Origin of the sequence: Streptomyces sp. NPDC056169 (assembly GCF_042268445.1) — a bacterium.
Taxonomy (GTDB): Bacteria; Actinomycetota; Actinomycetes; order Streptomycetales; family Streptomycetaceae; genus Streptomyces.
Window position 1 is genome coordinate 1 of the sequence record NZ_JBHJUO010000013.1, and the last position, 102,759, is coordinate 102,759.

77 protein-coding genes, 2 tRNA genes and 1 pseudogene are annotated in these 102,759 nt (G+C 71.9%); 41 read left to right on the plus strand and 39 right to left on the minus strand.

Features of this window, described 5'->3' with window-relative positions; translation table 11 throughout:
• Positions 1–98: 98 nt before the first annotated feature.
• The 14 genes from ACFC0G_RS22110 to ACFC0G_RS22175 all read right to left on the minus strand — a co-directional run bounded on the left by ACFC0G_RS22110 (position 99) and on the right by ACFC0G_RS22175 (position 19,000).
• Positions 99–1,325 (minus strand): FHA domain-containing protein, encoded by a 1,227-nt coding sequence (locus ACFC0G_RS22110; RefSeq protein ID WP_376405781.1) that lies wholly within the window; start codon positions 1,323–1,325, stop codon positions 99–101.
• 48 nt (positions 1,326–1,373) lie between these two features.
• Entirely contained in the window at positions 1,374–2,702 is a 1,329-nt protein-coding gene (locus tag ACFC0G_RS22115; RefSeq protein WP_376405783.1) for a VWA domain-containing protein, read from the minus strand.
• A 65-nt stretch (positions 2,703–2,767) separates the two neighbouring features.
• A complete protein-coding gene (locus tag ACFC0G_RS22120) occupies positions 2,768–4,174 on the minus strand; it encodes a PP2C family serine/threonine-protein phosphatase (RefSeq protein WP_376405785.1) in 1,407 nt (468 codons plus the stop codon).
• A 2-nt stretch (positions 4,175–4,176) separates the two neighbouring features.
• Positions 4,177–6,729 carry a tetratricopeptide repeat protein gene (locus tag ACFC0G_RS22125; protein WP_376406244.1) on the minus strand — a complete coding sequence of 851 codons (2,553 nt, stop codon included), beginning with the start codon at positions 6,727–6,729 and terminating at the stop codon, positions 4,177–4,179.
• A 59-nt stretch (positions 6,730–6,788) separates the two neighbouring features.
• Positions 6,789–8,066: a hypothetical protein gene (locus ACFC0G_RS22130; RefSeq protein ID WP_376405787.1), complete on the minus strand. Its 1,278-nt coding sequence runs from the start codon at positions 8,064–8,066 to the stop codon at positions 6,789–6,791.
• Between the two features lie 55 nt (positions 8,067–8,121).
• Positions 8,122–9,171: a glutamate ABC transporter substrate-binding protein gene (locus ACFC0G_RS22135; protein WP_376405789.1), complete on the minus strand. Its 1,050-nt coding sequence runs from the start codon at positions 9,169–9,171 to the stop codon at positions 8,122–8,124.
• 11 nt (positions 9,172–9,182) lie between these two features.
• Positions 9,183–10,613 (minus strand): hypothetical protein, encoded by a 1,431-nt coding sequence (locus tag ACFC0G_RS22140; protein ID WP_376405791.1) that lies wholly within the window; start codon positions 10,611–10,613, stop codon positions 9,183–9,185.
• A 277-nt stretch (positions 10,614–10,890) separates the two neighbouring features.
• Positions 10,891–11,874: an N-acetylglucosamine kinase gene (locus ACFC0G_RS22145; protein WP_376405793.1), complete on the minus strand. Its 984-nt coding sequence runs from the start codon at positions 11,872–11,874 to the stop codon at positions 10,891–10,893.
• Positions 11,865–13,130 (minus strand): 6-phospho-beta-glucosidase, encoded by a 1,266-nt coding sequence (locus tag ACFC0G_RS22150; RefSeq protein ID WP_376405795.1) that lies wholly within the window; start codon positions 13,128–13,130, stop codon positions 11,865–11,867. Before ACFC0G_RS22150 ends, ACFC0G_RS22145 begins: the two co-directional genes overlap by 10 nt.
• An 8-nt stretch (positions 13,131–13,138) precedes the next feature.
• Positions 13,139–14,071: a carbohydrate ABC transporter permease gene (locus ACFC0G_RS22155; RefSeq protein WP_376405797.1), complete on the minus strand. Its 933-nt coding sequence runs from the start codon at positions 14,069–14,071 to the stop codon at positions 13,139–13,141.
• A 3-nt stretch (positions 14,072–14,074) separates the two neighbouring features.
• A complete protein-coding gene (locus tag ACFC0G_RS22160; protein WP_376405800.1) occupies positions 14,075–15,073 on the minus strand; it encodes a carbohydrate ABC transporter permease in 999 nt (332 codons plus the stop codon).
• 19 nt (positions 15,074–15,092) lie between these two features.
• A complete protein-coding gene (locus tag ACFC0G_RS22165) occupies positions 15,093–16,430 on the minus strand; it encodes an ABC transporter substrate-binding protein (RefSeq protein WP_376405802.1) in 1,338 nt (445 codons plus the stop codon).
• Positions 16,431–16,504: 74 nt separating this feature from the next.
• A complete protein-coding gene (locus ACFC0G_RS22170) occupies positions 16,505–17,719 on the minus strand; it encodes an ROK family transcriptional regulator (RefSeq protein ID WP_376405804.1) in 1,215 nt (404 codons plus the stop codon).
• Positions 17,720–17,938: 219 nt separating this feature from the next.
• Entirely contained in the window at positions 17,939–19,000 is a 1,062-nt protein-coding gene (locus ACFC0G_RS22175) for a mechanosensitive ion channel family protein (RefSeq protein WP_376405806.1), read from the minus strand.
• A 254-nt stretch (positions 19,001–19,254) separates the two neighbouring features.
• Between ACFC0G_RS22175 and ACFC0G_RS22180 the strand changes: the two genes are divergently transcribed.
• Positions 19,255–19,818: an HNH endonuclease gene (locus ACFC0G_RS22180; protein ID WP_376405808.1), complete on the plus strand. Its 564-nt coding sequence runs from the start codon at positions 19,255–19,257 to the stop codon at positions 19,816–19,818.
• A gap of 52 nt (positions 19,819–19,870) precedes the next feature.
• On the opposite strand, the gene ACFC0G_RS22185 is transcribed toward ACFC0G_RS22180, so the two are convergent.
• Positions 19,871–23,062 (minus strand): beta-N-acetylglucosaminidase domain-containing protein, encoded by a 3,192-nt coding sequence (locus ACFC0G_RS22185; RefSeq protein ID WP_376405810.1) that lies wholly within the window; start codon positions 23,060–23,062, stop codon positions 19,871–19,873.
• A 236-nt stretch (positions 23,063–23,298) separates the two neighbouring features.
• Here ACFC0G_RS22185 and ACFC0G_RS22190 point away from each other — a divergent pair, with 236 nt between their 5' ends.
• The 3 genes from ACFC0G_RS22190 to ACFC0G_RS22200 all read left to right on the plus strand — a co-directional run bounded on the left by ACFC0G_RS22190 (position 23,299) and on the right by ACFC0G_RS22200 (position 26,008).
• Positions 23,299–23,559 carry a hypothetical protein gene (locus tag ACFC0G_RS22190; RefSeq protein WP_376405812.1) on the plus strand — a complete coding sequence of 87 codons (261 nt, stop codon included), beginning with the start codon at positions 23,299–23,301 and terminating at the stop codon, positions 23,557–23,559.
• Between the two features lies 1 nt (position 23,560).
• Positions 23,561–25,666: a 4-alpha-glucanotransferase gene (gene malQ / locus ACFC0G_RS22195; RefSeq protein WP_376405814.1), complete on the plus strand. Its 2,106-nt coding sequence runs from the start codon at positions 23,561–23,563 to the stop codon at positions 25,664–25,666.
• A gap of 114 nt (positions 25,667–25,780) precedes the next feature.
• The gene (locus tag ACFC0G_RS22200) at positions 25,781–26,008 is read left to right on the plus strand and encodes a hypothetical protein (RefSeq protein WP_376405816.1); all 228 of its coding nucleotides are present in this window, start codon (positions 25,781–25,783) and stop codon (positions 26,006–26,008) included.
• 85 nt (positions 26,009–26,093) lie between these two features.
• Here the strand turns inward: ACFC0G_RS22200 and ACFC0G_RS22205 are convergent, their stop codons facing one another.
• Entirely contained in the window at positions 26,094–26,600 is a 507-nt protein-coding gene (locus tag ACFC0G_RS22205) for a MarR family winged helix-turn-helix transcriptional regulator (RefSeq protein ID WP_376405818.1), read from the minus strand.
• 131 nt (positions 26,601–26,731) lie between these two features.
• Between ACFC0G_RS22205 and ACFC0G_RS22210 the strand changes: the two genes are divergently transcribed.
• The 5 genes from ACFC0G_RS22210 to ACFC0G_RS22230 all read left to right on the plus strand — a co-directional run bounded on the left by ACFC0G_RS22210 (position 26,732) and on the right by ACFC0G_RS22230 (position 32,788).
• Entirely contained in the window at positions 26,732–27,682 is a 951-nt protein-coding gene (locus ACFC0G_RS22210; protein WP_376405820.1) for an EamA family transporter, read from the plus strand.
• A gap of 5 nt (positions 27,683–27,687) precedes the next feature.
• Complete coding sequence (locus tag ACFC0G_RS22215; RefSeq protein ID WP_376405822.1) at positions 27,688–28,725, plus strand: DMT family transporter; 1,038 nt, start codon at positions 27,688–27,690, stop codon at positions 28,723–28,725.
• A gap of 10 nt (positions 28,726–28,735) precedes the next feature.
• Complete coding sequence (locus ACFC0G_RS22220; protein WP_376405824.1) at positions 28,736–29,662, plus strand: LysR family transcriptional regulator; 927 nt, start codon at positions 28,736–28,738, stop codon at positions 29,660–29,662.
• Between the two features lie 58 nt (positions 29,663–29,720).
• On the plus strand, positions 29,721–30,863 hold the full coding sequence (gene alc, locus ACFC0G_RS22225) for an allantoicase (RefSeq protein WP_376405826.1): 1,143 nt from the start codon (positions 29,721–29,723) through the stop codon (positions 30,861–30,863).
• Positions 30,864–31,045: 182 nt separating this feature from the next.
• Positions 31,046–32,788, plus strand: coding sequence for an FG-GAP-like repeat-containing protein (locus tag ACFC0G_RS22230; protein WP_376405828.1), 1,743 nt, complete (start codon positions 31,046–31,048; stop codon positions 32,786–32,788).
• A gap of 73 nt (positions 32,789–32,861) precedes the next feature.
• On the opposite strand, the gene pepN (ACFC0G_RS22235) is transcribed toward ACFC0G_RS22230, so the two are convergent.
• From pepN (ACFC0G_RS22235) to ACFC0G_RS22255, 5 genes are all read right to left on the minus strand, one after another.
• On the minus strand, positions 32,862–35,441 hold the full coding sequence (pepN, locus tag ACFC0G_RS22235; RefSeq protein ID WP_376405830.1) for an aminopeptidase N: 2,580 nt from the start codon (positions 35,439–35,441) through the stop codon (positions 32,862–32,864).
• A 52-nt stretch (positions 35,442–35,493) separates the two neighbouring features.
• Positions 35,494–36,717: a TerD family protein gene (locus tag ACFC0G_RS22240; RefSeq protein ID WP_376405832.1), complete on the minus strand. Its 1,224-nt coding sequence runs from the start codon at positions 36,715–36,717 to the stop codon at positions 35,494–35,496.
• A gap of 80 nt (positions 36,718–36,797) precedes the next feature.
• Positions 36,798–37,814, minus strand: coding sequence for an aspartate-semialdehyde dehydrogenase (locus ACFC0G_RS22245; RefSeq protein ID WP_376405834.1), 1,017 nt, complete (start codon positions 37,812–37,814; stop codon positions 36,798–36,800).
• 145 nt (positions 37,815–37,959) lie between these two features.
• On the minus strand, positions 37,960–41,280 hold the full coding sequence (locus tag ACFC0G_RS22250) for a S8 family serine peptidase (RefSeq protein WP_376405836.1): 3,321 nt from the start codon (positions 41,278–41,280) through the stop codon (positions 37,960–37,962).
• Between the two features lie 253 nt (positions 41,281–41,533).
• Positions 41,534–42,076: a CGNR zinc finger domain-containing protein gene (locus ACFC0G_RS22255; protein WP_376405838.1), complete on the minus strand. Its 543-nt coding sequence runs from the start codon at positions 42,074–42,076 to the stop codon at positions 41,534–41,536.
• A gap of 131 nt (positions 42,077–42,207) precedes the next feature.
• Here ACFC0G_RS22255 and ACFC0G_RS22260 point away from each other — a divergent pair, with 131 nt between their 5' ends.
• From ACFC0G_RS22260 to ACFC0G_RS22280, 5 genes are all read left to right on the plus strand, one after another.
• Entirely contained in the window at positions 42,208–42,663 is a 456-nt protein-coding gene (locus tag ACFC0G_RS22260) for a VOC family protein (RefSeq protein ID WP_376405840.1), read from the plus strand.
• A gap of 117 nt (positions 42,664–42,780) precedes the next feature.
• Positions 42,781–43,668, plus strand: a complete 888-nt coding sequence (locus ACFC0G_RS22265) for a pyridoxamine 5'-phosphate oxidase family protein (RefSeq protein ID WP_376405842.1) — start codon at positions 42,781–42,783, stop codon at positions 43,666–43,668.
• A gap of 77 nt (positions 43,669–43,745) precedes the next feature.
• Positions 43,746–44,357 (plus strand): HPP family protein, encoded by a 612-nt coding sequence (locus ACFC0G_RS22270; RefSeq protein ID WP_376405844.1) that lies wholly within the window; start codon positions 43,746–43,748, stop codon positions 44,355–44,357.
• A 9-nt stretch (positions 44,358–44,366) separates the two neighbouring features.
• A complete protein-coding gene (locus tag ACFC0G_RS22275) occupies positions 44,367–44,834 on the plus strand; it encodes an NUDIX hydrolase (RefSeq protein ID WP_376405846.1) in 468 nt (155 codons plus the stop codon).
• A gap of 159 nt (positions 44,835–44,993) precedes the next feature.
• Positions 44,994–46,136, plus strand: coding sequence for a serine hydrolase domain-containing protein (locus ACFC0G_RS22280; RefSeq protein WP_376405848.1), 1,143 nt, complete (start codon positions 44,994–44,996; stop codon positions 46,134–46,136).
• Between the two features lie 13 nt (positions 46,137–46,149).
• On the opposite strand, the gene ACFC0G_RS22285 is transcribed toward ACFC0G_RS22280, so the two are convergent.
• Both ACFC0G_RS22285 and pepN (ACFC0G_RS22290) read right to left on the minus strand, forming a co-directional pair.
• Entirely contained in the window at positions 46,150–47,157 is a 1,008-nt protein-coding gene (locus tag ACFC0G_RS22285) for a hypothetical protein (protein ID WP_376405850.1), read from the minus strand.
• A 137-nt stretch (positions 47,158–47,294) separates the two neighbouring features.
• A complete protein-coding gene (pepN, locus tag ACFC0G_RS22290) occupies positions 47,295–49,844 on the minus strand; it encodes an aminopeptidase N (RefSeq protein WP_376405852.1) in 2,550 nt (849 codons plus the stop codon).
• 143 nt (positions 49,845–49,987) lie between these two features.
• On the opposite strand from pepN (ACFC0G_RS22290), the gene ACFC0G_RS22295 reads away from it, so the two are divergent.
• Entirely contained in the window at positions 49,988–50,620 is a 633-nt protein-coding gene (locus tag ACFC0G_RS22295; RefSeq protein WP_376405854.1) for a DsbA family protein, read from the plus strand.
• A gap of 125 nt (positions 50,621–50,745) precedes the next feature.
• Here ACFC0G_RS22295 and ACFC0G_RS22300 read toward each other — a convergent pair whose 3' ends face one another.
• The 3 genes from ACFC0G_RS22300 to ACFC0G_RS22310 form a co-directional block, all read right to left on the minus strand.
• The gene (locus tag ACFC0G_RS22300) at positions 50,746–51,390 is read right to left on the minus strand and encodes a superoxide dismutase (protein ID WP_376405856.1); all 645 of its coding nucleotides are present in this window, start codon (positions 51,388–51,390) and stop codon (positions 50,746–50,748) included.
• 172 nt (positions 51,391–51,562) lie between these two features.
• Positions 51,563–52,981: an amino acid permease gene (locus ACFC0G_RS22305; RefSeq protein ID WP_376405858.1), complete on the minus strand. Its 1,419-nt coding sequence runs from the start codon at positions 52,979–52,981 to the stop codon at positions 51,563–51,565.
• 116 nt (positions 52,982–53,097) lie between these two features.
• On the minus strand, positions 53,098–54,471 hold the full coding sequence (locus ACFC0G_RS22310; protein WP_376405861.1) for an amino acid permease: 1,374 nt from the start codon (positions 54,469–54,471) through the stop codon (positions 53,098–53,100).
• A 254-nt stretch (positions 54,472–54,725) separates the two neighbouring features.
• Here ACFC0G_RS22310 and ACFC0G_RS22315 point away from each other — a divergent pair, with 254 nt between their 5' ends.
• Complete coding sequence (locus ACFC0G_RS22315; RefSeq protein WP_376405863.1) at positions 54,726–55,319, plus strand: biotin transporter BioY; 594 nt, start codon at positions 54,726–54,728, stop codon at positions 55,317–55,319.
• Between the two features lie 68 nt (positions 55,320–55,387).
• Here the strand turns inward: ACFC0G_RS22315 and ACFC0G_RS22320 are convergent, their stop codons facing one another.
• Positions 55,388–56,827: an amino acid permease gene (locus ACFC0G_RS22320; protein ID WP_376405865.1), complete on the minus strand. Its 1,440-nt coding sequence runs from the start codon at positions 56,825–56,827 to the stop codon at positions 55,388–55,390.
• A 196-nt stretch (positions 56,828–57,023) separates the two neighbouring features.
• On the opposite strand from ACFC0G_RS22320, the gene ACFC0G_RS22325 reads away from it, so the two are divergent.
• Both ACFC0G_RS22325 and ACFC0G_RS22330 read left to right on the plus strand, forming a co-directional pair.
• The gene (locus ACFC0G_RS22325; RefSeq protein ID WP_376405867.1) at positions 57,024–57,506 is read left to right on the plus strand and encodes a ribose-5-phosphate isomerase; all 483 of its coding nucleotides are present in this window, start codon (positions 57,024–57,026) and stop codon (positions 57,504–57,506) included.
• A gap of 11 nt (positions 57,507–57,517) precedes the next feature.
• The gene (locus ACFC0G_RS22330; RefSeq protein ID WP_376405869.1) at positions 57,518–58,336 is read left to right on the plus strand and encodes an Fpg/Nei family DNA glycosylase; all 819 of its coding nucleotides are present in this window, start codon (positions 57,518–57,520) and stop codon (positions 58,334–58,336) included.
• Here ACFC0G_RS22330 and ACFC0G_RS22335 read toward each other — a convergent pair.
• Positions 58,333–59,562 (minus strand): GNAT family N-acetyltransferase, encoded by a 1,230-nt coding sequence (locus ACFC0G_RS22335; protein ID WP_376405871.1) that lies wholly within the window; start codon positions 59,560–59,562, stop codon positions 58,333–58,335. The genes ACFC0G_RS22330 and ACFC0G_RS22335 overlap by 4 nt on opposite strands.
• 106 nt (positions 59,563–59,668) lie before the next feature.
• Here ACFC0G_RS22335 and ACFC0G_RS22340 point away from each other — a divergent pair, with 106 nt between their 5' ends.
• Together ACFC0G_RS22340 and ACFC0G_RS22345 are read left to right on the plus strand one after the other, a co-directional pair.
• Positions 59,669–60,814, plus strand: a complete 1,146-nt coding sequence (locus ACFC0G_RS22340) for a PP2C family protein-serine/threonine phosphatase (protein ID WP_376405873.1) — start codon at positions 59,669–59,671, stop codon at positions 60,812–60,814.
• A gap of 158 nt (positions 60,815–60,972) precedes the next feature.
• A complete protein-coding gene (locus ACFC0G_RS22345; protein WP_024755527.1) occupies positions 60,973–61,167 on the plus strand; it encodes a hypothetical protein in 195 nt (64 codons plus the stop codon).
• Positions 61,168–61,178: 11 nt separating this feature from the next.
• Here the strand turns inward: ACFC0G_RS22345 and ACFC0G_RS22350 are convergent, their stop codons facing one another.
• Both ACFC0G_RS22350 and ACFC0G_RS22355 read right to left on the minus strand, forming a co-directional pair.
• Positions 61,179–61,622, minus strand: coding sequence for an amphi-Trp domain-containing protein (locus tag ACFC0G_RS22350; RefSeq protein WP_376405875.1), 444 nt, complete (start codon positions 61,620–61,622; stop codon positions 61,179–61,181).
• A 145-nt stretch (positions 61,623–61,767) separates the two neighbouring features.
• A tRNA-Gly gene (locus tag ACFC0G_RS22355) sits at positions 61,768–61,841 on the minus strand.
• Positions 61,842–61,974: 133 nt separating this feature from the next.
• On the opposite strand from ACFC0G_RS22355, the gene ACFC0G_RS22360 reads away from it, so the two are divergent.
• The 5 genes from ACFC0G_RS22360 to clpX all read left to right on the plus strand — a co-directional run bounded on the left by ACFC0G_RS22360 (position 61,975) and on the right by clpX (position 66,634).
• Positions 61,975–62,051 (plus strand) — tRNA-Pro (locus tag ACFC0G_RS22360).
• Positions 62,052–62,223: 172 nt separating this feature from the next.
• A complete protein-coding gene (gene tig / locus ACFC0G_RS22365) occupies positions 62,224–63,609 on the plus strand; it encodes a trigger factor (protein WP_376405877.1) in 1,386 nt (461 codons plus the stop codon).
• Positions 63,610–63,851: 242 nt separating this feature from the next.
• Positions 63,852–64,469, plus strand: a complete 618-nt coding sequence (locus tag ACFC0G_RS22370; protein ID WP_365217508.1) for an ATP-dependent Clp protease proteolytic subunit — start codon at positions 63,852–63,854, stop codon at positions 64,467–64,469.
• Positions 64,470–64,531: 62 nt separating this feature from the next.
• Positions 64,532–65,194 carry an ATP-dependent Clp protease proteolytic subunit gene (locus ACFC0G_RS22375; RefSeq protein ID WP_376405880.1) on the plus strand — a complete coding sequence of 221 codons (663 nt, stop codon included), beginning with the start codon at positions 64,532–64,534 and terminating at the stop codon, positions 65,192–65,194.
• A 156-nt stretch (positions 65,195–65,350) separates the two neighbouring features.
• Positions 65,351–66,634: an ATP-dependent Clp protease ATP-binding subunit ClpX gene (gene clpX / locus ACFC0G_RS22380; protein ID WP_024755522.1), complete on the plus strand. Its 1,284-nt coding sequence runs from the start codon at positions 65,351–65,353 to the stop codon at positions 66,632–66,634.
• A 108-nt stretch (positions 66,635–66,742) separates the two neighbouring features.
• Here clpX and ACFC0G_RS22385 read toward each other — a convergent pair whose 3' ends face one another.
• The gene (locus tag ACFC0G_RS22385) at positions 66,743–66,925 is read right to left on the minus strand and encodes a hypothetical protein (RefSeq protein ID WP_376405882.1); all 183 of its coding nucleotides are present in this window, start codon (positions 66,923–66,925) and stop codon (positions 66,743–66,745) included.
• A gap of 289 nt (positions 66,926–67,214) precedes the next feature.
• Positions 67,215–68,186, minus strand: coding sequence for a hypothetical protein (locus tag ACFC0G_RS22390; RefSeq protein WP_376405885.1), 972 nt, complete (start codon positions 68,184–68,186; stop codon positions 67,215–67,217).
• A gap of 138 nt (positions 68,187–68,324) precedes the next feature.
• On the opposite strand from ACFC0G_RS22390, the gene ACFC0G_RS22395 reads away from it, so the two are divergent.
• A complete protein-coding gene (locus ACFC0G_RS22395) occupies positions 68,325–70,946 on the plus strand; it encodes a valine--tRNA ligase (protein ID WP_376405887.1) in 2,622 nt (873 codons plus the stop codon).
• A 60-nt stretch (positions 70,947–71,006) separates the two neighbouring features.
• Here the strand turns inward: ACFC0G_RS22395 and ACFC0G_RS22400 are convergent, their stop codons facing one another.
• The 4 genes from ACFC0G_RS22400 to ACFC0G_RS22415 form a co-directional block, all read right to left on the minus strand.
• Positions 71,007–72,353, minus strand: a complete 1,347-nt coding sequence (locus ACFC0G_RS22400; RefSeq protein WP_376405889.1) for a glycosyltransferase family 2 protein — start codon at positions 72,351–72,353, stop codon at positions 71,007–71,009.
• Between the two features lie 211 nt (positions 72,354–72,564).
• Entirely contained in the window at positions 72,565–73,731 is a 1,167-nt protein-coding gene (wecB, locus tag ACFC0G_RS22405) for a non-hydrolyzing UDP-N-acetylglucosamine 2-epimerase (RefSeq protein WP_376405891.1), read from the minus strand.
• Between the two features lie 157 nt (positions 73,732–73,888).
• Complete coding sequence (locus ACFC0G_RS22410) at positions 73,889–74,626, minus strand: response regulator transcription factor (protein ID WP_376405893.1); 738 nt, start codon at positions 74,624–74,626, stop codon at positions 73,889–73,891.
• Between the two features lie 43 nt (positions 74,627–74,669).
• The gene (locus ACFC0G_RS22415; protein ID WP_376405895.1) at positions 74,670–75,818 is read right to left on the minus strand and encodes an ATP-binding protein; all 1,149 of its coding nucleotides are present in this window, start codon (positions 75,816–75,818) and stop codon (positions 74,670–74,672) included.
• A gap of 102 nt (positions 75,819–75,920) precedes the next feature.
• Between ACFC0G_RS22415 and ACFC0G_RS22420 the strand changes: the two genes are divergently transcribed.
• Complete coding sequence (locus ACFC0G_RS22420) at positions 75,921–77,060, plus strand: sensor histidine kinase (RefSeq protein WP_376405897.1); 1,140 nt, start codon at positions 75,921–75,923, stop codon at positions 77,058–77,060.
• Positions 77,061–77,152: 92 nt separating this feature from the next.
• Here ACFC0G_RS22420 and ACFC0G_RS22425 read toward each other — a convergent pair whose 3' ends face one another.
• Positions 77,153–78,175, minus strand: a complete 1,023-nt coding sequence (locus tag ACFC0G_RS22425) for a rod shape-determining protein (protein WP_376405899.1) — start codon at positions 78,173–78,175, stop codon at positions 77,153–77,155.
• Between the two features lie 100 nt (positions 78,176–78,275).
• On the opposite strand from ACFC0G_RS22425, the gene ACFC0G_RS22430 reads away from it, so the two are divergent.
• The 10 genes from ACFC0G_RS22430 (at position 78,276) to ACFC0G_RS22475 (ending at position 90,843) form a co-directional block, all read left to right on the plus strand.
• Positions 78,276–79,775: a bifunctional folylpolyglutamate synthase/dihydrofolate synthase gene (locus tag ACFC0G_RS22430; RefSeq protein WP_376405901.1), complete on the plus strand. Its 1,500-nt coding sequence runs from the start codon at positions 78,276–78,278 to the stop codon at positions 79,773–79,775.
• 5 nt (positions 79,776–79,780) lie between these two features.
• Positions 79,781–80,146 (plus strand): DUF4233 domain-containing protein, encoded by a 366-nt coding sequence (locus ACFC0G_RS22435; RefSeq protein ID WP_376405903.1) that lies wholly within the window; start codon positions 79,781–79,783, stop codon positions 80,144–80,146.
• Between the two features lie 65 nt (positions 80,147–80,211).
• A complete protein-coding gene (ndk, locus tag ACFC0G_RS22440) occupies positions 80,212–80,625 on the plus strand; it encodes a nucleoside-diphosphate kinase (protein ID WP_376405905.1) in 414 nt (137 codons plus the stop codon).
• A gap of 283 nt (positions 80,626–80,908) precedes the next feature.
• Positions 80,909–81,928 carry a rod shape-determining protein gene (locus ACFC0G_RS22445; RefSeq protein WP_376405907.1) on the plus strand — a complete coding sequence of 340 codons (1,020 nt, stop codon included), beginning with the start codon at positions 80,909–80,911 and terminating at the stop codon, positions 81,926–81,928.
• A 171-nt stretch (positions 81,929–82,099) separates the two neighbouring features.
• Positions 82,100–83,095 carry a rod shape-determining protein MreC gene (gene mreC, locus ACFC0G_RS22450; RefSeq protein WP_376405909.1) on the plus strand — a complete coding sequence of 332 codons (996 nt, stop codon included), beginning with the start codon at positions 82,100–82,102 and terminating at the stop codon, positions 83,093–83,095.
• Positions 83,092–83,760: a rod shape-determining protein MreD gene (mreD, locus tag ACFC0G_RS22455; RefSeq protein WP_376405911.1), complete on the plus strand. Its 669-nt coding sequence runs from the start codon at positions 83,092–83,094 to the stop codon at positions 83,758–83,760. Before mreC ends, mreD begins: the two co-directional genes overlap by 4 nt.
• A 19-nt stretch (positions 83,761–83,779) precedes the next feature.
• Entirely contained in the window at positions 83,780–86,026 is a 2,247-nt protein-coding gene (mrdA, locus tag ACFC0G_RS22460) for a penicillin-binding protein 2 (RefSeq protein ID WP_376405913.1), read from the plus strand.
• A 4-nt stretch (positions 86,027–86,030) separates the two neighbouring features.
• Positions 86,031–87,230 carry a rod shape-determining protein RodA gene (gene rodA / locus ACFC0G_RS22465; RefSeq protein WP_376405915.1) on the plus strand — a complete coding sequence of 400 codons (1,200 nt, stop codon included), beginning with the start codon at positions 86,031–86,033 and terminating at the stop codon, positions 87,228–87,230.
• Between the two features lie 15 nt (positions 87,231–87,245).
• Positions 87,246–88,862, plus strand: coding sequence for a CHAD domain-containing protein (locus ACFC0G_RS22470; RefSeq protein WP_376405917.1), 1,617 nt, complete (start codon positions 87,246–87,248; stop codon positions 88,860–88,862).
• Between the two features lie 52 nt (positions 88,863–88,914).
• Complete coding sequence (locus ACFC0G_RS22475; RefSeq protein WP_376405919.1) at positions 88,915–90,843, plus strand: TIGR03960 family B12-binding radical SAM protein; 1,929 nt, start codon at positions 88,915–88,917, stop codon at positions 90,841–90,843.
• A gap of 113 nt (positions 90,844–90,956) precedes the next feature.
• Here the strand turns inward: ACFC0G_RS22475 and ACFC0G_RS22480 are convergent, their stop codons facing one another.
• Positions 90,957–93,272 (minus strand): CDP-glycerol glycerophosphotransferase family protein, encoded by a 2,316-nt coding sequence (locus ACFC0G_RS22480; protein ID WP_376405921.1) that lies wholly within the window; start codon positions 93,270–93,272, stop codon positions 90,957–90,959.
• Between the two features lie 580 nt (positions 93,273–93,852).
• Here ACFC0G_RS22480 and ACFC0G_RS22485 point away from each other — a divergent pair.
• A complete protein-coding gene (locus tag ACFC0G_RS22485) occupies positions 93,853–97,461 on the plus strand; it encodes a CDP-glycerol glycerophosphotransferase family protein (protein WP_376405923.1) in 3,609 nt (1,202 codons plus the stop codon).
• A 134-nt stretch (positions 97,462–97,595) separates the two neighbouring features.
• Here the strand turns inward: ACFC0G_RS22485 and ACFC0G_RS22490 are convergent, their stop codons facing one another.
• Positions 97,596–99,575, minus strand: coding sequence for a glycosyltransferase (locus ACFC0G_RS22490; RefSeq protein WP_376405925.1), 1,980 nt, complete (start codon positions 99,573–99,575; stop codon positions 97,596–97,598).
• Between the two features lie 211 nt (positions 99,576–99,786).
• On the opposite strand from ACFC0G_RS22490, the gene ACFC0G_RS22495 reads away from it, so the two are divergent.
• From ACFC0G_RS22495 to ACFC0G_RS22505, 3 genes and pseudogenes are all read left to right on the plus strand, one after another.
• Positions 99,787–100,935: a hypothetical protein gene (locus ACFC0G_RS22495; protein ID WP_376405927.1), complete on the plus strand. Its 1,149-nt coding sequence runs from the start codon at positions 99,787–99,789 to the stop codon at positions 100,933–100,935.
• Positions 100,936–101,059: 124 nt separating this feature from the next.
• Positions 101,060–101,851: a TIGR03936 family radical SAM-associated protein gene (locus ACFC0G_RS22500; RefSeq protein WP_376405929.1), complete on the plus strand. Its 792-nt coding sequence runs from the start codon at positions 101,060–101,062 to the stop codon at positions 101,849–101,851.
• A gap of 232 nt (positions 101,852–102,083) precedes the next feature.
• Positions 102,084–102,759: pseudogene (locus ACFC0G_RS22505) on the plus strand (ribonuclease E/G); the annotation flags it as partial.

Here is a 102,759-nt window from a genome sequence, read left to right on the forward strand (position 1 = left end):
CCGCTACGACAAACGAGCCCGCCACTACAAAGCCCTGGTCACCCTCGCCTGCCTGCGGCTATGGCTCCCCAACTGACATTGCGGACACCCCCTAGGCCCTAGCCGCGCCGGATCGTGATCGTCGTCCAGGCGCCGACGTGGACGCGGTCGCCCTCCTGGAGCTGGACGGGGACGTACGGCTGGATCGGCTCCTCGCCGCCGTTGATCGTGGTGCCGTTGGTGGAGTTCTGGTCCACCACCGCCCACGAGCCGTCCGGCTGCTGCACGAGCACGGCGTGCTGGTGCGAGACGCCCGGGTCCTCCGGGGGCACCGACAGGTCGATGTCGGGGGACTCGCCGGTGGAGTGCCGGCGGCGGCCGATGGAGATCTGGTTGCCCTGGAGCGGCAGGTGCTTGTCCGGCGAGTACGCGGGCAGGTTGAGGCCCGAGGCCTCCGGCCCGCTGCGGTGCATCATCGCCATGAAGTACTCGCGGTCCGGGCCGATGACCGCGGTCCAGCCCAGGGGCGGCTGCGGCGGCTGGAACTGCTGCTGCGGAGGCTGCTGGTACTGCGGGGGCTGGGGCTGGTGCTGTTGGTGCTGCTGCTGAGGGGGCGGCGGAGCCTGGTGGAACTGCTGCTGCGCCTGCTGCGGCGGCGCCTGGTGCGGTGGCGGCTGCGGGGGCTGCGGCTGCGACGGCGGCGACAGGACCCAGTCGTCGTCCGCGCGCGGCTGCGGCGGCGCGGGCGGGACCGGCGCCTGGACCGGGGCCTGGTGCGGGGCCTGGTGCGGCGGCGGACCCTGGAGGTACCCGGGCGGCGCCGGCGGCTGCTGCTGCATCGGCGGGCGCTGCGGCGGGGCCTGGTGGTGCGTGGGCTCGGCGCCCAGCGGCTCGGCCGGACGGTTCACCTGGGAGGGCCGCGAGCCCTGGTACCCGAAGGGGTCCGGCTGCTGCGGCTGCGGAGGCTGCTGCTGCGGCGGGGGCGGCGGCGGGGACTGGAAGCCGGGCGGCAGGTTCAGACCGGGCGGCGGCCCGGACTGCTGCGGCGCCAGCGGCGTGTACGAGGTCGCCGTGTTCGTGAGGAAGTTCCAGCGGCATTCCTCGCAGAACGGCGCCATGTGCTCACGCGGGGTACGGCACTGCGGGCAGAGCTCCGCCTGCGCGGTCGCGTTCGAGTCGCCGCCGGGGCCGAAGCCTCCGGGGCCGGGGTATCCGTACGCGGGCGGCGGCGGCGGGGGAGGCGGCGGTACGGCACCCGCAGGCGCGCCCGCCCCGGCCATGCGATGGCCGCAGACCTCGCACCAGTCGTCGGAGACCGACTGGTGTCCGTTCGGGCAGGTCGGCATGTCGGCGCTTCCCCCTCTCGTCGTCCGGCCCGGCGGGCCGGGCTACCTCTACCTCTTGACGCGAACGGTCTTGGTGGAGCGGGTCTCGAGTGTCATCTCGTCCGCTTCCGCGACCTTCGCCTTCAAACGCACAGTACCCGTCGCCGCATCGACGACGTCGACCACCTTCGAAAGGAGTTTCGCCGTATCCGCGTTGCCGGAGGCCGCCGCGAGCTGGACGGCGCGGCCCAGTTTGGCCGTCGCGCCGTCGTGATCGCCCGATTTGCGGGCATCGAGCCCCTGCTGGATGACGTCCGCGAGCTCCGCCTGCCCCGTGTAGTGCGCGACCTGCGGGTTGATCGACGTGGACATCGCCAGGTCGTCCGTCCACACGGCCCGTACCAGTCCTTGAGACAGCGGCCGGGGGTCGCCGCCCGCCGGGTCCGGGGCGATCAGGGAGACCCGGGCGGCGAGCATCTCCTGGCCGATCGCGGCCTGCGGGACGCGCACGCTCACGTGGTAGTCGCGGGACTCGTCGCCCCACGAGCCCGTCGGGTAGTCGCCGGCGCGCGGCCCGGCCTCGGTGCGCCGGCCGGTCAGGTCCTCGACCGCCGGCGCCACCTGCTTCACGTACCCGATCTCCACGCCGACCGGCGTCCACAGGCGCAGTACGACGTCCGCCACGCCCTTGCCCATGGCCTGCTCCATCATCACCGTGAAGTCGGCGGCGAGACCGGCCGGGTCGGCGACGATGTCGGCCGTGCCGAGGAGCGCCGAGGCGATCCCGGTGACCTCCTTGACCTCCCAGTCGGTGCCGACCCCGCGCGCGTCACAGGTGAACCGGCCCGCGGAGGCGTCCAGCGCGGCCCGCAGCTCCTCGGGCGACTCGTGCTCGTTGCGGCCGTCGGTGAGGAGGATGCCGTGCCGGATGGCGAGGTCGGCGGAGGAGAGCAGCCGGTCCGCGAGGCGCAGCCAGGTGCCGATCGCCGTGCCGCCGCCGGCGGACAGGCTCCGCAGCGCCTCCTTGGCCTCGGCCCGGGTCCGGGAGTCGGCGACGGCGAGCCGGCCGTTCCCCGGGTAGACCTCCTTGGCCACGTGCGTGCCGGCGACGACGGCGAAGGACGTGCCGTCGCGCAGGGTGTCGACGGCGGCGGCGGTCGCCTCACGGGCGCCGCGCATCTTGGTGGCGGGGTAGTCCATAGAGCCGGAGCAGTCGACCATGATCACGACGCCGGCCGAGCAGCCGCCCGCGGGGCCCCCGAACCCGCCGCTGGTGCCGCCGCCGGTGGACGTGACCGTGACGATGGCGCTGACCTCGCGCCCGCCCTCCGGGAGGAACTCGTTCTGGTACACGTCCACGGAGAACTGCGGCACGGTCGGCTTGGAGAAGTTCGCCATCTGTTTCGGCTCCTCGGGCGACAACAGGGAAGGGAGAAAAGGGGGGTGGGGGGATCGGCGGCCGCTCAGGCGGATCCTGCCCCGAGGGGAGAGACGGTGAACGGCAGCAGCGCCACCGTGATGTTGTCGTGGCCTCCGCCGTCGAGGGCGTGGCCGACCAGGACCTGCGCGGCGCCCAGCGGGCGGCCCGCCGCGTCCGGCGGGAGGATCCTCGCCATGTCCTCGGCGCCCTCCGCGTAGTTCCAGAGCCCGTCGGTGCAGACCACGACGATCCCGGAGCGGTCCGGCTTGAACGCGGCCGTGTGCGGGTCCAGTTCGTACGCGTCGGCGCCCAGCCAGCCGGTGATCGCGTGGGCGCGCTCGTCCGCGTACGCCTCGGCCTCGCTCATCAGGCCCGCCGCGACCATCTGGGCGGCCCAGGAGTCGTCCTCGGTGAGCCGCACGGCCGGGGTGGTGCGGTCGTCCGGCACCCAGTAGACGCGGCTGTCGCCGACCCAGCCGACGATCAGCAGGCCGTCGGCGACGACGGAGCCGACGATGGTGCAGGCCGGAGAGTTGCGGTGCGGGTCGTGCTCGGCGCCGTCCTGGCCGGGCTCCTCCGCGAGGGAGTTGACGGCCTCGGCGGCGGCGACGATCGCCTCGTGCATGGCCTGCTGCGGGTGGATGCCGCGGGGCAGCGCGGCGAGCAGCGCGGCGCCGGCCGCCTGCGCGGCGGCGGCGGAGGCCTCGTCGGGGCGGGTCGCCGAGGAGACGCCGTCGCAGACGATCGCGAGGGAGGCGGGGGAGCCGTCGGGGAGGGTGGTCGCCGAGACGGCGAACGCGTCCTCGTTGCGGTGGTGGCGCAGTCCCCGGTCGCTGACGGCGGCGACGGTGCCGAGCTCCTGCTCCATGTGGTCCCGCTCGCGCGGCTGCGCGTGCCCGCAGTTCTCGCAGTAGCCGTCGGTGTCCACCCGCCCGGCCCGGCAGGCCACGCACAGGGCCGCGGCAGCCGGTGCCTGGGCGGGGGCCGGGGCCTGAGGCGATTCCTGGTCCGGTGCCTGGGCAGGCGCCTGGGCAGGCGCCTGGGGCGGATCCACCTGGACCGCCGTACGAGGGTCGGGGGCGGCGAGCTCGAAGTCGCCCCCGGACGCCGGCGCCGGTGTCGATGCAGGTGGGGACACGGGCGGGCCGTCCGTACGGACCGCCATCGTGGGCAGGTCACGGCCGCCGGAGTCGGTGCCCGGCAGGTCGCCCGGGTGCTGGGTCGCCGTCGAGAGCGAACCGGCCTCCCGGGGCGGGGCGGCCGGCCAGACCACGGGCGCGACGATCGCCACGGTCGGGCGGTCCGGCTCCGTCTCGGCCGCCGGGACGGCCGACAGGTCGTGGCCGCACGCCCCGCAGAACCGGTCACCCGAGTCCAGTGGCTCCGCGCAGCCCGGGCAGGCGGCGAGTCCGTGTGACGGCTTCGGCTCAGGCTTCGGCTTCTGGGACATCCTCACACCCACGTCCGGGGGCGGAAGCGGTTGGCCCGCTCCACCAGTTCGATCCTCTCCTCGCCCCGCTGGGCGAGCCGGGCCAGCACCCGGTACGAGCGTTCGAGGCCGAAGCGCAGTCCGCGCTCGTCCAGTTCACTTCCGAGCAGCAGCGTGCCGCCGCCCGGTGCCGCACCGGGACTCCCGGAGAGTACCCAGTCGAGGGCCGTCCCGAGGACCTCCGTCGACAACTGCTCCCGGCGCACCGCGTCGAGACCGAAGCCCTGGAGCGCGGAGACCTGCGCCGCGGCGGCCGTCAGTTCGGCGCCGAGCGGCTCGTGCGCCGGGCGCCGCCGCAGCCGCGCCCGTACGGCCGCGACCCGGGCCGCCGTGTAGTGGATCGAGGCCTCGGGCACGGACTCCAGGGTCTTCACGGCTCCGGCGCGGTCGCCCGCCGCGAGCTGCACCCGGGCGAGGCCGAAGGCCGCGCTGACGAAGCTCGGGTCGGTCGCCCACACCAGGCGGTAGTACTCGGCGGCGTTGTCCAGCTGGCCGAGCACCTCGGCGCAGATCCCGAGGGCCAGCTTCGGCGACGGCTCCCCGGGGAAGGCGTCGTAGACCGCGTCGAAGGCGAGCGCCGCGTGCTCGTGGTCCCCGGTCACCAGGGAGGTCACACCCCGGTACCAGACCACCCGCCAGTCGTCCGGGTCCCGCTCCTCCAGCGAGGCGAGGGTCCGTACGGCGGTGGGCGCGTCGCTCAGCTCCAGGTGGGCCCGGAGGGTGCGCAGCCGCAGCTCGGTGGAGGGCGCGGGAGCGGCCTGGAGCGCGCCGAGCAGCTCGGCGGGGGCGGCGGCCGCCAGTCCGGCGAGGAATCCGGCGTTGGGGTCGCCCGAGTCGACGCGCGGCACGGGCAGCGCGAGCGCGGTGGCGGGTGCGTCGAGCGCGGCGAGCAGCCACCCGAGCCCGGGCGCCCTGGGGCCGGCCGCGACGGGAGCCGCCCCAGGCCCGGACGGAGCCAGGGCCGACTGGCTCCCGCCCTGAGTCCCGCCCTGAGTCCCGGCCCGCTTTCCGCCCCGCTTTCCGCCCCGCTTCCCGGCGCCCTTCCGGGCCCCGAGCAGCGACACGTCCTCCGTCAGCTCGGCGAACAGCGCCGTGTCCGTGACCCGGACCTCCGTGCCGAACAGCGTCGAAAGGGCGGGACGCGGACGCCCCGACTGGAGCGCCACCACCTCCCGCAGGACGCCGGTCAGCTGCTCCGCCATCTCCTGCGCGGAGGAGAACCGCCGCGCCGGGTCCGGGTCCGTGGCGCGGACCAGGAAGCGGTAGAACGACTCGTACGTCCGGAAGACCGTGATGTGCTCCGGATCGGGCAGCGAGTCCACGAACACGTTCGTGTAGCCCTGGAAGTCGAACGTCATCACGGCCAGCGTCCGCGCCACCGTGTACAGGTCGCTGGCGACCGACGGGCCGACCTCGGCCACCTCCGGGGCCTGGTAGCCGACCGTGCCGTAGATCGCCGACTCGTCGTCGTCCATCCGCCGGACCGCGCCCATGTCGATGAGCTTCAGCTGGTCCTCGGTCTGGATGGCGTTGTCGACCTTGAAGTCGCAGTACAGCAGGTTCCGGCTGTGCAGATGACCGAGCGCCTCCAGGGCCTCGATCCCGTACGCGCAGGCCTGCTCCACCGGCAGCGGGTCGCGCCGGCCGTCCGGGGTGCGCCGGTCGTTGGCGATCTCCTTGAGCGACTTGCCGCCGACGTACTCCATGACGATGTAGCCGTCCAGGGAGCCGGTGCGCTGGTCGAGGTGCTCGACGAAGTTGTAGATCCGGACGATGTTGGAGTGCTCGATCTCGGCGAGGAAGCGGCGCTCCGAGATGGCCGCGGCCATCGCGTCCTGGTCGCCGGTGTCCAGCAGGCCCTTCAGCACCACCCAGCGGTCGGAGACCGCCCGGTCGACGGCGAGGTAGACCCAGCCGAGTCCGCCGTGGGCGAGGCAGCCCGCGACCTCGTACTGGCCGTGGACGATGTCCCCGCCGCGCAGCTTCGGCACGAAGGAGTACGGGTGCCCGCACTTGGTGCAGAAGCCCTCCGTACGCCCCGGCCGGTCACCGCGCGAACGGCCCACCGGGGCGCCGCAGTCGGAGCGGGAGCAGAAACGCTTCCGCTCGGGGACCTCCGGGTTCTCCATCACCGCGCCCCGCGGGTCGGGACGCGGCACCTCCGGGATCGTCACCAGGCCCGCGCCCAGCCGGTTCCGGGCGGACTGCCCGGTCGACGTGCCCGAGCTGCGCACCGACACCGAACGGCCCGCGGACGTCCCGGAGACCGAACGCGAGAGACGGCCGGAGACCGAACGGCGGGACGTCGACGAGCGAGACGAGGCACGCGAGGACGCCCGCGAACTCCGCGAGGAGCTCGAATCGGTCCCGCCGATGCCACCCGTTCCCGTACCCGTACCCGTACCCGTGTTCTTGCCGGGTACGGCGATGCCGGTCGGCGTCGAACCGATCAGCCCGCCGGGTGCGACGACCGGGGCGAGCCCGCAGGTGTCGCAGTACAGCTCGCCGCCTCCCATGTCCTCGTACGAGCCCTCGCACGAGGGACGCTGACAGCTCCCCACACCCGTCTCCCCGCTCACCACTGTCGTCCTCCGGCATCTCTCGGGCCGGACAATACGTCCGCCGCGGCCTGCTGGTAGCGCAGCACGGCCTGTTCCGCGACCCGCAGGTCGCAGGGCGCGCTCCACAGCATCCGGCGTGCCGTGTCGTACCGCTCGATGAGCAGCGGGTCCTCCGCCGCTCCCAGCCGTGCCACCTTCGCCTTGTACGCGTCGAGCCGGCCGCGCAGCTCCGCCCGGACCGCGAGCGGCGCCGTGACCGCGGTCAGCGACTCCCGCGCCCGCATCAACTCGTCCTCCGCCTCCCGCTCCAGGGACTCCAGGAGCGGGGACAGCCGGTGCCACTGCTGGTGCCGTCGGTACTCGGAGGCGGCAGCGAGCCGCTCCTGGAGCGCCGTCGGCGGCCCGCTGACGGCCGGCACCTCGGAGGCGGCGATCTTCGCGAGGACCTCGCCGCGCGCGGACCGCGCCTCGGTGAGCGTCCGGTCCGCGCGGGACAGCACGTCCCGCAGGCGCAGCAGCCGGTCCTCGGAGTCCTGCCGGACCGCGAGGACCGCCTCGATCTCGCGCCGGATGTCCTCCAGGGCCAGCGCCGCCCGGTCGTACCGCGCGGTGTCGGGCCGCCCTCCGCCGGGCGCCGAACTGCCCGCGGCGGGACGCCAGAAGGCGAGCGGATCGGTCACGACCTGCGAGCGCAGCGCGGTCAGCTCGGCCGTGATGTCCTCCAGCTCGTCGCCGGCCGGGTGCTCACCGGGCCGCACGCCGACCGAGTGCGCGAGCGAGCGCGTCCGGCCGAGCTCCGCGGCGAGGAGGTCTATCCGGGCCGGCAGCGCCGACCAGACGGCGTCGGCGGTGACGACCAGGTCGAGCGAGGAGGCGTACAGCTCGTTCATCCGGCGGACGAGCCCTTCGAGCGTGAACCGCTCGGAGAGCAGGCCCTGTTCTCCCGCCCCGCCCGCGACGAGGACGCTCTCGCCGCGCAGCCGGTCGGTCAGCTCCACGAGCTCGTCCCGGCCGGGCCAGCGGCGCCGCGTCCGGACCTCACGGGCGTCGCGCAGGGCGCCCGTGTACACGTCGAAGCAGGTCCAGAGCAGGGAGATGGTCCGCTCGGCGGCGGCCCAGCGGTCCCGGGTCGTGCCGGTCAGCTCCGCCCCTTCGAGCAGCCTGCGGCCCGCGTGGTCCTGGAGGGCGAGGAGCGAGTCCTCGATCGCCTTGTGCTCGGCGCCGAGCCGCGCCAGCGCACGGTCCACCTCGTCCCGGTCCATCACCGGCCCAGGAGGTCCCGTGACGCCCATCGATCACCTCTTCCGCCGCGTGTACAGGGGCTGCTTGCCGGGGCTGCCGGCCGGGTCACTTGTACCGGGGGACGGGCGGCCCGGGTATCCCGGGCAGGTCCGCCTCGAGCCAGCGCTCGTACGCCTGCTTCCAGGGGCCCTTCCGGTAGTCCACGAGGACCTTGTTGACCCGGCGGACCAGGTCGTCGTTCCCGAGCTTGGCGGCCACCCCGTAGTACTCCGTGGTGAACGGTCTGCCCTTGAGCTCGACCGCCGGGTCCTGGGCGGCCTGGCCGGCCGCGAGGGCGTTGTCCGTGACGACCGCGTCGACCTCGCCGAGCTGGAGCCGGGCCAGACAGTCCAGCTGGTTGGGGACGGTCAGCAGGTCCTTGTCGTCCTTGGTGCCGTCGGCCTCGTCCTTGAAGACCGCGCCGAAGGACTTCTCCTCCAGCGCCTCGTAGGCCGTCGACCCCTCGGCGGTGCAGACGCGCTTGCCGCGCAGCGAGGAGTCGTAGCCGGTGATGGTCTTCGCGAGCTTGGGCGCGAGGACCTGCTGTCCGGCCTGGAAGTAGGCGGTGGAGAAGGCGACCTGCTGGATCCGCTTGCAGTTGATCGTCATCGTGCGCACGACGAGGTCGACCTTGCCGCTGTCCAGCGCGGCGATCCGCTGGTTCGTCGGGATCGCCCGGAAGATCACGGCGTTCTCGTCGCCGAGGACGTCCCGCGCGATGGCCCGGGCCAGATCGATGTCGAACCCCTCCAGCGTGCGGGTCTCCGGGTTCCGGTAGCCCCAGCGGTAGCTGGACTGGTCGACGCCGACGACGAGCTTGCCCCGCTCCTTGATCGCCTGGATCGAGGGGCCGTCCGCCCCGTCGGGCCGGAGCGAGGCGTCCGGGTTCACACAGGTGTCGGCCTTCGCCTGGACGCCGACCTGCACACCGGTGCCCACCCCCGGGCCGGAACCGGCCGTCCCGGGCGCGCCCTCGGCGCCGGTCCCGTCGTGTGCCAGCGGCAGCAGTGTGAGCGAGGCGGTGAGCCCGCAGGCCACGGCCATGGCGGCGACCCCGCCCCAGCCCCGCAGTCGCCCCGCGGCCCGCCGCACCAGCGGGTCCGTGCCGTTCGGCATCCCGCCCCCTCTCACCGGTACTCCGACAGTCTGCGGTTGATGCCGAGCACGGCGCCCGCCGCTCCCAGGATCCCGAGCGCGGCCGCGCCCAGCGGCAGCGCCGCCAGCGCGTCCCTGGCGTCCCCGGCGGCGCGGGTGAACTCGGCCTGCTCGTGGGCGAGGGCCCGCTCCAGGGCCGCGTCGACCTGGTCGAAGGACTGGCCCGTCGTCTCCTTGGGGCCGACGATCAGCCCGAGCGCGGCGTCGAAGTTGCCGGCCTCGTCCTCGGCGCGGGCGGCCTTGTGGCGCTTCTGCCAGTCGCCCGTACGCTGCGCCGCCTCGTTCACCGGGTCGCGCCCGGCGTCGTCGTCGGCGAGCTCCAGCGCCGAGGCGAGCGCGGTCGTCAGGGCGGTCATGCTCGCCGTGTAGTCCGCCTCGTACTTGTCGTTCTTCCCGTCCTCGGTGAGGACGGCGCCCCGGGCGACCACCGCGAGGTTCTCGTTGGCGCGGGCCGTGAGCGAGCTGATCCGGGCCTGGTTGAGCAGCAGGAGGGACTCCTGCCCGTGGGCCCGGGCGGAGCTCAGCTCGGCCCGCGCGACCGTGTGCGCGGCGAGGAGCCAGACCAGCACGGCCAGCGAGGCGGCGGTGGCGGCGAGGAGACCCTGGTTGAACACCCGGTGGGTGCGGGTGTAGTTGCGGCGCTGCGCCCAGGCCAGCACGGCGAGGGCGAGCAGGCCGAGGGCGAGCGACAGGAAGGGCCAGGTGCGGGCGGAGTCGTCGTCCTCGTGGAGCCGCCGGGTCTCCGCCGCGTACAGCCGCTCGGCGGCGGGCAGCAGCTCGCTGGTCATCTGCTGGTTCGCGTACCGCAGATAGGCCCCGCCGAGCGGCAGGCCCTGCCGGTTGGCGGCCCGGGCGCGCTCGATCAGGCCCGTGTAGCGCGGCAGCTGTTCGTTGAGCGTGGCGATCTCGCGGGCCGACTCGCTCGCACCCTCGGTGTTCGCCGCGGCCTTGACCAACAGCCGGGCCGCGGTGGCGATGTCCTTGTCGTACCGCTTGCGGGACTCCTCGGGCTCCAGGGTGCCCGCGAGGAAGCCGCTGGCGGCGGTCGAGTCCGCGTCGGCGAGGGAGCGGTAGACGGCGGCGGCGTCGGCGCTCAGCGGCTGGCTGCGGCTGACCACGTCGTCGGCGGCGGAGCCCCGGTCGGCGACTTCGAGGGCGGTGACGGCCCCGAACGCGACGACGAGCAGCGCGAGTACGGCCCCGAGGATCCGGAGCCGGCCGGGCTCGGTCGTCGCGGCCTCGCGGAGCCGCTCCCGGCCCACGGCCCAGGCCCCGCGTCCCGCGGGCGGGCCCCCGGCGGGCGCGGCCGACGGCTGCGCCGGCACCGTGCCCGGGCGCGCCGGTGCGGGCGCCGTGCCCTGCGCCGTCGCCGAGGCGGCGGGCGCGTTCGGCGGGTGTGTCACGTGACCTCCCCCTGGGTCGCTGACGTCGGTCCGCGTCGCGGATGTCGGGCCGTCCGGCCAGCAGTATGGCCGCAGGGGCCCGACCGCACACCGGGATTGACTCGATCTTGTTCCTATCGTGCCCCATGCCCCCGGCACATCCGCAGGCGAACCCCCTCACCTTGAATACGTCTCCCGGCGGGGATCGGTTCCGTATCGGGTGTCGCTCGAACAGGTGAACATGCGTGCGGGGCGTCTCTTCCGCACGAAGAAACGCCCCGGGGCCACGCCCGCACCCTCACACCCCGTAGTGCTCCCGCAGCCGGGTCGCCGCCGCCGGAGCCGCCGCCACCGCGTCCAGGGCGAGGAGCCCGGCCCCGAGGACCGGCGGCGCGGTGACGAAGCCGATCGTGGCCTTGGGCGCCCGGGCGCCGAGGAGTTCGGTGATCCGGTCCTCCAACTGCGGGTGCCGCGCGGCGAGGACGCTGCCGCCCAGCATCACCGGAGCCTCCTCGTCGAGCAGTCCGAGCCGCCCGAGCGCCACCGTCGACAGGGTGACGACCTCCTCGGCCAGCCGGTGCACCAGCGCCAGCGCGACAGGGTCGCCCGCCGCGCTCACCCGGAACAGCACGGGCGTCAGCTCGTGCCGCCGCGCGAACGGGATCCGGCCCAGGTGCACGGCCTCGATCAGCTCGTACATCGTCTCCAGGCCGAAGTGCGCGGGCAGCGCGCGCGCCAGCTCGGTCGGCTCGCCGCGCCCGTCCTCGGCGCGCGCCGCGAACCAGAGTGCCTCGTCGGCCATGCCGGCGCCGCCGCCCCAGTCCCCGGAGATCTTCCCGATCGCGGGGAACCGCGCGGTCCGCCCGTCCGGGGCCATCCCGACGCAGTTGATCCCGGCCCCGCACACCACCGCCACGCCCCGCGGCTCGTCCAGACCGGCGCGCAGTATGGCGAAGGTGTCGTTGCGCACCCGTACCGACGGGCTCCAGCCCCGCGCCACCAGCGCGGCGTGCAGCCCGTCCTCCTCGACGGGCAGGTCCGCGTTGGCGAGACAGGCCGCGACGTGCGCGAACCCGGCCGGAGCGCCGGTGCCCCCGGCCGCTTCCCAGGCCCGGCCGACGATCTCCGCGAGCGCGTCGACCGCCGTCTCCACCCCCACCAGCGGGGGCTGGAAGCCGCCGCCGCGCGCCGCGCCGAGGACCGTACCGTCCTCGGCGACGACGGCGACGTCGGTCTTGCTGTTGCCGGCGTCGACGGCCAGCAGTGTTCCGGTCAGGCCCACGCGAGGTGCTCCCGGTTGTGCGCGATCAGGCGGTCCGTCAGGCCCTCGGCGTACGCGTACTGCCCGACCAGCGGATGCGCGAGCAGCGCCTTGAACACCCGGTCGCGGCCACCGCGCAGCGCCGCCTCCAGGGCCAGGTCCTCGTAGGCCGTGACGTTCGCGATCAGCCCGGCGTACAGCGGGTCCACCGGCGCGACCGGCAGTGGCACCGCGCCGTCCTTGCCCACGGCGGCCTGCGTCTCGATCACGGCGTCGTCCGGCAGGAACGGCAGCGTGCCCTTGTTGTACGTGTTCACCACCTGGTACGGCGAGCCGCCGCCGCCCAGCAGGGACGCGGCCAGGTCCACGGCCGCCTCCGAGTAGAAGGCGCCGCCGCGCTTGCCGAGCAGCGCCGGCTTCTCGTCGAGCGCCGGGTCCCCGTACATCTCCAGGAGTTCCTTCTCCATCGCCGCGACCTCGGCGGCCCGCGAGGGCTTCGTGCCGAGCTCCCGCACCACCTCGTCGTGCGCGTAGAAGTACCGCAGGTAGTACGAGGGGACGACGCCGAGCCGGTCCATGACCGGGCGCGGCAGGTGCAGTTCCCCGGCGAGCGCGTCGCCGTGCTCGGCGAGCAGCCGCGGAAGCACGTTCTCGCCGTCCGGACCGCCGAGCCGTACGCCCGTCTCCCAGGTCAGGTGGTTGAGCCCGACGTGGTCGAGGTGGATCGAGGACGGGGCCACGTCGAGGAGCTTCGCGAACTTCCGCTGGAAGCCGATGGCCACGTTGCACAGGCCGACGGCCTTGTGCCCGGCCTGGAGCAGCGCGCGCGTGACGATGCCGACGGGGTTGGTGAAGTCGATGATCCAGGCGTCCGGGTTGGTGCGCCGGACGCGCTCGGCGATGTCCAGGACGATCGGGACGGTGCGCAGCGCCTTGGCGAGGCCGCCGGCGCCGGTGGTCTCCTGGCCGACGCAGCCGCACTCCAGCGGCCAGGTCTCGTCCTGGTTCCGGGCGGCCTGGCCGCCGACGCGGAGCTGGAGCAGGACCGCGTCGGCGCCCTCGACCCCGGCGTCCAGGTCGGAGGTGGTGACGATCTTCCCGGGGTGGCCCTGCTTGGCGAAGATGCGCCGGGCGAGCCCGCCGACGAGTTCGAGCCGCTCGGCGGCCGGGTCGACGAGGACGAGTTCGGTGATGGGCAGGGTGTCGCGCAGCCGCGCGAATCCGTCGATCAGTTCGGGGGTGTAGGTGGAGCCGCCCCCCACGACAGCGAGCTTCATGATGTGATTCAGCCCTTCACTCCGGTCAGTGTGACTCCCTCGACGAACGCCCTCTGGGCGAAGAAGAAGACGAGGATCACAGGGGCCATGACCAGGACGGTCGCGGCCATGGTCAGATTCCAGTCGGTGTGGTGCGCGCCCTTGAAGGACTCCAGGCCGTAACTGAGCGTCCAGGCCCCCGGGTTCTCGGAGGCGTAGATCTGCGGCCCGAAGTAGTCGTTCCAGCAGTAGAAGAATTGGAACAGGGCGACGGCGGCGATGCCGGGCTTGGCCATCGGCAGCACGACGCGTATCAGGGTGCGGAATTCGCCGCAGCCGTCGATCCTCGCGGCCTCGATGTACTCGTTCGGGATCGTCAGCAGGAACTGGCGCAGCAGGAAGATGGCGAAGGCGTCGCCGAAGGCCATCGGGATGATCAGCGGCCACAGCGTGCCGGAGAGGTCCATCTGCTTGGCCCAGAACAGGTACATGGGGATGATCACGACCTGCGGCGGCAGCATCATCATCGAGATGACGAGCAGCAGCGACAGGTGCCGGCCGCGGAAGCGGAACTTGGCGAGCGCGTACGCCACGGGGACCGAGGACACCACGACGAGGACGGTGCCGAGGCCCGCGTAGAGCAGGGAGTTCTTCCACCAGGTGAGGAAGCCCTCCGTCTCGAAGATCTTGACGTAGTTGTCCCAGTGCCAGGAGTTCGGCGTCAGGTCCCGGGTGAGCGCCTGCTGGTCGCTCATCAGGGAGGTCAGGAAGACGAAGACGAACGGCAGGACGAAGAACAGGGCCGCGGCGAGGCCGAGCGAGTGCACGGCGATCCAGTGCAGCAGCGCCTTGCGGCGGGCGGTCTTCTCGGCGGGACTCGCCTTCGCGGGGCGGTCGGGACGGCTGGGGCGGTCGGAGCTGTCCGAGCCATCGGGGCGGTCGGAGAGGGTCGCGGTCGTCATGGTTCAGTCACCCGAGCCGATCAGGCCGCCGCGCCGGCGCATGAGGAGCGCGGTGAAGGCCATGGAGAGGGCGAAGAGTACGAGTGCCACCACGCACGCCGCGCCGTAGTTGAACTGGCTGAAGCCGAGGCTGTAGACGAGCTGCGGGAGCGTGAGCGTGGAGTCGTCCGGGTAGCCGGGCTGGAAGGTCGCGCCGGAGCCGCCCATCACCCCCGAGGCGACCTTGGAGGCCACGATCGGCTGGGTGTAGTACTGCATCGCGCCGATGATCCCGGTGACGACCGCGAAGAGCACGATCGGCGAGATGTTCGGCAGGGTGATGTAGCGGAACCGCTGCCACGGCGACGCGCCGTCCAGCTCGGCCGCCTCGTACTGCTCCTTCGGTACGTCGAGCAGCGCGGCCATGAAGATGACCATGAGGTCGCCGACGCCCCACACGGCGAGGACGGTCAGGGCCGGCTTGGCCCAGTCGGCGTCGTTGAACCAGGAGGGGGCGGGGATGCCGATCGCCTCCAGGAGCGAGTTGACCGGCCCGGTCCCGGGGTTGAGCAGGAAGACGAAGGCCAGGGTGGCGGCCACCGGCGGGGCCAGGTACGGCAGGTAGAAGAGGGTGCGGAAGATCCCCGCACCCGTCTTGATCTTGGTGATGAGCATGCCGATGCCGAGGCCGAAGAGCACCCGGCAGGAGACCATCACGACGGCCAGCCAGAGGGTGTTCTGCATCGCCGGCCAGAACTTCGGCATGTCGGAGAAGACGTACGTCCAGTTCTCCACGCCCCGCCAGGTCGGCGGGTTGAGGCCGTCGTACCGCATGAACGAGAAGTACAGCGTGGAGAGGAGCGGATAGGCGAAGAAGAAGCCGAATCCGATCAGCCAGGGCGACATGAACAGGGCGGTGCGCAGCGCGTTGCGCCGGCGCTTCGACCGCAGGGTGTTCCGTCCCCCCGGGGCGGCGGCGGCCGGGGCCGCCGCCTCCTTCGCGGGCAGGGTGTCCGTGCTCATGGGCGTGTCGTCCCGGCCGTCACTTGGCCGCGGCGATGTCGCGGTCGATCTGGGCCGCGGTGTCGGCGAGGCCCTTCTTCAGGTCGGTGACCTGGCCCTTCTCGTACTTGTGGGCGAGGTCGGAGAGGGTCTCCTGGTAGCTGGGGCCGTTCACCGCGCCGGTCATGGTGGAGGACTCGGGGTGCTGGGCGATGTCCAGGAAGACCTTGAAGCGGTCGTCGAGCTTCAGGTTCGGGGACTTCAGGGCGTCCAGGGTGGAGGGGACGTTGCCGATGCCGTTGGCGAAGCTCACGACCGCGTCGGTGTCCGTGGTCATGTACTTGACCAGCTCCCAGGCCGCGTTCTGCTTCTTGCTCTGCGGCGCGATGCCCATGATCGTGCCGGACAGGTAGCCCTTGCCGTACTCGGCCAGCTCGTCGTCGGCGACGGGCATCGGCGCGACGCCGACCTCGAAGTCCACCTTGGCGTTCTTGACGAAGTTCAGCCGCCACTCGCCGTCCAGCTGCATGGCGACCTGGCCGGTGTGGAAGGGGTGCTTGGCGCCCCACTCGTCACCGAAGGTGGTGCGGTACTTGTCGAGCTTCTGGAAGCCGCCCAGGGCGTCCACCAGCGACTTCTGGTACGTCATCATCTCGGCGAACGCCGGGTCCTTGGCGACGTTCGACTTGCCGTCCTTGTCGAAGTACGTGTGGTCCCACTGCGACATGTAGTGCTCGACGACGGTCTCGTAGCCGAGGTAGTTCGGCATGAAGCCGAGCCGCTCGTACGAGTCGCCCTTGGGCTTGGTGAGCTTCTTGGCGACCTCGGTGAACTCGGTCCAGGTCTTCGGCGCTTCCTTGATGCCGGCCTTCTCGAAGGCGTCCTTGTTGTAGTAGAGGCCGTACGCGTCGGAGAGCAGCGGCAGGGAGCAGCGCTTGCCCTCGAACTGGGTGTAATCCTGGAGGACCTTCGGGAAGAGCTTGTCGAGGTCCAGCTTGTCCTTCTCGATGAAGGGCTTGAGGTCCGCGAGCGCGCCCGAGGAGCAGAACTTGCCGACGTTGGACGTCGTGAAGGAGGAGACGACGTCCGGCCCGTTCGAGCCGCCCGCGCGCAGCGCCTGGCCCAGCTTGTCGTCGTTGATGCCGCCGACGACCTTCACCTTGATGTTCGGGTGGGCCTTCTCGAAGCGGGCGATGTTGTCCTCGATCGCCTTGACCTCGGAGGGCGCCGCCCAGCCGTGCCAGAAGGTGATCGTGGTCTTGGCGTTCGGGTCGTCGGCCGCCTTGTTCTCGGCGGAGCCGGTACAGGCGGAGGCGAGGAGGGCGATCGAGGCGGTGGCGGCGAGCGCGAGGGCTGCGCTGCGCGGGCGTGCGGGCATGACGGTGTCTCCCTGTGGCGAGGGCTGTGGAGGTCTTACGGGCGTAGGGCCGGAGGTGGGGCGGGGTCGGTGGGTCAGCGCGAGGTGTCGAAGACCTCGTCGCGGGTGGTGGCGAGGGCGCTTTCGAGGGCGCCGCGCAGCACCGGGCGCCGGGGTACGGCGGTGAGGACGAGCCGCGGACGGGAGGCCGCGAGCTCGGCGAGCTCGGACTGGACGCGGGCGCGGAGGGGTTCGCCGCCGGCGACGAGGACGTCACCGGAGAGCACGATCAGTTCCGGGTCGAGGACGGCGACGAGCGAGGCCAGACCGATGGCGACGCGCTCGGCGTACCGGTCGAGCAGCTCCGCGTACCGGGGGTCGTCCTCGTGGATCTCGGCGGCCCGGGACAGCAGACCGCTCGCCACCGGTACGTACGGCTGGTCGGGGGTGTCGATCCCCGCGGCGCGGGCGATCCGGGGGACGGACTGGACGCCGGCGAGCTCCTGGTAGCCGCCGGAGTTGGCCTTGGCGACCTGCCGGACCAGCGGGGTGCCGGGGACGGGCAGGAAGCCGAGCTCGCCGGCGCCGCCGGTGAAGCCGCGGTGCAGGCGCCCGCCGAGGACGAGGGCGGCTCCCATGCCCGCCTCGTTCCACAGCAGGGCGAAGTCGGTGTGGCCGCGGGCGGCGCCCACGCGCTGTTCGGCGATGGCGACGAGGTTGACGTCGTTCTCGTACTCGAAGGGCATGGGCAGGGCGGCGGCCAGCTCCTCCAGGAGGGTGGGGGAGTGCCAGCCGGGCAGGTGGGAGGCGTACCGCAGCCGTCCGGTGGCCGGGTCGAAGGCGCCGGGGGTGCCGATGACGAGGCGCCGGACCTCGCCGGGGGCGATCCCGGCGGCCTTGACGGCCCCGTCGAGGGCGTCGGTGACCTGGTGGACGACGCCGGTGGCGGTGCGGCCGGGGGTGCGGAGCTCGTACTCGCCGACGATCTCGCCGGTGATGTCGGCGACGGCGGCGTGGATGCGGTGCTGGTTGACGTCGAGCCCGGCGGCGTACGCGGCCCGCGCGTTCACCGAGTACAGCTGGGCGTTCGGTCCTGGCCGGCCTTCGGTGGTGCCGGTGGCGACGACGAGGCCGGCGGCTTCGAGCCGGCCGAGCAGCTGGGAGGCGGTCGGCTTGGACAGGCCGGTGAGCTTGCCGATCCGGGTCCGCGAGAGCGGGCCGTGCTCCAGGAGCAGGTCCAGTGCGGCGCGGTCGTTCATGGCTCGCAGCACGCGCGGTGTGCCGGGGGTTCCCGGGGTCGTACCGGCCATGAGGGTGCACCTGCCCTTCGGAGCTGATCGGTTCCGGCCATTCTGCTGCCTGCCGGGGGCCGCTTCGTTCGTCACACTGTTAGGAAAGTTTCCTATTCGGTGGGAGGAAAATAAGGCGAGCGTCACCGGGGCGTCAATACCCGGGAACGACAGACGCCCCCGAAGGCAACCGAAGCGTTACCTGCGGGGGCGTCCGCCCCGATCCGTTCCTGCGCGCCGCTACTTGGTGAGGTCCGTCTTCGGCAGCGGGGTCGCCGCCGCCGACTGCGGCGAGGTCGCCGAGGAGAAGGCCGAAGGGGCCGCCATGCCGGCCGTCGGGTCGGCCACGGACTCCTCGGCCTGGGCCGGAACTCCGCCCACGATCCGGATGCCGGCCTCGTCGAGGCCCCGCTTGATGCGCCAGCGCAGCTCGCGCTCCACGCCCAGCGCCTTGCCCGGCATCGTCTTCGCCGAGACCCGCACGGTCATCGAGTCGAGCAGCACCTCGTTCAGGCCGAGCACCTCGACCGGGCCCCACAGGCGCTCGTTCCACGGCTCCTCCTTGGCCATGGACTCCGCCGCCTCGGTGATCACCGACCGCACCCGCTCCAGGTCCTCCGTCGGCCGGACGGTCACGTCCACGCCCGCCGTCGCCCAGCCCTGGCTGAGGTTGCCTATCCGCTTGATCTCGCCGTTGCGCACGTACCAGATCTCGCCGTCCACCCCGCGCAGCTTGGTGACCCGCAGGCCCACCTCGACGACCTCGCCGGAGGCCACGCCCGCGTCGACCGAGTCACCGACGCCGTACTGGTCCTCCAGGATCATGAAGACGCCGGACAGGAAGTCCGTCACCAGGTTCCGCGCGCCGAAGCCGATCGCCACACCGGCCACACCGGCCGAGGCGAGCAGCGGCGCCAGGTCGATCTTGAAGGCGCCGAGGATCATCAGCCCCGCCGTGCCCAGGATCAGGAACGACGCCACCGAGCGCAGCACCGAGCCGATCGCCTCCGAGCGCTGCCGCCGCCGCTCGGTGTTGACGAGGAGGCCGCCGAGGGCCGTCCCCTCCACGGCCTGCGCCGAACGGTTCATCCGGTCGATCAGCTTCGTCAGGGCGCGGCGGACGGCCATCCGCAGCAGGAGCGCGACGACCAGGATCAGCAGGATGCGCAGCCCGGTGTTCAGCCAGGTGGACCAGTTCTCCTCCACCCAGCTCGCCGCGTTCGTGGCCCTCTCCGCCGCCTCGTCCAGGGTCACCGGAATGGGCTCGGGTTCGGTGGCAGCCGCTAGGGCGGACCAGGACACGGGGAACCTCCAGGCATCGCGTACGCAGTCCATCCACACTAACGGGGCATCGGACGTGCTCTTGTTGCCGTGTTCGAGGGAGAGACGGACCTCACCTGGGCAAGTACTCGGAGAGATGCCTATGTGGTCGAGAACACCCCGGGCCCGTCACCCCGATTCCGGTACGTGGTGGCGTTCCGACCAGGCATGAGGAGAGACTGAGAGCAGTTCGTCCCGGCGCGAGCCACGCGCCGCCGGCGCCATTGGAGGCATCCGTGCCGCATGTCCTGGTCCTCAACGCGTCGTACGAGCCGCTCGGCGTCGTACCGCTCCGTCGCGCACTCGTCCTCGTACTGGAGAACAAGGCTCTCTGCCTCGAGGAGTCCGGCGCCTTCCTGCACAGCGAGACCCAAGTCCTCCCCGCTCCCAGCGTGGTGCGACTGAAGCGCTTCGTGCGGGTCCCCTACCGGGGGCCCGTTCCCTTGACCCGCAGGGCCCTCTTCGCCCGCGACGGCGGGCGCTGCGTGTACTGCGGGGGTGTCGCGACCAGCGTCGACCACGTCGTCCCGCGCAGCAGAGGCGGCACGCACGCCTGGGAGAACGTGGTGGCGGCCTGCCGCCGCTGCAACCACGTCAAGGCCGACCGGCACCTGCGCGAGATCGGCTGGCGGCTGCGGCACCAACCGGCCCCGCCGACCGGTCTGGCCTGGCGGATCATCGGGACCGGACACCGGGACCCCCGCTGGCTGCCCTACCTCCAGCCGTACGGTGCCGAGGACGTGATGGCCCGGATCGACTCCGTCGCGGACGCCCCGGTGAGGGCGCTGACGACGGGTTGAACCGGGCCTTTCGCGTACCCGGGGCTTTCGCGTACGGGGGACGGGGCACCCCTCAGGGGGTGTCCCGTCCCGCGGGCTGCTCCGGCTGGTCCGGCTTCTCCGGATTCTGCGGCTGTGTCGGCTCCTGCGGTTGCTCCGGCTTCGACGGCTTCTTCGGCGGGTCCTGCGGGGCCACCGCATAGGTCTCCACCGACCAGAGCGAGTAGCCGTACGGCGTCGCCCGGGTCTCCCCCTGCACCCGCAGGAAGCGCGTGTCCGCCGCGTCCATCCGGACCGACTCCCGGCCGCCCCGCCCGTCCGAGACGGTCGCCGCCGTGCGCCAGACGCGGCCGTCGGCCGAGACCTGGACGCGGTAGCGGGAGGCGTACGCGTCCTGCCAGTGCAGCACCACCCGGCCTATCCGCGCGGGCTCGGCCAGCTCCAGCTGCCACCAGGCGCCGTCCTCCGCCGGGGAGGACCAGCGGGTCGCCGCGTCGCCGTCCACCGCCGAGGAGGCGGGGAAGTCCGGGGTCTCGTCGCCCGAGGAGGAGGCGGTCGCGGCGCGGGCCAGGTCCGGGCCCGCCGTGCGCGGGAAGGCCCGCACGGTCAGGACCCGCTCCTCGCCCGCGAACGACACCGGCACCCGGTACGAACCGGCCGGCACGTCCGCGCCCACCGACACCTCCAGGGGGACGGTCGTCCGCGCGCCCCGCTCCACCACGGCCTGCTTCGGGAGCCGGACCGCGATCCCCTTCGGGGCCTTCGCCGTCATCGGCGCGCGCACCTCGCCCGCGCGCAGCCCCGTCAGCTCGACGTCCACCCGCCGCGCGGGGCCGCCGATCTCGGCGTCCGTCTCCGTGCGGGCCAGTTCGATGCCGGCGCGCGGCCCGTCCGCGAACCACGGCACCAGCGAGCGCACCTCGGGCGCCGGTCCGTCGCCGCTCCAGACGACCCGCAGCGCTTCCGCGCGCAGGCCCTTCAGGTCGGTCTGCGTCCAGCCGGAGGGAGACAGCGGGCCGAGCACCCGCCAGCCCTCCCCGGGGACGTACGCCTCCACGCGCGCGTCCGTGCGCGTGCGTGCATCCGGGTCCGTGCCCGGGTCCGTGCCCGGGTCCGTGTTCGTGCCCGCGGCTGTGCCGGCACGCGCGGTCATCACCGTCAGGGCCTCCACGGGCCGCGCCCGGTCGAGCCGCACGGTGTACGAGTCGGGGGCGCGGTCGGCCTGCCGCGCCGGGGTCCGGTCGGCGCCGGTCCAGGCCGCCGACTCCGTCACCGCGCGGGTGAGGAACGGGTCGAGGACCCCCGCACCGACCGTCACCCGGCTCGCCTTCAGGGCCTCCCGGAGCGGTTCGAGCCGCAGCTGCGCCTGCCAGGCCGCCGCACCGTCGCCGCGCGCCTGGGCGAGCAGCATGTCGACCGCCGTCTCGCCCGCCAGGCCGTACCGCGAGAGCTGCTCCAGCCAGGGCCCCGTCTCGTCGTCCAGGGCGCCGTCGGCGGTCGCGGCGAGCCGCTCGGGGGCCTGGCGCATCACGGTGAACGCAGCCCGCAGTTCGCGCGCCGCGCTCTCCTCCGTACGGGCGCCGGTGCTCGTACGGGAGGCCCAGAAGGCGGCCATGAGCGGCTTCAGGTACGCCGATTCGCCCTTCGGGTCGAGGATCGAGGAGGCGTCGTTCCCGGCGAGCGCCCGCAGCGCCTCGCGGGCGGCCGGGTCCGGTCCTGCGAGGTCGTCGACGGCGGCGCGCCAGGACTCCTGCGGCCGGTAGCCCTTCGGGTTCCAGGCGTAGTCGGCGGCGGTGAAGAGCGGGACGCGGGAGGCGGCGGGCTGCTCCATGGCGTGGGCGAGGAAGGCGGCGGAACCGGCGGCCACGGCCGGGTCCCGGCCCGTGGAGGGGCCGAGGAAGAGCCGGTCCTGCGCGTAGTCGTTGACCGGGTAGTTGTCCATGGTGACCAGCGGGTGGCCCAGCGCCTCGCGGGCCCCGGCCAGTTCGCCGCCGGTGATCGTGCGCGGGACGACCCCGACGCCCGTCCACGCGACCCGCACGTCCGTGTCGAGGGCCCCGGCGAGCTCCGTGCGGTAGTCGGTCGCACCGTCCTGGTAGTACTCCGTCGGCAGCACCGTCAGCGGCTCGCCGTCCGGGTGCCGGTCGGCGAGGTGACGGGCGACGGCGTTCGCCACGCGCGCGTGGGCGGCGGCCGCGCCCTCGGCGTCCCGCCCGAAGGCGTCGGCGTCCTTCGAGCAGTGCCATTCGCCGTACCCGGCGTCCGGGAACTGGAGCTGGAAGGAGCGCACCCCGAGCTCCCACATCGCGTCGATCTTCCGCGTCAGGGCCGCCACGTCGGCGCCGGAGGCCAGGCACATGGACTGGGCGGGCGCCACGGCCCAGCCGAGCGTCACGTGGTTGGCCCGGGCCCGCTCGGCGAGCGCGCGGAATTCCTTCTGCTGCGCCGCCGGGTAGGGCTCGCGCCACTGCGCCTGGCGGTACGGGTCGTCGCCGGGCGCGTACAGATAGCGGTTCTGCTTGGTGCGGCCGAGGAAGTCGACCTGGGCGAGGCGCTGCTCCAGGCTCCACGGGCTGCCGTAGAAGCCCTCGGTGAGGCCCCGCTCGGCCGTGCCCGGCCAGTCGCGCACGACGACCCCGGGGAGCTCCCCGCCGGCGCCGAGGAGCTGACGCAGCGTCTGGACGGCGTGGAAGAGGCCGTCCTCGCCGACGCCGTCCAGGACGACGGTGTCCCGCCCCTGGAAGCGGCCCGTCGCGAGCCGGTAGCCGCCGCGCGGCAGATCGAGCCGCTCGGGCACGCGCAGGGCGCCCATCGCCTCCTCCGCGGCCTCGCCGGAGGGCCCCGCGACCCGGAGGACCGGGCCCCGGCCGGGGAGGCCGGTGTGGACGGTCCGCACCCCGGCGGCCGTGAGCAGCTCCCGCAGGGCGGTGAGGGCGTACGGATCGGCGTCGGCGTCCGCGAGCAGCGTGACCTCGGCCCCGAGGCGTACGGAGGGCCCGCGACCGGTCAGCGACTGCGGCCGGGGCCAGACGGCGGGAGTCCGGGTCGTGGTGGCGCCGCCGGTGGCACCACCGGTCGCGGAGGGCGCGGTCGGTGCGGGGGCCTTCGGCGCGGGTGCGGGGGCTTTCGGGGACGCGGCGGGGGCGTCGGCCGAGGGAGGGAGGGGGGCCGCGTGCACCGCGCCCGGGGCCGCGCCCCCGAGGAGTCCGCCGATGACGGCGGCGGCGACCGCCGTCGCCGTGCGCTTCCTGCGCGCGAGATGCACGGGAACTCCCTTCGACCCGGTCGGCGTCCCTGCCGGTCGGTCACGAGTGGGTCACGAGCCCACCACCCGTCGCACGGAGGTGTCAATGCAGGTGGCCGATGTGTCGGCTTTGCCCGGCGAGCCGTCACGGAGATGACGCCACTTCGCCACTTTCCGCCGGTAAAACGAGGTGCGGTGGGTAGGGCTTCATCTGTTACCCCCAGCTCCACCTGTCGAGACGAAACCGGGAGACCCCCGTGACCACGACCGCCCGCCACCTCGGACGGATAGCCATTCCCGAGCAGTCGGCAGGTCCCGGCGCGCCGCCCACCAGCGCGCCGCCGACCGACATGCCGCCGACCGACTCGCTGTCGACCGGCTCCCCGCTGACCAGCGAGCCGCCGCTCCCCGACACCACGCCCCTCACCAGCGAGCCGCCCCTGACCGAGGCGGCGCCCCTCACCAGCGAACCCACCGTCCGCGGCAGCGCGGGCGGCACGGAGTCCCCCGGAGTGTGAAGTGACCCTGGCCCGTCTCGCCGCCCGTCACGGCGTCGCCACCGAGTACAGCCCCTCCGCGGGCGTCACCGTCTCCGTGTCCGACGCCGCCGTGGTCGCCGTCCTCGGCGCCCTGGGCGTGGACGCGACCACGCCGGAGGCGGTCGCCGCCGCCCTCGACGCGGCGGAACGGGCCGAGCGGGACCGTCTGTTGCCCCCCACCCTGGTCCGGCGGCGGGGCGAGCCCGTGCGCCCGCCGGAGGACCTGCCGCCCGGCACCCGGCTGCGGGTCACCACCGAGGATGGCGAGGTCCTCACCGGCCGGGACTGGGAGCGGCTGCCCCTCGGCGTCCACACGGTCGAGGCGCAGGCCCCCGACGGGCGCGCCGCCACCGGCACCCTGATCGTGAGCCCCGCGAGCGTGCCCGGGCCCGAGCGGCGTACGTACGGGCTGCTCGTCCAGCTCTACTCGCTGCTCTCCGGCCGTTCCTGGGGCATGGGCGACCTCGGGGACCTGCGGGAGCTCGCCACCTGGGCGGGCCGGACGTACGGCGCCGGGTTCGTCCAGGTCAACCCGCTGCACGCGGGCGTGCCCGGGGCGCCGAGCGACCCCTCCCCGTACCGCCCCTCCTCGCGCCGCTTCCCGGATCCGGTCCATCTGCGGATCGAGTCCGTGCCCGAGTACGCGTACGTGGACCCCGGCCGCCGCGAGGAGCTGGACCGGATCCTCGCCGAGGCGGCCGAACTGCGTGAACGGGTCCTCGGCAAGGGCGCCCTGATCGACCGTGACGCGGTGTGGGACGTCAAGCGGCGGGCCCTGGAGCTCGTGGTCGGGAGCGTGGAGCTCGGGCCCGGGCGGCGCGCCGACTACCACGACTTCCTCGCCGAGCGGGGCCGCGCCCTGGAGGACCACGCCACCTACCAGGCCCTCGCCGAGCGGCACGGGCCCCACTGGCGCGGCTGGCCCGAGGAGCTGCGCGAGCCGCGTGCGGCGGAGCGCGCCGTGCGCGCCGACCCCGCCCTCGCCGCCCGGGTCGACTTCCACTGCCGGCTGGCCTGGCTGACGGACCGGCAGCTGGCCGAGGCCGCCGAGGCGGCCCGCGCGGCCGGGATGGAGGTCGGGATCGTCCACGACCTGGCCGTCGGCGTCCACCCGGAGGGCTCGGACGCCTGGGCCCAGCAGGAGGCCTTCGCGGCCGGCATGTCGGTCGGCGCCCCGCCGGACGCCTTCAACGCCCGCGGCCAGGACTGGGGCCTGCCGCCCTGGCGGCCCGACGCCCTCGCCGCCGCGGGCTACGCCCCGTACCGCGGCCTCCTCCGGGAACTCCTGCGCCACGCGGGCGCCCTGCGCATCGACCACGTGATGGGCCTGTTCCGGCTCTGGTGGGTGCCGGAGGGCAGCGAGCCCACCGGGGGGACGTACGTCCGGTACGACGCCGAGGCGATGCTCGCCGTCCTCGCCCTGGAGGCGCACCGCGCGGGGGCCCTCGTCATCGGCGAGGACCTCGGCACGGTCGAGCCGGGCGTACGCGAGGAGCTGTCCCGGCGCGGGGTGTTCGGGACCTCCGTGCTCTGGTTCGAGCGGGACTGGGCGGGCACCGGCCGTCCGGTCCCGGCGGCGGAGTGGCGCGCGGAGTGCGTGGCCACCGCCACCACCCACGACCTGCCCCCGACGGCCGCCCGGCTCTCCGGCGACCACGTCGCCCTGCGGCACCGGCTCGGGCTCGTCGACGGCGACCCGGAGCGCGACCGGGCGGCGGACGCGGCCGAGACCGGCGAATGGCTGGGCCTGTTCCAGCGGCTCGGGCTGCTCCCGGAGGGGCCGGGGGCCGAGGAGGCCGAGATCCTGGCCGTCCACCGGTTCCTGCTGAGCACCCCGGCCCGGATGGTGGGGGTGTGGCTGCCGGACGCGGTGGGCGACCGCCGGCCGCAGAACCTGCCGGGCACCTGGGACGAGTACCCCAACTGGCGGCTGCCGGTCGCGGGTCCGGACGGCCAGCCGCTCACCCTGGAGCGCCTCACGGCCTCGCCCCGCGCCCACGCGCTGTTCCGCGAACTGCACGCCCGTACGGAGCGGGGAAGAGGGCCCGCGATCGCCCGTACGGACCCGGGGGAGAGGGCTCGGTGACGCCCCGTACGGGACCCCGGGAGGAAGGCGCGGTGACGCCCGCACGGACCCCGGGAACGCCCGTACGGTACCCCCGGGCGCGCGGTCCGTTTAGGTGTTCGCTACGTTTGCACCGTGGACAAGAAGAACGCCCTGCGCGCCGGCGCCGTCGCGGCCGGTACGACGCTGATGATGCTGCTCATGTCGTCCCCCGCGCTCGCGCTGACCCGCGACGACGGTGACGACCCGGCCCCCAAGCTGGAGGTCGTCGAGACCCTCGGCCTGTTCGTGGTCACCCCGCTGGTGCTGTTCCTGGTCATCTGCGGCCTGGTGATGGTGCTCGACAAGTCCAAGAAGGCCTGACCCGCCACTCCGTCTCTCCGAGGGCGCCGCACGGTACCGACGTACCGTGCGGCGCCCTCGCGTGCGTCCGGGCCCGGCCCGCGCCTCACACGGTGGCCGCGAGCAGCCTCCGGAGCAGTCCGGCCAGCTGCTCCGACTCCTCCTCGGTGAGCGCCGCTTCGAGGGCCGCCCGCTGCTGTCCGAGCCCGGCCCCGACGGCCTGGTCCACCAGCTCCTTGCCGTGCTCGGTGAGCGTCACCCGCAGCCCGCGCCGGTCGTGCGGGTCGGGGCTGCGGGTGAGCAGCCCGGCCTTCTCCAGCTTGTCCAGCCGGCCGGTCATCCCGCCGGTGGTGATCATCAGCGTGGCGGTCAGCTCGCGCGGTGAGAGCGTGTACGGCTCCCCGGACCGGCGCAGGGTCGCGAGCACGTCGAACTCCCCGAGCGCCATGCCGTAGGGCGCGTACGCCTTGTCCACCCTGCCGCGCATGGCGTTGGCCAGCCGGTAGATCCGCCCGAAGACGGCCATCGGCACGGTGTCCAGGTCGGGGCGGACGGCCGCCCACTGGTCGGTGATGGCGTCGACGGCGTCGTGGGCGGGGCTCTGCGTGTCCATGGATCCAGTGTTCCCTTCTCTCCTCCTTGACGGCAACTAAGCCGCTTGCAAGTAAGTAGCTTAGTGGTAAGTTAATTACCGCCAAGCCAGTCCGGCTCCGCAGCAAGGTCCGCAGCAAGGGGGAAACCGTCATGTCCCGCAAGGCCGCCGTCGTCGCCCTGACCGCCCTCGCCCCGATCTCCTGGGGCTCCACCTACTTCGTCACCACCGAGTTCCTGCCGCCCGACCGGCCCCTCTTCACCGGCCTGATGCGCGCCCTGCCCGCCGGACTCCTGCTCCTGGCGCTCACCCGCAAGCTCCCGCAGGGCGCCTGGTGGTGGAAGTCCGCCGTCCTCGGAGCCCTCAACATCGGCGCCTTCTTCCCGCTCCTCTTCCTCGCGGCCTACCGACTCCCGGGCGGCGTCGCCGCCGTCGTCGGCTCCGTCGGCCCGCTCTTCGTCGTCGGCCTCGCCGCGCTCTTCCTGGGCGACAGGCCCACGCCGAAGACGCTGATCACCGCCGTCGCCGCCGCCTTCGGCGTCAGCCTCGTGGTCCTCAAGGCCGGGGCCGCGCTCGACCTCGTCGGCGTGATCGCCGGACTGCTCTCCTCCCTCTCGATGTCGGCGGGCGTCGTCTTCACCAAGCGCTGGGGCCGCCCCGAGGGCGTCGGCGCCCTCGCGCTCACCGGCTGGCAGCTCACCGCGGGCGGCCTGATCATCCTGCCGATCGCCTTCCTGATCGAGGGCGCCCCGCCGGCCCTGACCGGCACCAACCTGGCCGGCTACGCCTACCTCGCCTTCGGCAACACCGCGATCTCCTACTTCCTCTGGTTCCGCGGCATCGAGCGGCTCAGCGCCTCCTCGGCCACCCTCCTCGGGCCCCTCTCGCCGATCACCGCGGCGATCATCGGCTGGGCGGCGCTCGGTCAGGCGCTCGGCCCGGTGCAGGTGGTCGGCATGGTCATCGCCTTCGGCGCGACCCTGGCCGGGCAGATGGGGCCCCGTACCCCGAAGGGCGGGAAGAAGACCGAATCGTTCAGCTCAGCTGAAAAGAACGGTCAGGAAGTTTCGATGGACCTGGAGGTTTCGGGGGTGCGACGGTAAGCGGCATGACCCTGATCGCAGCCCGCCACCCGACCACCACCCCAGCCGCCACCACCGCCCCCGACACTCCCGCCCCAGCCGCCACCACCGCCCCCGACAGCCCCGCCCCAGTCACCACCACCGCAGCCACCGAGAGGCCGGCGCCCGCGAGGAAGCTCGCGCGGGGCGCCGGCCTCGGCGTGCTCCTCGCCCTGCTCGCCACCGTCGTCTGGTCCGGCAGCTTCGTCGCCACCCGCGACATGGCCGACACCGTCCCGCCCGTCCAGGCCGTCTTCTGGCGCTGGATCATCGCGCTGATCGCCGTCGCCCCCTTCGCCGCCCGCCCGTTCCTGCGCCAGTGGCGGACGATCCGCCGTCACCTCGGCTTCGTCGCCCTCGCCTCCCTGTTCGGCGTCGCCCTCTACAACACCCTCGTGCACCAGGCCGGACTGACCACCTCCGCCTCCAACATGGGCATGATCATGGCCGCCTCGCCGGTGATCATGGCGGTCTACGCCCGGCTCGGCGGCGAACGCCTCGGCGCCCGCCGCGTCCTCGGCATGCTGGCCGCCGCCCTCGGCGTGCTCCTGCTCGTCGGAAAGGGCTCGCTCGCCGTCGACCTCGCCGCCGGCGACCTGTGGATGTTCGCCGCGGCCCTGTCCTTCGCCACGTACAGCGCCCTGCTCAAGCGCAAGCCCGCCGAGATCGACGGACTCGCCTTCCTCTTCACCACCTTCCTGCTCGGCGCCCTGATGCTCGCCCCCGCGTACGCCGTGTCCCTCGCCGTCCAGGGCGGGTTCACCGTCGGCGTCGCGACCGTCGGCCCCCTGCTGTACGTCGGAGTCTTCTCCTCCGCCGTCGCCTTCTTCGCCTGGAACAAGGCCATCGCCCTCATCGGCGCGGCCCGCGCGGGCGTCGTCTACTACCTCCAGCCCGTCTGCGTCGCCCTCCTGTCGTACGCGCTCCTCGGCGAACGCCTCGGCGCCCTCGGGGCCGCCTGCATGGCGCTCATCCTCGGCGGCGTGGCGCTGGCCTCCGCCACCGGGGCGCGAAAGGCCGGATAGGTTGCGCCCCATGACCGAGTGGGACATCAAGAAGCTCCAGATCCTCCGCACCCTCCGTGACCGCGGCACCGTCACCGCGACCGCCGAGGCCCTGCTCATGACCCCCTCGGCCGTGTCGCAGCAGCTCACCAACCTCGCCAAACAGCTCGGGGTGCGGCTCCTGGAGGCCCAGGGCCGCCGGGTCCGGCTCACCGACGCCGCCCATCTGGTGCTGCGGCACGCGGAAGTGGTCTTCGCCCAGCTGGAGCGCGCCGACGCCGAACTCGACGGGTACCTGCGGGGCGAGGCGGGGCAACTGCGGGTGGCGGCCTTCTCGACGGCCGTGCCCGCGCTCGTCGTCCCCGCCGTCCGGCAGCTGCGCACCGCCCACCCCGGGCTCGACCTCCGCGTCCGGGAGGCCGAGGCGGCGGAGGCGTACGAGCTGCTGACCGCGGGCGAGGTCGACCTGGCGCTCTCGCTCGCCGCCCACGCTCCCTCGGTGCGCGACCCCAAGTTCAGCCGGGTGCCGCTCCTCGCCGACCCCCTCGACGTCGCCCTGCCCGCCGGGCACCCGCTCGCCGACGCGCCCGGCCTCCGCCTCGCCGACCTCGCCGCCGAGCCGTGGATCTTCGGCGGCTCCGGCCCCTGGTCCGAGATCACCACCGCCGCCTGCGAGGCCGCCGGCTTCGTCCCCGAACAGGCCCACAGCGCCTCCGGCTGGACCACGATCCTCGCCATGGTCGAGGCCGGGATGGGGATCGCGCTCGTGCCCCGGATGGCGTCCGCCGACCGCAGGAGCGGCTCCGGGGTCGTCATGCGCGTCCTCTCCGCCGACCAGCCGCGCCGCCACGTCGTCGCGGCGGTACGGCGCGGCGCGGAGGACGGCCCGGCGACGGCCCGGGTGCTCGCCGCGCTCCGGCAGGCCGCCGCGGCCCGCGAAACCGTTCAGCAGAACTGAACGACACCATCGAAAACATTCGATGGACCGTGGAGAACGGGCGCGGGAGAGTCGGGTCATGAGCAGCTTCGACGCGAACGACGCGAACGCCGAGACCACGGACCCGCACGCCAACGACGCCGCCCCGTACTCCGGCGGCGACCCGTACGCCGACTACCGCTCCGGTGACTTCCCCTTCACCGAGCTCGTCGACCTCGCCGACCGCCGTCTCGGCGCCGGGGTCGTGGCCGCCAACGACGAGTTCTTCGCCGAGCGCGAGAACCTCCTCGTCCGCGAGCGGGCCGTCTTCGACCCGGAGCACTTCGGCCACAAGGGCAAGATCATGGACGGCTGGGAGACCCGCCGCCGCCGCGGCGCCGACGCCGACCACGTCTTCCCCGCCCCCGAGGACCACGACTGGGCGATCGTCCGCCTCGGCGCCCCCGGCGTGATCCGCGGCATCGTCGTCGACACCGCCCACTTCCGCGGCAACTACCCGCAGAAGGTCTCGATCCAGGCCACCGCCGTCGAGGGCACCCCGAGCCCCGCCGAGCTCGCCGACGCGAAGTGGGAGGAGCTCGTCCCGCCGACCCCCGTGCGCGGCCACGCCGCCAACGGCTTCACGATCGACGCCGAGCGCCGCTACACCCACCTGCGCCTCTGCCAGCACCCCGACGGCGGCATCGCCCGCCTCCGCGTCCACGGCGAGGTCGTGCCCGACCCCGAGTGGCTGGACCTCCTCGGCACCCTCGACCTGATCTCCGTACTCAACGGAGGCTCGTACGAGGACGCCTCGGACAAGTTCTACTCCTCGCCGACCCAGATCATCCTGCCCGGCACCTCCCGCAAGATGGACGACGGCTGGGAGAACCGCCGCCGCCGGGTCCGCGGCACCAACGACTGGGTCCGCTTCCGGCTCGCCGCCCAGGGCGCCGTCCGCGCCGTCGAGATCGACACCGCCTACCTCAAGGGCAACTCGGCCGGCTGGATCGCCCTCCAGGGCCGCAACGGCGAGACGGGCGAGTGGTTCGAGATCATCCCCCGGACCCGCCTCCAGCCCGACACCCTGCACCGCTTCAAGCTCCCGGCGCAGGCCGTCGTCACCCACGTCCGCCTCGACGCCTTCCCCGACGGCGGCGTCGCCCGGATGCGGCTCCACGGCACGCTGACGGAGCAGGGCGCGGCCGACCTGCGCGCCCGGTACGCGGCACTCGGCGGCTGACCCGCGGGTCCCCTCCAGAGCTTCCGCCCGGCGGCGCGGCCGCGCGCCGACGCCCGCCCGCCGGGCGGATTCCAGACGCGGCGAAGGGGCACCTCCGTGGGGGAGGGTGCCCCTTCGTCGTCGCTCCGCACGCCTGCGAAGATCATCCGGCTGTGCGCGACCGTCGAGCACCTGGGGGACCCATGAAACGATTCCGATCGACAGCGAGCAGGGGCGCGGCCCGGCTCGCGGCCGCGCTCGCCCTCGCGGCGGCACTGCTCTCCGGACTCACCGCCCCGGCCTTCGCCGAGGACGTCGTCGACCCGGCCACCGCGCCGCCGGTGCGCACGATCACGTACAACGTCTGCGGCGGGTGGGAGGAGTGCCAGAGCGACCTCGACCTGCCCACCTGGACCGCCGAACTCCGCGACCAGACCCTGGCCTGGGACACGGACGCCCTCATGCTCCAGGAGCTGTGCTTCGGCCAGTGGGCCGCCCTGCGCGACGCCCTCCCCGGCTACAGCGCCGTGTGGACGTCCGCCAGGACGTACTCGGGCTGCGACAAGTGGTCCACCGACAACCGGTTGGGCCTCGGCATCTTCGTCAAGGCTCCCGCCGTGGAGCGGTACGCGGCGGGCCTCACGGTCCCGGCCGGCCAGTCACCGCGCTCGGTCCTCTGCGCCCGGGGCCCCGTCGACGGGCGCACCACCCTGGTGTGCAACACCCACCTCGCCCAGTACATCGAGCCGGACAACGGCTCCTCGCAGGTGATGGCACGCATCGACACCTGGGCCGCCGGAGTCCCGGTGATCCTGGGCACCGACCTCAACGCGGGCACGGAGCCGGGGTACGACCCCGCTCTGAACCCGATACGCCAGGGCACGCCCGGCACCGGCCCCTTCGCCGAAGCCGACGAGAACGACCGGGACTTCTTCACCGAGGAGTGCGCCACGAGCGGCGCCGGCTCCTGCCACTCCGGCGAACCCACCGTCGCGAGCGGCAAGAAGTTCGACCACGTCTTCCTCAGCGCCCGCGACTTCCACACCGTGCGGGCCGACGCGTTCACACCCGAGTCGCCCGGAACGAAGCCCCTCTCCGACCACAAGCTGCTCCGCGCCGCCGCCCACCCGGAGACCCGTCCCGGCTCCGGCGTCGACACCGATCTGACCGGCGACGGCCGTCCCGACCTCCTCGCGGTCAAGGACGACGGCAATCTGCGGCTCTACCCCGGCACGGGCCAGGGCACCTTCGGCACGCCGCGGCTCATCGGCACCGGCGGCTGGGCCGGCGCCGTCGTCAGCCACCGCGGCGACTGGACCGGCGACGGCCGTCCCGACGTACTCGCCCGCATCGGCGCCGACCTGTGGGTCTACCCCAACACCGGCAGCGGCGATCTCGGCCCGCGCCTCGCCATGGGCGGCCGGCCCACCGGCTGGACCGGGATCACCACGCTCGCGGCGGGCGACATCGACGGCGACGGCCTGCCCGACGTCCTCGCCCGCAGCGTCACCGGCCTGTGGCTGCACCGGGGTGGCGCGCCCACGGCGGGACAGCCCGCCTTCGCCCCCAGGGCCGCCCTCTCGATCGGGGACAAGGAGTGGGCCGGGTACGACGTGCTGACGCCCGGCGACACCGACGGTGACAAGAAGGCCGACGTGTGGGCCCGGGACCGCGCGACCGGGGCCGTCAAGCAGTACCGCAGCCAGGGAACCCAGCACCTCGGCACCGACCCGACCACCCTCGACGGCGCCCCGGCGGCCGTCGCCGACCGCCGCCTCCTGCTGTCGGCCGGCGACGCGAACGGCGACGGCGCCCCCGACCTGTGGTCCACCCGCACCGCGGGCACCGCCGAGAACCTGGAGTTCCTGCCGGGCACGCCCACCGGCTTCGGCCCGGCCGTGACCATCGGCACCGGTGGCTGGCAGTGGATCGACTCCCTGGGCTGAGCCCACCGAGCACAGAGGAAGGGCCCCCGGACCGACATCGGTCCGGGGGCCCTTCCTCACCTCACCACCGCCGTCAGACGGCCGCCGCCGCGTCCGCCGCCTGCGCCTTCAGCGCACGCTCGACACCCGCGCGGCACTCCGTCACCAGACGCCGCAGCGCCGGGGCCGGGTCGTGCTCCGCGATCCAGGCGTCCGTCGCGTCCAGCGTCGCCTGCGACACCTGGAGCGTCGGGTAGAGGCCCACCACGATCTGCTGGATCATCTCGTGGCTGCGGGTCTCCGAGACGCCCTTGATCGACGCGAAGTACTTCGCCGTGTACGGGGCGAGCAGCTCGCGCTGGTCGGACTGGACGAAGCCGGCGATGACCGACTCCTGCACGGCGTTGGCCAGCTTGTCGTCCTCGACGACCGACGCCCACGCCTCGGCCTTCGCGGCCTCCGTCGGACGCGCCGCGCGCGCGGTCGCCGCGTGCCGCTCGCCCGCCGCCGTACGGTCGCGCTCCAGCTCGGCGGCGATCTCCGCCTCGTCGAAGCGGCCGGTGGCCGCGAGCCGCTGCACGAACGCCCAGCGCAGCTCGGTGTCGACGGCCAGGCCCTCGATCACCACGGAGCCGTCGAGCAGCCCCGCGAGCACGTCGAGCTCGGCGTCCGTACGGGCGGTCGCCGCGAAGGCCCGCGCCCACGCCAGCTGGTGGTCGCTGCCGCCCTCGGCGGCGCGCAGCTGCTCCTGGGCGAAGGCGCCCCAGCGCGCCAGGCCCTCGGCCCGCCACGCCGGCGCCGCGTACAGCTCGAGGGCGGCCTTGACCTGGCCCTGGAGCGACTGGACCACGCCGATGTCGGACTCCTTGGCGACACCCGAGAGCACGAGCTCCAGGTAGTCGCGGGTGGCCAGCTCGCCGTCGCGGGTCATGTCCCAGGCGGAGGCCCAGCACAGGGCGCGCGGCAGCGAGTCGGCGAAGTCGCCGAGGTGCGCGGTGACGTTGGTGAGGGACACCTCGTCGAGGCGGACCTTCGCGTACGACAGGTCGTCGTCGTTGAGGAGGACGACCGCGGGGCGGACCTTGCCCACCAGCTGCGGCACGGCGGTCAGCCCGGCCGCCTCGATGTCGAGCTCCAGACGCTCGGTGCGGACCAGCTTGCCGCTCGCGTCGAGGTCGTAGAAGCCGATGGCGATCCGGTGCGGACGCAGGACGGCCTGGCCCTTGGCGCCTGCGGGCAGCGCCGGGGCCTCCTGCTTGACGGCGAAGGCGGTGATGGCGCCGTTCTCGTCGGTCTCGATCTCCGGGCGCAGGATGTTGATGCCGGCCGTCTCCAGCCACGCCTTCGACCAGGTCTTGAGGTCACGGCCGGAGGTCTCCTCCAGCGCGCCGAGCAGGTCGGAGAGGCGCGTGTTCCCGAAGGCGTGCGCCTGGAAGTAGGCCTGCACGCCCTTGAAGAACTCGTCCTGGCCGACGTAGGCGACGAGCTGCTTCAGGACGCTCGCGCCCTTGGCGTACGTGATCCCGTCGAAGTTGACGAGCACGTCCTCCAGGTCGTTGATCTCCGCCATGATCGGGTGGGTCGACGGGAGCTGGTCCTGGCGGTAGGCCCAGGTCTTCTCCGCGTTGGCGAAGGTCGTCCAGGCGTTGGGCCAGCGGGTGCCCGCCACGGAGGCCTGGCAGGCGACCGAGGTGTACGTGGCGAACGACTCGTTCAGCCAGAGGTCGTTCCACCACTCCATGGTCACGAGGTCGCCGAACCACATGTGGGCGAGCTCGTGCAGGATCGTCTCGGCACGGCGCTCGTACGCCGCGTCCGTCACCTTCGAGCGGAAGACGTACTGGTCGCGGATGGTCACCGCGCCCGCGTTCTCCATCGCGCCCGCGTTGAACTCCGGCACGAAGAGCTGGTCGTACTTCGCGAACGGGTAGTCGTACGCGAACTTCTCCTGGAACCAGTCGAAGCCCTGGCGCGTGACGTCGAAGATGTGGTCGGCGTCGAGGAACTCGGCGAGCGACGGACGGCAGTAGATGCCGAGCGGGACGCTCTGCCCGTCCTTCTCGTACGAGGAGTGCACCGAGTGGTACGGGCCGACGATCAGCGCCGTGATGTACGTGGAGATGCGGGGGGTGGGCTCGAAGACCCAGATGTCGTCCTTCGGCGTCTCCGGCGTCGGCGAGTTGGAGATCACCGTCCAGCCCGTCGGCGCCTTCACGGTGAACTGGAAGGTCGCCTTGAGGTCGGGCTGCTCGAACGAGGCGAAGACGCGACGCGCGTCCGGCACCTCGAACTGGGTGTACAGATAGGCCTGGTCGTCGACCGGGTCGACGAAGCGGTGCAGGCCCTCACCGGTGTTGGTGTACGCGCAGTCGGCGACGACCTTGAGCTCGTTGCGGCCGGCCGACAGGTGGCGCAGGGCGATCCGGGAGTCCCGGAAGACGGCGCCGACCTCCAGCGCGTGTCCGTTGAGCACGACCTCGTGGACGGCGGGGGCGACGAGGTCGATGAAGGTCTCGGCGCCGTCCTCGGCGGAATCGAAGTGGACGGTGGTGACGGACCGGTAGGTGCCGCCCTCCTGCGCACCGGTGAGGTCGAGTTCGACCTCGTACGCGTCCACGGTCAGCAGCGCCGCCCGCTGCTTGGCCTCTTCACGGGTCAGGTTTGTGCCAGGCACCCGGTCAACTCCTCGGTTTCGTGACGTTTGGCCCATCCTTCCACGGGGTGGCTCAGCGGCGCACGGCACATTTCCACGGCCCGTCTCCGCTGATACGCAACAGCCCGGGCCCCGGCACGGGAACGCTCACCCGCACGTCGCCCGCCGCGTTGACCAGCAGCTCCTGCTCCTCGTCGTCGTAGAGCGGGTCCTGCGGCGGAGTGTGCCGGTGCACGGTGAAGCGGGACGCGCCGCGGTGCAGGAAGTCGAGGACCCCGGGCGGCCCGTCGTAGACCACCAGATCGTGCGCGTGCCCCTCGACGTGGCTGTCGAAGCGGCGCGCGTGGGAGAGGGGCAGCACCCGCAGCGTCCAGGGGGCGTCGGCGTCCACCCGCAGCGCCAGCGGCCGGGCCCGCGGGACGAGGGCGACCGTACGGGCGCGGACGTCGTCCTCGTACGCCGCGAGCAGGTAGTCCTCGGCGCGGCCGTGCGCGTCGCAGGTCTCGATGGTGGTGGAGAGCGAGTGGTACGACTCGATCTCCAGGAGCACCCAGCGGCCCGACGGCAGCCCCGGGCCGCAGCGCACGGTCTCCTTGCCGCGCCCCTGGTAGGTGACGGGCCGGAAGTCCCCGCCGTACGACTCGACCGACGGCACGGGCAGGGACACGGGCAGCGGCAGGGGGCGCGGGACGGGCGGGGCGGCGGCGGGCGCCGGCGCGGGCCGCGGCGGTACGTAGCCGGGGCCCGGGATCGGGGGCGGCGGGGGCTCGACCACGATGCCGAAGTCCGTCGCGAGCCCGGCGAGCCCGGAACCGTACCCCTGGCCGGTCGCGCGGAAGCGCCAGCCGCCGGCCTGCCGCCGGAACTCCCCGCAGACGAAGGCGGTCTCCGTCGTCGCGCCCTCCATCGGGCAGTACGCCACGGAGGTCCCGGCCGCGTCCGTGACCCGCACGTCGAGCCCGGGGACCCGCCCGAAGGCGCCCCCGTCGACGGAGGCCGCGATCACGAGCCGCCCCACGTCGGGCTCCACCCGCGCGAGGTCCAGCCAGAGCCAGTCCGCGGCCGGGCTGCCGGGCACCCCGGGCGCCGACTTCCCCAGGTGCCGCACCGCCCCCGACGGATGCGCGGCGTGGTTGCAGAAGACCAGATCGGCGTCCCCGCGGACCCGGCCCCCGGGCCCCAGGAGCAGCGCGGAGACGTCCACGTCGGGCACCCCGTACCCGGTCCGCCAGCTGACCGCGACGTGCAGGGCCTGCGGGGGCACGGCGAGGTCGGCACCCCGGGGTATCTGGGTCATGGACGAACTGTGGCACGGCCGGACATGCCGGAGGGGCGGCTCCCCGCAACGGGAAGCCGCCCCTCCGAAGTGTGTCGGGGTCAGCCCTTGAGCTCGGCCGCGACGAGCTCCGCGATCTGCACCGCGTTCAGCGCGGCGCCCTTGCGCAGGTTGTCGTTGGAGAGGAACAGCGCGAGGCCGTTCTCGACCGTCTCGTCGACGCGGATGCGGCCGACGTACGAGGCGTCCTTGCCGGCCGCCTGGAGCGGGGTCGGGATCTCGGAGAGCACGACGCCCTCGGCGTCCTTGAGCAGCTCGTAGGCGCGCTCGACGCTGATCGGGCGCTCGAAGCGCACGTTCACCTGGAGCGAGTGGCCGGAGAAGACGGGGACGCGCACGCAGGTGCCGGAGACCTTGAGCTCGGGGATCTCCAGGATCTTGCGGGACTCGTTGCGGAGCTTCTGCTCCTCGTCGGTCTCGAAGGATCCGTCGTCGACGATCGAACCGGCCAGCGGGACCACGTTGAACGCGATCGGGCGCTTGTAGACGGTGGGCTCGGGGAACGCGACGGCCTCGCCGTCGAACGCCAGCTGGTCGGCGGTCTCGGCCACGGCACACGCCTGGGTGCGCAGCTCGGCGACACCGGCCACGCCCGAGCCGGAGACGGCCTGGTAGGTGGTGGCGATCAGCGCGGTCAGGCCGGCCTCCTGGTGGAGGGGCTTGAGGACCGGCATGGCGGCCATCGTGGTGCAGTTCGGGTTGGCGATGATGCCCTTGGGACGGTCCTTGATCGCGTGCGCGTTGACCTCGGAGACGACCAGCGGGACCTCGGGGTCGCGGCGCCAGGCGGAGGAGTTGTCGATCACGACGGCGCCCTGGGAGGCGACCTTCTCGGCGAGGGCCTTGGAGGTGGCGCCACCGGCGGAGAAGAGGACGATGTCCAGGCCGGTGTAGTCGGCGGTGGAGGCGTCCTCGACCGTGACGCCGTCGACGACGGTCCCGGCGGAACGGGCGGAGGCGAAGAGCCGCAGCTCGTCGAGGGGGAACTTCCGCTCGGCCAGGATGCTGCGCATGACTGTGCCGACCTGACCGGTGGCTCCGACGATTCCGACCTTCACGGGGACTCCTCCGTACGTTTGTGCAGGGTGCTGCCGGTCCATGATGCGTATGTCCCCGGCCACCTTGTCCAATCCATTGTCCACAGGTCGGGACGTGAAAAGGGCGGGCGCCGGTTTCGGCGCCCGCCCCTTCACGTACGGGGTACTACGGGGTGACGGAGCCGATCAGGACGCTGCCGGTGCCCGCGACGGTGCCGCGGCCGTTGACCAGCTGGACCTCGCCGAAGAACTGGCGACCCTCGGGGGCCGCGCCGCCGACCAGGACCTCGGCCGCCACGGGGGCGGACGCGCCGTTGGCCAGGCTGACCGACTTCGACTCGTCGACCTTCACGGTGCCGAGCGCGGACGAGAAGAACACGTCCTTGTAGTCGTACGTGGTGCCGCCCGCGGCGTGGACCGCGTAGCCGTCGACGACGACGGTGTACGTGCCCGCGGCCGGCTTCACGAGGGAGACGGCCTCCTCGGAGTCGCCGTCCGCCGACTGGCCGACCTGCTTGCCGTTCAGGAGAACGGTGAGGTCGAGGTCGGCGGCCTTGTCCGAGGTGTTGCCGATGGCGATGTCGAGCCGCTCCACACCCTCACCGATGGTGACGGTCTTGGTCTGCTGCTCGTGGTGCTGGATGGTCGGCGTCTCGCTCTTCTGCGAGCCGAGCGAGCCGCCCTTCAGCTTGCCCTCGATGCCGGCGAAGCGGTTCGTGACCGTCCACTGGACCGCGGCCGGGGTGCCGATCTTCGCCTCCGCGACCGTCTGCACGGCCGGGTCGAAGTCGACGCCGAGGGCGGAGACGCCCAGGGTGTACGGGTTGTCCAGGTCCGGCGACGTACGGCGGGACTCGACCTCGATCTCCCAGACGCCCGGCGTCGGGTCCGCGTAGGAGCGGAGGTCCGGGCGGCACTGGTTGGCCGGGTTGTAGTGCGGGTAGCACTGCGTGGTCGCGCTGTCCTCGATGCCCACGCCGACCGGGTGGATCGAGATGAACCGGGTCTGGCTCTTCTCCTTCAGACCGGCCAGCGAGACCTCCAGCGTCTTGGCGCCCTCGGGCACGGTGACGAAGTAGGACTTGCTGCTGTTGCGCTGCACCGAGCCGGAGGCGGTGAAGCCGTAGCCCGGGGCGACCAGGTCGCTCGCGACGATCGAGGTGGCGAGGATCTGCTTGTCGACGCCCTCGGTGCGCTCGTCGTCGGCCTCCAGGATGACGCTGTGCGCACCGGCGGTGGCGGCGCGCGCCTGGAGCTTGACGGTGACCGGCTTGTTCAGCGGCAGGTCGATCTCGTCGTCGCCGAGGATGCGGAAGGTGCCGTCGTTGTACTTGAGGTCGAGCTCGTGCTCGATCGACCGGTTCGGGCCGCTCGTGCGCGTGATCGTGACGTCGTAGACGCGCTTCTGGCCGACCTTGAGGCCGCCCTCGCGGTCGTACACACCGGTGCCGGTGTGCGGGGCCGGGAAGATCACGGTGTCGACCGGGGCCTCGACCTTGTAGTCGTGCGCCGTGGCGCCGTCCTTGATCGACTCCCAGGCCTCCTCGATGTCCATGAGGCCCGAGCCCTGCTCGTGGGCCGCGACACCGGGGATGCGCTGCGCGGTGGACGTCAGCGCGGTCCGCAGGGTGAGCGGGGAGAGCGCGATGCCCTTCTGCTTCGCGGCCGAGATCAGCAGCGCGCTCGCGCCCGCCGCCTGCGGCGAGGACATCGAGGTGCCGTTGAGCATGCCGTAGCCGGCGGGCAGCGTGTAGCCCGCCTCGGCGACGCCGGCGCCGGCCTGCCAGGTCGGGATGGTGTTCACGGCCGAGCCGGGGGCGGTGATGGTCGGGGTGAAGCCGCCGTCCTCACGCGGGCCGCGCGAGGAGAAGGGGAACATGGCGTACTTCTTCTCGACGGCCGAGCCGTAGTTGGCGGCCCAGGTCTCCTTGGAGACGGCCGCGCCGACCGAGATGACCTTGTCGGCCAGGCCGGGGTCGCCGATCGTGTTGATGCCGGGGCCCTCGTTGCCGGCCGAGATGACCAGCTGGACGCCGTACTGGTCGATCAGGCGGGTGTAGAGGCGCGAACGGACGTTGTCGCCGTCGTTCTGCTGCGGCAGGCCGCCGATCGACATGTTGACGATGTCGACGCCGCGGTTGACGACGAGGTCCGTCATGCCCTCGGTGAGGGCGGTGTTGGTGCAGCCGCCGCTCCAGGTGCACGCGCGCGAGGAGACGATCTTCGCGCCGGGGGCGGCGCCGTTCATCTTCCCGCCGAAGAGGCCGTGGGCGGCGGTGATGCCGGCGACGTGCGTGCCGTGGGAGGACTCGACGAGGCCGACGTTGACGAAGTCGCGCTTCTGGCCGACCCAGGTCCCGCCGAGCGGGTCCATCGCGACGTCCTTGCGGATCTCGACGACGAACGGGGTCTTCTCGACGACCTCGGTGGCCGGGTCGTCGGTACCGAAGTAGCCGACCTGGTACCCGTCCTTGTACGGCTTCAGCGGCGCGTTGTCCGTGAAGTCGTTGTTCTGGTCGGTGTCCACGCGGACGGTTCCGGCGGCCGGGTCGTACAGCATGCCGAAGACGTCGGTGGTGTCGCCGTCCCGGTTGATGTCGCCCTTGGGGTCGCCGCCCGCGGTGACCGACTCGGTGAAGCGGCTGAACTGGAACGAGCCCGCCGGGGCCGTCCAGCTCTGCGTGGAGGCGGTGAAGACCGGGCCGGTGACCGGGGTGACCTGGGCGCGCCAGGTGGCGTCGCCCTCGGTCAGCGGGTCGGTGGCGGTGACCCAGTCGACGATCTTGCGCTCGCCGGTGGTGGTCTTCGCGAGGGCCGGGTGACCGAGGTCGACGCCGGAGTCCAGGATGCCGATGGTCACGCCCCGGCCGTCGGCCTTGGGGTGCTCCTTGACGAAGTCGACCGCGCCCGTCTCGTGCGACGGGTTGTACGGGTTCTTCGCCGGGGTGTACTTGCCCGGGGCCGGGTACGTCGTCGTGACGGTGGTGCCGTCGACGGCGCCCGTGGCCGCGCCCGCGTCCGGGGTCGGGTCGTCCAGGGCGATCTCGGCCTGGAGGTCGATCGACTGCACGGAGGCGAGCTGCGTGGCGGCCTTGATGGCGGCCTCGGCCTTCGCGGTCGGCAGGGTCGCGCGGACGTAGCCGAGCGCGTCCTGCCGCTTGCCCACGGAGGCGCCGGCGACGGCGTCGAGCTGGCCCGCGACCTGCTCGGTGGCGCCGGGGGCGGTGGCGACGAGGACGGTGACGTTCTTCTCGCCGCTCGCCTCCGCCTCGGTGAGCCGCTGGGCGTCGATGGCGCCGAGCTTGTCGGCCGGGTTCGAGGACTTCACCGGGGGAGTGGTCACCGGGGCCTCGGTGGCGAGCACGGGCGCGGCGCCGGTCGCGACGAGCGCGGCGACGAGGCCGGCAGCGGCGGCGATGCGGGCCGCGCGTCTGTGCCCGTGCGTCGAGCTTCCGGGTATGGAGCTCCGAGTTTCGGGGGTGGTCATTTACATCCCTGTTTGTGAAAGGAGAGAGTCCGGATTTCGGTGCCGGATGACCGCTCAGCCTTTCGTAAAAGACAGGGGTTTGTGGAGAGTTACCCGGGGCCGGGTTGCCGCCGAGGCGGGAACCCGCCAGCGCCAGGGATGCGCCATCGGGAAGAAAACGGTGTGAACCGGGGTGAGTTAGCGGCCCTGGAGGGCAGGGCCGGGCCGGGCCCGGGCCGGGGCGGGCCGGGGTCGGGGTCGGGGCCGGGCCGGGTCAGCTCTCCTTCGTGCGGGCGTAGTGGCGCGAGGCCTTCGCCCGGTTGCCGCAGATCGCCATCGAGCACCAGCGGCGGGTGCCGTTCCGCGAGGTGTCGAAGAAGTGCAGGATGCACGCCTCGTGGGCGCAGGCCCGGATGCGGTCGGGCGCGGTGCGCAGCAGGTCGAGGTAGTCGCGGGCGGCGGTCCAGCCGGGCCCCCAGGCGGGGTCCGCGAACTCGGCCTCCTCGCCGGGGCCTTCGGGGGTGAGGGTGGCCCGGATGCGGCCGTGGTCGAGGACGGCGTCGACGCGGGCGGTGGCGGCGGGGTCGCCGGGGGCGTCGACGAGCGCGGCGAGCGCGTCCCGGGCGGCGAGGGTGTGGAGCAGGGTGCCGGCATCGGCGGTGAACCGGCCCTCCAGGCCGTTGGCGGCGAGCCAGACGGCGAGCCCCTCGACGCCGGTGAGCAGGTCCTGGCGGACGCCCTCCTCGTTCCAGCGGGTGTTGAGCAGGTCGAGGGAGACGGGCTCGCCGGTGAGCGGTCGCGGGTCGGTGGCGGTCATGGCGGGCACCCTCCTCGGTGAACTAACCCCTCAAGAGTACGTGAGCGGTTGACGCTGCTCGCATCTAACCACTAATCTCGAAGTGAGAGGTTAGCCCGAGGGGGGCCGGCCACTGCGACGAAGGGACAGTCATGTCCGTGATCGGCACGCTCGCCACCCACCACGTCGGCCTCAACGTCACCGACCTGGAGCGCTCGCTCGCCTTCTACCGGGACGTCCTCGGCTTCGACGTCCTCGGCGAGGGCAAGGAGGAGGGCAGCCGCTTCGCCTTCCTCGGCCAGGACGGCCGCCTGGTCCTCACCCTCTGGCAGCAGGCCGAGGGCACGTACGACTCCGGCCGCCCGGGACTGCACCACCTCGCCTTCGAGGTCGAGTCCGTCCAGCAGGTCCGCGCCGCCGAGGCCGCGCTCACCGCGAGCGGCGCCACCTTCGCGTACGAGGGCGTCGTCGCCCACCACGAGGGCGCGGCCTCCGGCGGCATCTTCTTCCACGACCCGGACGGCACCCGCCTGGAGATCTCCACCCCGAAGCTCCCGGAAGAGGCCGAGGCCCCGTCGGGCACGGCCCCCACCTGCGGCTTCTTCTAGCCGGACCTAGTTGTGGGCATGCGTTCCGCCGGGGCGGAACGGGTGGGCACAACCCGAACGCGCCACCCGCGCCCAGGCCCCGTACATCCCGCGACCCGCACCTCTGGAGGACCCGTCATGGGCGTCGCCTATCACTCCGGCTCCCTCGCCCTGCAGTCCCGCTTCGGCGTCCGCGACCTCGCCGAACACGTGGGCCGCTCCATCACCCCCGGCATCCGCCCCGTCGCCGCCGCCTTTCTCCAGGCCCAGCCGATGCTGGTGATCGGCGCCGCCGACCCCGAAGGGCGGGTCTGGTCGACCCTGCTCACCGGCGCCCCCGGCTTCACCCGGGCCACCGGCCCGCACACCGTCTCCGTCGCCGGCGGCGTCCCCGCCCACGACCCGCTCGCCGCCGCCGTCACCACCGGGGGCACCCCCGTCGGCACCCTCGCCCTCGACCCCCGCACCCGCCGCCGCATGCGCCTCAACGGCATCGCCCGGCCCAGTGCACGCGGGTTCACGATCGAGGCCGAGCAGGTCTTCTCCAACTGCCCGAAGTACCTGCAGAAGCGGGAGCTGTACGGCTCCGGGGCCGCCGCCCTCCCCGAGTCCGGTGCCGTGCGGCACGGCGAGGTGCTCAACCCCGACCAGGTGCGCCGCGTCCGTGCCGCCGACACCTTCTTCGTCGCCACCGCCGCGCCCGACGGCGTCGACGCGAGCCACCGCGGCGGCAACCCGGGCTTCGTCCGGGTCGACGCGCCCCGGGAGATCAGCTGGCGGGACTACCCCGGCAACGCGATGTTCCTGACCTTGGGCAACCTGGAGGAGGACGGCCGCGCCGGCCTGCTCTTCCTCGACTGGGAGACGGGGACGACCCTCCAGCTCAGCGGCCTCGCGCACACCGAGTACGGCCCCGAGGGGCGGGTCACCCGCTTCCGGATCGACCGCACGGTCGAGACCCCGGCCGGCAGCCCCCTGCGCTGGTCCGCACCGGAGTACTCCCCGGCCAACCCGATCACGCCCTGACCGGACCACGCCCCGACCCGGCCGCGTCCGGACTCGATCGCGCCCCGACCCGACCACCCCTGACCCGAGGACCGCCCGTGCCCACCACCCCGGCCCCCGCGACGACCACCACCACGCCCACGCCCGCGACCACGGCTCCGGACCCCGCGACCACGGCCCCCGAAGTACCCGCGGCGGCAGCCCCCGAAGGCCCCGTCGCCCCCACGCGCCCCCGGCCCGGACCCCCCGCCCGCCCCCGCCCCCGCGTCCTCCTCGGCGGCACCGCCGCCGCCGTCACCGGGCTCCTCCTCCTGGTCGCCGTCGGCACGCTCCTCCACCAGCCCCTGCTCATCCCGCCGCTCGCGGCGAGCATGGCGCTGGTCGCAGGCGCCCCCGACCTGCCGCTCTCCCAGCCGCGCTCCGTCATCGGCGGTCAACTGCTCTCCGCCCTCACCGGTTTCGCGGTCCTCGCCGTCGCCGGCCCCGGCCTCTGGGGCGCCGCGGTCGCGGGCGGCCTCGCCCTCGGCGTGATGCAGTGCGCCCGCACCCCGCACTCGCCGGCCGCGGCCACCGCCGTGATCGTCGCCCTCCAGTCCCCGCCGTTCTGGTCGTTTCTCGGCCTTCTCGCCCTCGCCTCCCTCCTCCTGGTCGCGGTCGGCCTCGGCGGCGCCCGTGCCGCGGGCCGGACGTACCCGGCGTACTGGTTCTAACCTCGGTGCATGAAGCAGGACTTGAGGGTGGCGGCCTACGCCGTGTGCGTTCGTGACGACGAGGTCCTCCTCGCCCGCTGGGTGTCGAGCGACGGCACCAAGCGGTGGACCCTGCCGGGCGGCGGAATGGACCACGGCGAGGAGCCCGTCGACGCCGTCGTCCGCGAGGTCGAGGAGGAGACCGGGTACCTCACCGAACCCACCGCCCTCCTCGGCATCGACTCGATCCGCCGGAGCTGGATCCGCCGCCTCGGCGTTCCCGGTGACTTCCAGGGCCTGCGGATCATCTACGAGGCGCAGGTCACCGGGGGTGCGCTGCGCAACGAGACCGGCGGCTCCACGGACCTCGCCGCCTGGCATCCGCTCGACACCGTCCCCGGTCTGCCCCGCGTCGACCTCGTCGACATCGGCCTCGACCTGTGGCGCGAGCGGCCCCCGGTCGGCCGCTCCCGTCTCGCCGATCCGTCGAACGACTGACTTCTCCGCCGAACGGCTGAAAGAGGCTCAACCACCGCGCTCCCGCTCAACCGTCGCGGCAACCCCCGCGGTCCTCCCCGCCGACCGCAGCACAGCGTTCGCAGGACAGCGTTCGCAGCACAGCGTTCGCAGGACCAGAACAGCAACAGGGGAGCCCGCATGTCAGCCGTACGCACCGCCCGCACCGTCGTCGCCGCCACCCTGGTGGCCGGCCTCGCCGCCACCGCCCTCGCCGCACCCGCCCTGGCGGCACCCGCGCCCGCGCCGGTGAAGCAGGACCACGCGGCCACCCAGCAGGCGCTCCAGGCGGCGGTCGACGCCGGAGTGCCCGGCGCCGTCGCCCAGGCCCGCGACGGGCGGACCGCCTGGACCGGCACCGCCGGCGAGCGCAAGGGCGACGACCGCTACCGCGTCGGTTCCATCACCAAGACCTTCGTCGCCACCGTCCTCCTCCAGCTCCAGGCCGAGGGCCGCATCGACCTCGACGACCCGGTCGAGAAGTGGCTGCCCGGAGTCGTCCAGGGCAACGGCCACGACGGCCGGAAGATCACCGTCCGCCAGCTGCTCAACCACACCAGCGGCGTCTACAGCGTCACCGCCGACCCCGGCTTCCAGGAGAAGGTCTTCGGCCCCGGCTTCCTGGAGCACCGCTACGACCGCTGGACCCCGAAGCAGCTCGTCGACATCGCGATGACCCACGCACCGGACTTCGCCCCCGGCACCGCTTGGAACTACTCCAACACCAACTACGTCCTGGCCGGCATGGTGATCGAGAAGGTCACGGGCCGCCCGTACGGCAAGGCGGTCGAGAACCGGATCATCAAGCCGCTCAAGCTCCGCGCCACCAGCGTCCCCGGCACCGACGTGCGGATGCCGAAGCCGAGTTCACCGGCCTGGTCCACGCTCAACTCCGACGCCGGCCCGAACGCGCCGGTCCACGACGTCAGCCGGCTCAGCCCCACCATCGCCTACGCGGCCGGCGAGATGATCTCCGACTCGAACGACCTCCAGACCTTCTACCGCGCCCTGCTCAAGGGCCGGCTCCTCCCGAAGGCCGAACTGAAGGAGATGACCACCACGGTTCCGATCTCTCCCGAACTTCCCGGAACGGAGTACGGACTCGGGCTCATGAAGCAGAAGCTGAGCTGCGGCCAGGAGATCTGGGGCCACGGCGGCGGCATCCACGGCTCCTCCTCCGACGCCCAGGCCACCCGGGACGGCAACCACTCGATCGCCCTGAACTTCAACGCCGACTGGACGGGCGACACCCAGGCCGTCGTGGAAGGCGAGTTCTGCGGCTGACGCGGCCGACCCCTCAGCGCGGCAGGACGACGACATACGCACCGGGCTTCCGGTCCGCCGCGGCCATCAGGGCCGTACGGACCACGGTGGCCTGCTGGTCGAGGGCCTCGCGCAGCTTGCGCGGGGTCAGATGGACGACCGTGATGCCGAGCCGCTCCAGGTGCTCGCGCTTGCGGGTGTACTCGGACCACAGCGCGTCGTCGTCCTGCCGCGGCGCCCGGGTGTCCAGCTCGACGGCGACCGCCTGGTCCGGCCAGTAGGCGTCCACCCCGCCCAGGTGCGGGCCGCCCGGCAGCCGCAGGTCCACGTTCCACAGCGGGTCCGGCAGGGCGAACTCCCGCACCATCTCGTACAGCCGCTCCTCGGAGAGCGAGCGCCCCTCCGCGAGGAGCGTGTCCACCGCGTCCACCACGTGCGGCCGGGTCAGCAGCCGGGCCCGGCTCAACTCCCGCACGATCGCGGCCGGTTCGCAGTGGCCGCCGCGGACCGCCTCGGTGAGCAGCCGGCGGACGGTCTCGGCGTCCGAGAGGCCCGCGACCGCGTCGGCGACGGCACGGGCGGCGGGGGCGACGGGGACGCCGGTGAGCTCCACGGGCTCGGGGTGCTCGACGGCGCGCACCACCCGCACCCAGCCGGTGGAGCGCAGCCGCCGGGTGCGCGGGACCAGCACGTCGATCCGGTCCAGGGCGGTGAGCGGGGGAGCGGACGAGAAGCGGTGCAGGGTCAGCGCGGCGAGTCCGGTGATCATCGCCTCGGGGCCCTGGAGGGGGACGGTCCCGGCCCGACGGGCGTACAGGAGCGCGGCGTTGAGCCGGTCCTCGCTGGTCGGGGGGCCGGGCTGGAGGAGGAAGACGCCCGGGAGGAGCTGCTGCCAGCCGCCGCCGGGCCGGCAGCGCGCGGCGACCTCGCCGGCGGGAACGCCCTGGGTCCTCAACTGGGCGGCGGACGCGAGCCGTTGGGTGCGTCCCGTGCGGGAGGCGAGGGGGAGGGGGCGGGGGGTGATGGGGGTGTTGTGGTTCATGCCGGGGGTCTTCCGCTCCCGAAGGCTCCCCTAACCCCTGTTACACACTCGTCGACATTTAGGGACAACCTCGCCCTAAAGTACGCGCGTTCGAGTGCCGATGAGGGTCCGCCCGCCGTCCGAGGTGTTCCGAGGTGCTACGCCGCGAGCCCGTCGCAGGCCTGCGCCCGCAGCGCCCGCGCCAGGTCGTCCCGCGCCTCCAGGACGAGGCGGCGCAGCGCCGGCGCAGCCGACTCGTGCGCCGTCAGCCAGGCGTCCGCCGCGGCCAGCGTCTCGTCACTGTCCTGGAGCCCCGGGAAGAGGCCCTTGACCACGTCCATGCCGATCTGGATCGACCGGTCGGCCCACAGCCGCTCGATCGCCGCGAAGTACTTCTCCGCGTACGGGGCGATCAGCTCGCGCTGCGAGGGCTGGACGAAGCCCGCGATCGTCGCCTCCACCAGCGCGTTCGACAGGGTGTCCGACTCGACGACCTGCGCCCACGCCTGTGCCTTGACGGCCGCCGAGGGCCGCGAGGCCAGCAGGCGCACCTGGTGCCGCTTGCCCGTCGCCGTGTCGTCGCGGGACAGCTCCTCGCCGATCCGCCCCTCGTCCGCCCGGCCGTGCACGGCCAGCGGGGAGAGCAGCGCCCAGCGCAGCTCCTGGTCGACGTCGAGCCCGTCGATCTTCGCGGTGCCGTCGAGCAGCCCCTCCAGGAGCTGGAAGTCGGCGTCCGTGCCGGCCGTGGCCGCGAAGAACCGCGCCCAGGTCAGCTGGTGCTCGCTGCCCGGCTCGGCCACCCGCAGCTCGCGCAGACCGCCCTCGGCGAGCAGGCGCCCGCCCTCTTCGCGCCACGCGGGCGTCGCGTAGAGGGTGACGGCCGACTTCGCCCAGGCGTGCACCATCTGGAGCACGCCGATGTCGGTCTCGCGGCCCGCGAAGGCGAGCGCGACGGAGACGAAGTCCCGGGCGGGCATCAGGCCGTCGCGGGTCAGGTTCCACAGCGCCGACCAGCACAGGGCGCGGGCCAGCGGGTCGGTGATGTCGCCGAGGTGCGCGCGCAGGGTGGCGAGCGAGCCCTCGTCGAAGCGGATCTTGCAGTAGGTCAGGTCGTCGTCGTTGACGAGCACCAGGTCGGGCTTCTCCTCGCCCGCCAGCTCCGCGACGACCGTCCGGGCGCCGGTGATGTCGGCCTCGGCGCGCGCGAAGCGCACGAGGTCGCCGTCGGCCGACAGCCGGTAGAGACCGACCGCCGCCCGGTGCGGACGGAGCTCGTCGCCCTCCTGGAGGACGGCGAGCTCGGTGATCCGGCCCTCCGCGTCGTAGGTGACGGCCGGCGTCAGGCTGTTCACGCCGGAGGTCTGGAGCCAGGACTTCGCCCAGGCCTTCATGTCGCGGCCCGAGGTCTCCTCCAGGATCGAGAGGAGGTCGGCGAGGCGCGTGTTCCCGTAGGCGTGGCGCTTGAAGTAGCGGCGCGCGCCCTCCAGGAACGCGTCCCGGCCCGCGTACGCCACGAGCTGCTTCAGCACCGACGCGCCCTTGGCGTACGTGATGCCGTCGAAGTTGAGCTTGGCGTCCTCCAGGTCACGGATGTCGGCCGTGATCGGGTGCGTGGACGGCAGCTGGTCGGCGCGGTACGCCCAGGCCTTGCGGTTGTTGGCGAAGGTGACCCAGCTGTTGGTGAAGCGGGTCGCCTCGGCGTTCACGAAGGAGCCCATGAAGTCCGCGAAGGACTCCTTCAGCCACAGGTCGTCCCACCACACCATGGTGACCAGGTCGCCGAACCACATGTGCGCCATCTCGTGGAGGATGACGTTGGCCCGGCTCTCGTACGCGGCCTGCGTGACCTTGCCCCGGTAGATGTACTCCTCGCGGAAGGTCACCATGCCCGGGTTCTCCATCGCGCCGAGGTTGTACTCGGGGACGAAGGCCTGGTCGTACTTCCCGAAGGGGTACGGGTAGTCGAAGTTGTCGTGGAAGAAGTCGAAGCCCTGCTTGGTGATCAGGAAGACGTCGTCCGCGTCGAAGTGCTTCGCGAGGCTCTTGCGGCACATCGCGCCGAGCGGGATCGTCAGGTCGCCGCGCTCGTAGCTGTCGGTCACGTAGTGGTACGGGCCCGCCACGACGCAGGTGATGTACGTGGAGATCGGCGCCGTCTCGGCGAACCGCCACACACCCTCGGCGTCCTGCTCCCCGGCGCCGTTCGACCAGACCGTCCACCCCTCGGGCGCGGTCACCGCGAAGCGGTACGGGGCCTTGAGGTCGGGCTGCTCGAAGTTCGCGTACACGCGGCGGGCGTCGGCCGGCTCGTACTGCGTGTAGAGGTAGACCTCGCCGTCCTCCGGGTCGACGAAGCGGTGCATGCCCTCGCCGGTCCGGCTGTAGGCGCACTGCGCGTCCACCACCAGCACGTTCTCGTCGGCGAGACCGTCGACGGCGATCCGCGAGCCGTCGAAGACGACGGCCGGGTCCAGGGCGCGGCCGTTGAGGGTGACCGCGTTCACGGACGGGGCGATCAGGTCGACGAACCTGCTCGTGCCCTCGCCGGTGCGCCGGAAGCGAATCGTCGTCTCCGAGCGGAAGGTGCGCACCGCCTCGGCGGAGTCGCCGACCGCCGAACGCAGGTCGAGGACGACCTCGTACCCGTCGACGGACAGCAGCGCGGCCCGCTCGTGGGCCTCGTCGCGGGACAGATTCTCACCGGGCACGGTCACTCCTTCGTGGCACGTTCGAAACAGCAGCGATTCTCCCATGTGCCACTGTCACGCGGCACACGGGAATGCCTTCGCTCGCCCGTGGCGTTTGCTCCTTTCGGCGCACCGCCTTCATCACGGCAGTACCGAGGAGTGACATGTCCGAGAGCAGGACCACCGCAGAGTTCTACTTCGACCCGATGTGCCCGTGGGCCTGGATGACCTCCCGCTGGATGCTGGAGGTGGAGCAGGTGCGCCCGGTCGACGTGCGCTGGAAGGTCATGAGCCTGGCCGTGCTCAACGAGAACCGGCTCGACGAGCTCCCGGCCGAGTACCGCGAGCTGCTGACCCAGGCCTGGGGCCCGGTCCGCGTCGTCGTCGCCGCCCAGCAGCTGCACGGCGACGAGGTCGTCGGCAAGCTCTACACGGCGCTCGGCACCCGCTTCCACAACAACGGCGAGGGCCCGACGCGTGAGGCGATCGTCGGCGCGCTGACGGACGTCGGCCTGCCGGAGGACCTCGCGGACTTCGCGGAGAAGGACACGTACGACACCGAGCTGCGCGCCTCGCACAGCGAGGGCATCGACAAGGTCGGCCAGGACGTCGGCACCCCGGTCATCGCGGTGCCGGGCCCGACGGGCGACGAGGTCGCCTTCTTCGGCCCGGTCGTCACCCCGACCCCGCGCGGCGAGGCGGCGGCCCGGCTGTGGGACGGCACGCTGCTCGTGGCGTCGACGCCGGGCTTCTACGAGATCAAGCGCACCCGGACGGCGGCGCCCAGCTTCGAGTAGGACCCCGTGAACGGAAGGACCCCCGCGATTCCTGTCATCGCGGGGGTCCTTCTTTCATCCGCCTGCAACGTGAAGGTTGAGAAGACGATCACGAGCAGGACGACGGGTGCCTTCTCAGGCTCTGATCAGAACGAGATCAGCGGGATCGAGGCCTTGGCCGCCTGGTAGCGCTTGTGCACGTCCTGCCAGTTGACGACCTGCCACATCGCCTCGATGAAGTCCACCTTCTGGTTCTTGTACTGCAGGTAGAAGGCGTGCTCCCAGGCGTCGAAGACGAGGACCGGGACCGAGCCCTGGCCGACGTTGCCCTGGTGGTCGTAGACCTGCTCGACGATCAGCCGGCCGCTGATCGGCTCGTACGCGAGGACACCCCAGCCGGAGCCCTGGGTGGTCGCGGAGGCCTTCGTCAGCTGGGCCTTGAACTTGGCGAAGGAGCCGAAGGACTCGGTGATCGCGTCCGCGAGCTCACCGACGCCGTCGGCGGCCAGCGGCTCGCCGCCGCCCCCGTCCTTCGGGCTGTTCATGTTGTTCCAGTAGATGGAGTGGAGGATGTGGCCGGAGAGGTGGAACGCGAGGTTCTTCTCCAGGCCGTTGATCGCGCCCCACTGGTCCTTGTCGCGGGCCTCCTCCAGCTGCTCCAGGGTGTCGTTCGCGCCCTTGACGTACGCGGCGTGGTGCTTGTCGTGGTGCAGCTCGATGATCTGCGGATTGATCACCGGCTCCAGCGCCGCGTAGTCGTACGGCAGCTCAGGAAGTGTGTAGATCGCCATGTGCCCGGCCCCTTCGACTGCTCCTGCTTATTGCAACCTATATGCAAGTGCAGGCTAACAGTAGGTGCGGGAGTTGTTGATCAGTCCTTCGCCCTAGGTCCGGGGGCCCGGACATGGCGAAACCCCCGAACCCAGGAGGCGGTTCGGGGGTTTCGCGCCGAGGCGGTACGGATCAGGAAGGACGGCCCGCCGCCGCCTTCTGGCGTACGAAGCCGACGGCGGCGAGCAGCAGCGTCAGGCCGCCCGTCCAGTACAGCTGCACGCGCGTGCCCTCCTCGCGGGCCATCAGGAAGAAGATCGCCGCCATGCCGGCCAGCGCCACCCAGGTCAGCACCGGGAAGGCCCACATCCGCACGACCAGCTTCTCCGGCGCCTCGCGCTCGGTGCGGCGGCGCAGCACCAGCTGGGAGGCGGCGATGAAGAACCAGACGACGAGGATGATCGCGCCGATGGTGTTGAGCAGCCAGATGAAGATGTCGTCCGGCCGCCAGTAGCTCAGCAGCACGCAGCCGAAGCCGAAGACGGAGGAGACGAGCACGGCCGCGCGCGGGACCCCGCCGGAGAGCCGGCCGAGCGCCTTCGGACCCTGGCCGCGCGCGACGAGCGAACCGGCCATGCGGGAGGCGCCGTAGATGTTGGCGTTCATCGCGGAGAGCAGGGCGACGAGCACGACCACGTTCATGATCTGGCCGGCGGCCGGGATGCCCAGGTGGTCCAGGGTCGCGACGTACGGGCCCTTCTCGACGACCGCCTTGTCGTCCCACGGGACGAGGGTGACGATGACCGCCATCGAGCCGATGTAGAAGAGCGCGATCCGCCACATCGCCGTACGGACGGCCTTGGCGACGCCCTGCACCGGGTGCTCGGACTCGGCGGCCGCGATGGTGACCGTCTCCAGGCCTCCGTACGCGAAGACGGAGGCGAGCAGGCCGACGATCAGACCCTCGGAGCCGTGCGGGAAGAAGCCGCCGTCGCCGGTGAGGTTCGTCGTGCCGGGCGCGGGGGCGTCCGTGCCCGGCAGGAGACCGGTGATGGCGAGGACGCCGATGCCGAGGAAGAGGACGATCGCGCCGACCTTGAGGGCGGCGAACCAGAACTCGAACTCGCCGAAGTTCTTCACGGCCGCCAGGTTGGTGACGGTGAAGACCACCATGAAGAGCGCGACCCAGGCCCACTCGGGGCTGCCGGGGAACCAGCCGGTCATGATGTTCGCCGCGCCGATGCCCTCCAGGCCGACGGCGACACAGAGCAGGAACCAGAAGGCCCAGCCCGAGGTGAAGCCCGCCCAGGAGCCGAAGGCGCGCTCGGCGTGGACGGAGAAGGAGCCGGAGGCCGGGTTCGCCGCCGACATCTCGCCGAGCATGCGCATCACGAGCATGACGAGCACACCCGAGATCGCGTAGGCGATGACGATCGAGGGACCGGCGGCGGCGATGCCGGCGCCGGAGCCGACGAAGAGGCCGGCACCGATGACGCCACCGAGGGCGATCATCGAGAGGTGGCGCTGCTTGAGGCCGTGCGTGAGGCCCTCGGCGGGTGCGGTCGCGCCGTCCTTGCGGTCGGCCGGCGCGGGCGCGGTGGTCCGAGACATGGGCGAACCCTGTTCACTAGCTGAGACGGGGAGGGAGCCCACAGTCTGGGCGGGCGCACCGCTCAGAGGGAACCGATGTCCGCTATACGGGCACGACCTTCACACAAAGTGAAGGTTCATGACCGGTTCGTACGCAGCTCCCGCACCCACGCGACCAGTAGGACCGCCCCGGTCGCCGCCCCCGACCACAGCACCTGCGGCCGCGCCGCGTCGTCCGTCAGCATCAGGACGAGCACCGCCGCCATCGCGGCGAGCGCCACCCAGGTCAGCCACGGGAAACCCCACATCCTCAGCGTCAGCGTCTCCGGTGCCTCGCGCTCGATCCGGCGCCGCAGCTTCAGCTGCGAGACCGCGATCAGAGCCCAGACGAAGAGCAGCACCGCGCCGACCGCGTTGAGCATGTAGAGGAAGACGGAATCCGGCCACTTTAGATTGAGGAGTACGGAGACGAAGCCGAAGGCCACCGAGGCGAGGACCGCCCGGCGCGGCACCCCGCCGGGCGAGACCCGGAGCAGCCCCTTCGGCGCCTCCCCGCGCTCCGCGAGCGAGAACACCATCCGGGACGAGCCGTACAGGTTGGCGTTGAGCGCCGAGAGCAGCGCCACGAACACCACCACGTTCATGATCTGGCCCGCCGCCGGCACCCCGATCGCGTCCAGGACCGCCACGTACGGCGACTGGCCCGGCTCCATCGACGTCCACGGCAGCAGCGTCACGATGACCAGCATCGAGCCCACGTAGAAGAGGAGGATCCGCCACACCGCGCTGCGCACCGCCCGCGCCACGTTCCTCGCCGGGTCGTCCGACTCGGCCGCCGCGATCGTCACGACCTCCAGGCCGCCGAAGGCGAAGACGACGGCGAGGACACCGGAGACGACCCCCGCCCAGCCGTTCGGCAGGAAACCGCCCTGACCGGTCAGGTTCGCGAGCCCCACCGGGTCCGTGTCGGGCAGCCGGCCGACGATCGCCAGCGTGCCGAGGATCAGGAAGAGGACGATCGCGCCGACCTTGAGCGCGGCGAACCAGAACTCGAACTCGCCGAAGTTCTTCACCGCCGCCAGGTTGGCGAGGGTGAAGACGACCATGAAGATCAGCACCCAGCCCCACTGCGGGACCCCCGGCGCCCAGCCGTTCGCGATCCGCGCCGCGCCCGTCGCCTCCACGGCGAGGACGACGACCAGCAGGAACCAGTACAGCCAGCCAACCGAGAAGCCCGCCCAGCGGCCGAGCGCCCGCTCGGCGTGGACCGAGAACGCCCCGGAGGCGGGCATCGCCGCCGACATCTCGCCCAGCATCCGCATGACGAGCATCGCGAGCGCGCCCGCTATCAGGTACGAGACGACGATGCCGGGACCGGCGACCGCGATGCCCGCGCCCGAACCGACGAAGAGCCCGGCGCCGATCACCCCGCCGAGCCCCAGCATCGTCAGATGACGCTGTTTCAGACCGTGGGAGAGGGGCTCCGGTTCGGGGGTGAGGGAGTCGTGCATGTGGGGGGCTCGTGCTCTCTGACGGTTTATGGAGACCCCACAGTCTCTCCAGTGAAGGTCCTCTGGCGCAAAAGGGACCTCCATGCACGAGTTCCCAGTGACAAGCGTCACGTGGCGCGAGGCGTGATCGGCCGGCTTTGTTCGGTCTCCACGAAGCGCTCGACCGCCGCTTTGTGGGCGGCTGACGGTGATCGGGCGGTCACTCCTGGCATAGCGTCAACCTGTCCCACTCACCCTCACCCCGCGGAGTACCGATGAGCACCGCCGCCGCCCCCGTCCGTCCCCTCCGTGCGGGCGCCGTCCTCGCCGACCTGCTCCCCGCGAGCCGCGCCCGCGACATCGCCCTGGTCGTCGGCGGCGCCGCCCTGACCGGCCTCGCCGCGCAGATCTCCGTCCCGGTCCCCGGCTCCCCGGTCCCGGTCTCCGGCCAGACCTTCGCCGCCCTGCTCGTCGGCACCGCGCTCGGCGCCCGCCGCGGCTTCCTGGCCCTCGCCGCGTACGCCGTGGCGGGCATGGCGGGCGTGCCGTGGTTCGCGCAGGCCACCTCGGGCTACGGGATGCCGTCCTTCGGCTACATCCTCGGCATGATGCTCGCCGCGACCGTCGTCGGCGCCCTCGCCCGCCGCGGCGCCGACCGCTCGGTGCTCCGCACGGCCGGCGCGATGGCCCTCGGCTCCGCGATCATCTACGCGGTCGGCGTGCCCTACCTGGCGCTCGCCACCGGCATGACCTTCGGCCAGGCCGTCGCCGCGGGCCTCACCCCGTTCCTGATCGGCGACGCGCTCAAGGCCGCGCTCGCCATGGGCGTCCTGCCGGCCGCCTGGAAGCTCGTCGGCCGCAAGGGCTGAGCACGTCGCGGTACGCGAGAGGGCCCGTCGTTCCGGGGGAACGACGGGCCCTCTCGTACGTGCGGGGACTACGGGCGCTCGGCCGACGCCTTCGCCATCCGCTGCCGGACCAGCGCGATCGCGATGACCAGCGCGGCGACGAGCAGGGACAGCACGACCTGGTCGCGGTTGCTGCCGCCGTCGTAGACCATGTAGCCGAGGACGCCGACGATCATGACGATCGTCGCCCAGGTCAGGTACGGGAAGAGCCACATCTTCACGACCAGCTTCTCCGGCGTCTCGCGCAGGATGATGCCGCGCATCTTCAGCTGGGTCACGCAGATGACCAGCCAGACGAAGAGCGCGACCGCGCCGGAGGAGTTCAGCAGGAAGGCGAAGACGGTGTCCGGCCACTTGTAGTTGAAGAAGACCGCGACGAAGCCGAAGACGACGGAGCCGAGGATCGCGGCCGTCGGCACGCCCCGCTTGTTGACCTTGGCGAAGGCCTTCGGCGCGTCGCCGCGCTGCCCGAGCGAGAACGCCATGCGGGAAGCGGTGTAGAGGCCCGAGTTCAGGCAGGACAGGACGGCCGTCAGGACGATCACGTTCATGATCTGGCCGGCGTGCGCGATGCCGATGGAGTCGAGGGCGGCGACGTACGAGCCCTTCTCGACGATCGACTTGTCGTTCCACGGCAGCAGCGTCAGGACGACGAAGATCGAGCCCAGGTAGAAGACGCCGATCCGCCAGATCACGCTGTTGGTGGCCTTGGTGACCGCCTTCTGCGGGTCCTCCGACTCACCGGCGGCCAGGGTGACGATCTCGCTGCCCATGAAGGAGAAGACGACCATCAGCACACCGGTGAGGACCGCGCCCGCGCCCATCGGGAAGAAGCCCCCGGCGTCGGTGAGGTGCGCGAAGCCCGTGCCCGGGTTGTCCGAGCCCGGCAGGACGCCGAAGACCGCGAGCAGGCCGATGACGACGAAGGCGCCGATGGCCACGACCTTGATGCCGGCGAACCAGAACTCGAACTCGCCGTACGAGGCGACCGAGCCGAGGTTGGTGAGGGTGAGCACCACCATCACGATGAGCGCCCAGCCCCACTGCGGTACGGCCGGGATCCAGCCCTCCAGGATCTTGGCGCCCGCGGTCGCCTCGACGGCGAGGACGACGACCCAGAAGAACCAGTACAGCCAGCCGATGCTGAAGCCGGCCCAGCGGCCGAGGGCCCGGTCGGCGTAGGCGGAGAAGGAGCCGGAGGACGGCCGGGCGGCGGCCATCTCGCCGAGCATCCGCATCACGAAGACGACCATGGCGCCGACGAGCGCGTAGGAGAGCAGGATCGCGGGGCCGGCCGCGGCGATGCCGGATCCCGAGCCGACGAAGAGGCCGGCGCCGATCACGCCGCCGATGGCGATCATCGACAGATGACGGTTCTTGAGCCCGGCCTTGAGACCGTCGGAGGACTGCGGAGTATCGGCCGTACCGGCCGTTCCGCCTTCCTTCTCCAGGGTCGGCTGCGTGTTCATGAACGCTTCCTAACGTGTGGGGGACGCTCGGGTCGCGAGCCCGAGCATTGAACCCTGTGAGAGGGGGTGATCGGAAGACCTCATTCCGGATAGTTGTGAGGACCACTCCGCGAGAGGCGAAGGTCCATACCAGGCCGGGTGAACGTCCCGACCCCGCTGACCGCTACCCGCGCCCTGACATGCCACACTCGGCACCATGCGCGTCTACATCGGTTCCGACCACGCCGGCTACGAACTCAAGAACCACCTCGTCGAGTGGCTCACGGCACACGGCCACGAGCCCGTCGACTGTGGTCCGCACATCTACGACGCCCTCGACGACTACCCGCCGTTCTGCCTCCGCGCCGCCGAGAAGACGGCCGCGGACCCGGACGGCCTGGGCATCGTCATCGGCGGCTCCGGCAACGGCGAGCAGATCGCCGCGAACAAGGTGAAGGGGGTGCGCGCCGCCCTCGCCTGGAGCGAGCAGACCGCCGCCCTCGGCCGCGAGCACAACAACGCCAACGTGATCTCCGTCGGTGGCCGCATGCACACCCAGGAAGAGGCGACGAAGTTCGTCGAGATCTTCCTGAACACGCCGTACTCGGGTGACGAGCGCCACACCCGCCGGATCGACATGCTCAGCCACTACGAGAACACCGGCGAGCTCCCCCCGATCCCGGCCCACCACCCGCAGTAGTCCGCCGCCCGATGCCCGAAGGTCACACCATCCACCGGCTGGCCGCCGACCACCGTGAGCGGTTCGGCGGCCGACCCGTGCGCGTCTCCAGCCCGCAGGGCAAGTTCGCCGACTCGGCGGCCCTGCTCGACGGCGGCGTCCTGGAGACCACCGAGGCCCACGGCAAGCACCTCTTCCTCGGCTTCCGCGGCGAGGAGTGGATCCACATCCACCTCGGCCTCTTCGGCAAGGTGACCTTCGGGGACACCACCGGCGCCCCGGCCCCGCCGCCCACCGACACCGTCCGGCTGCGGCTCGCCAACCCCGAGGCGTACGTCGACCTCCGCGGCCCCACGACGTGCGCGCTCGTCACGGACGCCGAGAAGCAGGCGATACACGACCGCCTCGGACCCGACCCGCTCCGGCCCGGCGACGACCCCGGCAAGGCCTGGCGCCGGATCTCGAAGTCCCGCACCACCGTCGCCGCCCTGCTCATGGACCAGAAGGTCATCGCCGGCGTCGGCAACGTCTACCGCGCCGAGGTCCTCTTCCGGCACGGCATCGACCCCTACCGCGCGGGCAAGGACCTGACACCGGGGGAGTGGGACGCGATCTGGACCGACCTCGCCGCGCTGATGCGCGAGGGCGTCCGCCTCAACCGCATCGACACCGTCCGCCCCGAGCACACGCCCGAGGCGATGGGCCGCCCGCCGCGCGTCGACGACCACGGCGGCGAGGTGTACGTCTACCGCAGGACCCACCAGCCCTGCCACATCTGCGGCGACGAGATCCGCACCGCCGACCTCGCCGCCCGCAACCTCTTCTGGTGCCCCGGCTGCCAGACCCCCTAGAACCCGTGCGGCAGCCACGGCGCCACCGGGGACCCCAAGGCGACCGACGCCTCCACGAGCGCACCTTCCCGCAGCTCCCGCACGCGCCCCGCCGCCGCCAGCGACACCAGCGACACCCCGCCCAGGTACGCCGCGCCCAGCTCCCGCACGGACAGTTCGAGGTCCGCCGGATCCGAGGTCCGGACGCACGTCGCGCCCTTCGTGTCACCCGTCAGCCGCCAACGTCCCTCGTTCCAGGGACAGAACGCGTCCTCGACCTCGAACACCACGTCCACCGGCGCCTGGTACGTCCGCGCCTCCAGCGCCGCACCCACCTCCACCAGACGCACGTGCAGACCGTCCCGCAGCATCGGCGAGCAGCGCCGTACATCGCTCACCAGGTGCTGCCAGCCGTCGTCCACCGGCCGGCTGAGGAGCCGTACCTCCCGGGTCAGGTCCACCGAGCAGAGGAACCGCCACAGCGCCGCCTCCGCCACCGCGTCGAGCCCCATCAGCTGATGGACCGTGACGACACCGTCGGCGCCCGAGAACGACCACTCCGGCTTGATCGCGTAGTGCGTGAACCCCACGACCTCCCCGCCCCGTTCCGCGAGCACGCACAGCTTCGGCGAGGCACCCTCCCGGTCGGCAGGCGCGTCGAGCAGCGCCAGCCGCTCCCACCCGGGCTGCCGGGCCAGCATCCCCGGCCGTCCGGGCACCAGCTTCGCGTAGACCGCCTCGCACACCGCGTTGGACTCCGTCAGATCGGCCTGGCGCAAAGTGACCCCGTCCGTGCCCTCCGGCACAGAGAGCCGTACCCGGGTCGTGTCGATCGTGGTCCGCGCCGAGTACGCGGCGATGCCGTAGCCGAACCGCCCGTAGATCTCCGGCTCCGAGGCCGTGAGCACCGCGACCGACTCGCCGGCGGCCCGCAGGTCGTCCAGCTGCCGCCGCATCATCGAGGTCAGGATCCCGCGCCGGCGGTGCGTCCCCGCCACGCTCACCATCGTCACCCCGCCGGCCGGCACCGAAGCCCCGCCCGGCACCGTGAGCCGGAACGAGAAGGCACCCGCCGTGCCCACGCACAGGTCGCCGTCCCACACCCCCAGGGAGCGGTCGAACTCGGTCAGGTCGCGCCACAGCGCCCGCTCCTCCGGAGCCTCCGCCACGCCCCCGAACGCCAGCTCCAGAACCTCGTACCAGCGGTCCCAGTCCGTCGGTTCGAGTACGCGCAGTTCAGTCGTCATATGCCATCGATATCAGCGGCGCGCGTCCGGGGCGACCCGATTTCGCGCACATTGTCACCGGGGTACCCCTGCACGATGTCGGACGAGGTGGATAGGGTCCAGGCCAATGGGACACCGCGCGGGAGTGAACACGTACGCGGCCCGGATGCGCAGGCGCGCCCGCCGGGCCCGCATCGCGCTGCGCAAGTCCGGCGTCGACTACTTCCGCGGGGACGGCTCCGACTGGCTCGCCTTCGCCGGACTCCTGCTGATGATTCCGGCCATCGCCTGCGGCACCCTGCTCGACCCCGTCTGGTGCGCGCCGGCCGCGCTCGTCCTGCCCATCGTGGCCGGCGGGCTGCTGCTGCGCCCCGCCAGCCTCCTCGGCCTGTACGCGGCCGCCGCCGGCGCCCTCATCGTCGAGTCCGTCGTCCTCGGCCCGTACACCCAGGGCCCCGCCCGGGTCACCCCCGGCACCGTCCTCACCGTCGCCGCCTGCGGACTCTTCGGACTCCTCATCGCCCAGTTCCGCGCCCGGGTCGGCGTGCCCTGGCGACGCGGCGGCACCATGCTCTTCGACCTGCGCGAACGCATCCGCGTCCAGAGCGCCCTGCCCCGGCTCCCGCAGGGCTGGCACCGCGAGATGGCGCTCCGCCCGGCCGGCGGCCAGTCCTTCTCCGGCGACTTCGTCGTCGCCGCCCGCACCCACGGCGGCCGCACCCTGGAGGTCGTCCTCACCGACGTCTCCGGCAAGGGCATGGACGCGGCCTCCCGCTCCCTGCTGCTCTCCGGAGCCTTCGGCGGCCTCCTCGGCTCGCTCCCGCCGCACGGCTTCCTGCCCGCCGCCAACGGCTACCTGCTCCGCCAGAACTGGGACGAGGGCTTCGCCACCTCCATCCACCTCGTCCTCGACCTGGATTCCGGCGACTACGAACTCTTCTCCGCCGGCCATCTCCCCGCGCTCCAGCTCCACGCGGGCAGCGGCCGCTGGGAGGAGAAGGCCGCCGACGGTCCCCTCCTCGGCGTCTACGACGGGGCCGAGTTCCACCCGGTCAAGGGCGCGCTGCGGCCCGGCGACGTCCTCATGCTCTTCACCGACGGCCTCGTCGAGGCCGCCGACCGGGACATCGCCGAGGGGATCGACCGCCTCACCGGCGAGGCCGACCGCTGCGTCGCCGAGGGCTTCGACGGCGTCACCTGGCACCTGATCGAGGCCGTCGCCAAGGACGTCAACGACGACCGGGCGCTGCTGCTCATCTCCCGTCGCGCCTGACCGGACGTCCCCGTGTGACGTGATCTTCTCCACGACGATTCGTCACGAGGCGGCGGGGGCATGGGAGTTGATGGCACCATGGAGGCAGCGGGGGGTGGTGTGCGACGTGCGTCGCTCCCCGGCGGGCAAGGCGGGACCGACCGAGGGTGTGATCAGTTGTGGCCATTTCACTGTCTGTGGTGTTGCTGTTGGCAATCATCCTGGTGGTGCTGATCCGCGGGGGGAACCTCAAGGGCGGACCGGCCGTGATCGCCGTGCTCTTCGGCTTCTTCCTCGCCTCCACCGGCATGGCCGACGACATCCAGCGCTTCCTGGACTCGATAACGCAGACGGTCGGCTCCATCAAGTTCTGACGAGCCCCGGACTACTTCGCGGGCTTGGCCGTCTTGGTGGCCTTGGCTGTCTTGGTCGTCTTGGTCGACGGCTTGGCCGCCTTGGCCGGCTTGGAGTCCTTGGGGCCGTTCGCCGGCCTGGCGGCCGTCGTGGCCGTCCTCGCCGTCCCGGTCGGCCGCGGGGCGGATCGTTTCGCCCCCATGTCACTGCCCGAGACCGCGGTACTCGGCGGTGCCGCCTCCCGGGGGCCGTGCGTCGACCACTTGAGCTCGATCTCCAGCTCGATCTCCCCGTCGCCGACCTCGAACTCCACCTCGCTGCGGAGCCTGTCCGGGATGTGCAGGCTCAGCGTCCCGGACCCCAGCTCCAGTTCGGCCTCGCCGCCCTCCCGCAGGGCGGCGGCGAGCGCGGCCAGCTGATCGGCCGCCTCAAGGCGGGACAGCGAGCGCTTCTGCTCGAACTTCAGGTCCTTCATCGCTACCTCCGGTGCGGCGGGAGACGGGCTGAGCCCAGTCTGCGCGACCCCGCGGGACCCGGCATCTCGCGAGCCTCCGGAAAAAGCTGCCGGAAACGCCTCAGGGCCGGTCCGGAGAGGCTTCTCCGGACCGGCCCTGAGGCCGTGGAGCGGGTGACGGGAATCGAACCCGCGTAGCTAGTTTGGAAGACTAGTGCTCTACCATTGAGCTACACCCGCACAGCATCGCGCCGCAGGTCACCAGGACCGCGGCACGAAGAGCATGTTAGCCGGTCGGGGGACCTTCGTGCACACCCCTTGAAACGGGGGGCGCCGCACTGTCCCCGTCCATGTACCCTACGTGTCGCACCGACGGGGTGTGGCGCAGCTTGGTAGCGCGTCCGCTTTGGGAGCGGAAGGCCGTGGGTTCAAATCCCGCCACCCCGACCATGACGATCACGCGCCCACCGGTCGCGTTCTTGATCACGTTGTGGCTGCCTCCCCGCTTGCGGTTACTATGCAAGCTGCGTGCCCGTGTGTCTTTCTGACCGGGCCGACCCACCGGAACCGCCGAGACGCGGAACCGGTGGTTTCCAGGAATCAGCCACAAGGAGACCTAACCGTGAAGAGCGCCGTGGAGACCCTGAACCCGACTCGGGTTCGGCTCACTGTCGAGGTGCCCTTCGAGGAGCTCAAGGACAGCCTCGACGCGGCGTACAAGAAGATCAACCAGCAGGTCACGGTCAAGGGCTTCCGTAAGGGCAAGATCCCGGCTCGCGTGATCGACCAGCGGTTCGGCCGCGGCGCCGTGCTGGAAGAGGCCGTCAACGACGCGCTCCCGAAGTTCTACACCGAGGCCGTCAACGAGGCCGAGGTCAACCCGCTGGGTCAGCCCGAGGTCGACATCACGGAGCTGAAGGACGGCGAACTGCTGGCCTTCACCGCCGAGGTCGACATCCGCCCGACGATCGAGATCCCGGACTACTCCGGCATCGAGGTCACCGTCGACCCGATCGAGGTCACGGACGAGGACATCGAGAAGTCGGTGGAGCAGCTCCGTGAGCGCTTCGCCTCGACGTCCACGGTCGAGCGGGCCGCCCAGGACGGCGACGTCGTCACCATCGACCTCGAGGCCAAGGTCGACGGCGAGGTCCTGCCCGACGGTGTCGCCGACGGTGTCTCGTACACCATCGGTTCCGGCGAGCTGCTCGACGGCATCGACGAGGCCGTCAAGGGCCTGGAGGCCGGTGGCGAGGCCACCTTCACCTCGCAGCTGAAGGGCGGCTCCGCCGAGGGCAAGGACGCGGAGGTCACCGTCAAGGTCACCACCGTCGCCGCCCGTGAGCTTCCCGAGCTGGACGACGAGTTCGCGCAGATGGCGTCGGAGTTCGACACCCTCGACGAGCTCAAGGCCGACAGCCGCAAGCGCCTCGAGAACATGAAGCAGTTCGACCAGGCCACCCAGGCCCAGGAGCGCGTCCTCGACGAGCTCCTCAAGCTGGTCGAGGTCCCGATGCCCGAGAAGCTTCTCGAGGACGAGATCAACACCCGCAAGCACAACCTGGAGCACCACCAGCTCGGCCAGATGGGCATCGACCTCGCGAAGTACCTGGAGCTCCAGGGCAAGACCGAGGAAGAGTTCCTGGCCGAGACCAAGGAGCAGGCCGAGAAGGGCATCAAGACGCAGTTCATCCTCGATGAGCTCGTCAACAAGGAGAAGCTCGAGGTCTCCCGCGAGGAGCTCACCGAGCACCTCTTCCGTCGTGCCGCCTCCTCCGGCATGAGCCCCGACCAGTTCGCCCAGGCCGTGGCCCAGGGCGGCCAGGTGCCGATGCTCGTCGGCGAGGTCGCCCGCGGCAAGGCCCTCGCGGTCGTCGTCGAGGCCGCCAAGGTCCTCGACACCAACGGTGAGGTCGTCGACCTCTCCGACGACGAGGACGAGGTCGAGACCGCCGCTGAGGCCGTCGAGGCCGTCACCGGCGAGGCCGAGGTCTCCGAGGACAAGTAAGCGGCTTCGCGCCCCGGCGCGGAACGCCGCTCCACGGGCCCGTGCGCACTGCTGTGCGTACGGGCCCGTGGACGTACCCGGCCCGGTTACGCGCGGCCGCCGACCTTGCGCTCCCAGCGAACAGTTCGGGAACCGGGATGGCGTTGTCCTACCTGCGCGTTAGGGTCCATGAATACGAGGGCAATGCCCTCGGAACGAGACGCTGAGACGGCCTTCGCCGTCGGAGACGAGCAGGTGGATACGTGACGAATCTGAAGCCTTACGCCGCGGGTGAGCCGTCCATCGGTGGCGGCCTCGGCGACCATGTCTACAACCGGCTGCTCGGCGAGCGGATCATCTTCCTCGGCCAGCAGGTCGACGACGAGATCGCCAACAAGATCACCGCTCAGATGCTCCTCCTGGCCGCCGAGCCGGAGAAGGACATCTTCCTGTACATCAACAGCCCCGGCGGCTCGGTGACGGCCGGCATGGCCGTCTACGACACCATGCAGTTCATTCCGAACGACGTCGTCACCATCGGTATGGGCATGGCGGCCTCCATGGGCCAGTTCCTGCTGACCGCCGGCGCCCCCGGCAAGCGCTTCGCGCTGCCGAACACCGACATCCTGATGCACCAGGGCTCCGCCGGCATCGGCGGCACCGCCTCCGACATCAAGATCCAGGCCGAGTACCTCCTTCGCACGAAGAAGCGCATGGCCGAGATCACCGCGCAGCACTCCGGTCAGACCGTCGAGGCGATCATCCGCGACGGTGACCGCGACCGCTGGTTCACCGCGGACGAGGCCAAGAACTACGGCCTCATCGACGACATCATCACGCACGCCGCGGGCGTTCCGGGCGGTGGCGGCACGGGCGCCTGAGCGCCGGTAGCCAGCCCCAGAGCCCCAGCCCACCGAACGCCACCAGGACGGTGAACACCCAGATGCAGAACAACCTCTCCGCGAGCGGCCTCTACACCGGCGCGCCGATGGACAACCGCTACGTCGTTCCGCGCTTCGTCGAGCGCACCTCGCAGGGCGTCCGCGAGTACGACCCGTACGCGAAGCTCTTCGAGGAGCGCGTGATCTTCCTCGGCGTGCAGATCGACGACGCCTCCGCCAACGACGTCATGGCGCAGCTCCTGTGCCTGGAGTCGATGGACCCGGACCGCGACATCTCCATCTACATCAACAGCCCCGGTGGCTCCTTCACCGCGCTGACGGCGATCTACGACACGATGCAGTTCGTGAAGCCGGACATCCAGACGGTCTGCATGGGCCAGGCGGCCTCCGCCGCGGCCGTGCTGCTCGCCGCCGGTACGCCCGGCAAGCGGATGGCCCTGCCGAACGCGCGCGTGCTGATCCACCAGCCCTCCGGCGGCACCGGCCGCGAGCAGCTCTCCGACCTGGAGATCGCGGCCCGCGAGATCCTGCGGATGCGCAGCCAGCTGGAAGAGATGCTGGCGAAGCACTCCTCGACGCCGATCGAGAAGATCCGCGAGGACATCGAGCGTGACAAGATCCTGACCGCCGAGGACGCTCTCGCGTACGGCCTGGTCGACCAGATCGTCTCGACCCGCAAGAGCACGGCCTCCTCGGAGCGCTGACGCCCGACCTTCCCTCGGCACGGAGCACATGACGCATTCCCGTCCATGTGAACCGTGCCAAGGGGGGCCCGAACGGGGGGCCCGGCAAGGTACCGTCGAATATGAGGCACCAGGAGTAGCTGAACCAAGCACTCCCAGGCGAAGGGGAAGCACCTCGTGGCACGCATCGGTGATGGCGGCGACCTGCTCAAGTGCTCGTTCTGCGGAAAGAGCCAGAAGCAGGTGAAGAAGCTCATCGCAGGACCCGGTGTGTACATCTGCGACGAGTGCATCGACCTCTGCAACGAGATCATCGAGGAAGAACTCGCGGAGACGAGCGAGGTGCGGTGGGAGGAACTCCCCAAGCCCCGCGAGATCTACGAGTTCCTCGAGGGATACGTCGTCGGGCAGGAGCCCGCGAAGAAGGCCCTCTCGGTCGCGGTGTACAACCACTACAAGCGCGTCCAGGCCGGCGAGAACGGCGGCGGGGCGGGGCGGGACGACGCCATCGAACTGGCGAAGTCCAACATTCTGCTGCTGGGCCCCACGGGCTCCGGCAAGACGCTCCTGGCCCAGACGCTGGCGCGCATGCTCAACGTCCCGTTCGCCATCGCCGACGCGACGGCGCTGACGGAGGCCGGCTATGTCGGCGAGGACGTCGAGAACATTCTGCTCAAGCTGATCCAGGCGGCCGACTACGACGTCAAGAAGGCCGAGACCGGGATCATCTACATCGACGAGATCGACAAGGTCGCCCGTAAGAGCGAAAACCCGTCGATCACGCGTGACGTGAGCGGTGAGGGCGTCCAGCAGGCCCTCCTCAAGATCCTGGAGGGCACCACCGCCTCCGTACCGCCGCAGGGCGGCCGGAAGCACCCGCACCAGGAGTTCATCCAGATCGACACGACGAACGTGCTCTTCATCGTGGGCGGCGCCTTCGCCGGCCTGGAGAAGATCATCGAGTCGAGGGCGGGCGCCAAGGGCATCGGCTTCGGGGCGACCATCCGCTCCAAGCGCGAGATCGAGGCGAGCGACCAGTTCCAGGAGGTCATGCCGGAGGACCTGGTGAAGTTCGGGATGATCCCGGAGTTCATCGGCCGTCTCCCCGTCCTCACCTCGGTCCACAACCTGGACCGCGAGGCGCTCCTCCAGATCCTCGTCGAGCCGCGCAACGCGCTCGTGAAGCAGTACCAGCGTCTCTTCGAACTCGACGGCGTGGAGCTGGACTTCGACCGCCCGGCCCTGGAGGCCATCGCCGACCAGGCGATCCTGCGCGGCACCGGCGCGCGCGGCCTGCGCGCCATCATGGAGGAGGTCCTCCAGTCGGTGATGTACGAGGTCCCGTCCCGCAAGGACGTGGCCCGGGTCGTCATCACGGCGGACGTCGTCCGGAACAACGTCAACCCGACGCTGGTCCCCCGGATCGTGAAGAACGACGGCAGGCACGAGAAGAGCGCGTAGTCGCTCGCCTTCCTGTACGGGCCGGTAGAACCTTCGACGAAGGTTCTACCGGCCCGTACTTTCAGCACTCGCCCGTCATTTAGCGAACCGTTCAAGCCGGAACTCGCATCACGTGCCTACGCCGTTGATCAACTCGTGGTTGCCTGTGTGTGCAACGTATTCAGAGTTGAGCGAGGGGTTGTCGATGAGATCCATGAAGGTCACCCGGGCACTGGCCGCGGCAGGCATCGCAGCGGCCGCTGTCATCACGCCGATCACGATGGCCTCGCCGGCGTCGGCATCGGCCTCCATGTATTCCGGTTGTCTGAACTACGTCAAGAACAGCGGCTACCTTGTGGGACCCAAGGTGTACGCGGCTTGCTCACATGAGGCGTGGTCCACAGTCGTCGGCTGGGTGTACAACCCGAACTGTTTCCGCGGGCTTGTGAACATCAGCGTGGATGGGGCGGTCGCGGCCGAGGCCTGTAAGCGCGCCCACTGACGTGTTGGAGGCGTAGAAGAAGCCTCCCGTCCTGGCCCGACAGAACCGTATTGGCGTCCCTGTCGGGCCGGATGGAAGGCATGGGCCTGGTGGGGCGGGCTATCCCTTGCTGCGGGATGCCTTGTACTGCTGGGCCGTCAGCTCGGCGACCTGGTCCAGGGTGGCTCCCTGGCCGCCGGTCATCATGGTGGACAGGTCCATGACGTTGACGACGCCCAGGGTGCTGTAGTCCGCCCAGATGCACGTGGGCACCGTGAACGACTTCGGGCCGGGGGTGGTCTCCGTCTTGGTGCTTTCGAGCGTGAGGTTCTGGCACTTCATCAGAGCGCCCTCGAAACCGGCCGGCGTCTTGCTCTCCGGGCTGCCGACCGGGGTCACCTTCAGGCCTTCGGCCTCGCCGGCCTGGTCCTTCTGGTAGTTCGCGAACGCGGTGTCGAGCGCCTTCTCAGGGTCGGCGATCTCGCCCCACATGCCGTTCAGGCCCATGCTCTTGCCCTTGAGCGGGTCGGTGGAGCCGCCGGACTTGTAGGAAGCCTGGACCGCCTTCGGGTTCTTGATCCCCATGGCGTCGGCGCTGGCCTTCTGCTTGTCGGTCAGGTCGCCGCTCTTGTCGGCGCCCTCCTTCTTGTAATCGCCGATGGCGGACGCGGGAGTGATCTTGTAGCCCTTGGTGTCGTCGGCAACGGCACCGTTTCCACCGCCGCCGAGCAGGAAGTACGCGCCGACGCCGATCGCAGCGACGACCGCGACCGCGCCGATGATCAGGCCCGTCTTCGACTTCTTCGGGGCCGGCGGGTGCGGGACGTAGCCGCCGGGGCCCTGGGGGGCGCCGTACTGGGGCTGCTGGCCGTAGGGGGCGGGCTGCTGGGGCTGCGGGTAGCCGTACGGCGGCTGCTGCGGGGGGACGCCCTGCGGGGCCTGCTGGGGGTACCCGTAACCCGGCTGCGGAGCCTGCGGCTGGCCGTACGGGCCCGGCTGCTGCGGCTGCTGGCCGTACGGGCCCGGCTGGCCGTAGGGCCCGGGCTGCTGGGGCGGCTGGCCGCCGTACGGGCCGGGCTGGTTGTAGCTCATCGACAGGTTCCCCTCACAGGATGTTTATGCCTAGCGAACATCCTGGCGGAACCGCCGGAGCGGAAGTGCGGCGGGGGCCACACCGTTACCGAACCAAAGCGTTTCGGGACGGGGCGGCGACACCCCTAAACTGGGCCCGTGACCGAGAACACTCAGCAGCAGACAGCGCCCACCACCGAACTGCCGACCCAGTACGCGCCGGCCGAGGTAGAGGGGCCGCTGTACGAGCGCTGGGTAGAGCGCGGGTACTTCGAGGCCGACGCGAAGAGCGAGAAGCCCGCGTACACCATCGTCATCCCGCCGCCGAACGTCACCGGATCGCTCCACCTGGGCCACGCCTTCGAGCACACGCTGATCGACGCCCTCACCCGCCGCAAGCGCATGCAGGGCTTCGAGACGCTGTGGCAGCCCGGCATGGACCACGCCGGCATCGCCACCCAGAACGTCGTCGAGCGCGAGCTCGCCAAGGAGGGCAAGTCCCGCCACGACCTGGGCCGCGAGGCCTTCGTCGAGCGCGTCTGGGAGTGGAAGGCCGAGTCCGGCGGTCAGATCGCCGGCCAGATGCGCCGCCTCGGCGAGGGCCTGGCGTGGAGCCGGGACCGCTTCACCATGGACGAGGGCCTGTCCCGTGCCGTCCAGACCGTCTTCAAGAAGATGTTCGACGACGGCCTGATCTACCGCGCCGAGCGCATCATCAACTGGTGCCCGCGCTGTCTGACGGCCATCTCCGACATCGAGGTCGACTACCAGGACGACGACGGCGAGCTCGTCTCCATGCAGTACGGCGAGGGTGACGACACCATCGTCGTCGCCACGACCCGCGCGGAGACGATGCTCGGTGACACCGCCGTCGCCGTCCACCCCGACGACGAGCGCTACGCCCACCTGATCGGCAAGCAGATCAAGCTGCCGCTGACCGACCGTACGATCCCGGTCGTCGCCGACACGCACGTTGACCCGGAGTTCGGCACGGGCGCCGTCAAGGTGACCCCCGCGCACGACCCGAACGACTTCGCCATCGGCCAGCGTCACGACCTCGAATCCATCGAGGTCCTCGACGAGCGCGGCATCATCACCGTCCACGGCCCCTTCCAGGGCCTGGACCGCTTCGAGGCGCGCTCCGCGATCGTCGCCGCCCTGCGCGCCGAGGGCCGGATCGTCGCCGAGAAGCGTCCGTACTCCCACTCCGTCGGGCACTGCTCGCGCTGCAAGACGACGCTGGAGCCGCGTCTGTCGCTGCAGTGGTGGGTCAAGGTCGAGACGCTGGCCAAGGCCGCCGGCGACGCGGTCCGCGACGGTCAGGTGAACATCCACCCGGCCGACATGTCGCAGCGGTACTTCGACTGGGTCGACAACCTCAACGACTGGTGCATCTCGCGCCAGCTGTGGTGGGGCCACCGCATCCCCGTCTGGCACGGCCCGAACGGCGAGCTGGTCTGCGTCGGCCCCGACGACGAGGCGCCCACGGGCGAGGGCTGGACGCAGGACACCGACGTCCTCGACACGTGGTTCTCGTCCGGCCTGTGGCCGTTCTCGACGATGGGCTGGCCGGAGCAGACGCCGGACCTGGAGAAGTTCTACCCGAACTCCGTCCTGGTCACCGGCTACGACCTCATGTTCTTCTGGGTCGCCCGGATGATGATGTTCGGTCTGTACGCGATGGACGGTCAGCCGCCGTTCCGCACGATCGCGTTCCACGGCATGGTCCGCGACGAGTTCGGCAAGAAGATGTCGAAGTCGTTCGGGAACACGGTCAACCCGCTGGACTGGATGGACAAGTACGGCTCCGACGCCCTGCGGTTCACCCTGGCCAAGGGCGCCAACCCGGGTGTCGACGTCCCGATCGGCGAGGACTGGGTCCAGGCGTCCCGGAACTTCGCCAACAAGATCTGGAACGCGACCCGTTTCGCCATGATGAACGGCGCCACGGTCGAGGGCCCGCTGCCGGACGTCGCGGACATGTCGGCGACCGACCGCTGGATCCTCTCGCGACTGAACAAGGTCGTCTCCGAGGCGGACGCCTTCTACGACGACTACCAGTTCGCGAAGCTCGCCGACGCCCTCTACCACTTCGCGTGGGACGAGGTCTTCGACTGGTACGTCGAGCTGTCCAAGACGACCTTCTTCGACGGCGGCGAGCAGGCCAAGGTCTCGGCCCGTGTCCTCGGTGAGGTCCTCGACGTCACCCTGCGCCTGCTGCACCCGATCGTCCCGTTCGTCACGGACACCCTGTGGACCACCCTCACCGGCGGTGAGTCGCTGGTCGTCGCCGACTGGCCGAAGGACAGTGGCTTCCGGGACGAGGCCGCCGAGAAGGAGATCGAGCTGGTCCAGCAGGTCGTCACCGAGGTCCGCCGCTTCCGTTCCGACCAGGGTCTCCAGCCCGGTCAGAAGGTTCCGGCCAGGCTGGACGTGACCGGTACCGCGCTGGCCCCGCACGAGGCGGCCATCCGTCAGCTGCTGCGCCTCCAGCCGGAGGGCGAGGGCTTCTCCGCCACCGCCTCCCTGCCGGTCGCCGGGGCGACGGTCGCGCTCGACCTGTCGGGCACGATCGACGTGGCCGCCGAGCGCAAGCGTCTCGCGAAGGACCTCGCGGCCGCCGAGAAGGAGAAGGCCCAGGCGAACGGGAAGCTCGGCAACGAGGCCTTCCTCGCCAAGGCCCCGGACAACGTGGTCGACAAGATCCGTACCCGCCTCGCCAAGGCGGACGAGGACATCGCCCGTATCCAGACGCAGCTGGCGAACCTGCCGCAGGCGTAGCAAGGCACACGGAAGGGGCCCGGAACCGGTACACGGTTCCGGGCCCCTTCCGCGTACCCGTCAGGACTCCGTGGCGACCGGGCCGACGCCCGCCGTCTCGGAGTTGCGGCGGGTCTTGGCCCAGCCGGTGCGGCCGCGGACGAGGCGGACGAAGCCGCGGGCCGAGACGAGGAACAGGTGGTACGCGTACAGCCAGAGCGCGAACCCCCACAACAGGCCCTTGATCCGGGAGCGGTCCGGGGCGAACTCGCGGCGGTAGACCGGGCCCCAGAGCAGGAACGGGACGATCGAGACGACCGCGAGGGCGAGCGCGAGGGGCCAGGCGGCGAGGATCACGTCGGACGCGGCGCCGCCGAGGACGAGGGCGAACAGCATGACGGCCGTGAGGACGAGCGTCGCGAGGTGGGCGAGGGGCTGGAAGAAGGTGTAGAGGGATTCCAGGACGCCGCGGGCCTTGTAGTGGCGGGAGCCGACGATGCGGCTCGCGTACCGCACGCAGGTGATGTTGCCCTGGGCCCAGCGGGTGCGCTGGGTGAGGAAGCGGCGGGTGTACGGGAGCGCTTCCTGGGTCACCCAGGTGTCGGCGAGGTGGGTGACCTGGTAGCCGGCGAGGCGCATGTGGAGGCCGAGCTCGTAGTCCTCCAGGAGCGCGTCCTGCTGCCAGGGGCGGCGCTCGGCGGCGGCGATGCGGTCGAGGGCGGTGAGGCGGGTGAACTGGCCGTTGCCGCCGAGGCCCACGGAGCCGGTGCGGCGGCGCAGGAGCTGCATGCCGGTGTTGGAGACGGCGAACTCGACGTCCTGCATGCGGACGAGGAGGCGGGCGTAGGCGTTGGCGAGGCGTCCCCGGTCGGCGAGCGGGCGCTCGTCGTCGATGTTGCGCATCCGTACGCCGATCTGCACGCCGCCCATGTCGGGGTCGGCGAAGGCGTCCGGTCCTGCGGCGTGCGCGAGGGCGTCGGGCGAGACCTGGCCGTCGGCGTCGACGACGCAGACGATCACGCGGGCGCGGTCGGCGTCGTCGCCGAGGTGGGTGTTCAGCTCCGTGTAGGCGGCGTTGAGGGCCGCGCCCTTGCCGATCCGGGCGTCGGGGCGCCGGCGGGAGACCAGGTGGACGTGGGGGTCCCGGTCGGCGAGGGCGGTGACGATCGGGGCGGTGAGGTCGTCGCTCGCGTCGTCGATGACCCAGACGTGGGCGGTGGGGAAGTCGCCGCGCAACCGGGTGGCCGTGGTCGCGATGACGGCTTCCTCGTCGCGGCAGGGGACGAAGAAGTGCCAGTCGTACGCGGTCGGGTCGCCGAGCTCGGAGGGGCGGCGGCGCGCGTAGGCGTACCGGGCGCCGGCCCAGTAGGCGAGGAAGCAGACGAGGAGCAGGAACGGGAAGACGTACAGAAGGAGGTGGAAACTCATGGGGGTCTCCGGTGGGGGTCGGGACGGCGGATGCGGGCCGGGGCCGGGGGCGGGGGCGGGTGCGGGTCGGGGACGGGTGCAGGCCGGGGGCGGATGCGGGCCGGGGTCGGGTGCGGGTCGGGGACGGGTGCAGGCCGGGGGCGGATGCGGGCCGGGGTCGGGTGCGGCCGGGGGGCGGGTGTGGGCCGGGGCCGGGTGCGGGCCGGGTGGCTCAGGCGGCCGTGGCGTGGGGCGCGGGCGTGCGCGGGGCCGGGACGGCCGGGTCCGCGCCGCGCTCGGTGATCAGGTCCCTGAGCAGCCCGGCGATCCGGTCCGACGCGGTGCCGTCGCCGTACGGGCTGGGGAGCGTGCCCAGGCGGCGCAGGCCGAGCCCGCCCTCCGCGAGGCGGCGGCGGGCCGCCTCGCCGATCCCGGGGCCCGGCTCGACGAGGTCGGCGAAGTCGGCGAGGGACTCGGGGCGTTCGGTGGAGCGGCGGACGACGACCAGCGGGCGGCCGAGGACCGTCGTCTCCTCCTGGATGCCGCCGGAGTCCGACACGATCAGCGCCGCGTGCCGGGCGAGCGCGAGGAAGGTGCCGTAGCCGGCCGGGGGCAGCACCGTCAGCCCGTCGAGGAGCGGCAGCAGGCCCGCCGCCTCGATCCGGGCGCGGGTGCGGGGGTGGAGGGGAAGGACGACCGGCAGCTCGCGGGCGAGTGCGGCGAGCTCCTCCAGGACGGCGGCGAGCGCGGCGGGGTCGTCGGTGTTCTCCGGGCGGTGGACGGTCGCCAGGACGTAGCCGTCGGGTGCGAGACCGCTGACGGCGAGCAGGCGCGCCCGCTCCTCCGGCGGCGGGAGGTGGTCGTGGACGGCCTCGACGACGGTGTTCCCGGTGACGGCGATCCGCTCCTCGGGCACGCCCTCGGCGAGGAGCAGGTCGCGGTTGTCGGGGGTGGCCGCGCACAGGACGTCGGCGAGCCGGTCGATGAGGACCCGGTTGTGCTCCTCGGGCATGGCCCGGTCGTGGCTGCGCAGCCCCGCCTCGACGTGGACGAGCGGGACGGAGCGGGCGTTGGCGGCGAGGGCGCCGGAGAGCGCGGCGTTCGTGTCGCCCTGGACGACGACGGCGAGCGGCGGCTCGGCGGCGAAGCGCTCGTCGAGGCCGCTGAGCGCGGCGGCGACCTGGACGGCCCGGGGCTGCCCGCCGACCCCGGTGAGGTACTCCGGCTCCGGCAGCCCCAGCTCGTCGAGGAAGCTGCCGGAGAGCGCGTCGTCGTAGTGCTGGCCGGTGTGGACGACCCGGGCGGCGGGACCGAGGGCCCGGATGAGCTCGGCGAGCTTGACGAGTTCCGGGCGGGTACCGAGGACGACGGCGACACTGCGGGCGGGAAGAGTCTTCATGCCGTAGACGCTGACCGGTGACGGTCGCGCGCTCCGGTGGCGTTCGGTTGCGGAACGGTTGCCTTGCGGCGGGGCGGGGAGATCGGGACGTCCGGTCGGGACTTCCGGCCCTGTTCCGGGGTGAGTCGGGTCACCCCGTGCCCGCGCCCGAAGCGGGTCACCCCGCGCCCGGGCCGCCCGCCGCCGAGCTCCGGGACCGTACCGCCGGGCGGTCCGCGCTCTCGTAGCGGTAGCCCAGGCCCCGTACCGCTTCCAGGGGGTCGCGGGAGTGGGGGCCGCCCGCGGTGCGGAGCTTGCGGCGAAGGCGGAGCACCGCGAACTTCACCCGGTCGCGGCCGATGGCCAGCGCGTCGTCCCAGACCTGGTCGAGGAGCTGCTCGGTGGTGACGACCCGGCCGCGGTTGCGGACCAGGACCTGGAGCAGGCGGTACTCGATGTCGCTGAGCCGGATCTCGCTGCCCTGCCAGAGCGCCGCGCGCCGCTCCGGCACGAGGCGCAGGTCCTCCTCGACGTGTGCGCCCGCCCAGTGCTGGGGCCCCGACCTGCGCAGGAGGGCCTCGACGCGGGCCAGCAGCTCCGTCCGGTCGAAGGGCTTGACCAGGTAGTCGTCGGCACCCGAGCGGAGCCCGCGGACCCGGTCGTCGACGTCGCCGAGGCCGGAGAGGACGAGGACCGGCAGGTCGCTCATGTCCCGGGTGCGGTCGAGGACCTCCCAGCCGTCGAGTTCGGGGAGGACGAGGTCCAGGACCATCAGGGACGGGCGTTCCGCGAAGAGGAGACGGAGGCCTTCGCGGCCGTCGCCGGCCACCGAGACCTCGTACCCGCGCCGGGTGAGGAGGACTCGCAGGGCCAGGGCGAGGTCCGGGTCGTCCTCCACGATCAGCAGTCTGGTCACGGGCGGCTCCCGGTCGGCGGCGCGGTGACGGTCCGCGGCGCGGTCACGGGCGGGCCGTCCCGGCTGCGCCGCGGCCGGTGAGCGGCAGCCGTACGGTGAAGACGGCGCCCGGCTGCCCCTCGCGGTCGCGGACCGCGATCGTCCCGCCGTGCAGCCGTACGGCGTCCAGGGCGCCCGCCAGGCCGAGCCCGGTGCCGGGGAAGCCCTCGCGGCGGGCGTTGGGCGCGCGGACGAACGGGGTGAAGATCTCCTCGTGGTACTCCAGGGGGATCCCGATGCCGGTGTCCTTGACCTGGATCGTCCAGTGGTCGCCCGCGGGCCGGCCGACGACCTCGACCCGGCCGTCCTCCGGGGTGAAGCGCAGCGCGTTGCCGAGGAGCTCCTCCAGGGCCCCCGTCAGCATCCCGCCGTCGGCGACGAGCGCCGGGCCGCCGGGCGGGCAGTCGGCCGCGATGTACGGGCCGTCGCCCTCGGCCCGCTGGAGCGCTTCGAGGACCACCCGCTCGATCAGCTCGTCGACGAGGACCTCGCCGAGCCTCGGCTCCGCGCGGGGCACGCCGGCGGCCGCCCTCGGCAGGTCCTCGGACACCGACCGCATCCGCAGCGCGTTGCGCCGGATGGCGTCCACGTACGAGGTCTGCTCCGGGTTCAGCGGTCCGGAGACCGGGTCGAGGAGCAGTTCGGCGAAGCTCAGGACGGTGGCGAGCGGGGTCCGCAGCTCGTGGAGGGCCCGCCCGGCGAAGGCGGCCCGGTCGTCGGCGAGCGCCACCAGCTTCCGCACCTGCTCGTACAGACCGTCTTCCGCCTCGCGCTGCCGCGTCACGTCCTCCACGAGCCACAGGTGCCCGAGCGGCCGGTCGCCGTCGCCGACCGGGGCCCGGCGGCGGCGCAGCACCCGGCCGTCCCGCAGGTGGTAGTCGGTGACGCGGGTGACGGGCCCGCGCGTCTCGCTCTCCTCCAGGAGACGGTCCCGCTCCTCCGGCCGGTCCAGCATCCCGGCCAGATGGCCGATGATCCGCTCCCGCGGCGTACCGGGGGAGAGGTCGATTCCTTCGGGCAGCCGGAGGAGGGTGGTGAGGCGGCGGTTCACCCGGACGACGCGCAGGTCGCGGTCGAGGAAGAGGGCCGCCTGGGGGAGGGCGTCGAGGAGCGAGGCGGCGAAGGACAGCTGCTCCTGGGATGCTTCGTGCACATTTCTGAGTCAAACAGCAATGTGGGCGAAGTGCCCGATCTCACATCAGAAGGGACTTCGGGTCCACGGCTTCGGGACGAAAGACCTTGGATGATGGACGGCATGCCCCGCCTCCCCACCGTCCCCGCGCTGCGCCGTTGCGTGGACCGGTGGGCCGTCTCGCCCCGCGCCCTCGACGTCATCGCCGCGCTGAGCGCCTTCGGCCTGATGGTCCTCGACGTGCCGGGCCTCGCCCGTGCCGACAACTCGCTGACCGGGGTCACCGCGACCCTCGTCCTGGCGGCCGGGGCGGCCACGCTGGTGCTCAGGCGCCGGCTGCCGTGGGTCCCGTACCTCGTGGCGCTCGGCCTGATGGGGTGGCTCCACGAGCTCACCATGATCCAGTTCGCGCTGTACTCGATCGGCCGGTTCCGGGGGCGGCGGGCCGCCGTCGTCGCCACCGTGCTCTACATCGGCGTGGCGTACGCCCTCTTCCAGACGCCCGGCTGGCCCGCCCGGCACGGCGACACCCTCAGCGACTTCCTCAGCATCGTCGTCCCGATCGGCGTCCTCGCGGCGGGCGTCGGCATCGCCGCGTACCGCCAGGACCTCGTGCGCGCCCTGGAGGTCCAGCGCCGCGAGGCCGCCGCCCGGCAGGCCGTGCAGGAGGAGCGGATCTCCGTCGGCCGGGACGTCCACGACCTGGTCGGCCGGGAGCTCACGGTCCTCGCCGTACGGGCCGAGGTCCTCGCCGTACGGGCCCGGGGCGACGCGCACCAGAAGGACTTCGAGGAGCTCGCGGACACCGCCCGCCGCGCCCACCTCATGCTGAACGAGACGATCGTGCGCCGCGCCGAGCGGGACGCGGCCACCCCCGGCCTCGAAGGGCTCGCCGCGCTCGCCGAGGAGAGCGAGCGGATGGGCAGCCCCGTGGACCTGGCGGTCGCGGACGCCGCCCAGGCGCTGTCGCCGCTGCGGCAGGCGGCCGTCCACCGGGTCGTCCGGGAGTGCCTGACGAACGCCGCCAAGCACGCGCCGGGCCTGCCGGTGACGGTCGCGATCACGGTGGAGGGGCCCGACCTGCGGATCGAGGTGCGCAACCCGCTGCCGAAGACCCCGCCGGACCCGGCGCCCGTCTCGACGGGGACCGGGCTGTTCTCCATGGAGGAACGGGTCGTCAGCATGGGCGGCACGCTGAAGGCCCGCGCGGAGGACGGCGCCTACGCGGTGACGGCACTGCTCCCGGCGGGCCTGAACCGCTAGGGGGTGTCCGGCCGATCGGCCGGGGTCGCGACCGACGACGGGACGGGCCTCGACCGTCAGACCGACCGGACGGGCCCGAACCGCCGGACCGGCTAGCGGACCCGTTCCGCCTTCCCCATGACCCGCTGGAGGCTGTCGAAGTCCTCCACGCACCGCCCCGAGCCCAGCGCCACGCAGTCCAGCGGCCGGTCCGCGACGAAGACCGGGATCTCCGTCGCCGACGCCAGCCGCAGATCGAGGCCCGGCAGCAGCGCCCCGCCGCCGGTCAGGACGATGCCGTGCTCCATCACGTCACCGGACAGCTCCGGCGGGCACTCCTCCAGGGTCGCCCGCACCGCCGCGATGATCGCCTCCACCGGCTCGTCGAGCGCCTCCCGCACCTCCGGCACCGTCAGCTCCACCGTCCGGGGCAGCCCGCTGACCTTCTCCCGCCCCCGCACGGTGAAGGTCCGCCGCTCCCGCTCCTCCTCGCCGGGCACCGGCCACGCCGAGCCGATCGCGACCTTGACGTCCTCGGCCGTGCGCTCGCCGATGAGGAGCGAGTGCTGCTTGCGGACGAAGTCGGTGACGGCCGCGTCGAGGCGGTCGCCGCCGACCCGCAGCGACTGGGCCGTGACGATCCCGCCCAGGGAGATCACCGCCACCTCGGTCGTCCCGCCGCCGATGTCGACGACCATCGAGCCGCGCGGGTCGGAGACCGGGAGCCCCGCCCCGATCGCCGCCGCCATCGGCTCCTCGATGAGGTGCACCGCCCGCGCCCCCGCCGACAGCGAGGCGTGCACGATCGCCCGCCGTTCGACCTGGGTCACGCCGCTCGGCACGCAGACCACCATCCGGGTGCGGGGCCGGCGGCGGCCCGGGACCGCCTTGCGCACGAAGTGCCGGATCATCTCCTCGGCCGCCTCGTAGTCGCTGATCACGCCGTCCTTCAGGGGGCGGATCGCGCTGATCGAGCCGGGTGTCCGGCCGATCGTCTCCTTCGCCTCGGTGCCGACCGCGAGCGCCTGCCGCGAGCCCTCCTGGACCGCCACCACGGACGGCTCGTTGAGCACGATGCCCTGGCCCCGGGCGTAGAGGAGCGTGTTGGCCGTGCCGAGGTCGATCCCTATGTCCATGATCGCCAAGTTTGCCCGGCGGCTCCGGCGGACGGGGGACCGAAAGTCCCGAAAGGGGTGGGTCCATGGTCCTGTCGGTACCCCTCCGTAGACTGGGCCCGTGAGCGAGCCGAGCGACCCGAGTGACCAGTTCGACGACACCGTCGACAACGAGACAACGCGCGACCCAGACCTGGCGGTGATCGAGGCCGGCAGCCGCACCCTGCGTGCGCAGGGGGGCCCGGTCCAGGGTGACCCCGTGCCGAGCCGTCCCGAGGACCCGGAGCTCGACAAGGCGCTGCGCGAGGTCGAGACCGAGCTGTCCACCCGCTGGGGCGAGACCAAGCTGGAGCCGTCGGTCACGCGGATCGCGGCCCTGATGGACGTGCTCGGCGAGCCGCAGCGCGCGTACCCCTCGATCCACATCACCGGCACCAACGGCAAGACGTCGACGGCCCGCATGATCGAGGCGCTGCTCGGCGCCTTCGAGCTGCGCACCGGGCGGTACACCTCGCCGCACGTGCAGACGATCACCGAGCGGATCAGCCTGGACGGCGCCCCGATCTCCGCCGAGCGGTTCGTCGAGACGTACCAGGACGTCAAGCCGTACGTGGAGCTGGTCGACGCCCGCGAGGAGTACCGCCTCTCCTTCTTCGAGGTCCTCACCGGCATGGCGTACGCGGCCTTCGCCGACGCCCCGGTCGACGTGGCCGTCGTCGAGGTCGGCATGGGCGGCACCTGGGACGCGACGAACGTCATCGACGGATCCGTCGCCGTCGTCACCCCGATCGACCTCGACCACACCGACCGGCTCGGCGGGACCACCGCCGAGATCGCCGGCGAGAAGTCCGGGATCATCAAGCAGGGCGCGACCGTCATCCTGGCCCAGCAGCCGGTGGACGCGGCCCAGGTCCTGCTGAAGAAGGCCGTCGAGGCGGACGCCACCGTCGCCCGCGAGGGCATGGAGTTCGGCATCGTCTCCCGCGAGGTCGCGGTCGGCGGCCAGCTCCTCACCCTGCGCGGCCTCGGCGGCGAGTACGACGGCGTCTTCCTGCCGCTGCACGGCGCCTACCAGGCGCGCAACGCGGCCGTGGCGCTCGCGGCGGTCGAGGCCTTCTTCGGGATCGGCGCGGACCACGCGCGGACCCTGGACGCGGACACGGTCCGACGGGCCTTCGCCCAGGTCGCCTCGCCCGGCCGCCTGGAGATCGTCCGCACCTCGCCGACGGTGATCCTGGACGCCGCGCACAATCCGCACGGCGCGCGGGCGACGGCGGAGGGCGTCAGTGAGTCCTTCGGCTTCTCGCGGCTCGTCGGCGTGGTCTCCACGAGCGCCGACAAGGACGCCCGGGGTCTCCTGGAGGCCTTCGAGCCGATCTTCGCGGAGGTCGTCATCACGGCGAACTCCAACCCGCGGGCCACGGACGTCGACGCGCTCGCCGCGATCGCGGTCGAGGTCTTCGGCGAGGACCGGGTCGTCGTCGAGCCGCGGCTGCCCGACGCGCTCGAAGCGGCCATCACCCTCGCGGAGGAAGAGGCCGAGTACGGCGGTGCGGGAGTCCTCGTGACCGGTTCGATCTTCACGGTCGGCGACGCCCGGCTGCTGCTGCGAAGGGGCTGAATCCGATGCGCATGCTCTGTTCCTCGACGCTCATCGGCGAGTTCTTCGTGATCGGGTTCGCCGGTCTCGTCGCCATGAAGGACGACAGCCTGGCGATGTCCACCGTCTGGACGGTCTGCGGCGTCGCGATGGTCCTGTCGGTGCTGCTGTGCGGGATGGTCACCCGCCCCGGCGGCGTACAGCTCGGCTGGGCCCTCCAGATCGGCCTGATCGCCAGCGGTTTCTTCGTGCCGGTCATGTTCGTCCTCGGGGCGGCCTTCGCCGTCCTGTGGTGGGCCTCGGTGCACTACGGCCGGAAGGTCGACGACATCAAGGCGCGCTGGGCCGAGTCGCAGGCCGGGCAGGCCACGGCAGGGCCTGACGCTGCGTAATCGAGGGGCGTGCGGGCCCTGTAGCCTCGGAGGCCCGCACACCGCATTTCCGAAGGAGTTCCCCCGTGAGCCAGCGCACGCTCGTCCTGCTCAAGCCCGACGCCGTCCGCCGTGGCCTGATCGGCGAGATCATCGGTCGTATCGAGCGCAAGGCCGGCTGGACCCTCGCGGCCCTGGAGCTGCGCGAGCTGGACCAGGACACGCTGGAGCAGCACTACGGCGAGCACAAGGGCAAGCCCTTCTACGAGCCGCTGATGGGCTTCATGTCCTCCGGTCCGGTCGTCGCGCTCGTCGTCGAGGGCGAGCGGGTCATCGAGGGCGTCCGCCAGCTCGCGGGCCCGACCGACCCGATCGCCGCCGCGCCCGGCTCCATCCGCGGCGACTTCGGCACCATCGTCCGCGAGAACCTGATCCACGCCTCGGACTCCGAGGACTCGGCGCTCCGCGAGCTGAAGATCTTCTTCCCGGGTCTCGTCTGATCCGCTCGTCCGATCCGCTCGGCTGATCCGAAGGACCGCGCCGATCCGCACGATCACGCGATCGGCGCTGACCCGGCGTCAGTCGATCAGCACAACCCTGTGGGGCGACCGAAGGAATTTCGGTCGCCCCCAGGCATATGAACGCCAATCCCGGGAACGGATCGCCGCGTCCTGCCGTCACCAGTACTGAGGTGGACCAACGCGCGGCATCCGCACGGGCGGCACTACGATGGAAAACTCCACGCCGCACCACTCTCAGCCATGGGAAATCAAGGGGAACTCAATGTCGTTCATCGGCCGTGACATGGCTGTCGACCTCGGGACCGCCAACACGCTGGTGTACGTCAGGGGGCGGGGCATCGTTCTGAACGAGCCGTCCGTCGTCGCGATCAACACCAACACCGGCGGCATCCTGGCGGTCGGTGCCGAGGCGAAGAAGATGATCGGCCGGACGCCCGGCAACATCGTCGCCGTCCGCCCGCTCAGGGACGGCGTGATCGCCGACTTCGAGATCACGGAGCGGATGCTCCGTTACTTCATCCTCAAGATCCACAAGCGCCGTTACCTGGCCCGCCCCCGCGTCGTCGTCTGCGTGCCCTCGGGCATCACCGGCGTGGAGCGCCGCGCCGTCATCGAGGCCTCGACGCAGGCCGGTGCCCGCCAGGTGCACATCATCGAGGAGCCCATGGCGGCGGCCATCGGCTCGGGCCTCCCCGTCCACGAGGCCACCGGCAACATGGTCGTGGACATCGGCGGCGGCACCACCGAGGTCGCCGTCATCTCCCTCGGCGGAATCGTCACGGCACAGTCGATCCGGGTCGCCGGCGACGAGCTGGACAACGCGATCATCCAGCACATCAAGAAGGAGTACTCGCTCCTCCTCGGTGAGCGGACCGCCGAGCAGATCAAGATCACCATCGGCTCGGCCTACGACCTCGACAAGGACGAGCACACCGAGATCCGGGGCCGCGACCTCGTCTCCGGCCTGCCCAAGACGGTCGTCATCTCCGCCGCCGAGGTCCGCAAGGCCATCGAGGAGCCGGTCAACGCGATCGTCGACGCGGTGAAGACCACCCTCGACAAGTGCCCGCCGGAGCTCTCCGGTGACGTCATGGACCGCGGCATCGTTCTCACCGGTGGAGGCGCCCTGCTGCGCGGCCTCGACGAGCGGCTCCGCCGAGAGACCGGCATGCCGATCCACATCGCCGAGGACCCGCTGGACTCGGTGGTGCTGGGCTCCGGCAAGTGCGTGGAGGAGTTCGAGGCCCTCCAGCAGGTCCTCGACGCCCAGCCGCGCCGCTAGCACCACCGGACGGACGCACCCGTACGGACGCACCACGCGGAAGCACCCGTACGGACGCACCGCACGAACGCACCACGCGGAAGCACCCGTACGGACGCACCACGCGGAACCCCCACAAGAGAACAAGCACAGCCGAAGAACGAACCACGAGGAAAGGCACGGCCGCCGCACGTGAGGGACACACGAGAGAGCCGGCTGCTCCTGGTGCTGCTGATCGCCATCGCGTTCGCACTGATCACGGTGGACATCCGCGGAGGCCAGGAGTCACCCGTCGACGGTGCCCGACAGGCCGCCGCCGCGGTCTTCGGGCCCGTCGAGAACGGTGTGGCGGCGGCCGTCGACCCCATCGGGAACGCCATAGGCGCGGTCCGCGACTCCGGTGAGCGGCACACCCGGATCGCCGCCCTGGAGAAGGAGAACGCCGAGCTCAAGGCCGAGCTCGGCAGCGACGACCGCAACCGCAACCGGCTGCGCGAGCTCGATGCCATGCTCAAGACGGCCGGCGCCGGGCAGTACGGCATCAAGGGCGCGCAGGTCATCGCCATAGGAGCGGCCCAGGGCTTCTCCTGGACCGTCACCGTCGACGTCGGCGCCCGCGACGGCATCAAGCGGGACATGACCGTGCTCAACGGCTCCGGACTCGTCGGCCGCGTCACCACGGTCGGCCCGTCCACCTCCACGGTCCTCCTCGCCAACGACCCCGACTTCACCGTCGGCACGCGCATGGAGAAGAGCGACGAGCTCGGCTTCGCCACGGGCCAGGGCGACGGCCCCCTGCTCGTCCAGCTCCTCAACGGCAAGGCCAAGGTGAAGAACGGCGACCGGCTCGTCACCTTCGGCTCGCGCGCGGACAAGCCCTTCGTGCCCGGCGTCCCGGTCGGCGAGGTCGTCCGCGTCGACCCGGCGGGCGGCGGCCTGACCCGCAACATCTACGTCCGCCCGTACGTCGGCTTCACCAAGCTCGACATCGTCGGCGTCGTCGTCCAGGCCCCGGTCTCCGACCCCCGCGACACGGTCCTGCCGCAGAAGCCCAAGCCCGCGCCGACCGTGACCGTCACGGTCAGCCCGCCGCCACCGGACGGACAGCAGCCGAACGCCGACCAGCAGGGCCGGAACCAGCAGGGCCAGAACACGCAGGGCCAGGACCAGGGGGACGCGACACCGTGAAGTTCAACCGCATCCTCCTCTCCGCGACCCTGATCGTGGTCGCCCTGGTCGTGCAGGTCTCCGTCCTGGCCCGCCTGCAACTCCCCGGCGCCGTCCCCGACCTGGTGCTCCTCACCGTCGTCGCGCTCGCCCTGGTCTACGGCCCCGTCGGCGGCTCCCTCATCGGGTTCACCGCCGGTCTCCTCGCCGACCTCGCCCCGCCCGCCGACCACGCCGCCGGCCGCTACGCCCTCGTGCTCTGCGTCATCGGCTACCTGGTCGGCCTCGCCAAGCCCGAGAACGGCCGGCTGACCTCCGCGACCGGCCCCATGGCCGTCGTCGTCGCCGCGGCCGTCGGCTCCACCCTGCTGTACGCGGGCGTGGGCGCCCTCGTCGGCGACACCGCCGCCCGCCATGTCGGCCTCGGCTTCCTGCTGTTCACCGCGGCGGTCTACGACCTGCTCCTCGCGCCGTTCACCGTGCCGCTCATCATGGCCCTGGCCCGCCGGGCCGAGAACGATCCGCTCGCCGACGCCGGCGGGGGCAACGGCGCCGACGTCGCGTCCGGCTGGCTCTCCTCCGGCACCGGCCTGCGGATCGGCACCCAGCGCGGTGGCCTGCGCGTGAAGTCCGCCCGGAGCCGCGCCGCGCGGGCCGGACGCATCAAGGGAGTCAAGCGACTGTGACCGAGGGGGTCCCGGCAGTATGACCAACATTCCCGAGACCGGGCGGACCCCGCGGGTCCAGATCCGGCTCGTCGTCATCCAGATCCTCGTCTTCTCGCTGCTCCTGACGCTGGGGGGCCGCCTCTGGTACCTCCAGATCCGCAACGGCAAGGAGTACACGGACGAGGCGAAGAACAACCACGTCCAGCAGGTCGTCCAGCCCGCCGTCCGCGGCTCGCTCCTCGACGCCCGGGGCGTCCCGCTCGCCGACAACGAGACCCGGCTCGTGGTCTCCGCGTCCCGCACCGAGCTCATGAAGATGAAGGACCGGGGCGAGGCCGTCCTGACCCGGCTCGCCGCCGTCCTCGACATGAAGCCCGAGGACGTCATCAACAAGATCCGGCTCTGCGACTCCAAGACGCCCAAGCCCTGCTGGAACGGTTCGCCGTACCAGCCGATCCCCGTCACCGACGAGGCCACCACCCAGCAGGCCCTCCAGATCCGCGAGCGCGCCGAGGACTTCCCCGGCATCACCGCCGAACCGACCGCCGTCCGCCGCTACCCGGCCCCCGGCAAGTCCCGCACCTCCCAGGTCCTCGGCTACCTCTCGCCCGTGACCGACGGCGAGATCGAGAAGGCCAAGAACAGCGACTCGCCGTTCCTCCGCTCCGACCAGATCGGCCGCTCCGGCCTGGAGCGCACGTACGACAAGGAGCTGCGCGGCAAGGCCGGCGTCACCCGCTACGAGGTCGACAACCTCGGCCGCGTCATCGGCCAGGCGAAGAACGACCCCGCCGTCCCCGGCTCCAACGTCGTCACCTCCATCGACGCCCGCGTGCAGGCGGTCGCCGAGTGGGAGCTGCACAACGCGATGGTCGAGGCCCGCAAGGTCTTCGACAAGAACACCAGCGAGAACTACAAGGCCGACTCCGGCGCCGTCGTCGTCATGGAGAACAAGACCGGCCGGATCGTCGCCATGGCCTCGCAGCCCGACTACGACCCCAACGCCTGGGTCGGCGGCATCTCCGCCAAGGACTACGCCGCCCTCACCGGCAAGGACTCCAACTTCCCGCTCCTCAACCGGGCCATCCAGGGCCAGGCCGCCCCCGGCTCGATCTTCAAGGTCATCCCGACGACCGCCGCCGTCAACGCCGGATACGAGTTCAACGGGCGCTACCCGTGCCCCTCCTCGTACGCCATCGGCGGCCAGGTCTTCAAGAACTTCGAGTCCCAGGGCCACGGCTCCATCACCCTCGGCCAGGCCCTCGAGGTCTCCTGCGACACCGTCTACTACGCCCTCTCCCACCAGCAGTGGCTGAACGACGGCGGCATGAAGCCGAAGAAGGACGCCAAGGACTGGTTCTACAAGACGGCCCACCAGTTCGGCCTCGGCGCCGAGACCGGCATCGACCTCCCCAACGAGGTCAGCGGCCGCGTCCCCGACCGGAAGTGGAAGCAGGACTTCTGGGCGGCGAACAAGGACTACTGGTGCAAGATCGGCAAGCGCGGCGGCACCTACGTCCAGCAGCTCTCCTACGAGAACTGCCTCGAAGGCAACCTCATGCGCGCGGGTGACTCCGTCAACTACTCCATCGGCCAGGGCGACACCCTCGTCACCCCCATCCAGATGGCCACCATCTACGCCGCCATCGCCAACGGCGGCACCCTCTGGAACCCCACCGTCGGCAAGGCGATCGTCAGCCCCGACGGCAAGAAGGTCACCGAGATCAAGCCCAAGTCCCACGGGAAGCTCCCCATGGACACCAAGACGCAGGCGTTGATAGAGGAAGCCCTCGCGGGAGTCGCCACCCGCGGTACGGCCGCCTGGAGGTTCGGCGGCTGGCCGCAGGACAAGATCCCGATGCACGCCAAGACGGGTACCGCCGAGGTCTACGGCAAGCAGACGACCTCGTGGTTCGCCACGTACACCAAGGACTACTCGATCATCATGACGATCGCCCAGGGTGGTACGGGCTCCGGCGCCTCCGGCCCCGCCGTGCGCAACATCTACGACGCGCTCTACGGACTCGACGACGCCGGCAACCAGGACCTGAAGCGGGCCCTGCTGCCGCAGCCGCAGCAGACCCTGCCGAAGATCGAGGCCGACGGTTCCATCGACGCCCCGAAGACCAAGCCGTACGACCCCGAGGCCCAGAAGGTGGACCCGCTGAAGGAGCAGGACGGCACGGCCACGGCAGCCGACCCCGCCGCGGATCCGGCCGCCGATCCGGCCGACCCGGACGACCAAGCACTCGCGGGCCCGCCCGCCACCGGGCGGAGGGACTGAACCGATGACCGCACCCCACGGCTTCTCCGTCTCCCGGTACGCCCCCGAGCGCGGCACGCTCGCCAGGCTGACCGCCCGCGACTCGGTGTTCCGCCGCCTCGACTGGCCGATCCTGCTGTCGGCGCTCGCGCTCTCCTTCATCGGGGCGCTCCTCGTGTGGTCCGCCACCCGGGGCCGCACCGAGCTGAACAACGGCGACCCGTACTACTTCCTCTTCCGGCACGCGCTCAACACCGGCATCGGGGTCGCCCTGATGATCGGCACGATCTGGCTCGGCCACCGCACGCTGCGCGGCGCGGTCCCGATCCTCTACACCCTGTCGATCGTGCTGATCCTCGCCGTCCTCACCCCGCTCGGCGCCACCATCAACGGCGCCCACGCGTGGATCGTCGTCGGCGGCGGATTCTCCCTCCAGCCCAGCGAGTTCGTGAAGATCACGATCATCCTGGTCATGGCGATGCTGCTGGCCGCCAAGGTCGACGCGGGCGACCAGCTCCACCCCGACCACCGCACCGTCGCCAAGGCCCTCACACTGGCCGCCCTCCCCATGGGCATCGTCATGCTGATGCCCGACCTCGGCTCGGTCATGGTCATGGCCGTCATCGTCCTCGGCGTGCTGCTCGCCTCCGGCGCCTCCAACCGCTGGGTCCTCGGCCTGATCGGCGCGGGCGTCGGCGGTGCGGTCCTCGTCACCGCGCTCGGCATGCTGGACGAGTACCAGATCAACCGCTTCGCGGCCTTCGCCAACCCCGACCTCGACCCCTCGGGCGTCGGCTACAACACCAACCAGGCCCGCATCGCGATCGGCTCCGGCGGCCTCCTCGGCGCGGGCCTCTTCAAGGGCTCGCAGACGACGGGCCAGTTCGTCCCGGAACAGCAGACCGACTTCGTCTTCACGGTCGCGGGGGAGGAGCTGGGCTTCGTCGGCGCCGGCCTGATCCTCGTCCTCCTCGGGATCGTGCTCTGGCGGGCCTGCCGGATCGCCCGCGAGACCACCGAGCTCTACGGCACGATCGTCGCGGCCGGCATCATCGCCTGGTTCGCCTTCCAGGCCTTCGAGAACATCGGCATGACGCTCGGCATCATGCCGGTCGCGGGCCTGCCGCTGCCGTTCGTGTCGTACGGCGGCTCGTCGATGTTCGCGGTCTGGGTGGCGATCGGGCTGTTGCAGTCGATCCGCGTACAGCGCCCGATGACGGCGTAGGACTAGATTCGTCTCATGGCGGAGACGAAGCGCGAGGTCGAGCGGAAGTACGAGGCCACGGGGGAGACCCGGGTACCGGACCTCACCCGGGTCCCCGGCGTCTCGGCGGTCGTGGACCGGGGCGTCATGGAACTCGACGCGGTCTACTACGACACCCCCGACCTGCGGCTCGCCGCCGACGCGCTCACTCTGCGGCGGCGCACGGGCGGGAGCGACGAGGGCTGGCACCTCAAGTTCCCCGTCGCCTCCGGCATCCGCGACGAGATCAGGGCCCCGCTGGCCGACACCCTCCCGGGTGAGCTGGCGGGGCTTCTGCGTTCCCGGGTCCGCGGCGGCGAGGTCGTCCCCGTCGTCCGCCTCCGCTCCGCACGGGACGTCCGCCACCTCGTCGACGCGACGGGCCGGCTCCTCGCCGAGCTGTCCGTCGACACGGTGCGCGCCGAGCGGCTGCCCGGGGGAGCGGAGGCCGGCTGGACGGAGATCGAGGTCGAACTCGCCGACGAAGCGGACGAGGCCGAGGGCACCGCCCTTCTCGACGCGATCGGGAAGCGACTCGGGAAGGCGGGCATCCACGCCTCGGCGTCCGCCTCGAAACTGGCGAGGGCCCTGACGGAGACGGCACCGCGGACCGGGTCCGGAACCCCGGGGACGCCGGCACCGGCTTCCGGCTCCGCGCGCGCCGGGAAGCGGGCGCGCCGAGCGGACGAGGCCGGAACCCCGGGGACGCCGCCGCCGGCACCGGCTTCCGGCTCCGCCGGGTACGCCGTGCTCGGCTACGTGCGGGAGCAGGTCGACGCGATCGTGGCGCTCGACCCGGCCGTCCGGCGGGACCTGCCCGATGCCCTGCACCAGCTGCGGGTCGCCTGCCGGCGGCTGCGCAGCGCGTTCCGGACGTACCGGAAGGTCCTCGACCGGGACGTCACCGAGCCCGTCGGCGCGGAGCTGCGGTGGCTGGCGGGCGAGCTCGGTGCCGCCCGCGACCAGGAGGTCCTGACCGAGCGGCTGCGCGGCCGGATCGACGCGCTGCCCCGGACCCTGCGCCTCGGTCCCGTCCGCGGCCGGCTGCGGAGCTGGAACGCCGTCCGCTCCCGGGGCGGCCGGCGCCGTACCCTCGCCGCGCTGGACTCGGCCCGCTACCTCGCCCTCCTCGACACCCTCGACGAGCTGCTCGCCGACCCGCCCCTGCGGAAGGCCGCGGCCCGCGACGCCCGTACGGTCCTCGCCCACGCCGTCCTCAAGGACCACGCCCGCCTCGGCGCCCGTGTCGACCGCGCCCTCGCCCTCGCGCCCGGAGAGGACCGCGACCTCGCGCTCCACGCGGCCCGCAAGGCCGCCAAGCGCGCCCGGTACGCCGCCGAGGCAGCCGCCCCCACCCTCGGGAAGCCCGCGCGGAAGGTCGCCCGGCGTGTGAAGTCCGTCCAGTCCCTCCTGGGCGAACACCAGGACGGCGTCGTCGCCCGCGAGGCCCTGCGCGAGCTCGCGACCCAGGCCCACGCGGCCGGGGAATCCGCTTTCACCTGGGGACTTCTCCACGGCCGCGAGGAAGCGGCGGCGGCCGAAGGGGAGCGCGACCTCCCCGGCGTCTGGGCCCGGGCCTCGGCCCCGGGGATCCGGGCGGCGCTGACCCGCTGAGCACCGGGGTACGCTTGAGAGTCGCCCCCCTGCCAGCTCACGAAGGTTCGAGATGTCTGCTGCCGAGTCTGTCTTCCCGCAGCTCGAAGCTCTGCTCCCGCACGTGCAGAAGCCGATTCAGTACGTCGGTGGAGAGCTGAACTCCACGGTGAAGCCGTGGGAGTCCGCCGACGTCCGCTGGGCGCTGATGTACCCGGACGCGTACGAGGTCGGTCTGCCCAACCAGGGCGTCATGATCCTGTACGAGGTGCTCAACGAGCGCGAGGGCGTCCTCGCCGAGCGCACGTACAGCGTGTGGCCGGACCTCGAGGAGCTCATGCGTGAGCACAAGGTCCCGCAGTTCACGGTCGACTCGCACCGTCCCGTCGGCGCCTTCGACGTCTTCGGCCTGAGCTTCTCGACGGAGCTCGGCTACACGAACATGCTGACCGCCCTCGACCTCGCCGGCATCCCGCTGGAGTCGAAGGACCGGACCGTCGACCACCCGATCGTGCTCGCCGGCGGCCACGCGGCCTTCAACCCCGAGCCGATCGCGGACTTCATCGACGCGGCGATCGTCGGCGACGGCGAGCAGGCCGTCCTCGACATGACCGAGATCATCCGCACCTGGAAGGCCGAGGGCAGGCCGGGCGGCCGCGAGGAGGTCCTCCTCCGTCTCGCGAAGACCGGCTCGGTCTACATCCCGGCGTTCTACGACGTCGAGTACCTGCCGGACGGCCGCATCGGCCGTGTCGTGCCCAACAGGTCCGGCGTGCCGTGGCGCGTCTCGAAGCACACCGTCATGGACCTCGACGAGTGGCCGTACCCCAAGCAGCCGCTCGTCCCGCTCGCGGAGACCGTCCACGAGCGCATGTCCGTCGAGATCTTCCGCGGCTGCACCCGCGGCTGCCGTTTCTGCCAGGCCGGCATGATCACGCGCCCCGTGCGGGAGCGAAGCATCACCGGCATCGGCGAGATGGTCGAGAAGGGCCTCAAGGCGACCGGCTTCGAGGAGGTCGGCCTCCTGTCGCTGTCCTCCGCCGACCACACCGAGATCGGTGACATCGCGAAGGGCCTGGCCGACCGGTACACGGAGGACAAGGTGGGCCTGTCCCTCCCGTCCACCCGTGTCGACGCGTTCAACGTGGACCTGGCCAACGAGCTGACGAGGAACGGGCGCCGCTCCGGCCTCACCTTCGCCCCCGAGGGCGGCTCCGAGCGCATGCGCAAGGTCATCAACAAGATGGTCTCGGAGGAGGACCTCATCCGGACCGTCTCCACCGCGTACGGCAACGGCTGGCGCCAGGTGAAGCTGTACTTCATGTGCGGCCTGCCGACGGAGACCGACGAGGACGTCCTCCAGATCGCCGACATGGCGATGAACGTGATCGCCGAGGGCCGCAAGGTCTCCGGCCAGAACGACATCCGCTGCACCGTCTCCATCGGCGGTTTCGTCCCCAAGCCGCACACCCCCTTCCAGTGGGCCCCGCAGCTGTCGGCCGAGGAGACGGACGAGCGGCTGCGCAAGCTCCGCGACAAGATCCGCGGCGACAAGAAGTACGGCCGCTCGATCGGCTTCCGCTACCACGACGGCAAGCCCGGCATCGTCGAGGGCCTCCTCTCGCGCGGCGACCGTCGCATCGGCTCGGTCATCCGCGCGGTGTACGAGGACGGCGGCCGCTTCGACGGCTGGCGCGAGCACTTCTCGTACGACCGCTGGATGGCGTGCGCCGAGAAGACGCTCCCCGACTTCGGTGTGGACGTCGCCTGGTACACGACCCGCGAGCGCACCTACGAGGAGGTCCTGCCCTGGGACCACCTGGACTCCGGTCTCGACAAGGACTGGCTCTGGGAGGACTGGCAGGACTCGCTCGACGAGACCGAGGTCGAGGACTGCCGCTGGACGCCGTGCTTCGACTGCGGTGTCTGCCCCGCGATGCAGACCGAGATCCAGGTCGGCCCGACGGGCAAGAAGCTGCTGCCGCTGTCGGTCGTGAAGTAGCGGTCGTGAAGTAGCGGTCGTGAAGTCGCGGTCGTGAGGTAGCGGTCGTGAAGTAGCGGGACAACGAAGAGGCGCCCGGAGGGATTTCCCTCCGGGCGCCTCTTCTTCGTGTCCTAGTGGTCGGACCCGGCCGAGGTCAGCTCGTCCTGGTCCTCCTGCCGGGGGCGGCGCGGTCCGGTGCCCTCGGCCAGGCGCGGCGACGGGGCCGGGGTGCGCTCGGCGACGGGCACGACGGCCGGTCGCAGGGCCTCCTCGCCGAGGAAGACCCGGCGGACGACCCGCTCGGCGGCGAAGCCGTCGTCCCAGGTGCAGAACCGCTCCCGGAAGGCCTGCCGCAGCGCGGCCGCCGGCTCGCCCTCCCAGGCGCCGCTGCGGAACGCCTCGATGAGCTGGTCCTCGGTGGTCGTGAGCACGCCGGGGCTGTCGCCGGGCTCGCCGGAGAGCAGGTCGAAGGTGACGCCGCGGCAGGTCCGGTACGCCTCCCAGTCGTCGGCGTACGTGACGATCGGCCGGTCGAGGTTGGCGTAGTCGAACATGATCGACGAGTAGTCCGTGACCAGTGCGTCCGCCGCCAGGCAGAGCTCCTCGACGGACGGGTGCCGCGACACGTCGACGAGCGCGCCCCGCTCGGCGAGGGAGTTCAACTCCGGGTCGCCGCCGTAGAAGTAGTGGGCGCGGACCAACAGGACGAAGTCCGGTCCGAGTTCGCGGGCGAAGCGGGCGAGGTCCAGCCGGGAGACGAAGGCGTCCTTCTGGTGGTCGCGCACGGTGGGGGCGTACAGGATCGCCGTCTTGTCGTGCGCGATGCCGAGTTCGCCGCGGATCCGGCGGACGTCCGCCGCGGTGGCGCGGTAGTAGACGTCGTTGCGCGGGTAGCCGGTGTTGAGGGTCTGGAAGGCGGCCGGGTAGACGCGCTCCCAGTTCTCGGTGGAGTGCCCGTTGGACGAGACGCTGTAGTCCCAGCGGTCGACGCGCTCCAGCAGCTTGTCGAAGTCCATGCTGCGGGCGACGGCCGGGTACTGCTGCTGGTCCAGGCCCATCCGCTTGAGCGGGGTGCCGTGGTGGGTCTGGAGGTGGATCTGGCCGGGGCGCTTGATCACGGCGTCCGGGAAGTTGACGTTGTTGACCAGGTACTTGGCCCGGGCCAGCGCCTTCCAGTAGCCGAAGGTGGCCGGGGCGATCCGCTTCAGGCCGGGCTGGAGGCTCGCGGCGTACTCCTGGTTGACGACCCACACCCCGCGGACGGAGGGCGCGATCCGCCTGGCCGCCTCGTGCACGGCGAGCGGGTTGCAGCTGGGGGTGCGGCCCCAGTACGCCGAGTACACGGCGAGGTTCTCGTCCACGGGGAGACGGCGCTGCACGGCGTAGTAGGCGCGCAGGGCCTTGCGGCCGCCCCAGCGCTTGGACCGGCCGAGGGAGCGCATGCCCGCCTCGCGGGTGCCGTTGACCACCTTGAGGCCTTCGAACCCGGTGTACGAGCCGCTCTTCAGCACCTTGAACTTCAGGCCGAGGACGCCGGGCGGCGGCGTGAAGCCCTTGGGTTCGAGGCTGCGGTAGACCTTGGACGCCTGCTTCAGGTACGCGCGGCGGTGGCCCTTGGGTATACGGAAGTCACGGGCGAAGGTGAACAGGAAGTGGGAGATCATCCGCCCGAAGACGGTCTTGCGGTACTCGTCGAGGCCGGGGCGGCCGTCGAGGTACTCGAAGACCCTCCGGTACTGGTCGAAGATCACGAAGTGCTTGCGCGGGGAGCTGCTGCGCATGGAGCTGCCGACCCGGCGCTGCCGGTACTCGACGACCACGTACTCCAGGCTCGCGACGCGCTGGGCGACGGCCATGGACGTGTAGACCATGAGCGCGTCCTCGTACAGCCCGTCGGTGAAGGCGTAGCCCTCGCCGGTGAAGAAGTCGCGGCGGTAGAGGCGGTTCCACACCACGGCGAACATCCGCAGCAGTTCGAGGTGGTCGGCGGAGCGGACGACCTGGTCGCGGATGCCGGCCAGGAACGGGCCGGAGTTGCTGGTCTCGACGGTGCCGTCCGCGTAGGTGCGGACGTGGTCGAGGAGCAGGACCTCGGGGTCCTCGGCCGCGGTGAGCCGCTCCGCCATGGCCTCGAAGGAGCCGGGGCGGATGGAGTCGTCGCCGTCGAGGAAGAGCAGGTAGTCGCCGCGGGCGTGCTCGACGCCGGTGTTGCGGGCGGCGCCGATGCCGCCGTTCTCGGCGCGGTGGACGGCGCGCACCCGCGGGTCGCGCGCGGCGAACTCGTCGATGATGGCGCCGCTGCCGTCGAGGGAGCAGTCGTCGACCGCGATGACCTCGAAATTCCGGTAACTCTGCGTAGTCACCGATTCGAGGCACTCGCGGATGTAGCCCTCGACCCCGTACACCGGGATGATCACGCTGAATCGGGGGGTAGCTGCAGCCGGCATGCGTCGTGTCTCCTCAGTCGAACCGCTCAAGCGCAGTATGCCGGAGGCTTTCCGCACCCCGGAAACCGCGTGCGCCCGCCTGTACGGTAAACGGCCCCCTCCCTGCGGGTGAGGGAGGGCCCAACGACAAGAGAACGCCCGAATTGCGGATCGTCTATCCTGGAGTGCTGCGGCGGTCGGGGACCGCCGCACAGTCATGCAGGCCGATGGACCGGTGAGGAATGTCCCGAGCGACCCTGGTGGTCCCCATACGTCACGCGCGTTCCCGCATGCCGGGGCGCGCGGAAACGGTCCTGCGTTCTTCTGTGTCCCTGGTCACCCCCCGGTTCCCGGGGCGGGGCCAGGCCCTCGTCCGTCCAGGTCGGGCCGGAACCCGGCGGCTAAGCTGCGAACCGGGTACCGGGACGAGTACTGCAGTTCGACGGCGGGCGTGCGGCCCAGCACGTCGCCCGGAGGATCCGTCCCGGAGGGCGACGACGCCCCCCGGCCGGCCGCCGGAAATCCCCTGGCACGCCCCGTCACCCCCTCAGGCGCTCGAGCTCGTCGAGCGGGTCTGAACCAGAAAGGAACGCAGAACTCCATGGCACCCCGGCTCAGCGTCATCGTCCCGATCTACAACGTGGCGGAGTACCTCCCCGCCTGCCTCAACTCGTTGGCCGTGCAGACCTTCCAGGACCTGGAAGTTCTCATGATCGACGACGGGTCCACCGACGACTCCAACGCCATCGCGCAGGAGTTCGCCGACAAGGACGCCCGGTTCCGGCTGATCCGCAAGGAGAACGCCGGCCTGGGTGCCGCCCGCAACACGGGACTCGACAGCCTGGCGCCGGAGTGCGAGTTCGTGACGTTCGTCGACAGTGACGACATGATCCCGCCGGACGCCTTCCGGCTCATGATCAGCAGCCTGGACGAGACCGGCTCCTCCTTCGCCACGGGCAACGTGGAGCACATCAACTCCACCCGCGTGTGGCAGTCGCCGATGCACCGGTTCCTTTCCCGGGGCGCCGTGCAGCGCACGCACGTCCGCGAGAACCGGAACCTCCTCACGGACCGCCTCGCCTGCAACAAGCTCTTCCGGCGCGACTTCTGGGAGCAGCACGGCCTGCGCTTCCCCGAGGGCGTGCTGTACGAGGACACCCCGGTCATCGTGCCCGCCCAGTACCTCGCCGAGTCCGTCGACATCATCAGCGACGCCACGTACTACTGGCGGCTGCGCGAGGGCGAGTCGAACCCGTCGATCACCCAGCGCCGCAACGAGCCCAAGGCGGCCCGGGACCGGGCCTCCGGTTGCGAGCACGTCAGCCGGTTCCTCGCCGAGCAGAACGACCCCGCCGCCGACGCGCTGAAGCTCGCGTACGACAAGACCGTCCTCACCGGCGACCTGCGCATCTTCCTCAACGTGATGCCCGACGGCGACGAGGAGTACCGCACCGAGTTCATGCGGGTCGCGAACAGGTTCCTCGACCAGATCGACGTCAAGCTGATCGGCACACTGCCCACGGCGCTGCGCGTCAAGTGGCTGCTCGTCCGCAAGCACGCCGCGACCGAGCTGATCGACTTCATCGAGGCGGAGCGGCTCGGCGAGCCGGTCGGGCTCGACGGCGTCGTCCGCAAGTACGCCCGCTACTCGGCGCTGGAAGCCCGCGGCGACCTGGTGCCCAAGAAGCTCCTGCGCGTCGACAAGGACCTCCAGCTGCGGTCTCCGCTGGACGACCTGACGTGGGAGGACGGCAAGCTGAAGCTGTCCGGCCACGCCTGGATCGACCGCGTCGACCAGAACGGCAAGCGCAGCGTCGTCAAGCTGCTCCAGCTGAAGAAGGACGGCACCCAGCGCCGCGTCCTCGTCCCGCTCGGCAACATCTTCGCCCCCGAGGCCACCACCGCCTCCGGGCACAAGGGCCGGGGCCACAGCTTCGACTGGGCCGGCTGGGAGACGGTCATCGACCCCGCCCGGTTCCGCAAGGGCGGCAAGTGGCAGGAGGGCCTCTGGCACGTGGGCATGCGCGTCATGTCCGGCGGCCTCGTGCGCTCCCGCTCCGTGCACTCGTACGGCACGGACCGCCTGACCTACCCGCCCTACCAGTGGCTCGACGACGACTTCCGGATCGTCCCGGAGGTCCGTCGCGCGGCGCTCAAGCTCCGCATCGAGAAGGTGCCGGTCGTCGTCAGCGGCTTCAAGGCCGAAGGCGACGAGATCGTCGTCGACGGCGTGTTCCGCGAGACCTTCCCCATGGGCACCGAGATCGTCCTCCGCGTCGCCAACCAGAACAGCGGCGAGGCGCTCACCTACCCGGTGGAGGTCCTCGGCGTCACCGGCGGGCGCACCCAGCTGCGGATCCGCGTGCCCCTGCGCGACGTGGCCCTGCTGCCGGAGCACCAGGACAGCGCCGAGGCCGCCTCCGGCGGCGGCGCCGACGCCGCGAAGACGATGCGCCGCAACTGGAGCACCCAGATACGGGTCACGGAGCCGGGCCAGGAGCAGCGCTCCGCCAAGGTCGTCGTCCAGGACGGCATAGCCGACCTCCAGATTCCCCTGCCCGCCGAGTTCGGCGAGGAAGCCATGCAGAACGAGGTGGCCGTCCTCTCCGGAGCCAACGGTTACCTGAAGTTCTCCGGCCGCCCGCTGCGCGCCAGGATCACCGGCGTCGCCTTCGCCGACGGGACCTTCCTCGTCCGCGGCGCCGCGCCCGTGGACCTGTCGGACCACCGCCTCGTCATCAGCGCCAAGGGCCGCTTCGACGAGCGCACCGTCCCGCTGAACGTCCTGCCGGACGGCACCTTCGAGGCCTCCTTCCGCCCCTCCGCGATGACGGGCACCAACGGCCGGCTGCCGCTCAAGGCGGGCCGCTGGGTGCTCCGCCTGGAGACCCCCGACGCGGAGCAGCCCCTGCCGCTCGTCGTGGACCGGCTCGCGGTCTCCCAGTTCCCGCTGGAGGGCTCGCACAGCGGCCGCGACTACCGCATGGAGGTCCACTGGCAGGACCACCCCCAGCTCAACTGCCTGCCCGACCTCACCGACCTGGAGCGGGGCGCCAACCGCCAGTACCAGCTGCGTACCGACGTCTACGAGCGCGGCCGCGAGCTGCCGCTGCGCGACGAGGTCCTGTACATCAGCTACAACGGCAAGCAGTTCTCGGACAGCCCGCGCGCGGTCCACGAGGAGCTGCTGCGCCGCGGCTCCGACCTGAAGCACCGGTGGCTGGTCCGCGACGGCCAGGTCGAGCTCCCCGACACGCTCGAAGCGGTCCGCTTCCAGGGCACCGACTGGTACGACGCCCTGGCGCGCTCGCGCTACATCATCACCAACGCCCACCTCCCGCACTGGATCAAGCGGCGGCCGGGACAGGTGATCGTGCAGGCCTGGCACGGCACGATGCTGAAGAAGATCGGCCTGGACATCGAGGCGCCCAAGTTCGACCCGAACTACCACGAGCGCCTGGTCCAGGAGGCGGCGAACTGGAACATCCTCGTCTCCTCCAACCGCTTCAGCACGCCGATCCTGAAGCGCGCCATGGGCTACAACGGCCTGATCGCCGAGACGGGCTACCCGCGCAACGACTACCTGTACGCCGAGGACCGCGACGAGCGGGCCCAGGAGGTCAAGGCGCGCCTCGGACTGCCCGAGGGCAAGAAGGTCGTGCTGTACGCGCCGACCTGGCGCGACGACCTCTCGCACGCCCGCGGCCAGTTCAAGTTCGACCTCCGGGTCGACCTGGACGAGGCCCGCCGCCGCCTCGGGGACGACTACGTCTTCCTGATCCGGCGCCACTCCAACATCGTGGACAGCATCCCGGGCGCCGGTAACGGCTTCGTCTTCGACGTCTCCGAGTACCCGGACATCGCGGACCTCTACCTGGCCGCCGACATCATGATCACGGACTACTCCTCGGTCATGTTCGACTACGCCCACCTGCGTCGTCCGATGCTGTTCTTCACGTACGACCTGGAGCACTACCGCGACCGGCTCCGCGGCTTCTACTTCGACTTCGAGCAGGACGCCCCGGGCCCGCTGGTCGAGACCTCGGACGACCTGCTCCAGGCCATCGAGGAGATCGACGAGGTGGCGGTCGCGTACCAGGAGAAGTACGACGAGTTCCACCACCAGTTCTGCGACCTCGACGACGGTCACGCGGCGGAGCGCCTCGCCGACCTGATGTTCAAGACGGCCCAGGACGGCGCGCCGCTGTAGGCGGTGCCCCGGGCGCACGGAAGAGCCCCGGGCGTACGGAGAAGCCCCGGTCCGCAGGTCTCCCTGCGGGCCGGGGCTTCGTCGTGCGGGCCGGGGCTCGTCCGTGCGGGCCGGGACCGGCTACCGCCCGCCGGTCACTTCTTGTCGATGATCTTCAGCGAGAGCTGGCCGTTGCTGGAGAAGTACGGGCGCAGTTCGTGCCGTGCGCCGGCGACGGCGGTGGGGACGGCGGACAGCCGGTTGCGCCAGCCGCCGCTCTTCGCCTTGGTGTCCTCGGCGGCCGCGACCGGGGCGCCGGAGCTCTTCACCACCGGGTACGGGTAGGTGAAGACGTCCATCGGGGTGAGCACGTCGGTGGCCAGCTTGCAGACGCGGATCCGGGCGGAGTTCTTGTCCGGCAGCAGCCAGAGGTCCCAGACGTCCTCGGCGCCGGCCTGGTGGAGGCGGGCCGCGGCGGCGTTGTCCAGGGTGGCCGTGAAGTGTCCGTCGGCGCCGGCCTTCACCGGGAAGGTGAAGTTCTTGTCGGCCTCCTTGCGGTGCACGGCCTCGATCAGGCTGCCGGCGCGGGGCTCGACGCCCCAGGCCGCCGCGTCGATGACGATCGAGGCGGCGCCGGCGTGCAGGGCGGCGACCTCGACGTGCTGGGCGCGCACGCGGCTCTGCACCCGCAGGGTGCCGTCCGTGTGGGTGTGCGGCAGCAGCAGCGACAGGGCGGGGCCCTCGGTGCGCGGAAGCTTCAGCGACAGGATCTGGAGGGTGTCGCAGCCGGACGACCGCAGCGGCAGGTCGAAGCCGGCGGAGCGGATCGCCAGCTCCCAGTCGCCCTCGACGAGCTTGCCGAGCGAGGGGACCAGCGCCTCCTCGCCGACGAAGGGGAAGACGACCTCGTCGGCCTTCTTGCGGATGTCCTTGCAGACCAGCTCGGCGTCGCTGTCGGCGGGCAGCCCGTCGATCCGCACCCGGAGGTCGCCCTGCGGGGTGACCACGGTGGCGGCCGAGCGCGGGACGGCCCGGCGGGCCCGCATGGTCTCCACGAGCCGCTCGAAGCGGGCGACGGTCTCGGCCTCCTGGAAGCGGACCACGTTGGCCACCGCGGCGGCCGCCATCTTCCGGCGCAGGTCCTCGTCGGAGATCAGCTTCTCGATGTGCTCGGCGAGCGCCACCTTGTCGCCGAGCGGCACGACGTAGCCGTCCTCGCCCTGCTTGATGATGTTGCGCGGGCCGTGCGGGGCGTCGTAGCAGATCGCCGGCAGACCGGCAGCCATCGCCTCGACGGTGACGTTGCCGAAGGCCTCCAGGTGGGAGGGGAGGACGAACACGGAGGCCTTGGCGAACTCCGGGGTGACCGGCGTGGCCGGGCCCATCAGGAAGATCTGGTTGTTGCTGTCCGTGTCGTTGATCTTCTTGCGCAGGTTGGCGCGCTCGGGGCCGGAGCCGTAGATCCGCAGGCTCCAGTCCGGGTGGCGCGGCGCCACGGTGGAGAAGGCCTCGATGAGGTCGCCGAAGCCCTTGTGGGTCTTCAGCAGACCGGCGGTGACGACGATCTTGTTGTCGCCGGTGGACATCTGGCCCTCGTGGGCCGGGATGCAGTTGGGCATCGGGGAGAGCAGGTGGGTCACGGCCGGGACGACGCCGGCGATGGTCTTGCACTCGTCCGGCGTCGGCGCCGTGATCGCGTCCATCTTCGGGTACGCGTCCCGGAAGAGGGCGTCACGGATGTGCGGGCCGTACCGCGCGGGCCGCGAGTGCTCCATCGCGACCTTCAGGAAGTCGCGGTCCGAGTAGGCCAGCATGATCGTGATCTTGGGGTTGTTGCTGACCACGATGTCGGCGTCGGTCGTGGCCAGGTACTCCATCAGCCGCTTCTCGGCCAGACGGCTGACCCACGGCTTCTTGTCCGTCGGCTCGTTCGGGTAGATGTGTGGGAAGACCTCGATCATCGGGTCGTCGCCGTCGTACGTGTGGGAGTGCTTCCGCATGTCCGTGAGGGCGAGGGTCTTCACCCGGGGATCAAGCGGGAAGAACGCCTGGTCGAGGTTGCGGCGGAGCGAGACCAGCTCGACCTCGTGGTGGTCCGCCAGCGCCTTGGCCAGGTTGTGGATGGCACTGACCACGCCGCCGATATGACAGCGGTCGACCAGAAGGAAGGATATTTTCATACCGAGCCTCAACGTGTCCTGGAGTAGGTGGGGGGATGCGCAAGAGGTGTGTGGGGGGACGGGCGTAGGGACCTAGGCTACGGGCCCACTCCTGGAGGCGGTGCCGAACCGTCCGCATCCGGCCGCGGAGGTGAACCGCGAACGGACCTTTCGCGTCTCCCGTGACATGTACCCGGAGAAAGAGGCCCCGCGGCCGGAACCCGAAGGCTGTCTGACGGCGGCCATCAGGATTCCCGTACGGATCGTGGTGCTGGTCGTCGTCGTGCCCCTGCGCCTCGTCTGGGACGCGCTCGCCCTGTGCGGCGCCTTTCTGAGCCGGATACTGCTGCGCCCGCTGGGCCGCGCGTACGACTGGCTCCACGAGCACCTCCTCGCCCCCCTGGGGCGCGCCGTCGCCCGGATGGCCCAAGCCCTCGCCGCGGCGGCGTGGTGGCTGTGCAAAGCGGTCCTCTACTGGCCCTGGCTGGGGCTGTGGCGCTACCTCGTCGTACCGCTCGCCGTCCACCTGATCGCCGCCCCGGCGGCCTGGCTGTACCGGACCGTCCTGGCGCCGCTCGGACGCGGCCTGGCCCGGGCGGCGGCCTGGGCGTACGCCCGGCTGCTCGCACCGCTCGGGCGCGGCGCCGGCCTGGCCCTGTGGGCGGTACTGGTCTGGCCGTGGACGGCCCTCTGGAGGTACGTGGCCGTACCCCTCGCCTCGGGGACGTACCGCTACCTCCTCACCCCGCTCGGCCATGCCCTCGCCTGGCTCGGCAGGGGCGCTGCCGCGGGCCTCGCCTGGCTCGGCAGGGGCCTCGCCGCCGCCCTGACGTGGCTGGGGAAGATCTTCGTCGTCGTTCCCGCCGTGTTCCTCTACCGCTGGGTCCTCACCCCCGTCGGACGGGTCCTCGCGGTGATCGCCCGCGAGATCGCCGACGCCTTCGCGGTCGCCTGGCGCGTCGCCGGGTACGTCTCCCTCGCCGTCGGCCGCGCCCTGAAGTGGCTCGCCCGGCACCTGATCGGGCGCCCCGCGAGCTGGTTCTACCGCAACGTGTGCACCCCGGTCGGGCACGTCGTCCGCGACGCCCTGTGGCGTCCGGCGAAGAAGGCCGCCGTGGAGACCGGCCGGGCGGTCCGCGCCGCCCTCGCCTCGGCACGGGACACCGTGCGCCGGGCGCGCCGCGACGCGTGGCACGCACTGGTCGGCGGGGAGCGGCAGCCGGAGCCTGTGAACGCCATACGGGGTCAGGCGCGTAACCTGGGAGGTGCTGCACCACAACAGACCGTTCCCGGCATGGTGGCCGAGGCCGAGATCTCCCCGCACCAGCGGGGGTGAGCCGGCCGGCCCCGAGGGAGCCCCCCGTACACCTGAGGGCGGCGCGCTCCCCGCGTCCGCCCCGCACCGAGGAGAAGAACCACTGGGCAAGCGACAGCCCGAAGGCCCGCCGCCCGCACCGGCGGTGCAGCGCATCCGACTGCGCTACACCAAGCGCGGCCGCCTCCGGTTCACCAGCCACCGTGACTTCCAGCGCGCCTTCGAGCGGGCGCTGCGCCGCGCCGAGGTGCCCATGGCGTACTCGGCCGGCTTCACCCCGCACCCCAAGGTGTCGTACGCCAACGCCGCCCCGACCGGTACGGGCTCCGAGGCCGAGTACCTGGAGATCGCGCTCACCCAGACGCGCGACCCCGAGATGCTGCGGGCTCTGCTCGACGAGTCCCTTCCCGCGGGCCTCGACATCACCGACGCCGTCGAGGCCCGGACCTCGGGTCTCGCCGAGCGGCTCACCGCATCCGTGTGGGAGCTGCGGCTCGAAGGCGTCACCGTCGAGGAAGCGCAGAAGGCCGCCGAGGCGTTTCTCGCGGCCGAGACCGTGGAAGTACAGCGCAAGACCAAGAACGGCATCCGCACCTTCGACGCCCGCTCTGCGGTCACCGAGCTGACGGTGTCCCGTCCCCAGGGCGATCCCCAGGGTGATAGGCCGCTGGACAGCGCCTGTGCGATACTGCGGCTGGTTGTTCGGCACGTGACACCTGCCGTACGACCCGACGACGTCCTGTCCGGTCTCCGAGCTGTGGCCGACCTGGCGCCGCCGGTCCCCGCTGCGGTGACCAGGCTGGCGCAGGGGCTCTTCGACGAGGAGTCCGGCACGGTGACCGACCCGCTCGCGCCCGACCGCGAGGCAGTCACGGCCGCTTCATCCACGGCCGCCGCGACCGCCTCAGCGACGGCGCCGGGTGCAGGTACCGCGTAGGGAGCGGTCGTTGTAGCGCCGCCCTGGTACTCGGGAGCCACCTGGGTCGGGCAGCGCACTGACCAGGAGACTTTCGCCAGGCCGTCCGCACAGGGCGTACGGAACCGGCGAGCCAGACATCAGCTCCCGTGCGGCGCCCGCGCCCCGGACGGCGGCACCGCGCCACAGGCGTGATCGTGCCGCCGGACCGGAACCAGGCGCGGCGCCCGGGAGCGTGACGGGAGAACCCCGCATGCTCGAGTCCAACGAAGACACCAACGCCCCCGGTGACAAGCTGCCGCCGCGCCGTCGGCGCCGCGCCGCTTCCCGCCCCGCCGGTCCGCCGGTGACGGCCGGAGCCGAGGCCACCGACACCCAGGCGACCGCCGAGACCCCGGCCGTGGAGGCCGCCCCGGTCGAGGCCGAGGCCGCCCCCGCGCCGCGCACCCGCCGCCGCGCCACCCGCAAGGCCACCGCCCCGGCAGTGGAGACCGTCGAGGTCGGCGCCCCCCTCGCGGAGGTCCCCGCCGAGACCGCGCCGGTCGCCGAGACCCCCGCCGCTCCGGCCGACGACGCCGCCGAGGCCGCTCCGGCGCGTCCGACGCGTCGCCGTGCCACCCGTAAGGCCACCTCGCCGGTGACCTCCACGGCCGCCGCCGAGGCCCCCGCCGCACAGGTCGAGGAGACCGCCACCGCTCCGGTCGAGGAGACCGCCGAGGCCGCTCCGGCGCGTCCTGCGCGTCGCCGTGCCACCCGTAAGGCCACCTCGCCGGTGACCTCCACGGCCGCCGCCGAGGTTCCCGTCGAGGCCGCGCCGGTCGCCGCGCCCGCCGCCGCTCCGGTCGAGGAGACCGCCGAGGCCGCTCCGGCGCGTCCTGCGCGTCGCCGTGCCACCCGTAAGGCCACCTCGCCGGTGACCTCCACGGCCG

Coding starts and splice junctions, on each gene's coding strand:
- ACFC0G_RS22110 (WP_376405781.1), bottom strand. CDS start 1,325: ATGCCGACCTGCCCGAACGGACACCAGTCGGTCTCCGACGACTGGTGC.
- ACFC0G_RS22115 (WP_376405783.1), bottom strand. CDS start 2,702: ATGGCGAACTTCTCCAAGCCGACCGTGCCGCAGTTCTCCGTGGACGTG.
- ACFC0G_RS22120 (WP_376405785.1), bottom strand. CDS start 4,174: ATGTCCCAGAAGCCGAAGCCTGAGCCGAAGCCGTCACACGGACTCGCC.
- ACFC0G_RS22125 (WP_376406244.1), bottom strand. CDS start 6,729: ATGGGAGGCGGCGAGCTGTACTGCGACACCTGCGGGCTCGCCCCGGTC.
- ACFC0G_RS22130 (WP_376405787.1), bottom strand. CDS start 8,066: ATGGGCGTCACGGGACCTCCTGGGCCGGTGATGGACCGGGACGAGGTG.
- ACFC0G_RS22135 (WP_376405789.1), bottom strand. CDS start 9,171: ATGCCGAACGGCACGGACCCGCTGGTGCGGCGGGCCGCGGGGCGACTG.
- ACFC0G_RS22150 (WP_376405795.1), bottom strand. CDS start 13,130: ATGAAGCTCGCTGTCGTGGGGGGCGGCTCCACCTACACCCCCGAACTG.
- ACFC0G_RS22155 (WP_376405797.1), bottom strand. CDS start 14,071: ATGACGACCGCGACCCTCTCCGACCGCCCCGATGGCTCGGACAGCTCC.
- ACFC0G_RS22160 (WP_376405800.1), bottom strand. CDS start 15,073: ATGAGCACGGACACCCTGCCCGCGAAGGAGGCGGCGGCCCCGGCCGCC.
- ACFC0G_RS22165 (WP_376405802.1), bottom strand. CDS start 16,430: ATGCCCGCACGCCCGCGCAGCGCAGCCCTCGCGCTCGCCGCCACCGCC.
- ACFC0G_RS22170 (WP_376405804.1), bottom strand. CDS start 17,719: ATGGCCGGTACGACCCCGGGAACCCCCGGCACACCGCGCGTGCTGCGA.
- ACFC0G_RS22205 (WP_376405818.1), bottom strand. CDS start 26,600: ATGGACACGCAGAGCCCCGCCCACGACGCCGTCGACGCCATCACCGAC.
- ACFC0G_RS22210 (WP_376405820.1), top strand. CDS start 26,732: ATGTCCCGCAAGGCCGCCGTCGTCGCCCTGACCGCCCTCGCCCCGATC.
- ACFC0G_RS22215 (WP_376405822.1), top strand. CDS start 27,688: ATGACCCTGATCGCAGCCCGCCACCCGACCACCACCCCAGCCGCCACC.
- ACFC0G_RS22220 (WP_376405824.1), top strand. CDS start 28,736: ATGACCGAGTGGGACATCAAGAAGCTCCAGATCCTCCGCACCCTCCGT.
- alc (WP_376405826.1), top strand. CDS start 29,721: ATGAGCAGCTTCGACGCGAACGACGCGAACGCCGAGACCACGGACCCG.
- ACFC0G_RS22230 (WP_376405828.1), top strand. CDS start 31,046: ATGAAACGATTCCGATCGACAGCGAGCAGGGGCGCGGCCCGGCTCGCG.
- ACFC0G_RS22240 (WP_376405832.1), bottom strand. CDS start 36,717: ATGACCCAGATACCCCGGGGTGCCGACCTCGCCGTGCCCCCGCAGGCC.
- ACFC0G_RS22250 (WP_376405836.1), bottom strand. CDS start 41,280: ATGACCACCCCCGAAACTCGGAGCTCCATACCCGGAAGCTCGACGCAC.
- ACFC0G_RS22255 (WP_376405838.1), bottom strand. CDS start 42,076: ATGACCGCCACCGACCCGCGACCGCTCACCGGCGAGCCCGTCTCCCTC.
- ACFC0G_RS22260 (WP_376405840.1), top strand. CDS start 42,208: ATGTCCGTGATCGGCACGCTCGCCACCCACCACGTCGGCCTCAACGTC.
- ACFC0G_RS22265 (WP_376405842.1), top strand. CDS start 42,781: ATGGGCGTCGCCTATCACTCCGGCTCCCTCGCCCTGCAGTCCCGCTTC.
- ACFC0G_RS22275 (WP_376405846.1), top strand. CDS start 44,367: ATGAAGCAGGACTTGAGGGTGGCGGCCTACGCCGTGTGCGTTCGTGAC.
- ACFC0G_RS22280 (WP_376405848.1), top strand. CDS start 44,994: ATGTCAGCCGTACGCACCGCCCGCACCGTCGTCGCCGCCACCCTGGTG.
- ACFC0G_RS22285 (WP_376405850.1), bottom strand. CDS start 47,157: ATGAACCACAACACCCCCATCACCCCCCGCCCCCTCCCCCTCGCCTCC.
- ACFC0G_RS22295 (WP_376405854.1), top strand. CDS start 49,988: ATGTCCGAGAGCAGGACCACCGCAGAGTTCTACTTCGACCCGATGTGC.
- ACFC0G_RS22300 (WP_376405856.1), bottom strand. CDS start 51,390: ATGGCGATCTACACACTTCCTGAGCTGCCGTACGACTACGCGGCGCTG.
- ACFC0G_RS22305 (WP_376405858.1), bottom strand. CDS start 52,981: ATGTCTCGGACCACCGCGCCCGCGCCGGCCGACCGCAAGGACGGCGCG.
- ACFC0G_RS22310 (WP_376405861.1), bottom strand. CDS start 54,471: ATGCACGACTCCCTCACCCCCGAACCGGAGCCCCTCTCCCACGGTCTG.
- ACFC0G_RS22315 (WP_376405863.1), top strand. CDS start 54,726: ATGAGCACCGCCGCCGCCCCCGTCCGTCCCCTCCGTGCGGGCGCCGTC.
- ACFC0G_RS22320 (WP_376405865.1), bottom strand. CDS start 56,827: ATGAACACGCAGCCGACCCTGGAGAAGGAAGGCGGAACGGCCGGTACG.
- ACFC0G_RS22325 (WP_376405867.1), top strand. CDS start 57,024: ATGCGCGTCTACATCGGTTCCGACCACGCCGGCTACGAACTCAAGAAC.
- ACFC0G_RS22330 (WP_376405869.1), top strand. CDS start 57,518: ATGCCCGAAGGTCACACCATCCACCGGCTGGCCGCCGACCACCGTGAG.
- ACFC0G_RS22335 (WP_376405871.1), bottom strand. CDS start 59,562: ATGACGACTGAACTGCGCGTACTCGAACCGACGGACTGGGACCGCTGG.
- ACFC0G_RS22340 (WP_376405873.1), top strand. CDS start 59,669: ATGGGACACCGCGCGGGAGTGAACACGTACGCGGCCCGGATGCGCAGG.
- ACFC0G_RS22350 (WP_376405875.1), bottom strand. CDS start 61,622: ATGAAGGACCTGAAGTTCGAGCAGAAGCGCTCGCTGTCCCGCCTTGAG.
- ACFC0G_RS22375 (WP_376405880.1), top strand. CDS start 64,532: ATGCAGAACAACCTCTCCGCGAGCGGCCTCTACACCGGCGCGCCGATG.
- ACFC0G_RS22385 (WP_376405882.1), bottom strand. CDS start 66,925: ATGGAGGCCGATGCCGACGCCGGCGAGGCCATCGTGATCGGCGTGATG.
- ACFC0G_RS22390 (WP_376405885.1), bottom strand. CDS start 68,186: ATGAGCTACAACCAGCCCGGCCCGTACGGCGGCCAGCCGCCCCAGCAG.
- ACFC0G_RS22400 (WP_376405889.1), bottom strand. CDS start 72,353: ATGAGTTTCCACCTCCTTCTGTACGTCTTCCCGTTCCTGCTCCTCGTC.
- wecB (WP_376405891.1), bottom strand. CDS start 73,731: ATGAAGACTCTTCCCGCCCGCAGTGTCGCCGTCGTCCTCGGTACCCGC.
- ACFC0G_RS22420 (WP_376405897.1), top strand. CDS start 75,921: ATGCCCCGCCTCCCCACCGTCCCCGCGCTGCGCCGTTGCGTGGACCGG.
- ACFC0G_RS22425 (WP_376405899.1), bottom strand. CDS start 78,175: ATGGACATAGGGATCGACCTCGGCACGGCCAACACGCTCCTCTACGCC.
- ACFC0G_RS22435 (WP_376405903.1), top strand. CDS start 79,781: ATGCGCATGCTCTGTTCCTCGACGCTCATCGGCGAGTTCTTCGTGATC.
- ACFC0G_RS22445 (WP_376405907.1), top strand. CDS start 80,909: ATGTCGTTCATCGGCCGTGACATGGCTGTCGACCTCGGGACCGCCAAC.
- mrdA (WP_376405913.1), top strand. CDS start 83,780: ATGACCAACATTCCCGAGACCGGGCGGACCCCGCGGGTCCAGATCCGG.
- rodA (WP_376405915.1), top strand. CDS start 86,031: ATGACCGCACCCCACGGCTTCTCCGTCTCCCGGTACGCCCCCGAGCGC.
- ACFC0G_RS22470 (WP_376405917.1), top strand. CDS start 87,246: ATGGCGGAGACGAAGCGCGAGGTCGAGCGGAAGTACGAGGCCACGGGG.
- ACFC0G_RS22475 (WP_376405919.1), top strand. CDS start 88,915: ATGTCTGCTGCCGAGTCTGTCTTCCCGCAGCTCGAAGCTCTGCTCCCG.
- ACFC0G_RS22480 (WP_376405921.1), bottom strand. CDS start 93,272: ATGCCGGCTGCAGCTACCCCCCGATTCAGCGTGATCATCCCGGTGTAC.
- ACFC0G_RS22485 (WP_376405923.1), top strand. CDS start 93,853: ATGGCACCCCGGCTCAGCGTCATCGTCCCGATCTACAACGTGGCGGAG.
- ACFC0G_RS22495 (WP_376405927.1), top strand. CDS start 99,787: ATGTACCCGGAGAAAGAGGCCCCGCGGCCGGAACCCGAAGGCTGTCTG.